Raw genomic sequence first — 87,690 nt, 5'->3', positions numbered from 1 at the left:
ACTCAAAAGATATCAGAAATATTAACAACGATAAAAGATCAAGCAATTAATGTAGCAAAATACACAGAAGAAGTAAATCAACAGATAGGAACATCAGTAGAATCAGCAGAAAAAGTAACAAATTCAATAAAAACATTACTTGAAAAAATAGAAAACATTTCAGTAATGACAAATGATTTGGCCGCAACAAGTGAAGAGCAAAGTGGAGCATCAGAAGAAGTAAGTGCAGCGATAGATAGAGTAACAAGAACAATACAAGACGTAGAAGATGAAATAAAGAAAATGGCTCTTGATGTAGAAGAACAAGCAAGACAAGCTGTAGAAGTAAAAACTTACTCTGATGACTTAAATGTCGCTGTATCTTCTTTGAATGAATATCTCTCTAAGTTTAAAATATAATTTAATTTCCCCCTCTTAGTTAAGAGGGGGAATTTTTTTATCAAATATTTCGTTAACTATATATTGACAAAAAATTAATTGTTAGTTATAATGTGATACAAGAGGTGAAAAAGATGAAAAATTGTAGATTAATCAAAAATAATTTCAAAAAAACAACTCTAAATAACAATAGTTTTGCATGGTGGTGGATAAGCGGCAATTGTCCGCCACCTCTGTCGTGGTAAAAATTTACCAAAAAGGACAATTGCCGGGCATTTTAATGTGCCCGGCTTTTTTTTTACAAAAAAACTAAAGGGGGTATTATTATGAGAGAATTTGTAAATTTAAAATTTGAGGAGATGCCTAAAGTTTGGTACAACGTTTTATCAGATTTACCTTTCAAATTAGATCCACCACTTGATCCAGAAACAAATAATCCTATGTCTCCTGAAAAGCTTTTAAAAGTATTTCCTGCACCACTTCTTGAACAAGAAGTAAACGATGTTGACAGATTTATCGAAATTCCACAAGAAATATTAAGAGAATACGCAGTATATAGACCTACTCCACTTATAAGGGCAAATTTTTTAGAAGAATACCTCCAAACACCAGCAAAGATATACTACAAATATGAAGGTCAAAGTCCAACTGGAAGTCATAAGACAAATACCGCACTTGCACAAGCATATTACAACAAAATCTCTGGTGTAAAAAAACTTTATACAGAAACAGGTGCAGGTCAATGGGGAAGTGCTTTATCATACGCTGGTTTAAAATTTGGAATAGATGTAAATATCTATATGGTTCGCGTTAGCTTCAACCAAAAACCAGCACGAAAAAGTATTATGAATCTTTTTAATGGAAAAGTAACTCCATCTCCTAGTAAAAACACAAAATCTGGAAGAAAATACGAAGAAAATCATCCTGGAAGCCTTGGAATTGCAATAAGTGAGGCAATGGAAGAAGTTCTACAAAGCAATGATTCAAAATATGCACTTGGAAGTGTCCTAAATCACGTACTTTTACATCAGACAATTATTGGATTAGAGATTAAAAAACAACTCGAGAAATTGAATATTCAACCAGATGTAATAATAGGATGCCATGGTGGAGGCTCAAACTTTGGTGGAACAATACTTCCATTTATTCCAGATAAATTGTCTGGAAAAAATATTAGATTCATTGCTTGTGAACCTGAAAGTTGCCCTACATTAACAAAAGGAGAATATAGATATGATTTTGGAGATACAGCAGGGTTTACGCCACTTTTGAAAATGTATACATTAGGTAAAGATTTTGTCCCACCTTCTATACATGCAGGTGGTTTAAGATATCATGGAGCAGCTCCAATAATTTCTGCACTTTTAAATCATAATCTAATAGAGGCAAAAGCATTTTCACAGGAAGAAACATTTAAAGCAGCAAGATTATTTTCAAAACTTGAAGGCATTATTCCTGCTCCAGAATCTTCACATGCAATAGCCGGTGCAATAAAAGAAGCATTAAATGCAAAAAAAGAAAATAAAGAAAAAATAATTGTATTCACACTTTCTGGTCATGGGTTATTTGATTTAAATGCCTATATATAACATTTTCAAAAAAATTTTTAGATTTCAATTATATTAAATTTATTTTAACTTATACAATATTTGTTGTTTTTAATTTTAAAAAATGTAAAATAATTACAGAAATAGAAAAAAGTTAATATTAATAAAATTAACCCCTCCAAAGGAGGGGTTAAAATAAGGAAAATATCTAAACTAGAAAATAATGGCACTATTTATAAAAATAAAATAAAAAACTAAATTTAAATTCAAATAAACCTTTCAAAATTTTGTTAAAAAAAGCACTAATATAATTCTTTCATATCAAGAAAACATCAAAAAATAGGGGGTATTCAAATGATCGGAAGTTCTACAAGAAAAGTGTTAAAAGATTTTGCTAAAAGATACAGAAAGTACCAGTTATTTCTGTTTTTAATAACTATTCCACTCGTCCTGTTGAGTGCATTCAGACCTTTCCTACTTCAAAGGTTAATCGATAACCTTGTTGAAACAAAAAACCCAACTATAGTTTTCAAATTTGGTATTTTACTTGTTTTAGTAATGATAATTGAAAGATTTACAACATACATTGCAAATTTAATCCATACCGTATCTTCAAGCAAGGCTATTTCTAGAGAATCATCAAGAATTATTTCACATACTTTAAACTTAGATTATGCAACACTAAAAAATTATAACTCAGGAGATATAGTTTCAAGGGCCACATCCGATATTTATGAACTTGCACCCTCTATGGTTAACTTTATTCCTACAGTTGTATTTAATATTATCCATTTCCTGGTAATTTCATCAATCTTGGTATGGCTAAATATTAAATTATCAATTATAGCATTTTGTTCCTTGCCAATATATTATTTGCTTTTAAAAACTTTTGAAACAGGATTAAATTCACGTTCAAGAAATGAGAGAGAAAAATATAGCGAAAAAATGAACTTCCTTCAAGAAATTTTAAATGGAATAATTACTTTAAAAAGCTTTTTTGCTCACAAAAAATTTGCAAAAATATATGAAGAAAAAGCTGAAATTTGGGCTGATAGTAGGATAAAAAGTTATTCAATGTACATACTCATACAAAACTTTATAGCTTTCATAACATATACAACACCTGTTATAGTCCTTGCTATTGGTGCTTTAGATGTAGCAAACGGAAGAATAAGCCTTGGAACGTTAATAGCATTTTATTCCTACATGCAACTAATATACGAACCAATACAAATAATAAACTCTGAAATCATTGAAATTCAAAAACTTGAACCTTATGCAGAAAGATATATTAAATTCTTATCTGAAAAGGTTGAAGAAGAAAGAGGAAGCAAAACAATCGAAAAACCAAGTATTGCAGTTGAAACGTTAAGCTTTGGATATGACAAAAACTTACTTGAAGATATAAGCTTTAAGATAGATGAAAATGAAACAATTGCAATTGTTGGAAGAAATGGAAGTGGTAAGAGTACTTTAATGAAAATACTCATTAAACTGCTTAAAAACAAATCAGGAAAAATATATATTGGTGATAAAAATCTTGAAGACATTAAATTAGAAGATTTAAGAAAAAAAGTAATTTATACATCAAATAAAGATGTTATTTTTTCTGGGACTTTAAAAGAAAATATAACTCTTTTTGAAGATATTCCAGAAGAAAATATCAAACAAGCTATAAAACTAGCGAAAATTGACTTTAAAAATCTAAATGATCCAGTAAGTGAAAACACACTTTCGGAAGGACAAAAAATGAGAATAATACTAGCTAGAGCACTTGCAAGAAAACCTAAAATCCTAATTTTAGATGAAACTCTTTCCGGAATAGATACTGAAATTGAAAAGGAAATAATAAAAAATATCAAAGAACAAAATATTACAACAATAATTATTTCACACAGACTTTCTAGTATCACACCTTGTAATAAAGTATTATTTATAGACAACGGAAAAGTCAAAATGGACACCCATGAAAACCTTTTAAAGCAAAATAAATCATACTCAGAAATTTTAAAATCTCAGTTCATTTCAGCTTAGCTCTGGAAAATCCAGAGCTTTTTTTATTTATTCCTTTAGTCTCCATCCATTTAATGTTTTAGGACAAATAACAAAAATAAAGTATTTTTACACTATTGTATAAATAGATAATTACATTCAGCCACATAAATCCATATATAGGACTATTTGTTTTTACGATATAGAAACAATAAACTTAACATATGTTATAATAATAACAACAATTAATAATAATAACAAATGACCAATTTGGAGGAAAAAAGATAATGAGAAATCCAAAGAGTCTTGAAAAATATATAATACATAGTTTTTTTTTAATTACAACTTCCTTTATTCTTGTATTATCATTGTTTTCTATAGATTACTTTCATAATAAGAATTTCATCAAAATAAATAAAAAAATTTTTAATTATTTGACTATTGTTGATAAAGTAATTTCCAAAGAGTCTAATTTTGAAAGTCTGATAGAACCAATGAAAAACTTAAACTATGACTTTAAAAGTTATCTCCAAGCAATTGAAGATTACAATAATAAAAAGCATGGAAAAGAAAAACTCATGGCTCACGTTAAAGATTTCAAATCATTTCTAGAAAAAACTAGAGAAGAATATGAAACAAAGCATATAAAAGAATTCTTTAAAATTACACTACTTTTGATATTTTTCGGAATAATAACTCTTATTCTCATATGGACAAGAATGATAACACTAAAAAAATATAACAGCAAACTTTTAAAAATTTTTCAAAAAGTTTCTGAAAATATCAATATTTCAACTATCAACATTCCAAAAATAGATTTTAAAGAAGAATATCAAATTTCAGACACTTTAAGAAAAATTAACCTTGTTCAAGAGATATATAATAATATTAACCAATTGCCACTAAGTTCAACAATAGAAGATTTCGTATTTAATATGGGAAAATATTTATGTGATCTATTTAACTCTGACAGATTTTCAGTTGCACTAATAGACTGGGAAAATCAAAAAATCGTAGCTGAAGTTGCTTATTTAAAAAATAAAAATATAGAGCTACATTTAAAGCCAGGGTTTAGCAAAAAATTTAATGAAACATCGCTTGGAAAAATGATAAATGAAAATATTAATTCTAAAATAATTAATGATCTTCCTAAGTATTTTGAAGAAACACATTCGCCAAGTATAGAATTAATATTGAAGGAAGGATTTATGTCAAACCTTACTGTTATGCTTTCCATGAATAACAAACCATTTGGTTTTATCTTCCTTGCTTCCAAAAATAAAAATAATTTCACTGAGCACGATGAAAAACTTCTTTTATCTATTTCAAACATTCTTTCCTACAGATTTTATTATTCTATAGTTACACAAAACTTACTCTCGAATTTTGGTTTAGGTTTGGTAAATCTTGTAGAATTCAAAGATAACGAAACTGGGAATCATGTAAAAAGAGTAGCACTCTATTCAAAAATAATAGCAGAAAAATTGAATTTGCATCCACAAATTGTTAGAGAAATCTACCAATTTGCACCACTTCACGATATTGGAAAAGTAGGAATTCCAGATTCGATCTTACTAAAACCGGGAAAATTAACTGACAGTGAAAGACAAATAATAGAAAAACATGTCGAAATTGGTGTGAAAGTAATTTCAAAATTTATTGAAAACTCTAAAAATTTGATAGAAACAAGCAGTGCACAAGTAATGTTAAATATAATTTCTGATCACCATGAAAAGTATGATGGAACTGGTTATCCAAAAGGCAAAAAAGGCGATGAAATTAGCATCGAAGGAAGAATAGTTGCTTTAGCAGATGTTTTTGATGCATTAACATCGAAAAGACCATATAAAGAACCGTTAGATTTTAATATAGTATTAGAAATAATTAAAAAGGAAAAAGAAAAACACTTTGATCCAGAAGTAGTTAATGCATTTTTAAGTGAAATTGACAAAGTACGTAAAGTATACGAAAAATTAAAGGATTAACTAACTACACTAAAAACCCTGGCCAAAGTAAAAAATAGGTTAAATTAGGATATAAAAAAGGGCTACACCTGCAAAATTATTTTTGTACCAAACATTACCAACAAGGAAAAGAATTTATGGAAAGAGAAATAAATAGGTTGATATATAGCAAAAGATGGGAAATAGAATAGTATATAGAAAGGCTGAAGCAGAGGATAAAGATGAGAGGAATGAATGAAAGGACACTAAAGGCACAGATTACATATATGTTACTAGGACAGCAGTTAACAATGTTAATAGACGCGCTCTCAGCACATCCTAAAATGATTAGATTGATTGACAAATAATTTTTACTTTGGCCAGGGTGAATCATTATAAAACAATGATTTCTTTTTGAAACATCAATACAAAAAATTAATTAATGTTAACCATATATTATTAAGAAGCAATATGTTTTTACAATCTTTATTTTTCCTTACAGGAACCCTCACAATAATTTGGCATTAAATGCACAATTTTATTACACACATTATCAAAGTAATCAGAGTGATCAATTATGATACATATTTTATTATCTAATTCTTCTTTAATAAACTTCCTTATCAATTCTTTTGTTTCTTTATCCAAATGTGCCGTTGCTTCATCAAATATAAATACATCAGAATAGGATTTTACCATAGCACGAGCTATCGCTAGTTTATGTATCTCACCTCCCGAGAGTTTAACTCCATTCTCTCCCACCAAGGTTTTATCTTTAAAAGGCAATTTTTCTACAAAAGCTTTCAATCCCGATTTTCTTAAAATTATTTCGTATTTTTCATCATCAACGTCGTCTTTTATTTTTATATTGTTTTCGATTGTATCGTTAAATAGGAAAATTTTCTGCGACACTATTGAAACTCTATTTCTCAGGGATTTTTTTGATATTCTTTTCAACTCCACTCCATTTATCAATATTTCTCCCTCATAATTTTCATAAAATCCTAAAAGTAATCTTATGATTGTAGACTTTCCACTTCCGTTTGGTCCCTTCAAAAGAACTTTATCTCCTCTTTCTGCTTTAAAATTGAAATTTCTTAAAACATATTCTTTACCATCAGGATAACAGAAATTTACTTTCTTCATTTCTATTTCATTTATTTTATTTATTTTTATCTTGTCAAACATCTCATCTTCTTCAGAATATTTCATAAAGAAATCTTTAATCCTTTTCAACGCTACAAACGCCGGTTTGAAAGTATACATACTTATACTCCAATTAACTACAGGTGCATACAGTTTTCCGAAATATCCAGTAAAAGCCAAATAAGTTCCTACAGATATACTTTCTTGAACAATTGACTTCCCACCTAAATAAAGCAAAAGGACACTTACAAGAGAAGATAGAAGCATAATAATTTCAGAACCAAAGGACAAGAGAATGCCGTATTTTATAGTCGATTTTACGTATTCTTTATTAATTCTATTTATATTCTGTGCTTCTTTTTCCTCTAAAGCCATCCTTTTTATTTCCTCTGCTCCATTTATGGATTGTTGAAATTTTCCGTGAAAAATAGCTCCTTTCTCCATTGTTTCATTGGTAACTTTGGCAAATACTGATTCAAAACTTTTCACAACTAAATAAAAAACGGGAATTACTAAAATTAAAAACAGAGTTAATTTCACATTCAGAGAAAACATAATCATCATAGCACCTATAAATTCAAATACACTAAGGATTAATTTGAAACTCTGTAAAGAAAACAACGAACTCAAAGAATCAGTCTCTTTGAACCTTGAAATAATATATCCACTTTCGCTATTTGTGAAAAACTCTAGTGGTAGTTTTAAAATGCGAGTTGTTAAATCTTTCTTTATGTCAAAAAGCGTATTCTGACTAAGAAGTGTAAAAAATGCTGAACTTAAGTAGTTTAAAAAACTCTTCAATATGTACACTCCAATAAGTACTAAAGCATATTTGGTTAATAAATTCATATCTCTATTTAATATACCTTCATCAAAAGCAAGTTTAGTAATATAAGGAGGTAAAAGAGAAATCAATGTTAACAGTATTAAAAAAATAAAAGAAAGAATAAAAAGTCTTATTTTAGGCTTTACATATTTAAAGATAAAATGTAGTAGCTCCAAATCTTTTGCCTTCATTTTTTTAACACTCCTTTCAAAAAAGAGGGGAGAATTTATTTAACTATTTCTCCCCTTTCCCAATACTTAATCATAATCAAATAAAAGAAGCAGAAGCTAAACTAGTCTTAAAGCCTGAAGTACTTCCTACCGCATCAGCAATAGGAACAGGACCATCAGAGACACATACTAGACAAGGAAATAAACAACCAGAACATGCAAGACAGAACATTCCTGCATTTTCAGAATGAAGTTCTACCACTTTAATCACCCCCTTTCCCAATTTTAATATCTAAAGCATTAAAAATTTTCCAAAAATTTTTTTAAAATGGTATTTGTCAAGGTATCTTGATATGTCTTGAGTCAATTTACTTTTAGAAAAACATTAAAAATGAAAAAATTCACAAATAAAGCTGATAACCAATAACTTAAAAGTTTACAAATTATCAATAAGATTAAATTTTGACAATACAAACCATGGAGAATTAAAATTACAACTGTGAACCAAAAATTTTTTCAAAAATTCAACATTTTGCAATATTACATAAATAATTTTGTTAAGTAAGAATCTTACACAAGTTACATGAAAATGCAATTGATGTGATTGCTACTTTAACTTATTTTTTTCGCTAATATTTAAAAGGAATACTTTTATATTTTCATTCCTAATTTTTACTGGATTTACAAAAAGCGACTGTTTTGATCAAAATAAAAATGTATTAAATGACATATTTATTTTATAACGTATTTTTTTTTGTCAATAGATTAATTTTTTCCTGACTAAAGCAAAAAAATAATCTATAAATAAGAAAGAACAACACATATTAAAATTGATTCTAAACCAAGAATACTCCAAATACTAAGTTGTAACACAATAATATTTGCTTTAATTTTATTTAATTAATAAAATATCTAATTTCGTTTTTAATAAATATAAAAGAATGTATCTAAGAAAATATTTTATATTTTGTTCTTATATTACTTCCATAAATAATTTGCAGAGAACACGGTACTTCCCAAGCAGAATAAATATTATAAGTAGAAAGATAAATAATGGTGCAAAAGATGCTCTTTAACCTTCATCCAACTGAAGTAAAACAGTAAGTTTATTGATTAAAAAAGGTTTCAATATATCTAAAGTTATCAGGTATCTTAAAATAAATAGAAGTACCTATTACTACAAATCAAAAAAATACACATGAAAGAAAAATGTTGAAAATAAAACTCATACAAAACTAAAGCAAGAATACCATACTTGGGACGCAGACATATTTGTACTGTGCTAAAAAACATGGAGAAAAGATTAATTATATTAATTATAAGGATTAACTACCTACAATAAATCCTTGCAAAATTTTTAAGTAAAATTATATCTCATTTACCTTAAATATATGGTAAAATAATATGGAATATGAGAAAAGAAGAAAGGAGGTAAAAAATGAAAAGCTTTGTAATGAACATTTGGATAACCACTTGGAAAAAACTATATGGTGAAAATATAGTAAATGAGTTATCTTCAAAATTTAACTTAGATGAACAAAATCTTTTAATTCCAACCAATAATGTTCCAGATGAACTGGTTGTCAATTTTTCCAAAGAATTAGCCCAAAAAGTTGGAAAAACATATGAAGAGCTCTGGCAAGAGACAGGATATCACAACATAAAATCTTTTCACTCTTTCTATCCAAGTTATTTTAAAAAGGAAGGAGTTTTATCTTTCCTAAGCGCAATGGATAGTGTTCATAGAGCACTTACTAGAAGAATTAAAGGTGCAAAACCTCCAAGAATCATATATAACTATATTGACGAAAAAACTGCAGTTATAAGATACGAATCTCACAGAGATTTTAGAAACTACTTTTTAGGTCTTTTAAAAGGAGCAGCAGACTTTTTTAATGACCCATTAAAAATTGAAATCCTAAAACAAGATAATAATTCAAATGGTTCATTTATCGAAGTAAAAGTTGCTGCTACAAAGCCATATGGAAAAAGTGTAAAATTAAAACTTTACAAAGCTATCTCATTCGGTCTTTTAAAAAGTTTTACTACAAACTTAACTGTTATAATACCAATACTAACTTTTGTACTTTCATTTTTATTTACAAAATACTTAGGTACTTTACCAGGATCCATATTAACTTCGATTTCAGTTCTAATGGGGCTTCTTCTAATTAATAAAGATTTAAAAAATACCACAAAGAGTGTTGAAAAAATGATCAATATTTACAAAGAAAAAGATTTTAATGATATTTTGATAATATCTGGAGAAAAAGATTTTGAAAAATTATCAAAAAATAACTTTGAAGCTTTATCAAATCTTAGAGAATTTTTCATAGGACTCCAGGGAGATACTGAAGAAATTTTAAATTTCTCTAAAAAGACTTTAGAATCATCAGATGCAATTCAAGAAGAAATAGGAACAATGAAGGAACTTTCAACACAGGTAGCCGATACTGCTGTCCAAATTAGTAATGATGCAGAAAGAATTTCAGAAGCGGTAACTTCAAATGTAGATACTATATCTCAAACAATAAATGAACAAAATCAAATAATAAATGACTTAAACACAGCAGTTGAAAAAATAATAACAGCAGCAAAGAGTGTAGAAAATTCGGCATCAGGAATAAAATCAATGAGCGAGGAATTTGAAAAAATAACAAAGGAAAGTGAAGAACTCAAAAATCAGGCAAGTACAATCCAAGAAATTGCAAATACCGTTATGAATATAGCCGAACAAACTAATTTGCTTGCACTTAATGCAGCAATAGAAGCTGCAAGAAGTGGAGAAGCAGGAAAAGGTTTTGCCGTAGTTGCCGATGAAATAAGAAAACTTGCAGAAGAAAGTAAAGAATCTGCTGTTAAAATCTCTCAATTTTTATCAACTGTCTCAAATGGTATCTCTCAATTAAGTTTAAGTGTTACAAAGGGATATGAAGAACTTAAAAATCAATCATCTGAACTTGAAAGTAGTGCGCAAAAAAGTAAAGAATCGAGTGAAATTATTTCCAATATTACTTCTCAATTAAATACTCTTGTTTCAACTTTAAACTCTGAAACAGAAAAACTCGAAAATATAACAACAAGTATACAAAATCTCCTTGCAATATCTGAAGAAAGTTCTGCAACTGCAGAAGAAATTAGTGCAACAATTCAAAAGTTCTTGGATGAACTAGGATCAGTATTTGAAAATGTAAGAAAGACCATAAACCTTATACAGACTATACAAGATAACTTCAATGAAATTAAAATATAAATGTAAAAAATGGCTCGGAAAACCGAGCCATTTTTTTTACGTTCTATCAAAATATTTATCAATCTCATTAAAGGTAAGCTTTAAAAACAAAGGCCTTCCATGTGGACAAGTTGTCAAATTTCTTTTAAAAACTTCTTCAATTAGCTTTTTTGCCTCATCCTCACTAATATCATACCCTGTTCTAACAGCAGACTTACATGCTTTATCAGCTATTATATGCTTCATATTTTTTGTTCCCATCGAAGGTATTCTATATTCATCTATAATTTCCTTAAACACATCTTCAACTTCGGAGGGTTTTAAAAACGATGGTATTGATGTAATTTTGATTGATTCTTCTTCAACTTTTATTTCAAAACCATTTTCTTTAAGTTCATCAAGTTTTTCTATAACAATTTGCTTTAAACTTTTTCCAACTCTTATTTCGATAGGAATAATTAAATCAACCTTTTCAATCCCTACTTTTAATTTTTCCAAGATTTGCTCGTAAATAACCCTTTCGTGGGCTGCATGAAAATCCATTATATATATTCCATCTTCCATTTCAAATAAAACATACCTCTTTTTTAAAATGACTACATCCTTTTTTACTTCTAAATTCTTTTCTGATATATCAAATAACATATTTTTAGAATAATCTACACTATTTATATTTTCTTTAAACACACTATTGAATTTATCTTGAAAACTGTCATTAGAAAAACTCACATTTTTTGTCTCAAAATTACTAACCTCTGATTTTGTTAGTTTCTCATTTATAGGCTTAACAAATATTTGTTTTGAAACAAATTTTTTTAATGCCTCTCTTACCGTTCTTGTTATATCTGAATATATAATATTTGGATTTGAAAATTTTACCTCCAATTTTTGTGGATGAACATTAACATCAACCAGTTTTGATGGTACGTTAATAAATAAAACACCGTATGGATGATCAACAAGTGCTTCACCATATCCATTTTCAAAAATGTAATAGAGCATTTTATCCATAACAAATCTTTTTTGTACAAAAAAGATCTGTCCTGTCCTATTTTTTCTATGATAATTAGGAGATGAAATTATTCCTTCAACATACTTTCCGTTTATTAACGTATACTCCTTAACCTCTGGAAATATAAGCCTGAATCTTTCTTCAAGATTTGAAGCACCTGCATTGTAAACAATCTCATTATCTACCTTAAAAATGAATTCAACATTTGGATTTGAAAGTAAAAATTTTTCTACGTATTCTACTACATACCTTTTTTCTGTGGTATCAGATTTCAAAAATTTACGTCTTGCAGGAACATTAAAAAATAAATCGTATACCTCTACTATTGTTCCTTTATCAACAAGTGGATATTCACTAATTGATTTAATCTTTCCACCTATTGCCTCAAGTCTATGAGACTCACTTCCATTATTTGAAGTAATAACTATTCTACTTACCTTTGCAATTGATGCGAGAGCTTCTCCTCTAAATCCAAAGGAAGATAAGTTATATATATCATCAAAATCATTTATCTTACTTGTTGTATGTTCATATACAGAAAGGAGAAGGTCTTCACGTTCCATACCTTCTCCGTTATCTTTCACTTTTATATAACTTTTTCCACCGCTTTTTATCTCTATCTCAACTTTTGTAGCACCTGCATCAAGTGAATTTTCAACAAGTTCTTTTACTACTGAATAAGGTCCTGCAACTACTTCTCCAGCTGCAATCTTTCCAATTACTTGCTCGGGAAGTTTCTTTATCTTTCCCATTCTATAACACCTTCGATTCAAACGGTTTTAACTTTATTCCCTCAAATTCCTCTTTATGTCCAGAAATATTATGATATATTCTAAGTGATTTTTCTCCATTTGTTACTGTATAACCAACTACAAATTCACTTGTTCTCAAATCAACAATCCACGAATTTGTCATCCACTCATTCTCTTTTCTAAACCTTATCCATCTTTTTACAGTATTTAACAGACTGTCTTCTCTTTGAGATTGTTCTTCAACAGAAATACCAGTAAATGCATGGTTATAACCTATAGATTTCCAAAGGGTTTGACCATCGCCAGATAATGAAGAATACCAAGGGAATGGCTCAATCACACTCTCAGTAAAGTAAGGATCATACACTCCCTTCATTCCAAGCTCATCACCATAGAAAATAAATGGAATACCTGGCGTTGTAAGGAGCATTGCAAAAAATACCTTTCTTTGTTCTTCAGATTGAAGACTTGAAGCAAGCCTTGTCATATCATGGTTACTGGAAAAATTTGAAGGAATGTAAAGTCCTCTATCATCGGTCAATGTTCTTGAAAAACAATCCCATATTTTATAGGTATTTCCATTGTTAATTGATTCTCTCAATGCTTCTGTAAAATAAAAATTAAAGGAGCATCCAATTGTTTTTGCATATTCAGCAACTATTTCAGGTGCATCCCACACCTCAGTTACTGCAAAAACATCACTCTTTATACTTCTTGCCTTATCCATAACCTTTTTCCAAAATTGGATATTTTTTTCATGATTGTAATTAAATTTCTTTTGTTGAAGATCGTAATCATAAATATGTTTTGCAGCATCGAATCTAAACCCATCTATACCCATATTTAGCCAAAATTCAACTATTTCAAGTGCTTTTTCAACAACTTTTTCGTTTTCATAATTTAAGTCTGGAGATGAACCCCCAAAAACACCATAATACCATCTACCGTTATATGGATGCCAGATAACTTCATTATCCCAAGGCCTTTTCTCATTTAAGTCTACTCCATCATCTGCCCATAAAAAGAAATCTTCATATTCTTTATCACCAGAAACGGCAGCTTTAAACCATGGATGCCTCGATGATACGTGATTTAAAGGAAGATCAATTGCAATTTTTATTCCAGCCTCGTGAAGTTTTTCAACCATTTCTTTAAAGTCTTCAATCGTTCCATATGAAGGTGTTGTATCAAAGAAATCTATGATATCATATCCATGGTAACTTGGAGCTTTAAAATGAGGCATTATCCAGACAAGATCAACACCCAAATCTTTGAGATAAGAAACAGCATTAGAAAGGCCTTTAAAGTCACCTGTTCCATCGTTGTTATAATCATAAAAAGAGCGGATATAAATTTCGTAACCTACCATCTCTACTCCTCCTTGAATACTTCAAATTTTAGTGTATCACCATTTATTTCCATTATACCGTATGTTTCCATAGCTGTCCCTGGATTTATGAAACGCTTTCCACGGTATACTCTATCATCAGGTACATGACTATGCCCATATAATATAACATTCACATCTTTATCGAACCAATTTACAATCCTTTCTGGAATTCTTATGTGAGAACCGCTTCCATGGGTCAAACCTATCGTAAATTTTCCAATTTTTACAACCTTTTGAGCAGGTAGATAATCTCTCACATCGTATTCATCCATATTTCCAAATACACCATGGAAATTTCTATTCAAACTTTGCAGAAGTAAAACAGTATTGAGATCCACAAAATCTCCCAACGCAAAAATACCATCACATTCTTTTGCAATTTCCACAATTTTTGGATGAATTTGAAAGTTTCTGGTTGGAATATGAAGGTCAGAAATCACTAGAAACCTCATAAATACACTCCTTAGGTTTATTGTAATAAACCATTTACAAATAGATCGATATTTTCTTGAATCTTGGAAATATAAGATATATTTCTATAATCTACTTCTTTCTTCAATGTCTCATTGAGAACTTCTACTGCTTGCATATCTAATATTCCTTTTTTAGCTGTATCATAGGTTATTTCAAATGCCTTTTCTTTTTCAAATCCTTCTCGATATGGCCTATCCTCTAAAAGTGCTGAAAAATAATCTGCAACTTGTAAAATCTTGTCTTCAAAGCTCATCTCGTTTCCTTTTAATTTAAACGGATAACCACTACCATCAATTCTTTCTTGATGCCTTACAGCAGGATAAAACCACGGTTCATCTTTATAATCATTCAAAACAATATAGGAATAATAAACATGCTTTTTCATTATTCTTATCTCATCATCAGTTAATTTTCCCTTTTTTTCTAAAATCTTAAAAGGAGTAGTTATTTTTCCTACATCATGATAAAGACCTGCTATAAACAATTTATCTTGGTCAAGTTTTGCCGTTTTTGCCATATCCCTTGCAACTGTTGCAACACGCCATGAATGATCCTTTGTAAATTTACTCTTTGCATCAACAATGAACGAAACAAGAATACCTTCATCAACCAAATTTTCATTTTTTAGCCTTAAATCATCTCCAAGCAAATAATCTAGCAACATTTTTCTATTTATTATTCCATGTTTAATATCATCTAAAACCCATATCAAAAACTCACGTCTTAATATATCAATCGTTGCTTTAAATATAAAATCAAAAAATCTATTTTTTATTGATAAAATTGGAAAGAATAAGTCATCATAATCTATATCCTCATTTATAAAATGATACTTTGATATCTCCTCAGAAATAGAAAGTATATTAGCATAAATATCATTTTCAGATTTTTCATCTAAAAATTTTGGAAGTGCATGATGCTTTAAAATAATTTCAGAGATATCTCTTAAAAATTCAAATTGATTAACAATAAAACTGCCTATAACCGTATGCATCCTGGTTAATTCATTTCCGCTTGGAATATCATGGTTTATTAGGTATGTTGCATTAATATCATCTAAAACAAAGTTTTCATGTGGAATAAGAACGCCAATATCATGTAGATATCCTGAAAGAAAGGCTTTTTTTGGATCTAGATTAAGACTTTTAGCAATTTCAGATGCCAAAAACGCAACCTGAAGGGAATGGATTCCAAAATTTGGAATCAAGTTTATTAAATTGAAAAGTATTTTCACATTATCTTTCTCCCTTTTCTGAATACATCCTTAGATCAGCAAGGTGCATTATCTCCCAAAAGTCCGTACTTTCATCCGGATAAATTGCATGCCCGCATGATATACCAAGCTTTATTTTCTTTCCTTCAATAATTATATCATATTTTTTAATAGCATTTTTAATACGTAATTTAATAGTTTCCACATTTTCGATGTTTTTTGTTAAAACTATGAATTCGTCTCCACCGTACCTTACAACTTCATCCGTTGATTTTAATATATTTCTAAGCCTTCGTGCTACTATCTTTATTACTTCGTCACCTATTCTATGTCCGTATGTATCGTTTACCGCTTTAAACTTATTTAAATCACAAAAAATTATAGCAATTCTATCTCTATTGTTCTTTTCAAAATATTCTTCAATAAAATGTCTATTTTTTAATCCTGTAAGATGATCAATGTATTTTTGCAAAAACAGTGATTTAAGTTCTTTAAAGTTAGAGGCGTATATAGCAAAATTTTTTTGAAAGCTGTTTAAGAATAATTTATCTTTGAAAGTTAACCTCTTTGGCTTAAAATAATCTATATTTAATACTCCAAAAACTTCGTTATCAAACATTAGAGGGACACCTATCCATGAACGTATTCTCGAACCTGGCATCCAAATGTTTAATTTTAATGGATCTGCTATATACTTCCAATTGCGAGTCTTTAAAACCGTATCAAAAAGCGTACTTTGTGAGTTTGCAATTTTTCTTTCTATACTTTCTAAATCATATTTTCCGTATTTTCTTGACAAAGAAATAAAAGAAGGTCCGTTAATTTCGTCATATTCAATAACTGACCATCCATCAAATTTTAGGTGAGGACGTGTCTTTATCATTAATTTTTCAAAAAAAGATTCAATTTTATTTTCTTTCAAAACTTCAACAGTAGTTTCAAGAACTATTTTTGAAGTAATAAGATCGAAATAGTTAGAAAGAAATTTTTTAATCTAAATCCACCTCCAAAATTTCATTTAAGGCAATAGATGGATACTTTTTCTTTAACTTCTCAGCTTTACTTTTAGAAATTCCAGGAATCTTTGCAAGTTCGCCAATACTATATTCAGCTACTTTTTTTCCAAGAACAATACCTGTTATAGAGCGCATGCCATGATCAACAATATATATGTCAGATTTTTTATCAAATTTTCCAATAACTCCAACTAAAATCGGATAGGTTCCAAGTGGCCTTCCAAAAGTTATATTTCCTTCCACAAACTCGGGTATAACTCCCTTAACTATCGAACCTTTAGGAAATACTTTTTTTATCATTTCCTTATCTATTTCATTTCTAATAAGATATTTATAGTGTTTAAATAATGCCTTATTAACTTTTAATCTTTTTCTCTGATTGTAATACCACAAAGGTGTATTGGGTACAATCATAAGCTGTCTTAAATTTATACGCCTCAAAAGGATATTATTTTCTAGGTAATACTTTAGTTTTTGGTATAGAATTTCATATGATTTTTTTGTCTCTCCGGCAAGACCAAATATAAAGTTTAATCCTGGAAGAAGCTTTGGAATACCATTTATTCTAATTCCACCTATTTCATTTACTAACTTTATCGCAAAATCTATATCTTCCACTGTTCCCTGAATGTTGTTCTTTTTTCTAACAACTTCATCAAAACTTTCAACTCCAAAAGAAAAAATGTCTCCTTCTGTATTATTTTCGACAATTATTTCTATCGCTTTTGCACTATCTGGAAAGTGTTGTGCAATAAAAGCAGGGTTTGCATTATCAGTATGCAAAACTTCTAATTTTGGTGCTACATTTCTTATACCATTGTACAACTCTTTTATTAATGAAACATTAAGTTTGTTTGAATTTTTATCAAATCCATATGCAAGTATATTTGCACTTCTTCCAAGCCTAAAAGCTTTTACACCATTTTTGTAAAGTTTCTCAATCTCGTCAATAATGTCTTTTACAGGTCTTGAAATAAATTTTGGATGCAAAATAGGTTCACTGCAAAATGTACAATAAGTTTTTCTTTCACAGCCAAGTGAAACTTCTATTTCACAAATAATATCTGGAAAACGTGGGTGCATTTTTACTATTTCCGCCCCAAGAAGAGATACATTTCTTATTATCTCATAGTCAACTTTTTCAAATGCATATTTTAAAAAATCAATAGCCAGATCATCTGCGTATACTTCGTCTGGATCATTTATAAAATTAACAGTTGCACCGGTAAGAATTCTAAATGGCTTTTTGTTAGATGAAAATATCTTTTTTATCTCATCAATGCTAATAGGAGTTCCACCTATGTATTTTCCTGGAACAGTTATCGAAGACAAAATCACCATTACATCAAAATTATTAAATGAAGAAAATAAATTTTTCTTTCTAACTTCATCAATGGTGGTATATTTAACTTCAAAACCTTTAAAAATTAACGTGCCCGCTATATAGCGGGCATATGTACTCAGATATGGTGGCACTCCTAAAACAGCGGGTTCATCAACATATCCATCAATTATTATCGCGGATTTCATTTTCGATTTCCTTTCTAGTTTTTTCGCTAGACTTTTTAACTGTCAAATAAAAATTATCAATTTTGTAGGTACCTTTTTCTTTTGATAAGGTGAGTTCTACTTCCAAACCTTCTTTATCTATTGCAAAAATTTCAAGATCATTTCCCGATATTTTTGCATCAAACCACAAAAATAGGTTCAAAATATTATAAATTTTCATTGGAAAATCACTTTTATCTATAAACTTAAATCTTGACAAAACATCTTCAAATGTTTTGTTATCTGGAAGATAAATATATTGCATTTCAGTCAAAACTGAATGAAATTTTCTCACTATTTTTGTTATAAATCCATTTCTTTTTTCTGCTTTTATATTAAAAGTTTTTTCTGAAATTGTAATCTCTCCATCAAAGTCATCAGATATTTTGTGGTATGAAAGGTACTGATAAAAAATATCTTCTAAATCCTTGATAGGAGGAGAAAGTTTTAAAGTTGTTCCTTCTCCAATGTAATAACGCTCACCAAGTTTTACCCAAACAACCTTTTTTGGGACCTTTACAAAAACTATTTTATCTCCGTCCCTGTAATAAACCTCTTCGTATCTAACCATCTGTAATTTGTCCTCGTTATATTCAAAGGTAATTCTTAGAGCATGATAACTGATAGCAAAAATAAAAGAAACAAATAGCAGAAAAGAAAAAGAATATAATTTTCTCACAATTTCACCTCTTATAAACCATCACTCACAAGGCTTATATTTAAAATTAGCTCAAAATCTTTTACTACATAATCTTGGCTTTGTTGCTGTTCATACGTATAAAGTTGATTCTGAGGTTTTTTAATATCAAATGTGAAAAATGAAATTGTTACTACACCAGCAACTATGATCAAAAATATAGATGACTTTTTCAACTTGCTAAAAAACCTTTGCCTTTTAATATTTTTTATTATCCTATCTTCAAGTAAATCACCTGGTTTATACATGGTCTCAATTTTAACAATAGATATTATTTCTTTGTACTTTTCCTCGTTCATGCTATACCTTCCTCCTCAAGTATCTTTTTAAACTTTTCTCTTGCGTTGTGTAATCTACTTTTCACCGTTCCTTCCGGTATTCCTAGAATCTCTGCAATTTCTGAGTAAGAAAGTCCATCAATATCTCTCATCCTAATTAATACCCTTTCTTTTTCAGATAATTTTCCAAGTGCATTTAGTATCTTTTCATATAAAATTTCCTGAGTAACTTCTTTTTGGACATCTGTTTCTTTATCTGGAATATCTATTTCCATATCATCTTCGCTGTTGTTATTTTCAACACTGAAAGTTTTTTCATTTTTCTTTTTGTATTTTTCATAGAGTGTATTACATACATTTACAGTGATTCTATATATCCAAGTTGAAAGAGACGAATCTCCTTTAAACTTTTTAATACCTTTGTATATTCTCAGCATCACTTCTTGAATAACATCATCTACATCATCCGTTCCAAAATAACTTCTTGCAAATGCACCAATTTTTGGAGCATACTCTCTATACAGTCTTCTATAAGCCCATTCTTCTCCTCTTTTTAAAGCTTTTATAAAATTTCTCTCATCATTCCACACTATTTGACCTTCCCTTTTATTTGAATGTTCATTTGAAAAATTCAAGTATTTCACCACCTGAAATCTCTCTAAATTCTAAAGCATCTAAAAGGGCTTTTCCCTCATAGCAGTTGTTAAAGTATACATATTTTGGACCTTTAAAGTCTTTTATATCTTTGTATATTTTAACAAGCTCTTGTCTTGAATATTTGTAATTATACCTTTTTTTTGCATCTTCTTCAAACCACTTTTTATTTCTTCCATGGAGTCTTACATACAACCTTTCTTTTGCTTTTATAACAAATGGCAAGAAATCTTTTAGTGGTGGTTGATCAATGGTAACTATTTCAAAATCATCTGTATCAAAATTAATCCAAGAAATATGACGTAATTCAACAAACAGATTATTGAACTTTTTTAAAATTTTATAGAGAAATCTTTCGTTTTCATCGGTTCTTTTAAAAGAAAAAGGAAACTGTGCAAGGTATCCAATAAGTCGTTTTTCTTCAACCATTGGACTAGTAGCATCTAAGAATTTATCAACATATGAAAGATCATGTTCATGCGTAATTTTTCCGTATAACTTTATTGAAAAGTAGAAATTACGCGGAGTATTTCTTAGCAGTGATACTATCGTCCTAAATCCAGGCATCTTGTAGTAAGTGTAATTTAACTCCACAGTGTTAAATTTATATTTTCCTATGTAATATTTTAGCATTTCATTTTTCTTTATGTTTGGATCATAGACTTTACCAACCCAATCGTCGAACTGAAACCCGCTAGTACCAACGTATATCATTTTCCAACTCCGTATTCTAAATGTTCAACAAGATGAAATGGAATATCATCAATAAAGCTTTTACCACGTTTAATAATGTAATCATTTCCGTAAAAAATCCTTGAGGAGCCCCCAGCGCTGTAGATTATATATAGAAAATCCTTTGCACGAGTAATTGCAACATAGAACAATCTTTCTTCTTCATCTAATGCTCCATCTCGTAAACTCATTATGTGTGGAAAATCTCCTGGGTTTACACTTAAAATGAATACTACCTTCCATTCAAGACCTTTAGCTTGGTGTACGGTTGTTAAAGTTACTTTTTCGGTTTCCTTGTCAGATTTACCTTCCTGTGCTATTTCATAATTTTCACTTACAAGTATATCAGATAGAAAGTTTTCAGGTGTTTCATAGAATGAAGCCATCTCTATTAGTCTTACAATGTCTTCTTTTCTATCCCTTGCATCGTCAAATATTTCTTCCATCTTTTCCTCGTAAAATTTTTCAAAGAAAATTTTAATTCTTTCCCCTGGATTCTTAATTTCCTGTGATTTTAATATAATTTCTTTTATTTTGTTAAAGTCAGAACTTTTTTCTTTGATCTCGTTGAATGCATCTAGTCCTTTAGATGTAAGTTTTTCAGAAATATTGTTTGATTTTATTTTCCCTATTCCTTTTGCAAGTTTTAGTAATCTTATCCAGGATATTTTTTCTTCATAATTTACGGAAACTTTTAAGAATGCAAGACAATCTTTTACATGTGCTGTTTCCGTAAATCTTAAACCGGAATACAATTTGAATGGTATACCATGTTTTGATAGTTCAAGTTGAAGTTCAAGTGAATGTGAATGAGCTCTATAAAGTACTGCTATATCGTTTAGAGAAACTCCTTGTTTGTTGTAGTTGAGTATTTCATTTGCCACAAAATCGGCTTCGTCGTAGTGATCAAACACCTGTACTAAAAATGGTTTTACTCCTGTACTTCTTGTTGCGCGCAACGTTTTGTGTATGGAGTTTTTTGGAAGCATTTCATTTATAAGGTTTACTATCTCTTGTGAACTTCTATAGTTGGTTTGAATCTTGAAGATTTTTGCCTCTTTTTGAAAATCAAGTACATTTTCAAAACGTGCGCCTCTAAATGAGTATATACTTTGTGCATCATCTCCAACAACCATGAGGTTTTTATGTACTTCTGAAAGTAAGTTTACAATTTGGAATTGAACTATGTTAGTGTCTTGAAATTCATCAACAAGTATCCATTTATATCTACTTGATTCTTTTAATCTAATTGCTTTGTTTGTGGAAAGTATTTGTAATGTGTTTATTAGAAGGTCATCATAATCAACTGAATTTTGCTGCATTTTCTCTTGTTGATATTTTATTAGGATCTGTTCTATTAATTTTTCTTGTTCTAGGTATCTTGGATTGTATTTTGCAATAGCTTCTCTTAGAGAACATAGAGTATTATTCATGTATGAGTTTATGATTAATAACTGCTTTGCGTTTGGAACGGTTTTGCTTTCAGATTTTGGAATTATTTGACTTCTTGCACTTTCCATTACATCTTTTGCATCTTCACTGTCTAGTATTGTAAAGTTTGGCTTTAATCCTATTATTGTTCCATATTTTCTTAGAAATGAGTTACATATATGGTGAAATGTTCCTGCAGTGATTCCCTCAAGTGTAGATCGTGAAACAAGTTTTGCTCTCTGTAGCATTTCTTTTGCCGCTGCTTTTGTAAATGTAACAAGTAGTATTTCAGAAGGTTTTACACCGGAAGATATTAAATGGGCTATTTTATATGTTATCACCCTTGTTTTTCCACTTCCTGGTCCTGCAATTACAAGTGTTTTTCCTTTTGAGTTTACGACCGCTTCATATTGTTCTTCGTCAAGTTCAGCTTTAAAATCTATCATTCTTTCATTCCTTTCTTTTATTATTTTTTTAGTAGTAATAATAGTATATACTGAAAAAGTGGAAAGTTATCTTGAAAAAATTGCATTAATTTGGCATGAATATTTGATTTGTAACTTTCCAAATTTTTGAAAGAAAATTAACCACCGCCTGGAAAGAAGTTTTAAAAGTATAGTTTTTTCAGTACTTTTAATGGTAAGAAGTTATACATTGGCTTAAATATTGTAATCGATTCAATTGCGTTTTAAATTATGCGGTAAGAAATTATCATTTCTGTAAGTAAAATTTCTTACCGCTGGTAAGAAAAACTATATATAGTGTAATTTATTTTCCAAACACCAATATGTAGTAATATAACTTTCCAAGTTTTTAACCAATGAGTATTAAACCTTTTTCAATATAAGCCCTTGCAAGAGTTAACATTTGACCCCAACCAAAAGCACATCCGTATCTAATTTCAAGCTCATCGGTATTTTTTACCAATGTATGATCTATTATCGTTATGTATGTTCCACCATCTACACTTTCTTGAAATTTCATAGTAACCTTGCTTCTAAATCCGTCTTCGTATTCATACCACCAAAATTCCCAAAGTTTTTCGGGGATTATTTCAACAATATATCCATTGTCCGTTACAACTTCACCATTGGTAAGTCTTTTCCATCTAAAGAAGATCTTTCCACCATCTTTAACTTCCATTTTCATACCATCAGTAAACCATGGATCCCAACCATTTTCATTTACAAAAACTTTCCAAACTTTATTTTTTGGTGCATTTATGTATTCTACAAACTTCATTGGTGGAAGTTTTAGCATTTTTTACCCCTTTCTAAGTGAAAGCAATACTCCAAGTACTATTGATAGCATTGCAGCTGTTAAAACGCGATATTCAGGTGGAAGAAGGAAAGTTATAGTATGTGCTGGAATCCAGAAAAATGGTATGGTTTTTAAGATAACAAATCCAAAAAATTTTTGCCAGTCTATTTTGTCTACTACACTTGAAAATTTAATTGAAAAAATATTAGCGATTTTTCCCTTTCCAAGGTCTATATACGTATCGGTGATTCTGTGAAATGCCATAAATGTCGGTGCAAAAATTAGATTCATTAGTGTACTTGTGAAAAATGCGTGGAGAATTTTATTATTTCCAGGCAAAAGCCCTTTTTTCATTACTGCATCTGTTCCACTTGCAAAAAGTTCAAATACAAGAACAAAACACATACCTAGAAAACCCCATACCAGGAATCTGTAAAATAGACCATATGGTTTTAAATATTTTCCCTGTTGAAGCCTTATTGAAAGGAGTTCACCCATAGTTGCAAGTATGGAAACCTTTAAAAATCCCATAAGGTATGGATGTGTTCTGTTTAATACAATATAAGCTTGATGTGTTGGTTTAAAGACGAGCAGAAAAACTATTAGTGAAAATACTCCTAACCATATAAAATCTCCCTTTTTCATATAATCCTCCTTTTCTATTTACTATGTTTCTCTTATTATTATCTCGGGCTTAAATGCAACGGTTTGTTTTTTTCTTGTAAAACCTTTAATTCTTCTTAAAAGTAATTCCCCTGCACTTTTTCCCATTTCAACTATTGGTTGTTTTATAGTAGTAATATTTAAGATATTAGAAAGTGTAAGGTTGTCAAAACCACACAAATGAAAATTTTTCTGTGGAACAAGACCTTTTATTCTTGTAAATTCTATTACTGGAAAGGCAAAATAATCAGTTGTAGTAAAAATAATAACCTTATTAGAGCGGGTAAATATTTCTTTTGCCACATTAAAAGCTTCTAGCCAATCTAGTTCAATTTCAAAGATCTTTTCTATAGTTCTCCCCTTTTTTTCTATAGATTCGATAAACCCATTAACCCTTTCTTCGAAAACGGTACTTTCTAGTTTTGACTTTCTTCTATGTGTAATTACATAAATATCTCCTTCAAAATTTGAAAGGTAATCACCTGCTATCATACCGCCGTAAAAGTTGTCGATAATAACAGAATCATACTTTTCAGAATCAAATTCAACAGAAACAACAGGAACATTTTTTGGTATATATTGTTGGAGAAGTCTATCAACATTTAATGCATCTATAATAACTCCATCGGTTCCAAGAACAAAATCCGAGCTTTCCCTTACAAATTTGTATCTATTTTCACTATATAATGGATAGACAAATGATGTGTATCCTTCTTTTTCAAAAATTTCATCTATACCTGAAAGTAGTAGTTGGTGAAATTCTCCAACCATTTGTGGAAATATTGTTGTAATTATTTTTGTATGTCCACTTGAAAGTCTTCTTGCATGTGGGTTTGGCATGTAACCAAGTTCTTGTATTACTTTTAGCACATGTTCTTTTGTTCTTTGATTAACGTGTGGACTATTATTTATAACTCTTGAGACTGTTCCCACACCAACTCCAGCTTTTCTTGCAACATCTTTTATGGTAACACTTCTTTTTTTCATTTTAATATCCTCCTTAACATATCAAATGCGTGTAAAGTTGAGCGATTTCTAATTGTTTGTCTGTTTCCTTTAAAGTAAAATCCTTCAGTCATGAATATGTCATTTTCCCTTGAATATGCACAGATCCATACTGTACCAACTGGCTTTTCTTTTGTACCGCCTGTAGGTCCAGCGATTCCTGATACTGCAACTGAGTAGTCTGTGTCTAATAATTTACTTACTCCTTTTGCCATTTCTTCTACGCATTCTTTACTTACCGCTCCAAATTTCTCAAGTGTCTTAGAATTAACATTTAAAACTCGTTGCTTTACTTCATTAGAATATGCAACAATTGAGCCTTTAAAAACTTTTGAAACTCCGGAAAGATTTACAAAATTGGCAGAAACAAGTCCACCAGTACATGATTCAGCAAATGAGACGGTTTTATTTTTTGAAAGCAGCTTTTCAAATACGATTTCTTCAATAGTTTTATCATCAAAGGCATAAATATAGTCTTTAAGTTTTTCACTTAACATATTAACTATTTCATCTACAAGTGCTTTTTCACCTGTAAATCTTAATTCTACACCGCTGGTGTGACTTGCCATTGTGGCAACATTTACCTCTTTATACTTGTAAATTATATCTTTGTATTTTTCTACAAGAACTGCTTCTGGAATATTTATGGTTTTAATTCTTCTTTGGTAAATTTTATTTTCTTTTTCGATGAGGTTTAATGCCTCTTCAAATATTGGTATCATTTCAACAGGAGGCCCAGGAAGTATTAAAATTGTGCTTTTGGAAGTTTTTAAGAACATTCCTGGCGCTGTACCAACTGGATTTTCTAAAACTGTAGCACCTTCAATTACCATCGCTTGTCTTTCTACTATTTTCGGTACATAACTATGAAATTTTTTGGCTTTTTCGATGATTTTTTTTGATAAATTTTCATCGAAAATAAGTTTTTTTTCAAGAGCTTTTGAAACAGCTTCACGTGTTAGATCATCTTCCGTTGGTCCAAGTCCTCCAGTGGTTACAACAAGGTTGGTTGTTTCAAGAGAATCTTTTATTTCTTTTACTAGCAAATCTAAATCATCTGGAAGAGTTTTAATAATTTTTGTTTTATAGCCGTATTCTAAGAGCTTTTTTGAAATATATTTTGAATTTGTGTCTACTAGGATCCCTTCGACAAGTTCATTACCAATCGCTATTATTGATGCAGTTTTCATAATTTCACCTCTTTTTGGAACGTTTCCAAATATATGATACCACAAAAAAATAGAAGCTGTAACTTTAAAGAAACACGAATTATAACAAAAAATAGTAAAATTTAAATAAAAGGAGGGATAATATGCCTCAAAGGTTTATTGTTGTCACAGGTGGGGTATTAAGCGGAATTGGCAAAGGTATATTTTCTGCATCTCTTGCAAGAATATTAAAAGACAGTGGTGTGAATGTTAATATACTAAAAATTGATCCATATTTAAATGTCGATGCTGGAACGATGAACCCAAACCAGCATGGGGAAGTTTTTGTAACCGACGATGGATATGAGGCAGATCTTGATCTTGGACATTACGAAAGATTTCTTGGAATTAATGTTTCAAGAAAAAATAATATAACGGCTGGACAGATATATTATTCTGTAATAAAGAGAGAAAGAGAAGGAAAATATCTAGGTTCAACCGTTCAAATAGTTCCACATGTTACCTCCGAGATAAAAGATAGAATTAAATCTATGGATGGGGATTTACTTGTAATTGAAATTGGCGGGACTGTTGGAGATATAGAAGGAGAAGTTTTTTTAGAAGCAGTTAGAGAACTTGCTTTTGAAATTGGAAGAGAAAAATTTCATTTTGTGCATGTAACTTACGTTCCATATTTAAGAACCACAAACGAGTTTAAGACAAAACCAACTCAACAATCTGTTCAGCTTCTAAGAAGGATAGGTATCCATCCAGATACTATTATAGTTAGAACGGAAATGCCTATAGATGCAAATAGTTTATTTAAGGTTTCTTTGTTTAGCGGAGTTCCAAGAAATAGAGTTATAAATCTTCCAGATGCATCTAATGTATATGAAGTTCCAGATGTGCTTCATTCTTTGAACCTTCACAAATTAATCGCTAAAGAGCTTGGTCTTGATATAAATGATAGTTTTAATTGGAGTTATCCAAAGTCTTTTGAACTCTTGAAAATAGGTATAGTTGGTAAATATCTTGGTACAGATGATGCTTACAAAAGTATAATTGAATCTATATATCTTTCAGGTGCTCAAAAACCTATAGTTATTGACGCACAAGAACTTGAAGATATGACAGATGAGCAAATCAAAAACTATTTAGATGATTTTGATGCATTGATTATTCCAGGAGGATTTGGTAGAAGAGGAATAGAAGGAAAGATAAAAGCAATAAAATATGCAAGGGAAAATAAAAAACCGATTCTTGGAATATGTCTTGGAATGCAGCTTATGGCAATAGAATTTGCTAGAAATGTTGGAAAATTAGAAGGTGCAAATTCTACAGAATTTGATGAGAATACTCCATACCCAGTAGTCAATATGATGGAATCACAAAAAGAGGTTTTAAATCTTGGTGGGACAATGAGGCTAGGAGCTCAAAAGACACAAATTATGAAAGGAACGCTTTTAAGTAGAATTTATGATGGTCAAGAGATTGTGTATGAAAGACACAGACACCGCTATGAAGTTGATGCAGAAGCATTTCCTCAACTATTTAAAAATCCAGGAGAAGAAGGTTATAAACTAACAATATCTGCAAGATCTGATTTTGTTGAAGCAGTTGAACTTGAAGATCATCCATTCTTTGTAGGTATTCAATATCATCCAGAATATAAATCAAAGGTTGGAAAGCCTCACCCTATTTTTAAGTGGTTAGTAAAGGCTGCAGGAGGAAAAATAAATGATTGATTATCATATACACAGTAATTTTTCTCCTGATTCAAATTCAAATGTGGAAGATATTGTAAAATATGCAAAGGAAAAGAATTTGAAGGTTATAATTACGGATCATTACGAGGCAGTTGAAAAGGATCATAACTTTAAATTTGATATAGAAAGCTATAAAGAAACAATGAAAAAATATGGACTTTTAGTTGGAGTAGAGTTTGGATGGGATGGTAAATCAAAAATTGACATAGATTTAAAAGAATTTGATTTTGTTATATTATCATACCATGCATATAAGGACTATAGCGATATCCAATTGATGTATGAAAATTATTTGAAGAATTTGTATAATATAATCGAAGTTATCAATGATTTTCATGTATTAGGTCATCTTGATTTTCCAAGAAGATTTGTAGAAAATAATGAGCCATTTTCAAAAAAGTTATATCCATTGATCTCGGAAATTTTTAAGAAAATTATTAAGGAAGGAAAGATATTGGAAGTTAATACTTCTGCAATATACAGATACGGTGAACCAAACCCTTCGTATGATATTTTAAAGCTTTATAGAGACCTTGGTGGAAAATATGTTACAATAGGTTCTGATGCTCACAGATTGGAAGATGTAGGAAGAGGTATTTATGATACTTTAGGTAATTTGAAAGATTTGGGTTTTGAATATATAATGGTATTAAATGATGGAAAATGGGATATGGAGAAAATTGTCTAAAAATAAAGAGGAGGAGGAGAAAGTATGATTGATGCAAAACTTGTTAAGGAATTAAGAGATAGAACAGGTGCTGGAATGATGGATTGTAAAAAGGCACTTGAAGAAGCAAATGGAGATATGGAACAAGCTATTGAAATTTTAAGAAAGAAAGGTATTGCAAAGGCAGCAAAAAAAGCTTCAAGAGAAACTGGTGATGGAATTATCGCAGCTTACGTTCACTTTAACAAAAGAATTGGTGTCTTAGTTGAATTAAATTGTGAAACAGATTTTGTTGCAAGAACAGAAGACTTCCAAGAATTAGGTAACAAAATTGCAATGCACATTGCAGCAATGTCACCAAGGTGGGTAAGAAGAGAAGATGTCCCACAAGAAGTTATTGAAAAAGAAAAAGAAATCTATAGGGACCAATTAAAAGATTCTGGAAAACCAGAACATGTTATAGAAAAAATTGTAGAAGGAAAATTAAACAAATTCTTTGAAGAAAATTGTTTGTATGAACAAAAATTTGCATTTGATGAAGATAAGACAGTTGAAGAATTAATTAAAGAATCTATTGCAAAGATAGGAGAAAACATCAGAGTTTCAAGATTTGTAAAATATACAGTTGGTGAGTAAATTCAATTAATTATGATTTTTCGAAAATTAACTAACATATTCATCTAAATATTGTAAAAACCCCATCCTTAGTTATCTAGGATGGGGTTTTTGTTTGCAATTTCCGTTTTTTTAAACTTTAAACATTTTTACCTGTTCAACTAGATTATTTGCTAAAGCAGTTAATTCTTGAGAAGATGCAGTTATATCTTGGCTTGCGTTTGCGAGTAATTTAACAGCTTCCATCATTTCTTCTATCTGTTGTGCTATCATTAAAATTGATTGAGACGACATATCCATTGCACTGCTTATTTCTTGTGCTGCTGCTCCCTGTTCTTGGGAACTTGCTGCTAAACTTTCTATTTCTGTTGACATGTTTGTTACTTCGTCTGTAATCTTATCAAATTGTTTTACTACTGTTTCTGATTGTGTACTAATATTTTCAACTAGCTTGACGACATCTTTAGTTGCTTCATTTGCATTAATTGCACCTTGTCCTATATCTCCTAATATTTGTTCTATTTGGTTTGTTGCTGCTTTACTTTCTTCAGCAAGTTTTCTTATTTCATCTGCAACTACTGCAAATCCTTTTCCTGCTTCACCTGCTCTTGCTGCTTCTATAGCAGCATTTAAAGCAAGCAAGTTTGTTTGCTCTGCTATTGAATTGATTGTTTCAAGTATTTGTCCTATATTCTTTGCTTGTTCATTCAAATTGTCAACTATATTAGCAGTTTGTTCTCCTCTTTCTTTTGCTTGTTTTATCATTTCAACAATTTTCTTTATTGCTGAATCACCTTCTTGCACTGCCAAACTTACATGATTTGATCTTTCGCTAATTTGCTGGGCAGCTTTAGATACTGTTTGAGCACCTGCAGCAACTTCTTCAACACCACTTGTTACTTCCTGTATCGATGCTGATATATTTTGTGCAGCTTTATTAACTTCTTCCATTTGCGAAGACATTTCCTCCGATGATGCGCTTAATTCTTGAGCAGTGCTCGATAAGTTCTCTGATGAATCGTTAACTTCTACTGATGCTTCATTAATTTTTCTTATTGCTTTTCTTAATGATTCAACAACATTATTAAGTGCACGCCCCATTTGCGCTATTTCGTCTTTTCCGTTAACACTAAATTCGATTGTCAAATCACCTTCTCCAAGTTTAAGTACTTTTTCTGAGAAAACTTTTAGTGGTTTGGAAATGATAGTTGCTAATCTAAAAATTAAAATTACTGCTAAAATAATAAAAATACCAAAAGATGTTAGGATTATTTTCAATAGTCTATTACTTTCTTCCATTAATTCTTTTTCAGGAATCATAATACCTAAAGCCCATCCTTTAACAGCTTCTATAGGGGTATAATAAGTGTAATGTTTTTCACCAGAAGAATCTTTAACGTTAAAGAAACCTTCTACCCCAGAAAGAATCTTTGAAGATTGTTTTTCAAGTTCTGAAAGTCCCCATTTTGAAGCTTCCTTTATGTTCATTTTCATTAAATATTGCCGGCTTGTATCACCTATTATTAATCCCGAAGAATCACTAGCCCAGGCAATTGTTGATTTAGTTAATAAAAGGCTTTCAAGTATTTTATTAAAATATTTTAACTTTACTGTAGCGCCAAACAAGCCTATTGTTTTATTATTTTCATCTTTTACTGCCGAAGCAATGACAAACACATTTTGATTAGTTAATTTAGATACAAAAGCGTCGCTAATAACAATATCTTCACCTTGAGCTATAATCTTTTTAAAGTAATCTCTGTCAGAAATATTGACAGAGACATCAAGTGTAGTTATAGAATTACCATCAGGGAAAGCAATAAAGAACATATCAAGATAGGGCCTATCAGCGATTTGAGATTTTAATTTTCTTTCAAAAAGGTCATGCCAATCACCGGTTTTCAATACATTTATTACATCATCTTGTTCGGCAAAGGTTTTTATTTGTGCAACAAGACCATTAATTTGTTCACTAAAAGTTTTAGCAGTGTTATATAGTAACTTAGTAGTTGCATTTTCTGTAGTTTTTACAGAACTTGACTTTACTTGAGAATAAATTATAATTCCCATTCCTATCAATGCTACAATCGATGGTATTAAAATGAAAACTAACATTTTTCCACGAAGCGTTTTCATTCTATCCACCTCCTTTAAATTCAGTATACAAAAGTGCTGTTAAAAGTATTATTTGGATAAATTCAGATAATTACCACGACTTATAGAAGTTCAGGTTCAACACCAGCGCACGGTTCCACAAAGTTCTTGCCCTACTAAAACTATTAAATCATATTTTGATAAATTCTTAAGTGTCTACAGTTTAATTTCCAATAATATCTAATATCGCAATATAATATTGTATAATAAAAGAGCTATTCATTCGATTAATAAAAAATTAGTATGTTCTACTTTTCTATTATTTCTTATCTCAAATATTTCTTATTACAAAGTCTAATAATTCTTTTGTCTTTGCTTCATTATAGTAGATGAAATCTCTTTTTCTTGTTTTTAAGCTCTGTAATTAACAGTGTTTCAAAAAGTCTTTTTATTTTCTTACTTTTAATAATCTTTTCAATCAATAGTGTGTTTTTTTTAGAAAGAAGATTATTTATTTAAGATGTAGAGTGTAATGATTGGATATTAGTTAAATACATAAGAGTTAAAATTATAGAAAAGATGTGAACAGTAAGGTATATTATTAGTTGTGGTAGTCTTAGATTTATTGAGTAACTTCAGATATATTAAGACAAATAATATAAGCTATGTTTTCTTGTTTTATGTTATTTTTTGCTTCAAAGATAATTTTAGCGGATGTAGCATTTTTTTATATTCTAATTTAATCTATTTTTTACTTTGGTCAGGGTCTAGATTTTAGTATTTTATATATATATTATATAATAGTGTTGTTTTTTTTAGTTACTATTTTATGAAAATTAATCAAAAGGGGATGATATAATGAAAAAATTACTTTTTTTAATACTTTTACTTACTTTTATATCAACATTTGGGAATGTTACTTTAAAAATTGGTGTGTATGATAATTACCCACTTTGTTATCAAGAAAATGGAAAAGTAAAAGGAGTTTATGTAAATATTTTGAATTACATAGCAAAGAAAGAAAATTGGAGTATTCAATACGTTTATAGTAGCTGGCCAAATCTTTATTCTAAGTTAATATCTGGCGAAATTGATGCTTTAGTGGCCATAGCATATACTCCTGAAAGATCTAGAATGTTTGAATTTAACAATGTTTCTGTATTTTCAAACTGGGGTGTTATTGTTTCATATTATCCTCTTAAAGATCTTTATCAACTTTCGAATTATAAAATTGCATTGGTAAAAGATGATATTTATGCTTTGAAATTTCTTGAAATATCAAATTCTTTTTCTTTGAAATTCAAAATTATTTGGACTAATTCTTACGAAGAAATACTAAAATTAATAAATGATAAAAAGGTTGATGCAGGGGTTGTTTCTAGACTATCTTCTATAATTTATTCAGAAAAATATTCATATATTGAAAGTCCTTTTGTTTTTGGTAATGTTGAATTAAAATTAGCATTTAATAAAAATATCCCAAACCTTACTCTAATCATTTCAACAATTGATAAATATCTTTTAAAATTAAAAGATAATCCTAAATCTTTATATTGGAAATTGTATGACAAATATTTTACAAAAAGATTTTTACCAACTTGGGTAAAAATTATCTTATTTTATGTTCTTCCCGCTTTACTAGCATTAATCTTTATTTCTTTGCTTGTTTTACGGAAATTAAGAAGGATTGTCCAGATTCGGACAAATGAACTTATGATCAAGAACCAAAAATTAAGAAAGCTTTATAAAGATTTAGTAAAGGCACATTCAAATCTAAACGAAGTTTTGTTACTTGTTTCTGATGTTATTAAAACCGAAAAAGATCAAGAAGGATATCTCAAAAATGTTTTTGAACTTTCTTTTAAGTTGATTCCTAAAGCAAGGTATGGTTCTTTGATGTTATTAAAAAACAATTATGTACATTTTCTAGCAGCAAGGGGGCACCTTTTAGATTTTCTAAATCAGTTAAAAATAAGTAAAGAATATTTACTTTTTACAAAAGATACACATATCATTGATTATGAGCAGATATATAACTTTATTAAGAATAAAATGCCTAAAGATTTACTTGAAAAGTTTTTAAAAGCATCTAAAAAATTTAAACAGGCCATTTTTTCTCCAATAATAGTTAATGACAAATTAATTGGAAATATTTCAATTGAGATTCCAGAAAATAGTTCCAAAAATTTTGATTCAAACGATGTTCAAATCCTCACTAGTTTTTCAAAAATTATCTCGGCCTTTCTAACAATTAAAGAACATGCTAAACTTCAAGGGTTATTCCTGAAAAATTTAATAATGTCACTAATTAAAATAGTAGAATTTTATGATCCATATACTAAAGGTCATTCTGAAAGAGTCGCATACTATGCTTCAAAAATAGCTGAGAAAATGGGACTAGAGAGAAATAGAATAAAAGAAATATATTGGGCGGGAATAATGCATGATATGGGTAAAATTTTTATACCACCTGAAATATTAAATAAACCTTCAAAGTTAACAGCAGAGCAATTTGAACTAATAAAGCAACATCCGGTTAAAGCTTATGAAATTTTAAAGGACTTAGAGTATATGGGAAATATTCCTTTGATTGTTAAACAACATCATGAAAGATGGGATGGAACTGGATATCCAGATGGATTAAAAGGCGAAGAAATTTTACTTGAAGCAAGAATTTTGGCTGTTGCAGATACATTTGATGCAATGACTACAGATAGACCATATAGAAAAAGGATGACTATAAGAGAAGCAATTAATGAGATTACCCGGAATGCGGGAAAACAATTTGATTCGGAGATAGTTAGAGTTTTTACCGAAATGGTTTCAAGTAGTAATATTATTTTAAAAGATAATTTAGATGTAAGTTAAAACTGGGAATGAGGAATAAAAAGCTGTGAAAAATAATGTAATTTATACGATACTTTTAATCATTTATCTGTTTCATCCATTGCCTATTTATAATTCACGCTCTCCTAATTGTTAGCACATATATGCAATCTGTCCTTCTAACTTCTTCTTATTCATCCTATTCGTCTTAATTGCTGTTTTGTTCTTTCTATTAACCTAACTGCTAACAATAACTAAAAATGTGTTAAAAAGTTTTTTAGTTTCTTACTTTCTTTATTGACAATCTTTTCAATCGTTTACCTAGAAGGTAGATTATTTATTTTTGTTCTTCTATCAATAAAATTAGAATATAACCTTTTTAAATGTATGCTCCGAATGTTTTTTTAGACTTGTGACAGTATTAAGTATTTTGTTAAGTAGTTCTTGCAGAGAAGAGATACTAAACAAATATTGTCGATCTACACTTTCTTTTTAACAGGTGTAGCCTTTTTTTAATTTTTTTTATTTTGGCCTGAGTCATTCTGTTTGTGTTAATAGGCCTGAAAAAATAAAGTTAACATATAGTAAATATTAATTTTCTAAAATTTGGAAAATAAATATTTTGAATTATTATTATTTTGTAGCATGCAAATTATTTTTGAAATAAAAATGTTTAAGATAATTATCATATATTTTTAAAAGATGAAATGAAATAAATTCATTGTTTTAAATAGATTTAAATTAATATTGACATTTTATATATTGTTATATATAATATACGTGTCATTTTAAGTGAAAGAAAAATAGGGGAGAGAATGTATGATTGATATGCAACTATTTATGACGAAAGATGGGGATATATGTAGTGTTGAGGGGTGGTGGCATCCTGAAAATAAAGTGATTTGCAATTACATTTACATACAACAACCTGATGGAGATGTAGAGATAGAAAAGAGAAAATATGTAAAAGTAATACGTAAGAAAGATGGAAGTTGGCGCAGCTTTGAAGAACAGTTAGAGTATATTAAAAAATTGGGAAGAAAACATACAAAAGCGTATTTTGTTGAACATAAAATGTTGGTTGATAAAAGTAATATAGAAAAATTTTATGATCCATTTTACACGTTTGAGAAATTTTCTAAAAATTATCCTCAAGAGTTTTTCTATTTAGAAGAATTTTTAAAATTATTAGGTGTCTCAAAAGAGGAATACAGTGGAATAGGAATGGTTGGATCATATCAGGTAGGACTTAGAAAATAAAAGAGTGATATAGATGTTTTATTTAGATTTAATTTGAAAAGAAATATGGAAATATTTGAAAAGATTATAGGCTTATCATCTAAAAAGGGTATGGAAGTTTTTGATAGAGGAAAGAAAACTCCTTTAAGAGCATACTTTAGGAATAAAATATTTTGTTGCCATTTTGCATATGAAAATACTGAGGACATTCCTAAGATATTTTCGATAGATTATAGGAATTTAGGAGCAGTAAATTATAAAGTTGAAATTATAGATAATACCCATTCAATATATACACCTACGATTGTTTTAGGAAGAATATTAAATACAGGTGAAAAAATGAAGATAGTAATATATCACGGAGGAAATAAGGGAGAATATAGTGTTGGTGACATTTTAATTGTAAAAGGTGAATTGATAGAAAATAATTTGGGAAAGTTTTTAAATGCAAAAAATGTTGAAAAGTTAAAAGATTAAGGGATGAGAGAATGGGGGGCATCAAGGTAATTTTAGTAAGATTTGGAATAAAGTTTGGATAGGTAATAATACATATTCTGATGAAAAGGTGAGAGACTATGTTTCAAGATTAAAAGTTAAACAGATAGTAGAATACATAAAGAGAGAATTTAAAATAAGTAATGTTGGAACTATTGCCGAAATTGGTTGTGGTGATGGAAGAATTTTAAAATTAGTAGGGAGAGATTTAAACAGTAAAGAACTTATTGGTATAGATATTTCAGAAAAGGCAATTTATAAGGCAAGGAAAATGTTTGGAAATCAAATGTTACTAAAGCTTGGTAGTGCAGTAAATGTACCAATAGAAGATAATTATTGTGATTTAGTATTGTCATTGGGAGTTATTGAGCATTATAGATTAAAAGAAGACTTAGAAAAATCTGTAAAAGAAATTTATAGAATTTTGAAACCAGGAGGTATAGCGGTGATAATGGTTCCAAATAGAATATCTTTTGGAGTTATTGATAGGATTATTCAACAAATTTTTGGAAAATGGGATTATGGTTATCAAAAAGAGCTAACTCCAAAACAGTTAGAGAAGATAATTAAAAAGAGTGGATTTTCGGTTATTAAGTATAAAATTACCAATCTTATTATAGTTCCTGGAGTTAAGAAAAATTTTAAGTTTCGTGTAATTAGAACATTTGATACTTTTTTAAAAAAGATTGTAAATGATTGTGGATTTTATCTGTATACATATTCTAAAAAATAACATGAAAAATAAAGTTGAGGTGGAAAAATGATTTATGCAATTCTTTCAGCAGTATTGATGGGTAGTACGGCTATTTTTAACAAATTTGCATTAAGAGACTTTGATCCAATGTTTGCCACAGTAATCAACTCGTTGTTAGCAGGTATTTTTTCATTATTTTTTCTAAAAAAGTTTCAGAAAATAAATGTGTATGTTATTTTCGTAGGGTTGTTTAATGCAGTAGGATTACTTTTTATGTTTATAGGCCTTTCAAAGCTTGATCCTGGTATAGCAATGGTTCTTGGAACGTCATATTATATCTTTACATCTCTATATTCTGTCCTTTTATTCAAAGAAAAAATTTCTATGAGTGTATTTTTTCAGATAGCGATTAATATTTTTGGAATAATTTTAATTATTATGCCTTCTTATAAAGTTGAGAATCTAAATCTTGTTGGTGGTATATTTTCTATATGTTCGGCTCTATTTTTTGCAACCAGTAATTCAGTTGCAAAGTTATCAAAGATTCAGGCAGATTTTTTAGTTTTTGCAAATAATATTATAACTTTCTTAGTTATTAGCATTCTTTATTTTTCTATATATGGAACTAGCTCTCTTTCATTCAACTTACGTGGTTTTATTTTTCTGACCATAGCTTCATTTATAGGTTCATTTTTGGGATTATATTTTTTCTACAAGAGTTTGAGTAAAATAGGTTTTTCAATTGCAAATATAGTAAGGACTTTAAACCCAATTACTTCATTGCTGCTTTCAAGGTTATTCTTTCCAAACGTAATAACAACAAGACAGTGGATAGGTATAATAATTGTTATTTTTTCAATATACAGATTAAATATTTTAATTAATAGATCAAAAGTTGAATTGAAGAAAGCATAATTAAATAACTCCCCTACCTAAAAAGGCAGGGGAGCTTAGAAAATAAATTTTTAATTACTGAATAGCCTTTAATGCAACAGTATTTAAGAAGTTCCAAGGTTTGTTAAAGTGGGGTTGGAAGAAAAAGTCTGAAAATGCAATATCAACTAAAGTCATATTATTTGAAATAGCAAGTGAAAGAGTATTTATACTTTCTGCTACATTAGCTTTAGACATTATCTGACCGCCAAGGATTCTTTTAGTTTTATCGTCATATACGATTTTTATGTATACTTTTTCATACTCAGGCATAAACTCTGGTCTGTTATTTTCTATTGTAAATATAGTTTTCACATCTAAATTTCTTTCTTCTGCAAACTGTTGACTTAACCCAGTAGTAAAGACGTTATATGAATACACTTTAACACCGGAAGTTCCTTGTGTTCCCTTGTATTCTACCGTAGCATCGAATAAATTGTATGCAGCTATTGTCCCCATCCTAACAGCATTTGTTGCAAGTGGAATATACTCATATGAATTAGTAGGTGTAAACCAAACAGCTGCACTATCTCCTACGGCAAATAAATCATTTTCAGAAGTATGAAGATACTTGTCGACTTTAATTGCTCCGTTTTCTAGCATTTCTACTTTTCCTTTAAAAAGTTCTGTATTAGGCTTGAATCCTATTGCAAGCACTACCATATCTGCATTATATTCACCTTTGTCGGTGATAATTTTACTTACATGGTTGTTTTCACCTTTAAATTCTACAACTTTTTCTCCAAGGATAAGTTCAACACCGTTATTTTTTAATTCTGTTTCTAAAATATCTGTAAATTCTCTATCAAGGTATCTTGATAGAATTCTATCTTTTATATCAAAGAGCATAACTTCTTTTCCGTTTTCTTTAAAAGCTTCAGCAAGTTCAACGCCAATATATCCTGCACCAATAACGGCAATTCTTTTAGCATTTTTTGAATGATTAATTATATCTTGTGCGTGGTAAAAGTTTTTTGAAAGTTTAATTCCTTCAAGATCAATTCCGGGAATATTCGGAATGATTGGCCATGAACCAGAAGATATCAATAACTTGTCGTAAGTATCTTTGAAAGTCTCACCGGTTTCAAGATTCTTAACAAGAACCCATTTTTCCTTTGTGTTAATATCAATTACTTCATGTTTCATCTTTGGATTTGCTCCCATTTCTGATAATTGTTTTGGAGAAGAATAGAAAAGTTTTTCAGGGTCTTTCACCACGCCACCAACGTGGAGTGCAATTCCACATGAGAGAAACGATATTGTGTCATTTTTCTCATATATTGTAATGTCTGCTTTGTCTCCATATAATTTTTTTGCAGTTACGGTAAACGCAGTTCCAGCATGTGTACAACCTATAACTATTACTTTCATATTTTTTCAGCCTCCTTAATTTGAGAATAATTTAACTTTTAGATTTCATCTATAATTATACTTAGTTTATACTAATTTGTCAAGTAAAAAATAAGAGGGAAATTTTTCCCCTCTTATTTTTTCTAATTATCCTTATTGTAAAAGCTTTTTTGCTTCTTCAAGTTTTGGAATTTTTCCGGAAATAACTATTTTTCCATCGATTGCAACCGCGGGTGTTGCAGCAACTCCGCGAGAGATAATCTCGTTGATATCTTGTACTTTTTCAATAGTTGCATCGATATTAAGTTCTTCTACTGCCATTTTCATTATTTTTTCGGTTTGTTTGCATCTTGGACATCCACTTCCTAAAATTTCAATCTTTTTTGCCATATTTTCCCCTCCCCTCATATTCTTCCGTATATTAAACCAAATATTGTTGAAAATATCACAACCAAGGTAAAGTATGTAAATGCCTTTTTCTTTCCAAAAAGTCTTGTTATAACGATCATGCTTGGAAGGCTCAAAGAATTTCCAGCCATAAGAAGTGCAAGTGTTGGTCCTTTTGCCATTCCAAGTTCTCTTAAAGCCTGAACAATTGGGACTTCAGTAAGTGTTGCAAAATACATAAACATTCCAATAACTGATGCGAAAAGATTTGAAAGTATTCCATTACTTCCTAGTATTTTTGTAACCACTTCTTGAGGAAGAAGTTTTGTTATTATTCCTGCTAAAAATACCCCAACAAAAAGATAAGGTAAAATCTTTTTTGCAAAATCCCAAGATTCTTCAAGCCAGCTTTTTGTAGTATCTCTTTTAAATGAAAATACTGCCATTAAAAATACAATAATTGATATGACAAACATTGTTGTATATTTAACTGCTGGATTAATTTTTAATCCACCAATTATTAAGAATGCAAGTTGTAGCAAGAAAAATACAAGTACTTTTAGACCATTTTCACTTTTTTCCTCTGTTGTAATAAAACCACCTTCACCTTTTTCTTGAAATAATAATTCCATTATCAAACCAATCAGTATAGCAGCAGTTACAGTTGCTATTAATCTTGCCAAACCTAGATCCCAACCAAGAACTCTAGCTGTCAAAAATATTGCGGCTATATTTATTGCAGGTCCAGCAAAAAGAAACGTGGTTGCTGGTCCAATTCCTGCACCTTTTTTATATATCCCTCCAAAAAGAGGAAGAATGGTACAAGAGCATACTGCAAGTATTCCACCACTTACTGCTGCAATGGGGTAAGAAATAATTCTCTTTGCAGTTGGTCCTAAAAGTTTTAGTACAGCATCTTTTTTGAGCATGACACTTATAGTTCCAGCAATAAAAAATGCCGGTACAAGACAAAGCAATACATGCTCTCTTGCATATTCTTGCAGCATTTGAAATCCATTTAATATACTATCTTGAACGATAGAAGCATTAAATGGAACAAAGTAAAATGTTAAAAAGATTGTTAAAATAATCACAAACTCCTTCACAAAAAATCATCCTTTCTATAATAGTCAGTAATTTCAATAATTAGTATATAATAAAGTGCTTATATTGTCAATAAAAAAATTATTTTAAAGCGCTAAGAATAGCTTTGACAAGCTCGTTATCTTGCAATTTGTAGATTACCATGTTTCCATTTCTTTCATCTTTGATTAATTTTAAATTTCTTAAGATAGAAAGATGTTGTGAAAGATTTGGTTGGCTCGTATTTATTTTAGATAATAATTCACAAACACAATGTTCTTTTTCACTTAGTAGGTATAATATCTTAAGTCTAATTGGATGTCCAAGTGCCTTTAAAATGCTTGCAGCTTCTTCGAATTTTTCCACTTTTCCACTCCTTTTTTTGTAAATTCTTTTTTATTATAACTAATTTTTACTAATATTGTCAATTATTTTTACATATGTTAAAATAATTAGTAATCCTAACTAAGGAGGAATTATATGGGAATATATAAAAAAATATTTGCAATAGCACTTCCCATTGCATTACAACAATTTTTATCTACTGGTGTCAATTTTGTTGATACCTTAATGATTGGAAAACTTGGTGAAGTTGCAATTGCAAGTGTGGGACTTTCAAATCAATTTTTCTTTCTATACAATCTTATATTATTCGGACTTATATCAGGCGGTTCCATCTTTTTTTCACAATTTTGGGGGAAGAAAGATATAGATGGAATAGCAAAATCATCCGCAGTAACAAGCACTACTGCCTTACTTTTTTCTGCGGTATTTTTTACTCTTTCTTTTTTCTTTCCACAAATTGTTATGAGGTTTTTTAGTCCTGACCCACTTGTAATTAAGGAAGGAATTATTTATTTAAAAATTATCTCTTTTTCTTTTCCAATATTTGCTTTGAGTATGGTCTTTTCTTTTGTTTTAAGAAGTGTAGAAAAGGCTCATATTCCTATGTATGTAACGATAGTAGAATTATCAACGAATGTATTTTTAAATTATAGTTTAATATTTGGAAAGTTTGGTTTTCCAAAACTTGGTATTTTAGGAGCAGCTATAGCAACCCTTATCGCAAGGATAGTTGGACTTGCTAGTTTAATTTTGATTATAAAGATAAAAAATCTTCCAGGTTTTTTTACACTCAAACATGTTGAGATGATTGATAAGAAATTCTTAAAGAACTTTTTCCATTACACATTACCAACAATTGCTAATGAATTTGCTTGGTCTTTTGGTATGACAATGTATTCTGTTATATACGCTCATATGAGCACTCAAACGATAGCGGCAAGAAATATAATGGGAACCATTGAAGGATTTGCATATTCCTTTACATTTTCTATTGCATCAGCTGCATCCGTTATTGTTGGAAATTATCTTGGTGCGTCTAGATTCAAAGAAGCTTTTGATGTTTCAAAAAAGGTAATAAAGCTTTCACAGATTGTAGCAATTATTTCTGGTACTTTAACTGTTATTCTTTCCTACTACATAGTAAACTTTTTTGATGTTTCTGATGAAGTAAAAATACTTGTTAGAGTAACTATAACAATTTCCATGGCCTTTATACCAATCAAGGTCTTTAATGGTTTAAACATTGTTGGTTTTTTAAGAGCAGGTGGTGATACAAGATACTCTTTTATGGTCGAAGCAGGAACATTATGGCTTCTTGGAGTTCCTCTTGCTGCATTTTCAGGCCTTATTTTAAAATTTTCATTTCCAATTGTTTATCTTTTTACAATGAGCGATGAAATAACAAAGGCAATTATTCTTTATTCGAGATATCACAGTAAAAAATGGGTAAAAAATGTTGTTGAAAAGTTATAGAGCTTTTTCAAGTTCTTCGATTTGTTTTTTAAACTCTTCGATCTCATGCATTGTATTAAATATCTTCTCTTCTAATTTATTTTTTTGATTTACAAGCTTTTCTGCTTTTACATAATCAGAATTAACATTTAAGAGCTCTTCTTCAACACTTTCAAGTTCTTTTATTAATTTTTCTTCTTCTTCTCTTTTCTTTTTCAATTGTTCTTTTAGGCTTTTTAATTTGTTCTTCAGTTTCTTTTTCTCTTCAAATTCTATATTTTCTTTCTTTTTTCTTTCTTTTTCTTCAGTTGGAACGTATTCACTAAGGTCATATATTTCTTTTAGTATTCCATTTTCTAATACAAAAAATTTGTTACACACGTTCTTTATGAGCTCTTCATCGTGCGAAACAAGTATAATGCTTCCTTTAAATTCTTTTAAAGCGTTTTCGAGAGCCTCTAGCGTGTCTAGATCCATATGATTTGTAGGTTCATCAAGCACTAAAAGATTTGGCTTTCTAAGGAGAACCTTTGCAAGTGCAAGGATTTGTCTTTCACCACCACTAAGGTTGTGTACTTCTTTAAATACCTCTTCTCCCTTGAAACCGAATCTTCCAGCGTACGCCCGTATTACATAATCTGGTTCAAATTCCATTTCATTTGATATTTCTTCAAACACAGTACTTTCATCATCTAGTTCTTCTACAAATTGATCAAGAAATTCTACTCTTACATTGTATCCAAATTCAACTGTTCCTGAGCCATTTTTATCTCCTTTAATTAATCTTAGGATAGTACTTTTTCCAGAACCGTTTTTACCAAGCAGAGCCATTTTATCTCCCGAATGGATTGTAAAGCTTACATCTTTTAGGATATCCAAGAATTTTAAATGTTTTACGGTTAAAACTACGTGACCTGGCATTTCAGGAGTTGGAAGGGATATTTTTTTATCAAATTCTTCTTTGTTGAAAGTTACTTCAGATTCAAGCTCTTCAAGCATCTTTTGTAGCATTTTTTCTTTACTTTTTGCTTGTTTTATGAATTTTTCTCTTCCCCATTTTCTGTATCTTTCAATTATCTTTTTTAACCTTTCAATTTCCTTTTGCTTGTTCTTCATTGTTCTTTGTTGGTGGAGTATAAGTCTTTCTCTTTCGACGAGGTAATTGTCAAATTTCATTTTAAAATCCCATATTTTTTCGTTGTTTATTTCTAAAAATCTTTCACATGTATCTCTTAAAAAACTTCTATCGTGTGAGATTATAATGTAACCTCCGTTAAAGTTTTTTAGGAGGTTTTTAAGAAATCTTATTCCTAAAATATCAAGATAATTTGTTGGTTCGTCTAGTAGAATAAAGTCTGCATCTTCAATGAAAAGCCTTCCAATTTGAAGCCTTGTTCTCTCTCCACCACTAAAAGTGGAGATATCTCTGTACCAATCTTCTTCTTCAAATCCCAAACCCTTGAGTATGCTTCTAACTAGTCTTTCTTTTTCTGGAGTGTTAGCTACTTTCATATAGTATTCGTATGGAGTTTTTTCGTCAAATGTTCTAAATTGGTCAAGATACAAAATTTTACCGGAAGTGATTATCTTTCCTGTGTAGTCGTTAAAAATACCAGCTATTGCCTTTAATAGTGTTGTTTTTCCTGAACCATTTTTACCAATTAGTGCAACCCTTTCCTTATCGGATATATTTAAATTAACATCCGACAACAGAGTTTTTCCTGGAAATGAAATTGTGAGATTATTTAGAATGATCAAAGCAAAATCACCTCGTGCTGATTTTTTTTGTTAGTTTGAAACATTCTATTGAAATTAATATAGCAAAAAGATGCCACAAAATTACAAAGATTGTTATGAAAAATAAATGTATACCGTTTAACTTTGCATCTTCGTGGGCAAGTCCGGTAAGATAAGCATATATATTGGCAGCTAAGAAGTTAGAAATAGATAGTGAAAGGTATATAGCTAGCTTTTTGTACTCAAAGAATGCTTTTTTATCTATAATTTGCAAAGTAATAATGCCTAAGGAAGCAAGGATTGTAAATAAAATTAATTCTGCGGGCATCATAAAATCGTATAAGAATTTACCTTTGTTTAATAAGACAATTATTGTTAGCAATACAGGGATGGCCACTGGAAAAGTTGAAACGATCGAAAATAAGTAACTTAAAAATTTAAAAATATTACTTTTTTTCATAGTTTTCCACCCCCTTTCATAGTTAGTTTATCACAAAATACTGATTAATTCTAATTCTTGACAGAAAATTCATTTTTTATACATATTAACATTAATATATATGTGTTATAATGATATGAAAAGAAATATGGAGGTGAGATAATGCAGCCACAGTTTAATTTGAATAATGAAAACACAAAAATTAAAGAAAAGATGAAAAATGTAAAACACAAAATAGCAGTTTTAAGTGGAAAAGGTGGAGTTGGAAAGACCACAGTTGCAGTAAACCTTGCAACAGCACTTGCAGAGAGCGGTTACAAGGTAGGGCTTCTTGACCTTGATATGCACGGTCCTAACATAGTAAGGATGCTTGGTGAAAAAAACCCATCTGTTGATGGTGAAGAGATAGTTCCTGCTGAAATTTTACCTAATTTAAAGGCCCTTTCTATAGGTATGCTTGTTGAAAGCGGAAAAGCAGTCATATGGAGAGGTCCACTCAAACATTCTGCTATAAAGCAGTTTTTGGGAGATACAAAATGGGGTGAACTTGACTTTTTAATTTTTGATTTACCACCTGGAACAGGCGATGAAGCGTTGAGTTTATTCCAAACACTCGATGATCTAGATGGAGTAGTTATGGTAACCACACCTCAAAAAGTAGCCCTTGATGATGTAAGAAGGGCAATTGATTTTGTACATTCGATGAACAAAAAATTAATTGGTATAGTCGAAAATATGTCATTTGTAAGGTGCCCAAAATGCGGAGAAAAAATTGAAATATTTGGAAGTGGCGGAGGAAGAATTCTTGCAGAAGAATACAATGTAGAGCTTTTAGGACAAATTCCTCTTGATCCAAAGGCTGCAAAACTTGCAGATGAAGGAAAGCCGGTTACACTTTATATGAGAGAGAGTGAAGTTGAAGAAGAATTTAGAAAGATTGCTGAAAAGGTTGCAAAATCTGTAGAGGTGGAATAAATGAGAATCGAACCAACCGGGGATCCTAAGATAAAAAATGAAAACATAAAGAAGAAAAAAGGTTTAAAAGGAAAACACAAAGTCAGTTTTTCCAGTGAAACCCCCGGTTTTTTCGATGTTTTACTTGATGTGGAAGAAGAACAAATAAACCAAGAACTTGAAAGAATAGTAAATGACATTCTGGAGGCGGGGAACGATTTTGTTCGTTCCCCAACTCCAGATTCTTTAAGAAAATACAAAGAAAAGATAAAAAAGTTTTTGAAGCTTATTGAGAAAAAGATGTACAAGCTTGGTGGAAAAATGGATTATGCAACTAATACTCCGCGTCTTCATGTTATTGTCGAAGAAATCGATTCAAAACTTCAAAATCTTGCAGAGAAATTGATTTCAAGTGAAGCCGGAACAATCAATTATGCTGCAAAGGTTGAGGAAATTAATGGACTTATTCTTGATTTGTATAAGTAAGGAGTAAGAGGTGAAAGTGTATGAATATTTTGGTAACAAACGATGATGGTGTAACAGCTGATGGAATACTATGTCTTGCTAGAACGCTAAGTAGAAAATACAAGGTAACAGTTGTTGCTCCAGAGACTGAGCAAAGTGCAGTTGGACATGCAATTACATTAAGACTTCCTCTGTGGCTTAGAAAGTTAGACATAAATGAAAACTTTGAGATATATTCTGTATCAGGAACACCAGCTGATTGTGTAAAAATGGGAATAGATGTTGTACTTGGGGAAAAACCTGATTTACTAATAAGTGGAATAAATAGGGGAAATAATTTAGGAACTGATGTTGTGTATTCAGGAACTGTTAGTGGAGCACTTGAGGGTGCTATAGCAGGTGTTCCTTCGATTGCAGTTTCAAGTTATAGCTTTGAAAATCCTATGTATGAAACAGCAGCAAAGTTTATACTAGATTTTCTTGAAGAATTTGATGTAAGATCTATTCCAAGGTTTACCGCTCTTAATATAAATGTACCTTCAATTCCATATGATCAGATTAAGGGATGGAAGTTGACACGACAGAGTAAGAGAATGTACGATGATTACTTTGAAAAGCGTGTTGATCCTTCTGGAGGAAATTACTATTGGATGATGGGAACTATAATTGAAGATGATCCTGATCCAAAGGCTGATTACAAGGCTATTGCTGAAAATTATGTTTCAGTGACTCCAATAAGTGTTTTCTTAACAAATGAAGAATATTTAAAAAGATTGGAGGAAAGGTATGAAGATAAGACTATACGGTGATCCAATCTTGAGAAAAAAGGCAAAAATAGTGGAAGATTTTAAATATATTCAACAAATAAAGGAAGACTTGTTAAAGACAATGTACCTTGAAGATGGTGTTGGACTTGCGGCACCACAGGTTGGTATCTCTTTAAGATTTTTTGCAATGGATGATGGCAGTGGTCCTCTAATTATTGTAAATCCTGAGATAATAGAACATTCTCAGGAAAAAGAAATTGGAGAAGAAGGTTGTTTAAGTCTTCCAGGTATTTTTGAAGATGTTGAAAGGTATAAATGGGTAAAATTAAGATATCAAGATGAATATGGGAAAGTTCAGGAAAAGTTGTTTGAGGGATATAGTGCAAGGATTGTTCAACACGAAAGGGACCATTTAGATGGAATACTCTTTATTGATCATCTGCCAACTAGCGTAAAAAGACGACTTTCTACTGAGCTTTCTAAAATAATGAGGATGAGAATGGAGGAAAAAAAGTGAATTTTGAAGATTTTAACTTGAGTGAAAAAACGTTAAGGGCAATCAATGAGAAAGGATTTGAAAGTCCAACGCCAGTACAGGAAAAGGTAATACCTATACTCTTGAAAAAGGAGAAGAATTTAATAGTACAGGCAAAAACTGGAACAGGAAAGACAGCAGCATTTGGAATACCATTAATTGAACTACTAGAAAACAAGGGGTATGTTCAAGCGATTATTTTAACACCAACAAGGGAACTTGCACTCCAGGTTTCTGAAGAGATTAATTCTTTAAAGAGAAAGAAATTAAAAATTCTTCCAATATATGGTGGTCAATCTATTCAAAGACAGATTGATCATTTGAGAAAAGGTGTAGATATTGTCGTTGGAACCCCAGGAAGAATATTGGATCATCTTGAAAGGGGAACAATAGACCTTTCAAAAGTGGAATATTTTATTTTAGATGAAGCAGATGAAATGCTTGATATGGGATTTATTGATGATGTTGAAAAGATATTAAAAAGTACATCTGATGATAAATTTTTCTTGATGTTTTCTGCAACAATTCCAAAGAGAATAATTGATCTTGCAAAAAAGTATATAAAAAATTATGAGGTTATAAAGATTCAGGATAAGCAGTTGACAACAAATTTAACAGAACAGATTTATATTGAACTAAGAGAAAGTGATAAATTTGAGGCGTTGTGTAGAATAATAGACATGGAAGAAGAGTTCTATGGTATGGTATTTTGCAGAACAAAAGTTGAGGTTGATACTGTATCATCAAAATTAATTGAAAGAGGATATGATGCAGAAGCACTTCATGGAGATTTTTCTCAATATCAAAGGGAAAGAGTATTAAAAAAATTCAGAGAAAAAAAGGTAAATATTCTTGTTGCAACCGATGTTGCTGCACGTGGAATTGATATAACAGGATTAACACACGTTATTAATTATTCAATTCCTTTAAATCCTGAACATTACGTTCACAGAATAGGAAGAACGGGAAGAGCCGGAAAAGAAGGTGTTGCGATAACTTTTGTAACTCCAAGGGAATACAGACAATTGTTTAGAATAAAGAAGTTTTCTAATGCTAAGATAAAGGAAGGAAAAGTCCCATCTGTAGATCAGATTATAAAGACAAAGGCGAAAAAGATAAAAAAACAAGTTGTTGAAAATAATTCTAAAAAACATAATATTTATTATGAACTTGCAAAAGAACTCCTCAATGAACTTCCTGCCGAAGAGGTTGTTGCAACATTGCTTAGTATGGGCTATAAATCTTTAAACCCAGAAAGTTACAGTAATATTTCTCAAATTTCCTCAAGGAAAGAAGAAGTTGTAAGATTATTTATTGCACTTGGAAAGCAATCTGGAATTAACAAAAAGCAGTTGATTGATTACATAGTTAAAAATACCGGGATATCAAGTAAGGTTATAAGTGATATTACGGTATTGGATAAATTTTCCTTTATTACCGTTCCATACAGAGAGGCTGAAATAATTCTTTCCGTCTTTAAAAAGAGAGGAAGAAGATCAATAGTGTCAAAAGCAAGGGCGAGAAACTAGGAGGTGGATTTTGTGAAGAAGCTTGGTATGGTAGTTTTAGCATCTTTTATTCTTTTATCATTTGTACTCTTGTTTGCAGGAGGGGATAGCGCTCAAGGTCCAAAACTTGCCTACATTGATTCTACAAAGGTTTTACAATCATACGATAAATGGATTGACCTTCAGGCAAAGTATCAGGAAGATGTTCAATTTTATCAAAAAAAGTTAAATGAACTTGCAGCTGAGATTAACAATATGAAAGAAAAAGGTACAGCAGCGGATTTAATAAATGCAAAAATTGCAGAGTACAATCAAAAGCAAAAACAATACTCTGATTTGTTAAACAGCGAATACCAGAAAAAGTTTGCAGAGCTTGAGCAGGAAATACTTCAAAAGATAGCAGAATATGCAGAGATAATGGGTTATGATTTTGTATTTAATAGCAAAACGATGGCATATGGAAATTCAAAGTACGATATTACCGCTCAATTTATTGAGTATTTAAAAAGTATGGCTCAATAAAAGGTAATATGGAGATAGTATGTAAGGATGTAAAAAAAAGATTCGGTAGAAAACAGGTTTTAAATGGTATAAATTTAAATGTTAAAACAGGTGAAGTGGTAGGCTTGCTGGGGCCAAATGGTTCCGGCAAGACTACTTTATTTAATATTATACTTGGTGTTGTTATCCCAAGCTCTGGAAAAATTTATTTAGGTAAAAGAGATATTACGAAAATTCCTATACATAAAAGGGCGAAACTTGGTATAACGTATCTTCAACAAGAAACATCAGTTTTTAGACAATTATCCGTTGAAGATAATTTAAAACTTGTTATTGAATATCATGATAAAGATGTGAAAAAAATACCAAAACTATTAAAAGAATTTGGAATAGATTCGTTAAAGGAACAATATGCGTTTTATCTTTCAGGCGGTGAAAAAAGACGACTTGAACTTGCAAGAATGATGACCCTTTCTCCAAAGTTTTTGTTGCTTGATGAACCTTTTGTTGGTATAGATCCAAAAACGGTTAAAGAAATTCAAAAGATGGTTATATCATTAAAAGAGCGAGGACTTGGTATAATTATAACGGATCACAGTGTGGATGCATTAAAAGATATTGTTGACAGATTATATGTAATACACAAAGGTGATATAATTGCAAGTGGACAGCCAGAAGAAGTTTTAAACGATGAAACTGTAAAAGAAGTTTATTTGGGGGGGTAGTTATGAAAATTATTTTGAGTTTAATTTTTTCTATTTGGGGACTTTTTGCACCTGAAAGTGTTGTTGTAGATAACAGTGGTGGATATTTTATTTCAAATATGGGGAAATTACATGTAAAAGATGGAAATGTTCTCTATCAATCAAAAGAAAAGAATGAGTATATCTTGTCTCTTGTTGATCCAAGAGGACTCTATTTAAATGGGAAAGATTTGTGGATTGTTGATTTTGATAGGCTGATAAAATATGATCTAAGTAGTAAAACATACAAAAGTTATTTTGCTACTTTTCCAAGGTACTTAAATGATGTTACTATGTATGAAGGAAAGATTTATGTTACTGACACTTACGGTAACTCTGTTTATATCTTAGAGAATGATAAATTAAATGTTGTCTTTAATATTTTAAGACCAAACGGTATTACAACTGACGGAAAATATTTGTATGTAATTTCTTTTGAAAATCCTGCAGTGGTTTATAAATGTTCTAAAGAAGGTGTTGTTGAAAGCTTTACACTTTCAGATGTTAAAGGTGGAGATGGAATCTTTTTTGCTGATGATTTATTTTTTGTTTCAGGTTACAACTCCAAGAATGTAGTTGTATATGACAAAGAATGGAATAAACTACTTGAAAAGAATGGTTTTTCATCGCCTTCAGATCTGTATTATAAGGATGGATATTTGTATGTTCCGGATATGAAAGATGGAAAAATTTATGTATTTCAGGTAAAAAAGGAGAAAAGTAAATGAGTTATAGCTATCTTGTAAGGTTTAAAAAACTAGGTCCATATAGATTTGTAGCAGGGCTTGATACAATTACTATGATTGAGAGAACTTTTAGAAGAACAAATTTAAAATTAACTTTTACGGAAGGGTTTCATCCAAAACCTAAGTTTTCATATATTGATCCGGTTTCAACAGGTGTTATCGATCTTGCATTTTACGTAAATATAAATCTTGAAGAAGACTATGATCCCCAAGTTGTTTATAACGAAATTGCAGCGGTTCAGCCACTTCATTTGAAAATAGATAATGTAACTAAGAATTTTGTAAATTTATCAAAGATAGAAAAATATGAATTTTTAGTTTTTGTAAAAAAACCTTTTGATTTTGATACAACTAAAGTTATTGAAAAGAAAACAAAACGAGGGATACGTCAAATTAGCCTAGGTGTTCTTGAAAATGTAAGAAAATTTGAAAAAAAGGATTATGTTGTGATAAACTATATTATTAGAAAGGAAAATACTTTTAATCCATATCTTCTATCAGATAAAGTTTTTCTTGCGTTAAGAAAAGAAGCTTATATTCAAGATAATGCTCTTTCTTTTCTTTTTGAAAGGGGTGCTTAAATGAAAAAAATATTAGTGGTAGATGATTCTGAAGTTCTGCGAAAGATTACATCTTTTAATTTGAAGAAAGCCGGTTTTGAAGTTCATGAAGCAGTTGATGGTGTTGATGGTCTTGAGAAAATGAAAGAAATAATGCCAGATTTGATAATTCTAGATATTATGATGCCAAGGCTTGACGGTTTTGGAGTTTTAAAGGAAAAAGGTCAAGATGAATCAATTAAGGATATCCCGGTTATAATCTTAACTGCAAAAGGTGGTAGCGAAGATGAAAGGCTTGCAAAATCTCTCGGGGCAAAGATGGTAATCACCAAACCGTTTAGTCCTTCACAACTAATTGAGGAAGTTAAGAGGTTGATTGGAAATGATTAAAAGATTACAAGATGTTTATGAAATGCTGTGCAGAATTTCTGGTAAAGAACCAAAAGTTTATGAATCAGAAGAAAAACTGTTGAATGCAATTGAAGAGGAAATAGAAAAAATAAATGCAGAAATTTTAGCTTACAAGCAAGAACTTGAGTCTTCAACCATTTTAATAGAAAGTCAACTTGAAGAGATAACGAGGTTGTATGAAGAAATTTCTACACTTTTTGAAATTAGTAAGATTATTGCTTCTAATATTGAGACAAAGCAGATTTTAAAACCTATACTTTATACATTGAAGAAGGCAATGGGATTTAAATGTGGAATTATTTCTTTGAATTATGAGAGAAAGGTTATGGAAACAGTTGGAACATGTCCAGAAAATATTAATCAGCTTGTTAGTGAGGAGGTAGATGAATTTTCCTCGGAGACAGTTATTAAAGAAAGATGTGAAAAATTAAATAATGAAAGTATAATTTTTAAATATATCTCAACTGCATCTGATGAAAAGGCCGGTTATCTATTATTTGTTGGAAAAGAAAGTGGTTCTATTTTTACCGCGGGAGATAAAAAGATCGTAGAATCTACGGCTCAGCAGATTTCAGGGAGTATTGAAAGAGAAATAGCATTGAAAGAAGAAATTGAAAGAGAAAGATTAAACCAACAGATAGAAATTGCAAGAAATATCCAACTTAATTTCTTTCCAAAGAAGTTTCCACATGATGATAATTTTGATTCTTTTGGTGAAAGCACACCAGCAATACATGTTGGAGGAGATTATTTTGATGTCTTTGTAAAAAATGATTTTTTATTTGGAATTGTTGCTGATGTATCTGGAAAAGGTCTTCCTGCGTCTTTAATTATGTCTTCTATGAGAAGTGCTTTTAAGTCTTTGATAGAAAGTACTGATGGAGATTTAAAAAGGACGTTTAATAGTCTAAATAATATGGTTTCTGTAGATGTAGGCGAGGATAGATTTGTAACATGTGTTTCTTTTAAGATATCAAGAGATGGTATTCTTGAAGTAATAAATGCTGGGCATGATCCACTTTATATAGTAAATTCTTCTTCCATATCTAAAGTTAAATCTACAAATACTCCTCTTGGAATGTTTGAAGATATGGATTTTGAGGTTCAAACATTTAAACTTTCTAGTGGTGATTTAATTTTTGCATATACGGATGGAATTCCTGAAGCAAGGAATTTAAGTGGAGAAGAATATGATTTTGAACGCCTTGAGAGGATTTTAAAAAAAGTTTATCTTTTATCTGCAAAGGAAATAATATATAACGTTGAGAATGATGTTTTTAGATTTTCTCAGGGTGCACCGCAGCACGATGATATGACTTTACTTGCTATTAAATATTTTAATTAGGAGGTGTATTGATGGTAGATGTAGGTTCTTTAAGTAAGGGAATGTACATAAAATATGAAGGTGAAATTTACAGGGTAATTGATGTAAACAAGCATTTTAGGGCAAGAGGATCAGGCTTAATTAGGACAAAACTTAAAAATATATCTACAGGACTTGTAAGGGAAGTGAATTTCAATAGTGGTGAAAAAGTAGAAGAAGCGGAAATTACATTTAGAAAAGCTTCCTATATATATAACGATGGTGAAAGCTATTACTTTATGGATAATGAGACATTTGAACAATATGGTATTCCTGAAAGTGATATAGAAGAAGAAAAAAATTATTTAGTTGAAAATACAGAAGTGGATTTGATAATGCATGAAGGTAAACCTATTGGAATACAACTTCCAACAAGCGTTGTTCTTGAAGTTGTAGAAACAGACCCAGGTTTTAAAGGAGATACCGTTTCTGGTGGAGGAAAACCTGCTGTTTTGGAAACAGGATTGAAGATAACTGTCCCATTCTTTGTTGAGAAAGGTCAAAAAGTAAGGGTAGATACAAGAACAGGTGAGTACATAGAAAGGGCATAAAAAGGAGGGGGAGCCCATGGATTTTGAACAAGGAAGTATAAATATTAGTGATGAAGTTTTAAAGGAAATAGCGTTTAGAAGTTTTTTAGAAGTTCTTGAGTTGTCTGCAGATGATAAAGATGCAAAAAAGTTAAAAAGAAATATTGAAATTGAAAGGACACCTGATGATAACGTAATAGTAAGTGTTAAAACCGTGGCTCCATATGGAAAGAGTTTAGTTGAATTTGGAAAGAAAATTATGCAGAATATTTCAGAAAATATTCAAAGAATGACGGAACTTCAAGTATCTGCAGTTAACGTTTCTATAGTTGATGTAGTTGAAAAAATAGAGCCAGCAGAGGAGGAAGAATAATTGATAAAAAGGCGTCATAAAATGCGCGAAAGTGTTTTTAAAACACTTTTTCAATGGGACTTTCAAAAAGATGAAGATTTGACTGAAATAGCAAAGCAGCATATAAGTTCGCTAGAAGATGAAAAGCTTAGAGAGCAAGCATATTGTTATATAGAGGGGATTAAGAGAACTATAGAATCTTTAGATGAAATTATTTCTAAGTATCTTCAAAATTGGACATTAGATAGGCTTTCTGTGACGGATAGAAACATTTTAAGACTTGGAACGTATGAACTTTTATACGTCGAAGATGTTCCTATAGAAGTTACTTTAGATGAAATGATAGAGCTTGGAAAGACATATGGAACTGAAAATAGTGGTAAATTCATTAATGGGGTATTAGATAGAATAGCCAAGGGGGAAGCACCTAAAGAAAAATTTGATATGTAAGAAAAATATAGGGGGGTAAATATTTCTTTTTCTGAGGTTTTAGTTGGAATAATAATAGCAGTTATAGTTTTAGCATCATGTTGTATGATGCTAAATTCTGTTTTTAATTGGTATTTTACCATTAAAAGGGACTATTTAAGAAGCCTTGAAGCCTTTTATATTGTAAATTATATAAGGCACGATTTTTATTCCCGTGGCGTTTCTGAAATTGTATATATTTCACCGCAGAGTATTTCTTTTAAGGAAAGAATAAAGACGGGTGCTATTAAGAGTGTAAGATACAAAATTTTGGATTATAACGGAAAATGTGTTGTTGAAAGACAAGCAAGTGATGGTAGGAATTATTTTGGTCCTTTTAAAGAAAAAATTGAATTTGAAGATGGCAAAGGTTATATTCTTATAAAAAGCTATATTGGAAAATTTATACTTCCTAAAAAGCCTGTTGACAAGGTAATACGAAAACTAATACCTCTCTTTTAAGCTGTATACGTATGCAAGAACCTCTGCAACAGCTCTGTATAGTTTTTGGGGTATTTCATCACCTATTTCTACGCTAAAATACAATTCCCTTGCAAGTGGTGGATTTCTTAATATTGGTACGTTGTTTTTCCTTGCAATTTCCTTTATTTTTTGCGCGAGTTTATCTGCACCTTTTGCAACAACTATTGGAACATCCATTTCATCTGAGTCATACTTAATTGCAACAGCAAAGTGTGTTGGGTTTGTTACTACAACGGTAGCTTCAGGTACTTCCTGCATCATTCTATGCATAGAATATTGCATCATGATTTGACGCTGCTTCCTTTTAATTTCAGGATTTCCTTCCACTTCTTTAAATTCTTCCTTTACTTCTTGCTTTGTCATTCTTATATTTTTTTCATATTCATATCTTGAAAAAAAGTAATCAGCAATTGAGACAATAAATAGTGCGATACCACATTTAATTAAAAGCTCAAATGTGATGTCCCAGATAAGAAGTGCACCTTCACTTACACTTGTATCTGTTGCAAGAAGGAGCTTGTTCCAATTTGATTTTACGACAAGGTATCCAACATAGCCAACAATCACTAGTTTTAGAATGGATTTAAGAAGTTCAAAAAGTGATCTAAGGGAAAACATTCTTTTAAGACCGCTAATTGGGTTTATCTTTGAAAAATCAAGTTTAATGCTTTTAAAAGTTATTAAAAATTTTGTTTGAAGACTTCCAGTAACAATTCCAGTCATCATTACAAGCGCAACAAAAATAATAAGGTCTATTATAACACCTTTGAAAGCTTCTATTGTATAGATGCCAAGATCTTGTATAGTTAAAGAATCATATGATGGCAGTTTTGCAAAAAATGCAACAGCAGATTGAAGTCCAATTATAATTCCACGACCTAAGAAAGCAAAGCCAAGTACCGCAGCAAGAAACGTAAATCCAGAGGTTAACTCTCTGGATATCGGAACTTGTCCTTCTTCTCTTGCCTTTTGTCTTCTTCTTGGCGTTGCCTTTTCTGTTTTATCAGGGTCAGCAAATAATTGTAGATCTATCCTGAGAGAAATTGTTGAATTACCTTCTCTAAAAGCACAGGAAGTTTTGCGGAAGTCTCTGCCCATATCGGCACCATCCCTAAAAAGATTACGAATACCAAAAGCGATTTTAGAGGAATTCCGACCATAAAGACGTTCATCTGTGGAACAAGCCTTGAGAGTATTCCAAGTAGAACGTTTATTATAAACATATATCCAATTACCGGGAGCCCAATTTTTAAAGCAATAAAGAACATTTCGATAAATTTTGTTTCAATAAACTTTACTAAGGAAAAATCTAGTTTATCCAGGTATAAAGGAAAAATTTTTATAGAATCTACAACCCCTTGATATACAACCATGTGGCCATTTAGGGATATAAAAACAAACAATGAAAGAAGAAATATTAATTGTCCAACAATTGGAGTTTCTTCCATTGTAGGATCCATAGCGGTAGCAAGACCAAAACCAGATTCGATTCCTAACAACTCTCCTGCAATAGAAAATGCACCAAATATAAAATAAGCAAGAAGTCCTATGGCAAAGCCAATAAGGAAATTGTTTAGAAGAGAAAGAACGATAGTGATAACTGGTGTATCAAGTGGTATAGTATCTACCTGTGGTAGTGACATATAAGAGAGTGCAAGAACAAGAAAAGCCCTCACTGTCGTTGGCACGAATGCCGCTGACAGTAAGGGAGTAATTAAGAACATTCCAGTTAATCTGCTAATGAGCATTGCCCAATTCAAAAATTGTGTTTCGACAAAGTCGATTATTTCCATTATTTATTAATCTCCTATCTTAAACCATTTAGCTATTTGTTTAAGCCTTTCAGAGACTGAATCTATGTCTTTGACCATCTTGTTTAGTTTTTTAGAAAATTCTTCTAGCTTTTTCATTTTTACTTCAATTGTAGTCATTTTGTCGACAGTTTGTCCAACATTTTGAGCAGACCTTGAAGAAATTTCTACCATATGGTTGAATACCTCTTTTGTTTGTTCCAAAATAGAAGATACATTCTTTGTTGTATCAACAAGATTTTCAATACGTTGAGTTATTATTTTAAAGCTTTCAGAGAAATCTTCTTTGGTTTTTGAAAGAGCGTTAAAGCTTTCCTTTGAATTTTCGTATACAGCATTTAAACTCCCAAGATTTTCAGTGTAATTTTCCATATCTTTCATTAATTTTTTCGAGATTTCATTAATCTCGACTGATAGTTTCATTATCTCGTCTGCAACAACTGCAAATCCTTTTCCAGCTTCTCCTGCCCGTGCTGCTTCAATTGCCGCATTAAGTGCAAGAAGGTTGGTTTGATTTGCAACGTTTTGAATTTTAGAGATTTCTTCGGTTACTTGGTTAAATTGTCCAATTGTTTGGTTTATATAGCTATTGAATTTTTCGATAGTTTCCAGAGAATTTTTGATACTTTCATCGAATTCTCTGACAAATTTTTGGTTTTCATCAATTTTTTCTTCTGCTTCGAGTATTTCATCAACAAGATTTTCAAGAGTAGTTACAACTTGATTAATAACATCTTTTGCATTGTCTGTGCTTGATTTCATTTCATCAAAGTCGTCTAAAATAATAGATGTGTTGTTAGAAAATAGCTTTACGGCCTCAGAGACATCTTGAGAGGTTTTTTGCAAGATATTATTTAGCTCTTCAAGATTGTCAACTTCTGATACGAGTTGGTTTGAGCTTGTAAGGAGCTTTTTAGCAAAGTCTTTAAATGTTTCAGAAAGTTTTTTCAAAGAATCCAAGATTATTTTGAATTCTCCAGATGCTTTGTCACTTTCAATGTTTACAAATTTGCCTTCAGATAGTTTTTCAATTACAGTTTTTGAATGTTCTAAAGATTTAAGAAGTTGTTTGGTGATTACAACTATTAGAATGATACTAATAATAAGAATGATTAGTGCAAGAATTACAGATTTTTGAACGATTGCTTTATTATTGATTTTTAAGTTAATGTTTACATTTGGTTTTTCAAGTTCAGGAATTACAAATGGTTTTGGTTTTGGAAAGTTAAATCTTGTATCTATTTTTTCAAATGGAATTGCAACTTCAAGGGTACCTATTTTTTTACCAAGGTAAGTAAAACTACCTTTTTTTGCAAAGTAAGATTTTCCAAGAATTTCGATTATGTCATTTTTACTTTGTGAAAGTGGTTGTCCCGTTAATCTTTTTCCATCTTTTCCTACTTTAGTAGTAATAAGTGCTTTGTTATTCACATACAAGGTGATTTCAGAATTTGAAATTGATTTAATATTATCTAAAAAGCTGTTGTCTAATTTATTTACAAATACCACAAAGCCGTTTATTGTATTTCCAAGTACTGGGTGCATAACGGGAACTACAGCAATCGAGTATAGTGAATCTATGTATGGGAAGATAAAGGTTCGATAGAATACGGATTTAGAATTTAAAAGTTCTTTGAATATCTTTGAAAGTTCTTCCTTATATGGAGGTTTTTTGTAGAATGAAATATTTGCAGAGGTTGAAGAAACCTTTGCATATTCTACAACATATTTGTTATCAAAATCAGTATAAAGCTTGCTTTTTATTCTTGGTTTTTTTTCATCAATAGTCCAAAGCCCTGCATATTCAAAATTATATTTTTCTATAAAGGGAAATAAAAGAGCTTTTCTTTCCGTGATGGATAAATTTTTTTCATTTGCTGCATCTACAACCTCTTTTAAAGAAGCAGCAATTCTTGCACCAGTAAGAAGTTGTTCATTTTCTTGTTTTATTAAATTAATTACAGTTTGAAATGTAAAATTGGCTTGTGTTGAAAGAGTTTTTAAGTATATTTCATCAAATTTTTTCTGAATTTGTTGTTCTTGCTCCTTGACTGTTTTTGTAAGTTCATTGGTGTATTCTTCTGATTGTGCAATTATCTCATTTTGAAATTTTTGGAGATAATCTTCGTAACTTTTCACAACATTCTCGTTTATATTATTTTTAACTTCATCTTGTAAAGTGTCTAATTGAGAACTTACAGTTGATATATTGACATAAGTAACCAAAAACATTGGAATCGTTACCAAAAATATCGCAAACAACAAAATCTTTGTCCTAAAAGACATTTTATTTTGATGCCTCCTTATAGTTCTTTTATAAGCTCGGAGATTATTTTTACGATCATTCCTCCTGTCTTGTTTGCAACTTCTAGTACTTCTTCTGCAGTAAGTGGTTTGAGATCATCGTGAACAGCTTTGTCGGTAATTGCAGAAACTCCTAGTACTTTTAAACCACCATGATTTGCGACTATTACTTCAGGAACTGTCGACATACCTACTGCATCTGCTCCCATCCATCTGAGCATTTTTAATTCTGCTGGCGTTTCAAAGTTTGGGCCGGAAACTGCAACGTAAACACCTTCATAGAATGGTATATTTAACTTTTTTGCAATTTCTGTTGCTTTTTGCCTTAATTCTTTATCGTATGCATTTGACATATCTGGAAATCTTGGTCCCCATTCTTCAACGTTAGGTCCAATCAAAGGATTGTCTCCCATCATATTGATATGATCGGTAATGAACATTGGATGTCCAATTTCAAATTCTGGATTCATTCCACCTGCTGCGTTAGTAACAATTAAGATCTCAACCCCAAGAAGTTGCATTACCCTAATTGGGAACGTAACAGTTTTCATATCGTAGCCTTCATAGTAATGGAATCTTCCATTCATCAACATTACATCTTTTCCGTTTAATTTTCCAAAAATTAATTCTCCTTTGTGGCCTGGTGCTGTGGAAACTGGAAAACCTGGGATTTCTTTGTAGGAAAATTTCTTTGGGCTTTCAATACTTTCTGCAATTCCATGGAGACCAGAACCTAGTATAATAGCAATTTTTGGGATATTGTCAATGTGTTCTTTTAAAAACTCTACAGCTTTGTTGACTCTTTCAATGTATTCTTTCATCTTTAACTCCTCCTTTATCTTTTTTTGGAAATATCCAAAAATATTATATCATGATAAATTAAAAACAAGAAAAATCCCCTCCTAAGAAAAAGAAGGGGATTTTTCTAGATTATTTTTTTAATTATTCTTCATCAATTATATAGACAAGATCACCAGTCTTTAAAAGTGCAGCATTAGCCTCGTCTGTGTCAACGTGGAATTCAAGTGCGTATTTTTCGCTAACTCTTATTAAAACGTCGTCGAATATGAGCCTTCTGCCTTCTTTTTCGACCAAAACTTTTACTATATCTTTATCTTTTACGCCATATTTTTCAGCATCAGAAGTGTGCATGTGAATATGTCTTTTTGCTATAATAACACCTTTATCTTTAATTACACTGCCTTTTGGTCCAACGATTACTATTCCTGGTGTTCCATCAAGGTCTCCTGAATCTCTTACTGGAGGTCTGACCCCAATTTTAAATGCATCTGTAAGGGATATTTCAATTTGTGTCTCTTTTCTTTCTGGACCTAAAACTCTTACTTTTTCAATAGCACCTTTTGGACCAACTATGATAACAGTTTCTTGACAGGCGAATTGACCAGGTTGACCTAAATCTTTTATTGGAGTAAGTTGGTAGTCTTTTCCAAAAAGAATTTCTACATCTTCTCTTGAAAGGTGAACGTGTCTGTTACTTACACCAGCGATGATTCCAGGTTCTTTGATTTTCATTTTTTTAACCTCCTCTTTTTGGTTTTAGTAATCTATTTCTCAAAGCAACGTTAATATTTTCTGGAACGGTAATTTTGGCTACAAATGGTCCTCTTTTTATGTTGATAAAGCACAAACCATTTATTGAAATTTCTTGTTCTTGATCGACTAATATTCTTTCTGTTTTAAAGTTATATTTTGACATATCAGTTTTTTTACATGGTGGCAGCAAAAAATCTCCTGCTCTTTCGTAGATCAATTGATCTGCTCTTTCACTCTTTGTTTCATGAAAAGTTACTTTTTCAGGAGCAAATATTTGAAAAATCGGCTTTTTATCTCCATCAAATTCAACCTCTATTTTGCAAAAAGCACTAACTAAGATGGCACGTGACTGGTCAATTTTAAAAGTTTTTCTAGTTAAATTATTTGTTTTAAGTATTTTGGCCTGACACTCAGGAGATAAAAGATCTATGACTCTGTCATTTGTCAAAATTCCTGGAGTGTCGTATATGTAGGTGTTAAAAACTTTCCTTTTTACTATTCCAAGGGTTGTTCCAGGAAATGGAGATATTGTTGGATGTTCCTTTGTAAAAGCTGAAAGAAGAGAAGATTTTCCAACGTTGGTTACTCCTACGATTAAAATGTCTTTTTTTGAATCTTTAAAGAATTTTTCAAGTTTTTTCAAACCAAACCCATTTTTACTACTTGTGAGGAAGATTTTTTCAGAAGTTGTATTTAATCTTTTTTTTAGCCACTCTTGAGCTTCAATAGCGGAGAGTGATCTTGGAAGAAGGTCGAACTTTGTTATGGCAAAATACACATCTTTTCCTTGTAATTTCTCCATTATTTCATTTCTATACGTGCCTTCAAAGTCGGTAATATCTATAACGTATAATACTTTTTCAAAATTTTTAATAACTTTATCGATTTGGTGTAAAAATATTTCTTCTTGTACAGGTACTGTTAATTTTCCATAGTGGATTATTCTATAGCACCTTTGACATAATGGATCAGGTTCATTTTCCAAAATCTCTTTTGGGATATATCCTGGTTTTGTTGGATCTGTGTATTGAAGCTCTGCACCACAACCTCTACATTTCATACTTAACCTCCAATGTAGATTCTAAGTAATATGTATAGAAATCCTACTAATGAAGTAACAAAATAAGGTTTAAAAGCCCATTTCATGTATTCTCCAAATGAAAAGTTTCTTCCAATTTGCTTTGATAAAAGATTTACTCCAACGATATTTTGAACAGCACCAAGTGGGGTTAAATTTGTAGCAAGATTTGCACTTATTGCATATACCCACCAAAATGCTGGTGAAAAACCTGAAGCTACAAGAAGTTTAATAACAGGTGCTATGATCAATGTTCCTGGAACAGCACTGAGCCATGGAATTGAGATTGAAACAAATAAGAATATTACAAAGATTGATAAAAATTGGTGGTTTAAAAGTGGAGTAAATAAACCTGCAAGTAAGTTTGTAATACCAACTTCTTCTAGTGTAAAGGAAAGTATGTATAACCCGGCATAAAAGAATAGAGTATCCCAATCAATTTCATTACTTATATCGTTAAATTGTTTTCTGTGGAACAACATAACTGCTATTGCACCTAGGAGTGCAACAAATGAAAGATCAATTTCAATTACTTGATGAAGTCCAAAGAGTGATAAGACTATTAAGAAAACAGTTAGAGTAAATTTTAAAGATTTTTTATCTGTAATTGCTCTACTTTCATCTATACCAGAGAGCTTTTCTAACTTTTCTTCAACGGACTTATCGACTTTTGTGTATTTTTTAAACATAAATACGGATATTAAAAAGCTTATTATTGTAATAAACCACATGTTATTGATAAAATCATTAAAGCCTAAACCACTTACCGAGCCAAGAACTAGGTTCAAAGGACTTCCAATTAATGTTGACATACCCCCTATATTATCTATTATTATGGTTAGCATTAAAAATGGGATAGGGTTAAGGCCAAGAGAATCGGTAATTAAAAATATCATTGGGGCTATAAGGATGATTGTTACAAGATTATCTAAAAATGCAGAAGAAAGTGCAACCAGCGCCATCAATCCTACAATTGTTAAAAAGAACCTCTTTCCGCCCTTTTTAACAATTCTAATTGCAAGAAATTGGAAAAAGCCTGTCTTTTTCAAAAATTCAACAATCACCGTCATACCAGCTAAAAGTCCTAAGGTGTTAAAGTCAACTACTCTGCTTATATTCTCTGGTTCAAGACCTTCTACTAGTTTAAAAGCAGCAACTATGAGTGCAAGACCAAATACAATTGGAGCTTTATATTTTTTTCCAAAGATGATATAACCGTATGCGATTACTACTATTAATATTGCAAATATTTTTTCCACGAGTCTACCCCCTCTAGCAACCAAAATATAATAATCTAGACCACACTCTTTATTATAACTCTTAAAATATACCATTCTTGTTAAAACTATTATAAATTTGTGTGTTAAATTCTTTTCAAAACTTGTTAAAAAAACTGGTATTCTTAAAAAATCGTATATATACCTAAAAAATTGATTGATTTATATTCTGAATATATTTGCGTTTTTGTCTTATTTATTGGAAAATTATAAATGTGGGTAATGAAAAAATTTACGTATGGGAGTGATAAGATGGCAAAAGTTACTGATATGGTATTACTTAACAAGCCTGGAGAGAAGATTTTGCTTCTTGGAAACCATGCTATTGCAAGAGGTGCACTTGAAGCAAACATAGCAATTTTTGCAGCATATCCAGGTACTCCAAGTTCTGAGCTTACAGACACTATGGCGGCAGTTGCAAAAGACGCAGGAGTTTACATGGAGTATTCTACAAATGAAAAGGTTGCTTTTGAAACAGCCCTTTCTGCTGCATGGAGTGGTCTTAGATCCATGACAGCTATGAAACACGTTGGTTTAAACGTTGCTGCAGATACATTTATGAGTGCCGTTGGAATGGGTGTTGAAGGCGGATTTGTTGTTATGGTCGCAGATGATCCAAGTATGTGGTCATCTCAAAATGAGCAGGATACAAGAGTCTTTGGAAAATTTGCTAATGTTCCAGTTCTTGAACCTTGCAGTGTTCAAGAAGCAAAGGACTTGACAAAATATGCGTTTGAGATTAGTGAAAAGTTCAAACATATGGTGATTCTTAGAACAACAACGAGATCTTCTCATATGAGAGGAGATGTTGTCTTAGGAGAACTTCCGGATGAGATAGTAAATAAAGTAAGAAGACATGGAAATTTTGAAAAAGATCCAACAAGGTTTGTTGATATTCCTGCACATTCTAGAAATTTCCATCCAAAAATTCTTGAAAATATCGAAAAAATACGCGAAGAATTTGCAAATTGTCCATTTAACAAGATTGAAGGAAACGGAAAGGTTGGAATTATTGCACCGGGACTTTCATATGCATATGTAAAAGAAGCACTTTCTTGGTTGAATATTGATGATGTAAAGATTTTAAAGCTTGCAACACCTTTCCCAGTTCCATATAAATTAGTTGAGGAGTTCTTAAAAGGACTTGAAAAAGTATTGATTGTTGAAGAACTTGAACCTGTAGTTGAGGAACAAATAAAGATGTGGGCGTATGATAAAGGATTAAATATACCAATATATGGGAAAAATATTGTCCCAAGAATATATGAAATGGATACAAAGCGTGCAGTTATTGCAATTTCGAAATTTTTGGGTATTGAAACTCCAATAAACTTTGAAGAATTGGATGAAAAATATAAAGAAATTAGTAGTGTTCTTCCTCCAAGACCACCTTCATTGTGTCCAGCATGTCCACATAGAAATTCTTTCTTTGCGATAAATAAAGCAACAAGAAAGAAAGCAATATTCCCAAGTGATATAGGTTGTTATACACTTGGAGTACTTCCACCATTAAACGCTGTTGATACAACAGTTGCAATGGGTGGTTCGATTGGAGTTGCACATGGATTAAGTGTGGCGTTAAATGGCGCAACAAATGAAGAGACATATGAAAAGAAACAAGTTGTAGTTGCGACAATAGGAGATTCTACATTCTATCATACAGGTCTTCCAGCAATTGCAAATGCTATATACAACAGATCAAATATTTTGGTTGTTGTAGTAGACAACGAGATAACTGCAATGACTGGAGACCAACCAAATCCTGGAACAGGTGATACTCCACATGGTGTTGGAAAGAGAATACCAATTGAAGATGTTGTAAAAGCTATGGGTGCTGATTTTGTGGAAGTTGTTAATCCATATGATATAAAGAAAACGACGGAAGTTATAAAGAAAGCACTTGAAGTTGAAGGAGTAAGTGTTGTTGTATCAAGACAAGTTTGTGCACTTTACAGGGTAGGTAAGGCAAAGAGGAATAAAGAAAAATTGCCACTGTATAAAGTAAACACAGATAAATGTACAGGATGTAAGGTTTGTATTTCTACATTTGGTTGCCCAGCTATTTTCTGGGATGCAGAAAATAACAAGGCAAAGATTGATCCAACGATGTGCTGGGGTTGTGGAAGCTGTGCACAAGTTTGTCCATTTGGTGCTTTTGAATTGGTAAAGGAGGCGGAATAATGGTTGCAGTTAAAGAATATAATATTGTTATTACTGGAGTCGGTGGCCAGGGAATTTTAACTGCTGCAAACCTTTTAGGATGGGCTGCTCTTAACGAAGGATACAAGGTAAGAGTTGGAGAAGTCCATGGTATGAGTCAAAGATTTGGTAGTGTTATTTCATATGTTAGATTTGGTGAGAATGTATACGGTTCAATGGTACCTGAAGGAAAAGCAGATGTTATCCTTTCTTTTGAACCTGTAGAAGCATTAAGATACATAAATTATTTAAAAGAAGGAGGACTTGTATTTACAAATTCTAGACCAATACAACCAGTCCAGGTTGCAATGGGACTTGCAAATTATCCATCTCATGAACAGATAAAAGATATAGTAGAGAATAAATTTAATGCAAAATATATAAGCTTTGATGCAGAAAGTATAGCTAAAGATGCAGGAAATATAATAGCAACAAATGTTGTTTTAATAGGTGCTTTGACTCAAACTCCTGATTTTCCACTTTCTCCTGAATCTATTAGAGAAGTTATTAAGGTTAGTGTTCCAAAAAAGGCAGTTGATTTAAATATGAAAGCCTTTGATATGGGAATTAAAACTGCGCAAGAGCTTTTAAAGTAAGTATATAGAAGATATGTGAAGATATCGGGGAGATTCCTCCCCGATATTTTTTTTGCTAATTTTAACTTTTTTGTCCAAATTTGACAAATTTAGAAAAATTTAATATTCTTAATAATATATCAATATTTTTTTGAAAGGGGTGGAGATTTTTGTATGTAATATTTTCAGTGTTTTTTGGTATACTCCTTGGTTCTAATGATTCTGCCAATATATTTGGTCCCTCAGTTGAAAATGGGGTTTTAAGATATAAAATAGCTACTAAAGTAGCGGCATTGAGTGTGTTTTTAGGAGCGTTAATTGGTGGAGAAAAAGGAATTAGAACAATAAGTAATTTTTCTAACATGTCACTTTATTTTGCCGCAATATCTGTTTTTTCAGCGGCTTTAACTATGCTAATTCTTTCAAAAATTGGTATTCCATCTTCATCTTCTCAAGCAATTGTTGGAGCGATATTAGCTGTAGGTATATTAAATAACAATGTTAATTGGAAAATTTTAATTAAATTAGTTATTGCATGGGTTACCACACCTGTTGGGGGAATTATTTTTGGCTTTTTACTTTATAGAATACTTTCTGTGCCGTTCAATAAGATAAGATCTTTTTGGGTTAGGGAGAAAGTAATAGTAATTTCTACGTTATTAGTTGGTGCGTATGGATCATACGCTTTAGGTGCAAATAATGTTGCAAATATTACCGGAGTATTTGCAAATCAAATAGGAATAAAGATGGCAGCTCTTGTTGGAGGATTAAGCATGGCTGTTGGTGCACTTTTTAGTAATAAGAAAGTAATGTATACAGTCAGTAAAAAAATTATAGAACTTGATTACTTTTCTTCTGCCATTTCTATCCTTGGCCAATCTATCACCGTATGGATCTATTCTGTTATCGGAATACCGGTTTCTGTGTCTCAAGCGATAGTGGGAGCAGTAATTGGGACTGGCCTTGCAAGAGGTTCAAAGCTAACAAACAAAAAGATTATTTTTCAAATTATTACAACATGGGTAGCTACACCTCTTTTTTCAGGATTATTTACAATTATTGTTTATTATTTTTCAAAAATCTTTTTTTGATTTAAATAATTGACGTGTGGTAGTATAAAAAGATGCACTTCTATTTGGGGGTGGTAGCTATTTTTTTGTACGTCCTTCCAGCGATATTTTTCGGATGGTCTCTTGGTGCAAATGATGCAGCTAATATATTTGGAACAGCTGTAAGTAACAGGATAGTTAAGTATAGAACTGCTACAATTATTTCTGCGATATTTATCATTCTAGGGGCAATGCTTGATGGTGCAAAAGGAATTGAGACGATAAGTAGTATTTCATCAAGTCAGATTGGGCTTGCCTCCATCTCTGTTTTGGCTTCAGCAATAACTATGACTACCATGACATACCTTGGAGTTCCAGTTTCTTCTTCTCAAGCAATTGTTGGATCACTAATTGTTACTTCTTTAATAGAAGGGAATGTAAAGTGGGGCGTTCTTGTAAAACTTTTTGCAGCCTGGATAGGTACACCTATTGGTGGGATAATATTTAGCTTTTTGGCATACAAAATTTTTGCGGTACCTTTTAACAAGATAAAGTCCATTTATGTGAAAGAGAAGGTAATTTTTTACGGAACTCTTGTTATAGGTGCATATGGTTCATATTCTCTAGGTGCAAATAATGTTGCAAATATTACTGGTGTTTTTGCTAAAACAATTGGTGTACAAAACGCAGCGCTATTGGGAGGCGTGAGTATAGCACTTGGAGTTTTAACCTACAGTTATAAGGTGATGTATACTGTTGGTACACAAATAATTGAGCTTGATTATTATTCTTCTGCTATTGCTGTACTGGGTGAGTCGATCACTGTTTGGATTTATGCGCTTTTGGGAATTCCAGTTTCTACATCTCAGGCAATTGTTGGGGCAGTTATCGGTGCAGGTTATGCAAGAGGTTCTAGACTTTCAAGTAAAAAAATTATCTTAAAAATAGTAAGTGCGTGGGTAAACACGCCTGTTATTTCTGGAGCTATTACATTTTTGATATACTATATAGTGAAGATGTTTTAAAAAATATTGAAATTTCATGGTAGGTGAGGTGTAAGTAAAAATGAAAGTTAAAAAGTTAACTTTTATATTTTTTTTAATGATTTTTGTTTCAATATTTGGATCAGGTTGTGCAGCTGACTTTCAATTAAATGGTAAAGTTCTTGTAAGGGTAAATGTAAACATGCCATCACATGGTAACTTTGTTGATAATTTAAATAGAGTTGTTCTTGTTGTAAAAGAAAATAATAGCCAAGAATCATTCTTATTCGAAAGCAGTGATACTTCTAACATTTTCTTTGAAATTGAACTTTTGCCTGGAACCTATACGTTCCAGGTTGAAGGATATGAGAATGATACAATGATCTTTTCAGGAGAAAAAAGAAATCAATTTATAGACAAAGAAAATACGAATATTTATATAGATACTTTCTATAAAAGTGGAATAATTGATACAATTATCGAAGTTGATCCGGATATTTTTGAAAGATATAATATTACTTCAGCAAAGATTATATACCAAGAAGAAACAGAAAAACGCATTGAAGAAAAGAATATAAACTTAGTTAAAATGTTAACGGAAGTAAGTAAAGAAGTTTGTCCTTCAACTTGGATAATAAGGTTTAAAATTTTACTTAAGCTAAAAGATGGTGATCTTTCAGTAGAAAGTCCAAGTCTTGAAAGTGAATTTAATTTAGAATTAGCTCCTGCAAAAACAAAAATGATAAAGTTTAGAGTATATTTTGATAAAGGTGACGATAAACCTAAAGTAAAAGTTGTAATTCCAGAAGCGGATCCTATAGTAAATTTAAAAGGAACTATAGAAAAAATTAATGGTAAACTTACTCTAAATTGGGATTATTCAATTAATAATGCGTGTTTTTATATATACAAAGAAATTCAAATTACTGAGGAAGAGTATATTTATGAATTTTTAGCAAAGACAAATGAAAAAAGTTATACGGTCAATCTTACCAAAGAAGATTACGATAATATTAGTGGAGTTGCAATAAAGGCTTACTTTAATGGAAAAGAAAGTAACCTATGTATACTTGAAAAGAAAGATATTCGATTAATAAATATTGAAGATATAAAAGAGATACATGCGGTTTACAATGTTGATACCAATAAATTGAGTTTAAGTTGGGATTATAAATATTCGAATGTAAAATTTGAAATTTTAAAGAAAGAAAGAAACAACGCTAATTATGAATTAGTCAGTCAAATATCAGAAAGATTCTTTACAACTGATTTAGCAGGTTTTCAATTTTGGAACGTTGAAAGAATAGGAGTAAGGGTAGTTGCTAATGGGTTTAAAAGTGAGATTAGTGAATTATCAAGAGATGATATAAAAAAGGTTTCTTTGAATGTCCCTTTTACTTCATCGACAATGTATTTATTATTTATTCGATCTTTTTATGACACAGATAATGATGGAATAGGAGACTTTAATGGAGTTGCTGAAAAGGTAGATTATTTAAAATCTCTTGGAGTTGATACAGTCTGGCTTTTGCCATTTAATAAAAGTAAATCGTATCATGGATATGACATTGAAGATTATTATGATGTAGAGCCAGACTATGGAACGCTGCAAGACCTTGATAATATGATAAAAGTTCTCAATGAAAATGGAATAAAAATTGTTATGGATTTAGTATTAAATCACACATCTGACACACATCCATGGTTTTTGGATGCTCTTGAAAATACTACAGACTCTCCATATTGGGACTACTATATAATGAGTTTAGATAAACCAAGAAATACTAATCATTGGCATTACAAGTTTAATTCTAAAGGACAAAAAGTTTGGTACTTTGGTTTATTTAGCTCTTCAATGCCGGATCTAAATTATGATAATCCTCGGGTAATTGAAGAAGTAAAAAAAATTATAGATTTTTGGATAGACATGGGAGTAGATGGATTTAGATTAGATGCAGCAAAACACTACTATGGTTTTGATTGGAATGATGGAATTGATAAATCTGCAGAACTTTCAAAGAAGTTAGAAAGTTATATTAGAAGCAAAATAGGTGACGATGCAGTTATTGTAAGTGAAGTATATGAAGGATCTCCAGAGATACTTTCAAGGTTTGCTCCTATGCCAGTTTTTAACTTTAGCTTTATGTACAATATAAGAGATTATTACGAAGGGCGAGACAATTTACTTAAAGATTCTATTAGCTGGGTTGATTCTTTATCTTCTTCATATTTTCTAAATGTTTATCATTTTCCATTTATAGATAATCACGATTTAGTAAGGTTTGTGTCTAAGCTTGTGGATGTAAAATATAAAAATGATGTGATATCTGCCACAAAACAATATTTGTTAGTTAATGCTTTACTACTTTCTTTAACGGGTATGCCAACTATTTACTATGGTGATGAAATAGGACTTAGGGGATGGAAGTGGCATTCATATCCGTGGGACATACCTGTGCGTGAGCCTATGCAATGGTATAAGGATCAAAAAGGAAGTGGTCAGACTTACTGGACAAAGAAATTCTACAGAGGAATTTCAAAGGGTAATGCAAGAGAAGATGGAGCAATATACGATGATCCAGATGATGGAGTATCTGTAGAAGAACAAGAAAATGGATATTCTATTTTGAACTTTTTTAAAGAATTTATCAATTTAAGAAAAGAGTACCCAGCACTTGCTTTTGGGAATACTAAGATTGAAAAGGATTGGAAAAACTTGTATGTTTTGAAAAAATCGTATAACTTCCAAGACGTGCTTGTATTGATTAACCTTGATCCAACATATTCAAATACATACGAAATTCCTGAAGGATATAAATGGGTTTGGTATGCATTTTTTGATGGCGATAACTATGAATTTGGAGAAAAAGATAAAATGATTTTACAAAATACAAATTGGACGATAAATCCACGGCAAATTTATATATTTGTAAAGTAAAGGAGGAGAAAATATATGAGCCTTTTTTTCGGAAAAAAAGAGCAGGTAGTTATAGAGCTTTTTAGACAGCATCTTGATGCGGTTGAAGATACAATACTAAAGCTCCAAGATCTTATTTGTTCGAAAGACAAAGAAAAACAAAAGGAATTAGCAGAAGAAGTAAGAAAAGCAGAGACAGCAGCCGATCAAATAAGAAGAAAAGCAGAACTTGAAATGTATTCAGGTGCATTTTTACCAAATTTTAGAGGGGATCTTCTTGGAACAATTGAAGCACTTGATAGGATAGCAAATAAAGCAGAAAGTGTTGCAGATGAGATAGATCTACAAGATTTAATCATTCCAAAAGAAATACATGAAAACTTGAAAGCTTTAATATCAAAATCACTTGAAACTTACAAAGCTTTAAAGGAAGCTGCAAAGGAAATGTTCGAAGATTTTGAAAAGGCAAGTCAGATGATTGTAAAAACAGAAAGGTTTGAACATGAAACAGATGAGATAGAAAGAAGTACTATTAGAAAGATCTTTTCACTTGATATCCCTCTTGCAGAAAAAATTCAGTTGAAAGATTTGGTTCATAGGATAGCGGATATATCAGATACATCTGAAGATGTTTCTGATAGAATTCAAATAATATTGTATAAGAGAAAAGTGTAAGGTTTGCTTGAGGTGATTTTGTGAAAATTTTACATACATCTGATTGGCACCTTGGCAGGAGACCTGCTGGAGGTATCGGTTTGTATTCTAATGAAAGGTATGAAGACTATTTTAAATCGGCAGAGTATATAGTTAATGAAGCAGTAAAAAACAAAGTTGATGTGGTAATTATCTCTGGTGATTTGTTTGATAAAAGTGATATTTCTCCTGAAACATTGTATAAAGCAGAAAGACTTTTAAATATTTTAAAGGAAAATAAAATTAAGGTTCTAGCTATCGAAGGAAACCATGATCAGGTTTCTACATACAAAGAGTCTTGGATATGGTATCTTGAAAAAAAAGAACTTGCAATATTTCCAAAATGTTTTGTAGAAAATGAAAGGTTTAAATTTATACCAGTAGAAATTGATGGAATAAAATTTTTTGGAATTTCATATCAATCTAATCTAAATGAGAAGGCATTGCAAGATTTGTCTCAATCTTTAGATAAAGGAAAAAATATAGTTATTGTACACACGGCGATTGTTAATGATTTATCTGATACTCTGCTTCCGGGGTGTGTGACAAAAGAAGTCATTGATGCTTTTTCCAATAAAGTTTTGTATATTGCCGCAGGTCATTTTCATTCCTTCTATAAATACCCATCAACAAATCCATACTTTTTTATACCTGGTGCTCCTGAATATTGGGATTTAAATGAAAAAGGTCAGAAAGGTTATATAATTTTTGATACTGATTCAAGAGAATACACCTTTTATCCATCAAAAAAGAGAAAGCTTTCTACACATAGAATCAGTATAGATAATTACAAAGATTTTGTGGCAAATTTGGATGTTGAAAAAGGAGAGATAATAAACCTTGAAATAAATTCTTCATCAGGCAGATATCCTAATGTTGGTTGGATTGAAGGAGAATTACTATCAAGGGGAGCATTAAAGGTAAATGTAAAGGTGATTTTTGAAGGTCAAGTATTTAATAGCAAGCAACTTAAAAATCTTAGCAAAGAAGAAATTGAAAAACAGATTATTAAATCATGGGAAAATATTTTTTCAAAAAATGCAGATAATACATCAAAACTTATCTCGACTTTAAAGAAAACTGAGAAAGAAGAGGATTTGATAGATATATTTGATGAATTTTTAAACAAATTACTTGAGGGTGGAAAAGATGATAATTAAGAAGGTTTGTTTAAAAAATTTTAGGGTGCATAAAGATAGAGAATTTGAATTTAAACCAGGCATTAACCTGTTGCTTGGAAAAAATGGAACGGGGAAAAGCTCAATATTTGAAGCGTTGAGCGTTGCATTTTTTTCAAAGTCACCACGTGGAACGTTAAATTCTATTATTTCAAAGGATGGAAGTAAAAAAGCTCAAATAAAAGTAGAATTTATTGGAAGCGATGGAAAAGAATACGTTTTGGAAAAAAGTATAGGACAAAGCAAATCAAGTCTTTATTCAAAAGATGGAAGCTTGAAATATGAAGGGAAAGAAGATATTTCAGAATACATTAAAACCATTGTTGGAATAAACGAAGAGGTGTTTAATAAAGTAATATATGCTTACCAAAATCAACTTACGGATATTTTTTCAAAAACACCTGCTGAGAGAAAGCAGCTATTTGATAGATTATTTGAAACAGATGTGTATAGAGAGATATCTGACAAACTTTCGAAAGTTCAGCAAAGTTATGAAAAAGATTTAGAAGTTAATAAGGTTGAGTTAGAAAAGATAAAGTTAGAACTTGAAAGTGAAGATTTTGCTAATTTAGAGGAAAGAATAAAATCACATGAAAAAAATTTAGAAGAAGTTAAAAATGAGATAGAGAGCCTAAGAGCAGAAATACAAAATCTAAGGAAAAGACAAAAAAGCTTAGAGGATATAATAGAAAGTTATAACAGAATAAAAAAAGACTTACAAGTGCTGGAAAAAGAAAAAGAACATTTAAATAGCAAATTGGATGATTTAAATAAAAGATTAGAGGATGCAACTAAAGCTAAAGATATTGTAGAAAAAACAAAAAAAGGATATGAAAAGTATTTAGAGCTTGAAAAAGAAGTAAGAAGATTAAATGCCAAGCAAAAAGAACTTCAAGAGAAAAAGCGTGAGAAAGAAACGCTTCAAGATAAAAGGAATGAATTAGAAAAAAATAAAAGTTTATTAGAGTCTAAAATTAGTAGTTTAAAAGAAAAAAAGGTAGAAATTGAAAAAAGAATAGCTGAAAAGGATGAAAAAATTAGTGATTTAAAAAAAGAGATTTTTAAGTTAGATGAATATTTGAAAAGTCTTTTGGATGATCAATCTAAACTTTCTGCAGAAATAGAGGAGTTTAATAAAAAATATGAAGAGCTAGGGAAACTCAAAGTAGAATTACAGCATAAACACATAAAAATTTCAGAGGAAGAGCAACTTTCTTTTAATAGAAAGTTGCTTGAAGATGAGATTTCAAGGTTAATGCGACGAAAAGAAGAATTAGAGAAAAATATAAGCTATGAAGATCAATTAGTACAAGATCTTGCAAATTTGCGTGCAAGACTTGAAAATATAAAAAATGTAAGTCGTGAATTATCTAGTGGAATGTGTCCGATATTGAAGGAAGAATGTAAAAATGTAAAAGAAAAAGGAGGATTTGAGGTATATATTGTTGAAAAGAGAAAAATAGAGGAGAAAATATCTGAGCTTGAAAAAAGTCTAAAAAAGTTAAGAATTTTCAAAAAAGAAAAGGAAGAATTAGAAAAAAATATAAAAGAAAAAGAAATTCAGCTTTCTAATATAAATTTAAAGCTTGAGGAAATTGAAAGAGAAAAGGAAAGTATAAAGAGTATAGAAAATATTCTTAAAACTCAAAACTATGAAGATATGGAAAAAATAAAGAAAGAGTATGAAGAAAAAAATTTATCCTTAGTAAAGCAAATTTCAATCACAAAAGAGAGAAAAAACAGCCTTGAAAAAGAACATGAAAAATATTTAAAAGAAATTGGAGATGAAGATGAAAAGTTAAAGGGCATAAATGAAAAAATATCGTTATTTAACGAAAGTTTTGAGAAAACTTCAAAGGAATTAGCGCAAGTTGGAAAAGTTCTGGTAAAGTATAATGATATTGAGAAAGATATGGAAAGTACAATGAACTCTATAGAAGAAAAACAAAAAGAGATGGATAAGTTAAGAAAAGATTTTGACTTGTATAAAAAATTTGAAAAGGAAGCTCAGATGCTAGAAGATATATTAAAAGAAGTTAAAGATACAAAGAAAAAGATAAAAGAAAATCAAAAATTATCTAGTATTCTTGAAAAAGAATTAGAAAAAATTCACAATATAGAAGAAATAGAAAGCGAAAAAAATAATTTAGTTGTAGAGATTGATAAAAGAAATGAAAAATTATCAGAGCTTTCACAGCAAGTAGGAAAATTAGAGGAAAATGTAAAGTTTCTTGTTAAGGAAAGAGAAAGAAAGGAAAGGCTTGAAAATGAAAAAAGAGAGCTTGAATCTAAGAGAAATTTTTTAGAAAAAAAGCAAAAACTGACAAGAGAATTTAGAGAAAAATTAAGAGATTTGGGAATGAAGGTAGCTCACAGAATTTCAGATGAGATTTCTAATCTCTCAACTGAAAATTACATTAGAATGACTGGAAAAGTTGAAATGATAGAATTCTCCGCGGAAAATGATTATGAAGTTATTCTAAGAAATGTTGAAAAATCAATAGAGAGAACATTTTCTATGCTCTCAGGTGGGGAGCAGGTAAGTGTTGCAATTGCCATTAGGGCCGCTCTTTCAAAGATCCTTTCAAAATCAGATTTTTATATACTTGATGAGCCTACCGTTAACCTTGATGTAGAAAGAAAAAAACTCCTTGCAGAAAATATTGAAAAGTTATTTGAAGATGTAAAGCAGGTGTTTATAATAACACACGATGAAGAATTTACGCACATGGCAGAAAATATCATAAGACTTTAATTTAGTTAACAATATGTTACAAACATTTTTTTGATAACTTGAAGAAACGTATGGTTTAAAGGTTTTTTGTTTTTTTATATTTGCTTGTATTGTTAACCAAACTGTAATTTTATAGAAACTGATTGGTTAAAATGATAAGTTATAATTTAAGTGAAATGTGAAAAAAATCTCAATATTAAGCAGGGAAATTTGTGAAAAATATCTTTAAAATGGAGGTGGGTAGTATGGCAAAGTATGAAGTTACAAAAACTATTGATGTAAGAGGAGAGGTATGTCCAGTTCCTGACGTTGAAACAAAGAGAGCATTAAAAAAGATGAAACCAGGTGAAATTTTGGAAGTTTTAATTGATTATCCTATGTCAAAAGAAAGAATTCCAGAAACAGTAAAGAAATTAGGGCATGAGGTATTAGAGATAGAAGAAGTTGGAGGAAGTGAATGGAAGATTTATATTAAAGTAAACGGCTAAGCTGGGGGTGCATAAAATGGCATATTTAGGAATAGTATTTGGGCTTATATTTGGTATTATTCTTCAAAGAGGTCGTATATGTTTTAATTCAGCGTTTAGAGATGTAAGACTTTTTAAAGATAATTACCTTATGAAATTTGCAGCTTTAGTAATAGCACTTCAAGTTCTCACATTCCTATTTTTTGCACAAATGGGTTGGATTACATTAAATCCTAAACCTTTAAACTGGGTTGGGAATATAATTGGTGGATATTTGTTTGGAATGGGAATGGTGCTTGCCGGAGGTTGTGCGTCTGGTGTTACATATAGATCAGGTGAAGGTATGACAACTGCGTGGTTTGCTGCGATTTTCTATGGCTTAACAGCATATGCAACAAAGGCAGGAGTATTTTCTGGATGGTTAAAATGGGTTTCAAAATTCACTGTGAAGGTTGAACACACAGAAGGATTGTATGCAGCTAAATCTGGTCCAACTCTATCTTCTGTTTTTCATGTGAACCCATGGATTGTAGGAATTATATTTGTGGCAATTCTTTTGTGGTACGTTTTTGGAACAAAAACAACGGAAAGAAGTACAAAACTTGGTTACAAAACGGCTGCAATAATCCTTGCAATATTAGCACCCCTTGCTTGGATGTCTAGTGCAGCTTCTGGAAGAAACTACGGATTTGGTATTACAGGTGGTTGGATTAGCTTGTTTAAAGGATTTTTAAACAAACAACCATTGAGTTGGGAAGGTTGGGAAATCGTAGGAATTATAATTGGTGCAATGATTTCTGCAAAGCTTGCAGGAGAGTTCAAACTAAGAATGCCTAAGAATCCAATTACTTATCTTCAAGTAATGGTCGGTGGAGTTTTAATGGGATTAGGTGCTGTTACAGCAGGTGGTTGTAATATCGGACATTTCTTCACCGGTGTTCCACAAATGGCAATTGGTTCTTTACTAGCTTCACTATTCTTTATCCTTGGAAATTGGACAATGGCATGGATTTTGTTTGGAAGGGACTGAGGAGGAGATAATATGAAAATAACAATTCAGGTTATGGTTCAACCATATACATATCAAGATTTAGATACTGCTGTAAAAATTGCAGAAGCAGCTTTGAAAAAAGGCCATGAAGTTACAATCTTCTTATTCTGTGATTCTGCAATAGCATCTAATAAACATATGAAACCCGTAAGAGGAGATAGAAATATTTCACAACTTTTAAAAGGACTTATAGATAAAGGTGCAAAAGTAGAAATTTGTGGAATTTGTATGGACTATAGGGGAATTACGACGGATATGATAATAGAAGGTTCTAATCCAAGCGGACTTCCAGAACTTGCAGAACTCATTTACACAAGCGATAGATTTATAAGTCTTATGGCGTGAGGTGAAAAATAATGGAAAAAAAGGTTTTATTTGTTGTATATCAATCTCCAGTTGGTTCAATATGGGTAAATGAAGGATTTAGAACAGCATTTGGAATGTACGGTGAAGATATTGAACCTGCTGTAATGCTAATTGATGCTGCTACAGTTGCATTATCAAAGGATACGAAACCAGAATCTTTGGGACTTCTTCCGATAAAGATAGTTCAAAGATTTATAAAGAGGTACGAAACCCCAGTATATGCCGTTAAAGAGGATTTAGAAAAGTACAATGTTAAAAATGTAGACGAAGAGTATGGTGCGCAATTTATTAATAAAGATGAATTATCTGATTTCTTCCATCAATATGATTTGGTTATTTTTATGTGAGAGGTGATTTTAATGGCTTTAGTTTTAGTTAAATATGGTATAAACCATCCTGTTGAAAAACTAAAGATTGAAAGCGCAAAAGAAGGTGATTCAATAGTATTAATTCAGGATGGAGTATATTGGAATTTACAAGATTTATCATCATTGACAAAGGCAAACGTTTATATATTAAAAGAAGATTTTTTTGCAAGAGGATACAAAGAAGATGAAGCAAAATATAGTTTGATAGACTATGATAGCTTTGTAGAACTAATAGAAAAAGAAGAAAAATTTATAGGCTAGCGGGGAACTTTCCCCGTTAGTCTTTTTAGGTAGGAGGTAAAAGAAATGTATGAAGCGATAGTAATAGGTGGAGGGCCTGGAGGATATGTTGCAGCGATAAGGCTTTCACAGCTTGGTAAGAAAGTTGCAATTGTTGAAAAAGAAGAATTTGGTGGCACTTGTACCAATAAAGGTTGTATTCCTACTAAAGCTATGCTTACAGCCTCACACCTTTTTACTGAGATAAATGAAAAGGCTAAAAAATTTGGTATCTTAGTTGATAATGTTTCATATGATCTATCACTAATCATGAAACACATGCAAAAGTCTGTTACTATGTCTAGAAAAGGTATAGAGTTTTTGATGAAAAAGAATAAGATTGAAGTATTTAAAGACAAAGCAATATTGAAAGACAAAAATACTATTTTACTTGAAAAGAGTGGACAAGAAATAGAAGGAGAAAACATAATTTTAGCACATGGTTCTGTACCAGTTGTATTTCCACCATTTGATCAGATAGAAGGTATATGGACGAGTGATGATGTATTTAAGATGGAAAAGATGCCAGAGTCGATATTGATAATAGGCGGAGGGGTAATAGGAGTAGAGTTTGCGACATTCTTTTCAAGCTTTGGAGTAGATGTAACGATAGTAGAACTTGCAGAGCATATCTTACCAAACGAAGATAGTGATGTAGCAGAAGAAGTAAAAAAGGCATTAAAGAAGAACAAAGTAAAAATAATAGAAGGAGAAAAGGTAGAAGGAGTGGAAAAGAAAGGCGAAAAATACATTGCAAAGGTTGCAGGAAAAGAAATAGAAGTTGAAAAAGTATTACTTGCAGTAGGAAGAAGACCGAATATAAGTGAAGATATAAAAGGACTTGGCATAGAAATAGAAAGAGGAGTAAAAACAGACAAACGTATGAGAACAAATATAGATAACATATATGCAATAGGAGATATAAGAGGGCAGATAATGCTAGCACATGTTGCAATGTATGAAGGGATAGTAGCAGCGCACAATATAGCAGGAGAAGAAATGGAAATGGACTATAGAGCAGTACCATCGATAATCTTTTCAAATCCAGAAGTAGCAAGTGTAGGAAAAAGAGAAAAAGAAGTGGATAGAGAAAAAGTAAACATATATAAATTTCCGGTATCAGCAAATGGAAGGGCAAGAACAATGGAAGAAAGATTAGGATTTGCAAAAGTAATAGAAGAAAAAGAAACAGGGAAGGTCTTGGGAGTAACGATAGTCTCAGCAAACGCAACAGATATGATAATGGAGGGAGTATTGGGAGTAAAATATGAAATGGTTACAGAAAAAATAGCAGAGGCAATACATCCACATCCAACACTAACCGAAACACTCCTTGGCGCTTTTGAAGGTAATTGGGCTATTCATATATGAGGTTGTCGAAATTAAGAGTTGAGGGAGGATAGAATATGAAAAAATATTCAAAAACTCATGAGTGGATAAAGGTAAATGATGGGATTGGAATAATTGGTATTTCAAAGAGAGCAGCAGAAGATTTAGGTGATGTAACTTACGTTGAACTTCCTGAAGTAGGTAAAGTTGTAAAAAAAGGCGAACAATTATGTACAATCGAGTCTGTAAAAGCTGCAAGTAGCGTATATGCACCTGTTAGTGGAAAGATTATTGAAGTTAATGAAAAGCTTGATACAAATCCGGAATTAATAAGCGATTCTGCGGAAGAAGAAGGCTGGATTGCAAAAATAGAGATTAGTGATGAAAGTGAGTTAGAAGATTTAATGACAGAAGAAGAGTATAAAAAATTGTAGAATTAATTAAAATAAAGGCGCTCTTTTTTTACAGAAGGGCGCCTTTATTTTTGTATGAAGATTTTTACTTCACCTGCTTTTTCTGAAATTTTTGCAAGCACTTTTGCCCCCATCTTTGAGACGGAAATAGGGATCCTTTCAGCAGATAATGGGTAATCCACAATTACTAGTAATATTTTTCCTTCTTCTAATGTTTCAAGCATTTTTCTGGTTTTAACATCTGGAACCGGACATATTTCTCCTCTTACATCTAGAACATAATCTGGATTTAGATTATTAGGGCTTTCTGCAAAAAAGCATTCTTTTAAGTTGGAACAATCAATAACATGCTCACCATTAATTTCGTTTAAAAACTCGATAGCATTTTCAATTAATTGAAATACTTTGGTTGAAGAAAAATCAAAGTACTCAATGCCCTTAACTCTCTTTGATTTTAAAATTCCTATATTTTTTAATTGAACAAGGTGTCTATAAATGGTTGAGAGATCTTTGTTCAATCTATTTGCTATTTCAGAAGCAGTTAGATTGTTGTCAAAAATGGTCATTAGTATTTCAAGTTTAGTCTGACTTGAAAATATTTTAAAGAGATTTTGAAGAGTTAATTTATTTTTCAAACCAATCCCTCCTACTTATTTATTTTATCATATATATATAAAATATATAGACATATGAAAAAATAGTGTGGTATACTTAAATAAAATATACTGAAAAAAGTTAAAGGAGGTATTTTCTTGTTTTTTGAAAGACCTGATGATGATAAGAACTTTGATGTGATTGTTGTTGGTGCTGGCCATGCTGGAATTGAAGCGGCACTTTCAACTGCAAGGCTTGGTCTTAAAACGCTTTTATTAACTACCAATCTTGATAACGTAGGTTGGGCCCCATGTAATCCTGCAATAGGAGGCCCTGCAAAGGGTATTGTTGTACGTGAGATAGACACACTTGGTGGAGAAATGGCAAAGACAACAGATGAAACTATGATAAATGTTAGGATGTTAAATACTGGTAAAGGACCAGCAGTAAGGGCCTTAAGGGCTCAAATTGATAAGTTTGAGTACTCAAAACTTATGAAAAACAAGCTTCAAACTCAAGAAAATTTAATACTCAGATATGGAGTTGTAGAAAAGGTATTGGTGGAAAGTGGAAAAGTAAAGGGCGTTGTGGATTCTTTTGGTATAGATTATTACGCTAAGGCAGTAATACTTACTACAGGAACATTTTTACGCGGAAAAATATTTATTGGTAGAGATACTATGGAAGCAGGAAGAATGGGAGATCTTCCTGCAAAAGGTTTGAGTAAATCTTTGTTAGAACTTGGTTTTAAGCTTTCAAGATTTAAAACTGGCACTCCAGCAAGAGTTTTAAAAAGCAGCATTGATTTTTCAAAAATGGTTCGCCAGGATACAGATGATGAGCCTAGGGCTTTTTCATATTTTAGTGAACCTAAGGTTTTACCAAAGGATCATCCATGTTGGCTTACCCATACAAATCAGCAAACACATAAGATAATAAGGGACTATCTTGTTTATTCGCCGTTGTATGGAGATGTTAAATTAATTCAAAGTGTTGGGCCAAGGTATTGTCCTTCGATTGAGGATAAGGTCGTAAAGTTTAACAGGGATTCGCATCAAGTTTTTGTTGAGCCAGAAGGAAGAGACTCTCAAGAATTTTATTTAAATGGCTTATCTACCAGTCTTCCATATGCAGCGCAGGTAAAAATGCTTAGAACTGTACCTGGTCTTGAAAATGTAGTTATTGTAAGGCCTGCATACGCAATCGAATATGATTACATTGACCCGACACAATTGTATCAGACACTTGAATCAAAAATAGTGGAAGGCCTATATTTTGCAGGTCAGATTAATGGAACGAGCGGTTATGAAGAAGCGGCAGGTCAAGGTTTAATCGCTGGAATTAATGCGGCAATGAAAATTTTAGGAGAAGAGCCATTGATTTTAAAAAGATCCGAAAGCTATATTGGAATACTTATAGATGATCTAACTACAAAGGGTGTTGATGAGCCATATAGACTTTTAACCTCCCGTGCAGAATATAGGCTTTTACTGCGCCATGATAACGCACATTTAAGACTTGCAAAGTATGGCTATAGAGTAGGTTTGATTCCAAAGTGGTTCTATGAAAAGGTAATTAATCTTGAAAAACAGATCCAATATCAAATAGAAAGGCTTAAGAATGTCAAAGTTCCAGCATCAGATATTGTAAATGATAGACTTGTAGAATTGGGATCAACTCCTCTAAAAGAAGGAACAAAGTTGTATAATCTATTAAAAAGGCCTGAAATTGGGTATGAAGAGGTGAAAGGGTTTGATAATGAGCCTATCGAAGATAGAGAACTTTTAGAACAGATAGAGATATTAATAAAGTATGAAGGATATATTGAAAAGATGCTTGAAGATGTTAAAGTTTTTGAGGAATATGAGTCGGTTGATATTTCTAAAATAAATTTTGATAAAGTGCCAAATCTTTCAACTGAAGCAAGGGAAAAATTGAAAAAAATCTCTCCTAGGTCTATTGGTCAGGCAATGAGAATTCCAGGTGTTACGCCTTCAGATATTGCGAATATAATAAGTTATATTGAAAAATGAACCTCCATTTTGGAGGTTCTTATTTTAATATTCTACTCTATTTCTTCCATTTTCTTTGGCTTTGTATAATTTTTCGTCAACTACGATTAGTAAATCTTTTATGTGTTCATAGTTTTCTATAGAATCTACACCGATGCTAACTGTGATTTTTATATCTTTTGGGAAGATCTCGGTTTCGATAATTTTCCTAATTTTTTCAGCTACTTCTATTGCTTGTTCTAAATTTGTTTCAGAAAGTAAAATTAAAAATTCTTCACCGCCCCATCTTGATACTACATCTGATTTTCTAACATTTTTAACTAGTATTTTTGCCAATTTTTTGAGTACCTCATCACCAACCATATGTCCGTATGTATCATTTATGTTTTTGAATTTGTCAATGTCAATCATTAAAAGTGAAAAAGGTCTACCATATCTTTTGAAGTTATAATAATGTTTTCTTATTTCCTTGTTCATTTTGTGTCTGTTGTAGAGGTCAGTTAATTGGTCTCTTTCAGACAAATATTTCAATTTTTTGTTTAATTCTAATAATTCAATGTTTTTTCTATAGAGTTCTTTTTCTGTAAACTTTTCAACTTCATGTGCGATAATTCCAATTTCGTTGTCTGGATATTTAAAATCATTGTTTATTAAATGTCCGCTTGCAATCTTTTGGATCCTTTCTTTAAGTTTTGTAATTGGTGTAATTATTTTTCCATATAAAGAAAAAGTGAGCCATATCCCTATTGAAATTGATATAAATACTACTATCGATATTGGAAAAAATAATCCATGAATGATTTTTGATATTATTTCTTCTTTGTTTACTACAGTAACAACAGTCCAACCTAAAAAATCTAGATTAGTATAATATGCTATCTTATCATATTTATTTAACTTATATTCAAAGTACCCCTCATTACTTGAAAAATCGAAGTTTTTATTTACTAGTTCTTTAACACTTTTTGAGATATATTGTTTTTTTGGATGAAAAATTACTTCTTGATTTTCGTTGAGAATATAGCTATATAGTGAATCAAAATTATTGTCTTTTTTATTTATAAGTTCATTTATTTTGTTAACAGAAGTATCTATAGCTACAACCCCTGTTAAATTACCATCTTTATTGTATAAAGCCTTCCCCATTGAAACTAACCATTCTTTTGTTTTTATTTCTTTATATGGGATTCCGTTTGATATTTTTGGATAAGACTTAATAGCGGCTTTGTACCAAGGTCTAACCTTTGGATTAAATCCTTCTGGTGGAGTATAGTTGTATATCAAAAGGGTGCCATTTTCATAGGCTGAATACAAATAATTTATATCAGGATCGATTTCTTGAATTTTTTTGTAGAAATTTATTGTATTTTCTTTTTCTTTTTCATTTAATTTCTGGGCATTTATAACATTGTCTAATGTACTGAGGAAATCTAATGTAATATAAAATTTTTTAAAATAACTTTCCACAAAAAATGAGACAGCTTTGTTTTTTTGGTAGATTAATTCTTTTGCTTGTTTTATTTCACTTTTGTATAGTGTGTATGTCAAAATTAAACCAAAGGATAATGCGGAAAATAAAATGAGAAATAGTAATATATAAAAAAATTGACCTTTTAGACTCTTCATAATCTTTCACTCTTTCATTTCTCAATTTAAATTTACTTAATTATATCATGAATGCAATTTTTTGTGCAATTTTCTGCGAAAATTAACTTGATTTAAAAAAGTTAGAATGATATAATTTTTTTGAGGTCTTTCATTGAAAGAGTCATAATTGATAACTGTGGGGGGTAAAAAAATGGATTTACCAGTTTTAAAAATTGGAAATTTAATATCAAAGCTTCCGATAATTCAAGGTGGTATGAGTGTTGGGATTTCACTTTCAGGACTCGCGAGTGCTGTTGCAAACGAAGGTGGGATAGGAGTTATTGGAGCTGCTGGTATAGGGATGTTTGAGGATGATTTTAATACGAACTACAGAGAGGCGAACATTAGGGCACTTAGAAAGGAAATAAGGAAAGCAAAAAAGCTTTCAGACGGAATAATAGGTGTTAATATAATGGTTGCATTATCGGATTTTTCTGAATTGATAAAGGCTTCAATTGAAGAACACATAGATATTATTTTTGTGGGTGCAGGTCTTGCATTGGACATACCTGCAAAGGAAATAAAAGAATCTGGTGTAAAAATAGTACCTATTGTGTCTTCAAAAAGAGCTGCAAGTTTAATTATAAAATACTGGAAAAAACATTATGATATGATGCCAGATGCAATTGTTGTTGAAGGTCCAAAGGCTGGTGGGCATCTTGGTTTTAAAAGAGGACAGATATTTGATCCTGAATACTCACTAGAAAAGATATTAAAAGATGTTATAAAACAAGTTAATGTATATGAAAAAGAATACGGCAAAAAAATACCAGTAATTGCTGCAGGAGGAATTTACAGTGGAGGAGATATATACAAATTTTTGAAATTGGGAGCAGATGGTGTTCAAATGGCAACAAGATTTGTTGCAACAAAAGAATGTGATGCATCAGATGAATTTAAAAAGATGTATGTAAATTGTAGAAAAGAAGATATTGTAATAATAGATAGTCCAGTGGGGCTTCCTGGGAGAGCTATAAAGAATGAATTTATAGAAAGTGTAGAAAAAGGTGAAAAAAGGCCAATAAAATGTTCTTGGAAATGTTTAAAAACATGCGACTTTAGAAAAGTTCCTTATTGCATTGCAAAAGCACTTACCAATGCAAAACTTGGTTTTTTAAAAGAAGGTTTTGCCTTTGCTGGTGAAAATGCGTACAAAGTAAAAGAGATCATCTCTGTAAAGGAATTAATAAGCAGGATAAAAAAGGAGTTTTTAGAAGCACAACTTTCCTTTTAACCCTTTACAGAGCCAGAAAGAAGTCCTCTTATAAAGAATTTTCCAAGTAAAATGTAAACAACAAGTGTTGGAAGGGCAGTAATAAGTGCACCAGCCATTTGCACATTCCATTCTACAACCTGGCTCCCTGCCAGGTTTACTAATGCTACGGTTATAGGCTGCTTTGCAGGATTGCTTGTAACAGTTACTGCAAATAAAAATTCATTCCATATGTTTGTAAACTGCCATATTATAACTACAACAAAGGCAGGTATTGAGATAGGAAATAATACTTTTGAGTAGGTTTTAAAAAAACCTGCACCATCCATATATGCTGCTTCTATAAGTTCGTTTGGAACTTCACTGTAGTAATTTCTAAAAATTAAAGATGTTATAGGTATACCGTAGACAACATGGACAATAATTAATCCAGTTATTGTTCCATAAAGGTTAACTCTTTGAAGAAAACGAATCAATGGAAACAATACACTTTGGTATGGAATAAACATTCCAAAAAGGATAATTGCAAAGATTATATTCACACCTTTAAATTTTACCTTTGATAATACATAGCCGTTTAATGAACCAAGAAGGGCAGAAATAATTGTAGCAGGGATTGTTAAATAAAAACTATTTTTAAGGTTTGGAGAAAGTTTATTAAATGCCTTTATAAGCCCGCTTAAAGACCAGCTTTTTGGCAATTTCCACATATCAGAAATTCCAATTTCGCTTAAAGGTTTAAAACTTGTTGCAAGCAGTACATAAAGAGGGGTAATAATATATATTGCTATTATTATTAGAAAAAAATACGAAAAGAACTTTTTCATCTTCTTTCACCTCTCAAGTTTGTTGCAAGATATGGAATAATAACTACTGCAACAAAACATAACATAATTATAGCAATTGCTGAGCCCATTGCGTATCTATTGCTTCTAAAGGTTAATTCAAACATGTAGATAGCTGGAACATCAGTAACAAAGTTTGGTCCACTACCTGTCATTGAAAATACCAAATCGAAAATCTTCAAAGATATATGTCCAAGAATAATCATTGCACTCAAGGTAATTGGTGTTAAAAGTGGCATTTTAATCTTCCAAAAAATTTTCCATTCTGATGCTCCGTCAACTCTTGCAGCTTCTATGATATCTTCAGAAATACCTCTTAGTCCTGCAAGATACATTGCCATTGTATAACCTGAAAGTTGCCAGATAGCAGCTATAATGACTGGTATTAGTGCAACATTGAATTTTCCAATTGAATGTGTACTTGTGTACCAACCCCACATGAGTTTTTCAAGTCCAAGTTTTGAAAGCAAAAGATTTAACCCTTGTGGATTTTGAGGTATATTACCTGGTGCAAAAATCCAGCTCCATACAGTTCCAGTTACCACAAAAGAAATTGCCATTGGAAATAGAAAGAGGTTTTGGAAAAATCTGGAACCTTTTAAGCCTTTATCTACAAGAATTGCCATGATTATACCAAGTGCAATTGTTCCAAGTAGAAAGAGCAGTGTAAAAAAGAAAGTATTCCAAAGATCCGTTTGAAATCTGCTGTCTTGAAAAAGCCTAATGTAATTTCTTAGACCAACGAATTTGTATTGTCCCCTTAAAAGTGCAGAAAAACTATTCCAATTTGAAAAAGACGTTCTAACGGTCCAGCCTATAAATCCATAAACAAATATGGCAATCGCAATTATGGAAGGTGTAATAACTAAGAGTCCAATAAAAAGGTTCTTTTTTCTCACACTCTCACCTCAAAATAACGGGGCAAGATGCCCCGTTTGTTTTAATCTGTTAGGTATCCATTATCTTCTGCGATCCAGAGTATTTCTTTGAATGTTTGATTTACATTTTGCTCTGTGACAAATATATTTATTGCATCCATGAGAGCTGTGGCAAATGATTCTGGAGCAGCTGAACCATGTATTATGGAAGGACAGATTGCTTTTGTAGAAAAGTCATTCATTGACCATTTTAGATATACATCGTATTTTGACTTATCTGCATCAATTCTTGCAGGTATTGATCCTTTAATTGGATTAAATGTGTCTTGAGCCTCAACTGTTGCAAGGAATTTTAACCACTTTATAGCATTTTCTCTATGAGGAGCATTTTTTGGCAATCCGAAGGTGTCTGAAACGAGCATGAATGCATCTTGAGTACCTGGAAGTGCAAACCATCCAAAGTCAATTCCAGGTTTCCATCCAAGTGTCTTTAAATATCCTTCTGCCCAGTCGCCCATCATGTTACAGAATGCTTTTCCTTCAAAAACCATTCTTGTTGCATCTTGCCAAGTTAGAGCGGAATGGTCTGAATTTACATATGCAAGAATGTCTTTTAAAATTGAAAGAGCTTGTTTTATAGCTGGATCATTAAATGATGCTTCACCTTTCCACAATTTGTTGTATTTTTCTGGTCCAAGTTCTGCAAGCATTATGCTTTCAAAAAGATGAAGTGATGTCCATTTGTTTTTATCACCAAGTGCTATACCAACGTATCCCATTTTTTTAGCCTTATCAAGATATGTCAAAAATTCGGGCCATGTTGTTGGTTCTTTTGTCATTCCAATTTCTTTTGCAATTTTT

Annotated in this window: 82 protein-coding genes and 1 pseudogene (1 of these 83 running past the window's edge); 47 read left to right on the top strand and 36 right to left on the bottom strand. The window is 31.0% G+C overall.

From position 1 onward, the window contains the following. The 5 genes and pseudogenes from HNP65_RS07025 to HNP65_RS09925 form a co-directional block, all read left to right on the top strand. Positions 1 to 399, top strand: a pseudogene (locus tag HNP65_RS07025) (methyl-accepting chemotaxis protein); the annotation flags it as partial. A gap of 305 nt (positions 400 to 704) precedes the next feature. Beyond that, positions 705 to 1,967: a TrpB-like pyridoxal phosphate-dependent enzyme gene (locus tag HNP65_RS07020; protein WP_184619567.1), complete on the top strand. Its 1,263-nt coding sequence runs from the start codon at positions 705 to 707 to the stop codon at positions 1,965 to 1,967. Positions 1,968 to 2,279: 312 nt separating this feature from the next. After that, positions 2,280 to 3,959, top strand: coding sequence for an ABC transporter ATP-binding protein (locus HNP65_RS07015; RefSeq protein ID WP_184619566.1), 1,680 nt, complete (start codon positions 2,280 to 2,282; stop codon positions 3,957 to 3,959). Positions 3,960 to 4,204: 245 nt separating this feature from the next. After that, positions 4,205 to 5,902, top strand: coding sequence for an HD domain-containing phosphohydrolase (locus tag HNP65_RS07010; RefSeq protein WP_184619565.1), 1,698 nt, complete (start codon positions 4,205 to 4,207; stop codon positions 5,900 to 5,902). A 200-nt stretch (positions 5,903 to 6,102) separates the two neighbouring features. Then, on the top strand, positions 6,103 to 6,228 hold the full coding sequence (locus tag HNP65_RS09925; protein ID WP_281364570.1) for a hypothetical protein: 126 nt from the start codon (positions 6,103 to 6,105) through the stop codon (positions 6,226 to 6,228). A 118-nt stretch (positions 6,229 to 6,346) separates the two neighbouring features. Here HNP65_RS09925 and HNP65_RS07000 read toward each other — a convergent pair whose 3' ends face one another. Further along, positions 6,347 to 8,023: an ABC transporter ATP-binding protein gene (locus tag HNP65_RS07000; RefSeq protein ID WP_184619564.1), complete on the bottom strand. Its 1,677-nt coding sequence runs from the start codon at positions 8,021 to 8,023 to the stop codon at positions 6,347 to 6,349. Between the two features lie 76 nt (positions 8,024 to 8,099). Then, a complete protein-coding gene (locus HNP65_RS06995; protein WP_221236873.1) occupies positions 8,100 to 8,264 on the bottom strand; it encodes a huazacin family RiPP peptide in 165 nt (54 codons plus the stop codon). A gap of 1,176 nt (positions 8,265 to 9,440) precedes the next feature. Here HNP65_RS06995 and HNP65_RS06990 point away from each other — a divergent pair. Further along, complete coding sequence (locus tag HNP65_RS06990; protein ID WP_184619563.1) at positions 9,441 to 11,255, top strand: heme NO-binding domain-containing protein; 1,815 nt, start codon at positions 9,441 to 9,443, stop codon at positions 11,253 to 11,255. A gap of 36 nt (positions 11,256 to 11,291) precedes the next feature. Here HNP65_RS06990 and mutL read toward each other — a convergent pair whose 3' ends face one another. The 15 genes from mutL to HNP65_RS06915 form a co-directional block, all read right to left on the bottom strand. Beyond that, positions 11,292 to 12,998, bottom strand: a complete 1,707-nt coding sequence (gene mutL / locus HNP65_RS06985) for a DNA mismatch repair endonuclease MutL (RefSeq protein ID WP_184619562.1) — start codon at positions 12,996 to 12,998, stop codon at positions 11,292 to 11,294. Between the two features lies 1 nt (position 12,999). After that, on the bottom strand, positions 13,000 to 14,367 hold the full coding sequence (locus HNP65_RS06980; RefSeq protein WP_184619561.1) for an alpha-amylase family glycosyl hydrolase: 1,368 nt from the start codon (positions 14,365 to 14,367) through the stop codon (positions 13,000 to 13,002). Positions 14,368 to 14,369: 2 nt separating this feature from the next. Next, positions 14,370 to 14,840 carry a metallophosphoesterase family protein gene (locus HNP65_RS06975; RefSeq protein ID WP_184619560.1) on the bottom strand — a complete coding sequence of 157 codons (471 nt, stop codon included), beginning with the start codon at positions 14,838 to 14,840 and terminating at the stop codon, positions 14,370 to 14,372. A gap of 17 nt (positions 14,841 to 14,857) precedes the next feature. Next, the gene (locus HNP65_RS06970; RefSeq protein ID WP_184619559.1) at positions 14,858 to 16,096 is read right to left on the bottom strand and encodes an HD domain-containing protein; all 1,239 of its coding nucleotides are present in this window, start codon (positions 16,094 to 16,096) and stop codon (positions 14,858 to 14,860) included. A 1-nt stretch (position 16,097) separates the two neighbouring features. Then, positions 16,098 to 16,997, bottom strand: a complete 900-nt coding sequence (locus tag HNP65_RS06965) for a sensor domain-containing diguanylate cyclase (RefSeq protein ID WP_184619558.1) — start codon at positions 16,995 to 16,997, stop codon at positions 16,098 to 16,100. A gap of 67 nt (positions 16,998 to 17,064) precedes the next feature. Then, on the bottom strand, positions 17,065 to 18,621 hold the full coding sequence (locus HNP65_RS06960) for a radical SAM protein (RefSeq protein ID WP_184619557.1): 1,557 nt from the start codon (positions 18,619 to 18,621) through the stop codon (positions 17,065 to 17,067). Next, positions 18,599 to 19,318, bottom strand: a complete 720-nt coding sequence (locus tag HNP65_RS06955; protein ID WP_184619556.1) for a hypothetical protein — start codon at positions 19,316 to 19,318, stop codon at positions 18,599 to 18,601. Before HNP65_RS06955 ends, HNP65_RS06960 begins: the two co-directional genes overlap by 23 nt. An 11-nt stretch (positions 19,319 to 19,329) precedes the next feature. Then, positions 19,330 to 19,635: a hypothetical protein gene (locus HNP65_RS06950; RefSeq protein WP_184619555.1), complete on the bottom strand. Its 306-nt coding sequence runs from the start codon at positions 19,633 to 19,635 to the stop codon at positions 19,330 to 19,332. Continuing rightward, the gene (locus HNP65_RS06945) at positions 19,632 to 20,249 is read right to left on the bottom strand and encodes an RNA polymerase sigma factor (protein WP_184619554.1); all 618 of its coding nucleotides are present in this window, start codon (positions 20,247 to 20,249) and stop codon (positions 19,632 to 19,634) included. The genes HNP65_RS06950 and HNP65_RS06945 overlap by 4 nt, the downstream gene beginning before the upstream one ends. Beyond that, positions 20,233 to 20,982, bottom strand: coding sequence for a DUF72 domain-containing protein (locus HNP65_RS06940; protein ID WP_184619553.1), 750 nt, complete (start codon positions 20,980 to 20,982; stop codon positions 20,233 to 20,235). The genes HNP65_RS06945 and HNP65_RS06940 overlap by 17 nt, the downstream gene beginning before the upstream one ends. Next, positions 20,979 to 22,877, bottom strand: a complete 1,899-nt coding sequence (locus tag HNP65_RS06935) for an ATP-dependent helicase (RefSeq protein ID WP_184619552.1) — start codon at positions 22,875 to 22,877, stop codon at positions 20,979 to 20,981. The genes HNP65_RS06940 and HNP65_RS06935 overlap by 4 nt, the downstream gene beginning before the upstream one ends. Positions 22,878 to 23,244: 367 nt before the next feature. Beyond that, positions 23,245 to 23,691 (bottom strand): SRPBCC family protein, encoded by a 447-nt coding sequence (locus HNP65_RS06930; protein ID WP_184619551.1) that lies wholly within the window; start codon positions 23,689 to 23,691, stop codon positions 23,245 to 23,247. A 3-nt stretch (positions 23,692 to 23,694) separates the two neighbouring features. Beyond that, a complete protein-coding gene (locus HNP65_RS06925; protein ID WP_184619550.1) occupies positions 23,695 to 24,336 on the bottom strand; it encodes an Mpv17/PMP22 family protein in 642 nt (213 codons plus the stop codon). A 21-nt stretch (positions 24,337 to 24,357) separates the two neighbouring features. After that, positions 24,358 to 25,341 (bottom strand): LacI family DNA-binding transcriptional regulator, encoded by a 984-nt coding sequence (locus tag HNP65_RS06920; RefSeq protein WP_184619549.1) that lies wholly within the window; start codon positions 25,339 to 25,341, stop codon positions 24,358 to 24,360. Continuing rightward, complete coding sequence (locus HNP65_RS06915; protein ID WP_184619548.1) at positions 25,338 to 26,549, bottom strand: competence/damage-inducible protein A; 1,212 nt, start codon at positions 26,547 to 26,549, stop codon at positions 25,338 to 25,340. The genes HNP65_RS06920 and HNP65_RS06915 overlap by 4 nt, the downstream gene beginning before the upstream one ends. A gap of 122 nt (positions 26,550 to 26,671) precedes the next feature. On the opposite strand from HNP65_RS06915, the gene pyrG reads away from it, so the two are divergent. Genes pyrG through tsf form a run of 3 tightly spaced genes read left to right on the top strand, consistent with a single transcriptional unit; the run spans position 26,672 to position 29,576 of the window. Further along, complete coding sequence (gene pyrG / locus HNP65_RS06910; RefSeq protein ID WP_184619547.1) at positions 26,672 to 28,252, top strand: CTP synthase; 1,581 nt, start codon at positions 26,672 to 26,674, stop codon at positions 28,250 to 28,252. Beyond that, the gene (locus HNP65_RS06905) at positions 28,245 to 28,961 is read left to right on the top strand and encodes a PHP domain-containing protein (protein WP_184619546.1); all 717 of its coding nucleotides are present in this window, start codon (positions 28,245 to 28,247) and stop codon (positions 28,959 to 28,961) included. The genes pyrG and HNP65_RS06905 overlap by 8 nt, the downstream gene beginning before the upstream one ends. Before the next feature lie 24 nt (positions 28,962 to 28,985). Beyond that, on the top strand, positions 28,986 to 29,576 hold the full coding sequence (gene tsf, locus HNP65_RS06900) for a translation elongation factor Ts (protein ID WP_012579917.1): 591 nt from the start codon (positions 28,986 to 28,988) through the stop codon (positions 29,574 to 29,576). Between the two features lie 111 nt (positions 29,577 to 29,687). Here tsf and HNP65_RS06895 read toward each other — a convergent pair whose 3' ends face one another. Next, positions 29,688 to 31,691 carry a methyl-accepting chemotaxis protein gene (locus tag HNP65_RS06895; RefSeq protein WP_184619545.1) on the bottom strand — a complete coding sequence of 668 codons (2,004 nt, stop codon included), beginning with the start codon at positions 31,689 to 31,691 and terminating at the stop codon, positions 29,688 to 29,690. Positions 31,692 to 32,507: 816 nt separating this feature from the next. Between HNP65_RS06895 and HNP65_RS06890 the strand changes: the two genes are divergently transcribed. The 5 genes from HNP65_RS06890 (at position 32,508) to HNP65_RS06875 (ending at position 37,818) form a co-directional block, all read left to right on the top strand. Continuing rightward, complete coding sequence (locus HNP65_RS06890; protein ID WP_184619544.1) at positions 32,508 to 34,517, top strand: HD domain-containing phosphohydrolase; 2,010 nt, start codon at positions 32,508 to 32,510, stop codon at positions 34,515 to 34,517. Positions 34,518 to 35,294: 777 nt separating this feature from the next. After that, positions 35,295 to 35,735, top strand: a complete 441-nt coding sequence (locus tag HNP65_RS09820) for a hypothetical protein (protein ID WP_246348216.1) — start codon at positions 35,295 to 35,297, stop codon at positions 35,733 to 35,735. Positions 35,736 to 35,768: 33 nt separating this feature from the next. Continuing rightward, entirely contained in the window at positions 35,769 to 36,191 is a 423-nt protein-coding gene (locus HNP65_RS09815; protein ID WP_246348215.1) for a hypothetical protein, read from the top strand. 88 nt (positions 36,192 to 36,279) lie between these two features. Beyond that, positions 36,280 to 36,942, top strand: a complete 663-nt coding sequence (locus HNP65_RS06880) for a class I SAM-dependent methyltransferase (RefSeq protein WP_343043470.1) — start codon at positions 36,280 to 36,282, stop codon at positions 36,940 to 36,942. A 27-nt stretch (positions 36,943 to 36,969) separates the two neighbouring features. Then, complete coding sequence (locus HNP65_RS06875) at positions 36,970 to 37,818, top strand: DMT family transporter (RefSeq protein WP_184619543.1); 849 nt, start codon at positions 36,970 to 36,972, stop codon at positions 37,816 to 37,818. A gap of 54 nt (positions 37,819 to 37,872) precedes the next feature. Here HNP65_RS06875 and HNP65_RS06870 read toward each other — a convergent pair whose 3' ends face one another. The 4 genes from HNP65_RS06870 to HNP65_RS06855 form a co-directional block, all read right to left on the bottom strand. Next, positions 37,873 to 39,207: an FAD-dependent oxidoreductase gene (locus HNP65_RS06870; protein WP_184619542.1), complete on the bottom strand. Its 1,335-nt coding sequence runs from the start codon at positions 39,205 to 39,207 to the stop codon at positions 37,873 to 37,875. 132 nt (positions 39,208 to 39,339) lie between these two features. Next, complete coding sequence (locus tag HNP65_RS06865) at positions 39,340 to 39,576, bottom strand: thioredoxin family protein (RefSeq protein WP_184619541.1); 237 nt, start codon at positions 39,574 to 39,576, stop codon at positions 39,340 to 39,342. Between the two features lie 14 nt (positions 39,577 to 39,590). After that, the gene (locus HNP65_RS06860) at positions 39,591 to 40,679 is read right to left on the bottom strand and encodes a permease (protein WP_184619540.1); all 1,089 of its coding nucleotides are present in this window, start codon (positions 40,677 to 40,679) and stop codon (positions 39,591 to 39,593) included. Between the two features lie 79 nt (positions 40,680 to 40,758). Further along, positions 40,759 to 41,022, bottom strand: coding sequence for an ArsR/SmtB family transcription factor (locus HNP65_RS06855; RefSeq protein ID WP_126993157.1), 264 nt, complete (start codon positions 41,020 to 41,022; stop codon positions 40,759 to 40,761). A gap of 114 nt (positions 41,023 to 41,136) precedes the next feature. Between HNP65_RS06855 and HNP65_RS06850 the strand changes: the two genes are divergently transcribed. Further along, on the top strand, positions 41,137 to 42,474 hold the full coding sequence (locus tag HNP65_RS06850; protein WP_184619539.1) for an MATE family efflux transporter: 1,338 nt from the start codon (positions 41,137 to 41,139) through the stop codon (positions 42,472 to 42,474). On the opposite strand, the gene abc-f is transcribed toward HNP65_RS06850, so the two are convergent. Next, on the bottom strand, positions 42,469 to 44,211 hold the full coding sequence (gene abc-f / locus HNP65_RS06845; protein WP_184619538.1) for a ribosomal protection-like ABC-F family protein: 1,743 nt from the start codon (positions 44,209 to 44,211) through the stop codon (positions 42,469 to 42,471). The two genes, HNP65_RS06850 and abc-f, sit on opposite strands and share 6 nt — an antisense overlap. A gap of 7 nt (positions 44,212 to 44,218) precedes the next feature. Next, positions 44,219 to 44,650 carry a hypothetical protein gene (locus tag HNP65_RS06840; protein ID WP_184619537.1) on the bottom strand — a complete coding sequence of 144 codons (432 nt, stop codon included), beginning with the start codon at positions 44,648 to 44,650 and terminating at the stop codon, positions 44,219 to 44,221. Positions 44,651 to 44,791: 141 nt separating this feature from the next. Between HNP65_RS06840 and HNP65_RS06835 the strand changes: the two genes are divergently transcribed. The 15 genes from HNP65_RS06835 to HNP65_RS06765 all read left to right on the top strand — a co-directional run bounded on the left by HNP65_RS06835 (position 44,792) and on the right by HNP65_RS06765 (position 54,994). Further along, complete coding sequence (locus tag HNP65_RS06835; RefSeq protein ID WP_246348214.1) at positions 44,792 to 45,604, top strand: Mrp/NBP35 family ATP-binding protein; 813 nt, start codon at positions 44,792 to 44,794, stop codon at positions 45,602 to 45,604. Continuing rightward, positions 45,605 to 46,069, top strand: a complete 465-nt coding sequence (locus HNP65_RS06830; RefSeq protein WP_004100942.1) for a YaaR family protein — start codon at positions 45,605 to 45,607, stop codon at positions 46,067 to 46,069. A 20-nt stretch (positions 46,070 to 46,089) separates the two neighbouring features. Further along, complete coding sequence (gene surE / locus HNP65_RS06825; RefSeq protein WP_184619536.1) at positions 46,090 to 46,857, top strand: 5'/3'-nucleotidase SurE; 768 nt, start codon at positions 46,090 to 46,092, stop codon at positions 46,855 to 46,857. After that, on the top strand, positions 46,835 to 47,332 hold the full coding sequence (gene def, locus HNP65_RS06820) for a peptide deformylase (RefSeq protein WP_184619535.1): 498 nt from the start codon (positions 46,835 to 46,837) through the stop codon (positions 47,330 to 47,332). Before surE ends, def begins: the two co-directional genes overlap by 23 nt. Then, positions 47,329 to 48,879, top strand: a complete 1,551-nt coding sequence (locus HNP65_RS06815) for a DEAD/DEAH box helicase (RefSeq protein WP_184619534.1) — start codon at positions 47,329 to 47,331, stop codon at positions 48,877 to 48,879. Before def ends, HNP65_RS06815 begins: the two co-directional genes overlap by 4 nt. A gap of 12 nt (positions 48,880 to 48,891) precedes the next feature. Further along, on the top strand, positions 48,892 to 49,380 hold the full coding sequence (locus HNP65_RS06810) for an OmpH family outer membrane protein (protein WP_184619533.1): 489 nt from the start codon (positions 48,892 to 48,894) through the stop codon (positions 49,378 to 49,380). Positions 49,381 to 49,388: 8 nt separating this feature from the next. Next, positions 49,389 to 50,084, top strand: coding sequence for an LPS export ABC transporter ATP-binding protein (gene lptB, locus HNP65_RS06805; RefSeq protein ID WP_184619532.1), 696 nt, complete (start codon positions 49,389 to 49,391; stop codon positions 50,082 to 50,084). Between the two features lie 2 nt (positions 50,085 to 50,086). Continuing rightward, positions 50,087 to 50,830 (top strand): NHL repeat-containing protein, encoded by a 744-nt coding sequence (locus HNP65_RS06800; protein WP_184619531.1) that lies wholly within the window; start codon positions 50,087 to 50,089, stop codon positions 50,828 to 50,830. After that, positions 50,827 to 51,429, top strand: coding sequence for a TIGR03936 family radical SAM-associated protein (locus HNP65_RS06795; protein WP_184619530.1), 603 nt, complete (start codon positions 50,827 to 50,829; stop codon positions 51,427 to 51,429). The genes HNP65_RS06800 and HNP65_RS06795 overlap by 4 nt, the downstream gene beginning before the upstream one ends. Next, positions 51,430 to 51,798 (top strand): response regulator, encoded by a 369-nt coding sequence (locus HNP65_RS06790; protein ID WP_184619529.1) that lies wholly within the window; start codon positions 51,430 to 51,432, stop codon positions 51,796 to 51,798. After that, a complete protein-coding gene (locus tag HNP65_RS06785) occupies positions 51,791 to 53,164 on the top strand; it encodes a PP2C family protein-serine/threonine phosphatase (RefSeq protein WP_184619528.1) in 1,374 nt (457 codons plus the stop codon). The genes HNP65_RS06790 and HNP65_RS06785 overlap by 8 nt, the downstream gene beginning before the upstream one ends. 11 nt (positions 53,165 to 53,175) lie before the next feature. Then, positions 53,176 to 53,733 (top strand): elongation factor P, encoded by a 558-nt coding sequence (gene efp, locus HNP65_RS06780; RefSeq protein ID WP_184619527.1) that lies wholly within the window; start codon positions 53,176 to 53,178, stop codon positions 53,731 to 53,733. A gap of 16 nt (positions 53,734 to 53,749) precedes the next feature. After that, positions 53,750 to 54,085, top strand: a complete 336-nt coding sequence (locus HNP65_RS06775; RefSeq protein WP_184619526.1) for an Asp23/Gls24 family envelope stress response protein — start codon at positions 53,750 to 53,752, stop codon at positions 54,083 to 54,085. A 21-nt stretch (positions 54,086 to 54,106) separates the two neighbouring features. Further along, positions 54,107 to 54,514 (top strand): transcription antitermination factor NusB, encoded by a 408-nt coding sequence (gene nusB / locus HNP65_RS06770; protein WP_425506716.1) that lies wholly within the window; start codon positions 54,107 to 54,109, stop codon positions 54,512 to 54,514. Positions 54,515 to 54,601: 87 nt separating this feature from the next. After that, entirely contained in the window at positions 54,602 to 54,994 is a 393-nt protein-coding gene (locus HNP65_RS06765) for a hypothetical protein (RefSeq protein ID WP_246348213.1), read from the top strand. Here HNP65_RS06765 and flhB read toward each other — a convergent pair. From flhB to HNP65_RS06730, 7 genes are all read right to left on the bottom strand, one after another. Beyond that, positions 54,977 to 56,113 carry a flagellar biosynthesis protein FlhB gene (gene flhB / locus HNP65_RS06760; RefSeq protein ID WP_184619524.1) on the bottom strand — a complete coding sequence of 379 codons (1,137 nt, stop codon included), beginning with the start codon at positions 56,111 to 56,113 and terminating at the stop codon, positions 54,977 to 54,979. The genes HNP65_RS06765 and flhB overlap by 18 nt on opposite strands. Beyond that, complete coding sequence (fliR, locus tag HNP65_RS06755) at positions 56,044 to 56,808, bottom strand: flagellar biosynthetic protein FliR (protein WP_184619523.1); 765 nt, start codon at positions 56,806 to 56,808, stop codon at positions 56,044 to 56,046. The genes flhB and fliR overlap by 70 nt, the downstream gene beginning before the upstream one ends. Before the next feature lie 6 nt (positions 56,809 to 56,814). Continuing rightward, entirely contained in the window at positions 56,815 to 59,112 is a 2,298-nt protein-coding gene (locus tag HNP65_RS06750) for a methyl-accepting chemotaxis protein (protein ID WP_184619522.1), read from the bottom strand. Positions 59,113 to 59,129: 17 nt separating this feature from the next. Further along, positions 59,130 to 59,951 (bottom strand): purine-nucleoside phosphorylase, encoded by an 822-nt coding sequence (locus HNP65_RS06745; RefSeq protein WP_184619521.1) that lies wholly within the window; start codon positions 59,949 to 59,951, stop codon positions 59,130 to 59,132. A 121-nt stretch (positions 59,952 to 60,072) separates the two neighbouring features. After that, a complete protein-coding gene (gene pduL / locus HNP65_RS06740; RefSeq protein ID WP_004100903.1) occupies positions 60,073 to 60,663 on the bottom strand; it encodes a phosphate propanoyltransferase in 591 nt (196 codons plus the stop codon). A 4-nt stretch (positions 60,664 to 60,667) separates the two neighbouring features. Then, the gene (gene yqeH / locus HNP65_RS06735; RefSeq protein ID WP_184619520.1) at positions 60,668 to 61,744 is read right to left on the bottom strand and encodes a ribosome biogenesis GTPase YqeH; all 1,077 of its coding nucleotides are present in this window, start codon (positions 61,742 to 61,744) and stop codon (positions 60,668 to 60,670) included. A gap of 2 nt (positions 61,745 to 61,746) precedes the next feature. After that, on the bottom strand, positions 61,747 to 63,021 hold the full coding sequence (locus HNP65_RS06730; RefSeq protein ID WP_184619519.1) for an SLC13 family permease: 1,275 nt from the start codon (positions 63,019 to 63,021) through the stop codon (positions 61,747 to 61,749). A gap of 270 nt (positions 63,022 to 63,291) precedes the next feature. Here HNP65_RS06730 and iorA point away from each other — a divergent pair, with 270 nt between their 5' ends. The 15 genes from iorA (at position 63,292) to gcvH (ending at position 79,661) form a co-directional block, all read left to right on the top strand. Further along, positions 63,292 to 65,220 carry an indolepyruvate ferredoxin oxidoreductase subunit alpha gene (iorA, locus tag HNP65_RS06725; RefSeq protein WP_184619518.1) on the top strand — a complete coding sequence of 643 codons (1,929 nt, stop codon included), beginning with the start codon at positions 63,292 to 63,294 and terminating at the stop codon, positions 65,218 to 65,220. After that, positions 65,220 to 65,834, top strand: a complete 615-nt coding sequence (locus tag HNP65_RS06720; protein ID WP_126993181.1) for an indolepyruvate oxidoreductase subunit beta — start codon at positions 65,220 to 65,222, stop codon at positions 65,832 to 65,834. Before iorA ends, HNP65_RS06720 begins: the two co-directional genes overlap by 1 nt. Positions 65,835 to 65,983: 149 nt before the next feature. Continuing rightward, positions 65,984 to 66,904, top strand: coding sequence for an inorganic phosphate transporter (locus HNP65_RS06715; protein WP_184619517.1), 921 nt, complete (start codon positions 65,984 to 65,986; stop codon positions 66,902 to 66,904). A 65-nt stretch (positions 66,905 to 66,969) separates the two neighbouring features. Next, positions 66,970 to 67,887, top strand: coding sequence for an inorganic phosphate transporter (locus HNP65_RS06710; RefSeq protein ID WP_184619516.1), 918 nt, complete (start codon positions 66,970 to 66,972; stop codon positions 67,885 to 67,887). A 40-nt stretch (positions 67,888 to 67,927) separates the two neighbouring features. After that, a complete protein-coding gene (locus tag HNP65_RS06705) occupies positions 67,928 to 70,783 on the top strand; it encodes an alpha-amylase family glycosyl hydrolase (RefSeq protein WP_184619515.1) in 2,856 nt (951 codons plus the stop codon). 15 nt (positions 70,784 to 70,798) lie between these two features. Beyond that, positions 70,799 to 71,437 carry a TIGR00153 family protein gene (locus tag HNP65_RS06700; RefSeq protein ID WP_184619514.1) on the top strand — a complete coding sequence of 213 codons (639 nt, stop codon included), beginning with the start codon at positions 70,799 to 70,801 and terminating at the stop codon, positions 71,435 to 71,437. Between the two features lie 20 nt (positions 71,438 to 71,457). Continuing rightward, the gene (locus HNP65_RS06695) at positions 71,458 to 72,615 is read left to right on the top strand and encodes a metallophosphoesterase (protein WP_184619513.1); all 1,158 of its coding nucleotides are present in this window, start codon (positions 71,458 to 71,460) and stop codon (positions 72,613 to 72,615) included. Continuing rightward, positions 72,605 to 75,388 carry an AAA family ATPase gene (locus tag HNP65_RS06690; RefSeq protein ID WP_184619512.1) on the top strand — a complete coding sequence of 928 codons (2,784 nt, stop codon included), beginning with the start codon at positions 72,605 to 72,607 and terminating at the stop codon, positions 75,386 to 75,388. Before HNP65_RS06695 ends, HNP65_RS06690 begins: the two co-directional genes overlap by 11 nt. Before the next feature lie 224 nt (positions 75,389 to 75,612). After that, complete coding sequence (locus HNP65_RS06685; protein WP_126993188.1) at positions 75,613 to 75,855, top strand: sulfurtransferase TusA family protein; 243 nt, start codon at positions 75,613 to 75,615, stop codon at positions 75,853 to 75,855. Positions 75,856 to 75,871: 16 nt separating this feature from the next. Beyond that, positions 75,872 to 76,864: a thiosulfate transporter TsuA gene (gene tsuA / locus HNP65_RS06680; RefSeq protein WP_184619511.1), complete on the top strand. Its 993-nt coding sequence runs from the start codon at positions 75,872 to 75,874 to the stop codon at positions 76,862 to 76,864. Positions 76,865 to 76,876: 12 nt separating this feature from the next. Next, positions 76,877 to 77,230: a DsrE/DsrF/TusD sulfur relay family protein gene (locus HNP65_RS06675; RefSeq protein ID WP_184619510.1), complete on the top strand. Its 354-nt coding sequence runs from the start codon at positions 76,877 to 76,879 to the stop codon at positions 77,228 to 77,230. Positions 77,231 to 77,241: 11 nt separating this feature from the next. Then, a complete protein-coding gene (locus tag HNP65_RS06670; RefSeq protein ID WP_184619509.1) occupies positions 77,242 to 77,598 on the top strand; it encodes a DsrE family protein in 357 nt (118 codons plus the stop codon). Between the two features lie 12 nt (positions 77,599 to 77,610). After that, positions 77,611 to 77,880, top strand: a complete 270-nt coding sequence (gene tusB / locus HNP65_RS06665) for a sulfurtransferase complex subunit TusB (protein ID WP_184619508.1) — start codon at positions 77,611 to 77,613, stop codon at positions 77,878 to 77,880. Between the two features lie 45 nt (positions 77,881 to 77,925). Further along, the gene (gene lpdA, locus HNP65_RS06660) at positions 77,926 to 79,269 is read left to right on the top strand and encodes a dihydrolipoyl dehydrogenase (protein ID WP_184619507.1); all 1,344 of its coding nucleotides are present in this window, start codon (positions 77,926 to 77,928) and stop codon (positions 79,267 to 79,269) included. 35 nt (positions 79,270 to 79,304) lie between these two features. Further along, entirely contained in the window at positions 79,305 to 79,661 is a 357-nt protein-coding gene (gcvH, locus tag HNP65_RS06655) for a glycine cleavage system protein GcvH (protein ID WP_184619506.1), read from the top strand. A gap of 44 nt (positions 79,662 to 79,705) precedes the next feature. Here the strand turns inward: gcvH and HNP65_RS06650 are convergent, their stop codons facing one another. Then, positions 79,706 to 80,275 carry a sulfurtransferase TusA family protein gene (locus HNP65_RS06650; RefSeq protein WP_184619505.1) on the bottom strand — a complete coding sequence of 190 codons (570 nt, stop codon included), beginning with the start codon at positions 80,273 to 80,275 and terminating at the stop codon, positions 79,706 to 79,708. A 117-nt stretch (positions 80,276 to 80,392) separates the two neighbouring features. Between HNP65_RS06650 and mnmG the strand changes: the two genes are divergently transcribed. Further along, the gene (gene mnmG, locus HNP65_RS06645) at positions 80,393 to 82,267 is read left to right on the top strand and encodes a tRNA uridine-5-carboxymethylaminomethyl(34) synthesis enzyme MnmG (RefSeq protein WP_184619504.1); all 1,875 of its coding nucleotides are present in this window, start codon (positions 80,393 to 80,395) and stop codon (positions 82,265 to 82,267) included. A gap of 24 nt (positions 82,268 to 82,291) precedes the next feature. On the opposite strand, the gene HNP65_RS06640 is transcribed toward mnmG, so the two are convergent. Next, positions 82,292 to 83,872, bottom strand: a complete 1,581-nt coding sequence (locus HNP65_RS06640; RefSeq protein ID WP_184619503.1) for a sensor domain-containing diguanylate cyclase — start codon at positions 83,870 to 83,872, stop codon at positions 82,292 to 82,294. A 172-nt stretch (positions 83,873 to 84,044) separates the two neighbouring features. Between HNP65_RS06640 and HNP65_RS06635 the strand changes: the two genes are divergently transcribed. Beyond that, positions 84,045 to 85,127 (top strand): NAD(P)H-dependent flavin oxidoreductase, encoded by a 1,083-nt coding sequence (locus HNP65_RS06635; RefSeq protein WP_184619502.1) that lies wholly within the window; start codon positions 84,045 to 84,047, stop codon positions 85,125 to 85,127. Here the strand turns inward: HNP65_RS06635 and HNP65_RS06630 are convergent. The 3 genes in view from HNP65_RS06630 to HNP65_RS06620 are tightly spaced (at most 41 nt apart) and all read right to left on the bottom strand, a layout consistent with a single transcriptional unit that may run on beyond the window. Next, positions 85,124 to 85,933, bottom strand: coding sequence for a carbohydrate ABC transporter permease (locus HNP65_RS06630; protein WP_184619501.1), 810 nt, complete (start codon positions 85,931 to 85,933; stop codon positions 85,124 to 85,126). The two genes, HNP65_RS06635 and HNP65_RS06630, sit on opposite strands and share 4 nt — an antisense overlap. Then, positions 85,930 to 86,850 (bottom strand): ABC transporter permease subunit, encoded by a 921-nt coding sequence (locus HNP65_RS06625; protein WP_184619500.1) that lies wholly within the window; start codon positions 86,848 to 86,850, stop codon positions 85,930 to 85,932. The genes HNP65_RS06630 and HNP65_RS06625 overlap by 4 nt, the downstream gene beginning before the upstream one ends. Positions 86,851 to 86,891: 41 nt before the next feature. Then, positions 86,892 to 87,690 carry the 3' portion of an ABC transporter substrate-binding protein gene (locus tag HNP65_RS06620; RefSeq protein ID WP_184619499.1) on the bottom strand. It continues 449 nt past the right edge of the window, so the window shows 799 of its 1,248 coding nt (coding positions 450-1,248); the start codon falls outside the window, past its right edge; its stop codon occupies positions 86,892 to 86,894.

The sequence above is a fragment of the Thermosipho japonicus genome (assembly GCF_014201655.1).
GTDB lineage: Bacteria > Thermotogota > Thermotogae > Thermotogales > Fervidobacteriaceae > Thermosipho > Thermosipho japonicus.
This window is presented reverse-complemented; position numbering and strand designations above follow the sequence as displayed.

Coding starts and splice junctions, on each gene's coding strand:
- HNP65_RS07020 (WP_184619567.1), top strand. CDS start 705: ATGAGAGAATTTGTAAATTTAAAATTTGAGGAGATGCCTAAAGTTTGG.
- HNP65_RS07015 (WP_184619566.1), top strand. CDS start 2,280: ATGATCGGAAGTTCTACAAGAAAAGTGTTAAAAGATTTTGCTAAAAGA.
- HNP65_RS07010 (WP_184619565.1), top strand. CDS start 4,205: ATGAGAAATCCAAAGAGTCTTGAAAAATATATAATACATAGTTTTTTT.
- HNP65_RS09925 (WP_281364570.1), top strand. CDS start 6,103: ATGAGAGGAATGAATGAAAGGACACTAAAGGCACAGATTACATATATG.
- HNP65_RS07000 (WP_184619564.1), bottom strand. CDS start 8,023: ATGAAGGCAAAAGATTTGGAGCTACTACATTTTATCTTTAAATATGTA.
- HNP65_RS06990 (WP_184619563.1), top strand. CDS start 9,441: ATGAAAAGCTTTGTAATGAACATTTGGATAACCACTTGGAAAAAACTA.
- mutL (WP_184619562.1), bottom strand. CDS start 12,998: ATGGGAAAGATAAAGAAACTTCCCGAGCAAGTAATTGGAAAGATTGCA.
- HNP65_RS06980 (WP_184619561.1), bottom strand. CDS start 14,367: ATGGTAGGTTACGAAATTTATATCCGCTCTTTTTATGATTATAACAAC.
- HNP65_RS06975 (WP_184619560.1), bottom strand. CDS start 14,840: ATGAGGTTTCTAGTGATTTCTGACCTTCATATTCCAACCAGAAACTTT.
- HNP65_RS06960 (WP_184619557.1), bottom strand. CDS start 18,621: ATGAAATCCGCGATAATAATTGATGGATATGTTGATGAACCCGCTGTT.
- HNP65_RS06950 (WP_184619555.1), bottom strand. CDS start 19,635: ATGAACGAGGAAAAGTACAAAGAAATAATATCTATTGTTAAAATTGAG.
- HNP65_RS06940 (WP_184619553.1), bottom strand. CDS start 20,982: ATGATATACGTTGGTACTAGCGGGTTTCAGTTCGACGATTGGGTTGGT.
- HNP65_RS06935 (WP_184619552.1), bottom strand. CDS start 22,877: ATGATAGATTTTAAAGCTGAACTTGACGAAGAACAATATGAAGCGGTC.
- HNP65_RS06930 (WP_184619551.1), bottom strand. CDS start 23,691: ATGCTAAAACTTCCACCAATGAAGTTTGTAGAATACATAAATGCACCA.
- HNP65_RS06925 (WP_184619550.1), bottom strand. CDS start 24,336: ATGAAAAAGGGAGATTTTATATGGTTAGGAGTATTTTCACTAATAGTT.
- HNP65_RS06920 (WP_184619549.1), bottom strand. CDS start 25,341: ATGAAAAAAAGAAGTGTTACCATAAAAGATGTTGCAAGAAAAGCTGGA.
- HNP65_RS06915 (WP_184619548.1), bottom strand. CDS start 26,549: ATGAAAACTGCATCAATAATAGCGATTGGTAATGAACTTGTCGAAGGG.
- pyrG (WP_184619547.1), top strand. CDS start 26,672: ATGCCTCAAAGGTTTATTGTTGTCACAGGTGGGGTATTAAGCGGAATT.
- HNP65_RS06905 (WP_184619546.1), top strand. CDS start 28,245: ATGATTGATTATCATATACACAGTAATTTTTCTCCTGATTCAAATTCA.
- tsf (WP_012579917.1), top strand. CDS start 28,986: ATGATTGATGCAAAACTTGTTAAGGAATTAAGAGATAGAACAGGTGCT.
- HNP65_RS06895 (WP_184619545.1), bottom strand. CDS start 31,691: ATGAAAACGCTTCGTGGAAAAATGTTAGTTTTCATTTTAATACCATCG.
- HNP65_RS06890 (WP_184619544.1), top strand. CDS start 32,508: ATGAAAAAATTACTTTTTTTAATACTTTTACTTACTTTTATATCAACA.
- HNP65_RS09820 (WP_246348216.1), top strand. CDS start 35,295: ATGATTGATATGCAACTATTTATGACGAAAGATGGGGATATATGTAGT.
- HNP65_RS06875 (WP_184619543.1), top strand. CDS start 36,970: ATGATTTATGCAATTCTTTCAGCAGTATTGATGGGTAGTACGGCTATT.
- HNP65_RS06870 (WP_184619542.1), bottom strand. CDS start 39,207: ATGAAAGTAATAGTTATAGGTTGTACACATGCTGGAACTGCGTTTACC.
- HNP65_RS06865 (WP_184619541.1), bottom strand. CDS start 39,576: ATGGCAAAAAAGATTGAAATTTTAGGAAGTGGATGTCCAAGATGCAAA.
- HNP65_RS06850 (WP_184619539.1), top strand. CDS start 41,137: ATGGGAATATATAAAAAAATATTTGCAATAGCACTTCCCATTGCATTA.
- HNP65_RS06840 (WP_184619537.1), bottom strand. CDS start 44,650: ATGAAAAAAAGTAATATTTTTAAATTTTTAAGTTACTTATTTTCGATC.
- HNP65_RS06835 (WP_246348214.1), top strand. CDS start 44,792: ATGCAGCCACAGTTTAATTTGAATAATGAAAACACAAAAATTAAAGAA.
- HNP65_RS06830 (WP_004100942.1), top strand. CDS start 45,605: ATGAGAATCGAACCAACCGGGGATCCTAAGATAAAAAATGAAAACATA.
- surE (WP_184619536.1), top strand. CDS start 46,090: ATGAATATTTTGGTAACAAACGATGATGGTGTAACAGCTGATGGAATA.
- def (WP_184619535.1), top strand. CDS start 46,835: ATGAAGATAAGACTATACGGTGATCCAATCTTGAGAAAAAAGGCAAAA.
- lptB (WP_184619532.1), top strand. CDS start 49,389: ATGGAGATAGTATGTAAGGATGTAAAAAAAAGATTCGGTAGAAAACAG.
- HNP65_RS06800 (WP_184619531.1), top strand. CDS start 50,087: ATGAAAATTATTTTGAGTTTAATTTTTTCTATTTGGGGACTTTTTGCA.
- HNP65_RS06795 (WP_184619530.1), top strand. CDS start 50,827: ATGAGTTATAGCTATCTTGTAAGGTTTAAAAAACTAGGTCCATATAGA.
- HNP65_RS06790 (WP_184619529.1), top strand. CDS start 51,430: ATGAAAAAAATATTAGTGGTAGATGATTCTGAAGTTCTGCGAAAGATT.
- HNP65_RS06785 (WP_184619528.1), top strand. CDS start 51,791: ATGATTAAAAGATTACAAGATGTTTATGAAATGCTGTGCAGAATTTCT.
- efp (WP_184619527.1), top strand. CDS start 53,176: ATGGTAGATGTAGGTTCTTTAAGTAAGGGAATGTACATAAAATATGAA.
- HNP65_RS06775 (WP_184619526.1), top strand. CDS start 53,750: ATGGATTTTGAACAAGGAAGTATAAATATTAGTGATGAAGTTTTAAAG.
- nusB (WP_425506716.1), top strand. CDS start 54,107: ATGCGCGAAAGTGTTTTTAAAACACTTTTTCAATGGGACTTTCAAAAA.
- HNP65_RS06765 (WP_246348213.1), top strand. CDS start 54,602: ATGCTAAATTCTGTTTTTAATTGGTATTTTACCATTAAAAGGGACTAT.
- flhB (WP_184619524.1), bottom strand. CDS start 56,113: ATGGGCAGAGACTTCCGCAAAACTTCCTGTGCTTTTAGAGAAGGTAAT.
- fliR (WP_184619523.1), bottom strand. CDS start 56,808: ATGGAAATAATCGACTTTGTCGAAACACAATTTTTGAATTGGGCAATG.
- HNP65_RS06750 (WP_184619522.1), bottom strand. CDS start 59,112: ATGTCTTTTAGGACAAAGATTTTGTTGTTTGCGATATTTTTGGTAACG.
- HNP65_RS06745 (WP_184619521.1), bottom strand. CDS start 59,951: ATGAAAGAATACATTGAAAGAGTCAACAAAGCTGTAGAGTTTTTAAAA.
- pduL (WP_004100903.1), bottom strand. CDS start 60,663: ATGAAAATCAAAGAACCTGGAATCATCGCTGGTGTAAGTAACAGACAC.
- yqeH (WP_184619520.1), bottom strand. CDS start 61,744: ATGAAATGTAGAGGTTGTGGTGCAGAGCTTCAATACACAGATCCAACA.
- iorA (WP_184619518.1), top strand. CDS start 63,292: ATGGCAAAAGTTACTGATATGGTATTACTTAACAAGCCTGGAGAGAAG.
- HNP65_RS06720 (WP_126993181.1), top strand. CDS start 65,220: ATGGTTGCAGTTAAAGAATATAATATTGTTATTACTGGAGTCGGTGGC.
- HNP65_RS06705 (WP_184619515.1), top strand. CDS start 67,928: ATGAAAGTTAAAAAGTTAACTTTTATATTTTTTTTAATGATTTTTGTT.
- HNP65_RS06700 (WP_184619514.1), top strand. CDS start 70,799: ATGAGCCTTTTTTTCGGAAAAAAAGAGCAGGTAGTTATAGAGCTTTTT.
- HNP65_RS06690 (WP_184619512.1), top strand. CDS start 72,605: ATGATAATTAAGAAGGTTTGTTTAAAAAATTTTAGGGTGCATAAAGAT.
- HNP65_RS06685 (WP_126993188.1), top strand. CDS start 75,613: ATGGCAAAGTATGAAGTTACAAAAACTATTGATGTAAGAGGAGAGGTA.
- tsuA (WP_184619511.1), top strand. CDS start 75,872: ATGGCATATTTAGGAATAGTATTTGGGCTTATATTTGGTATTATTCTT.
- HNP65_RS06675 (WP_184619510.1), top strand. CDS start 76,877: ATGAAAATAACAATTCAGGTTATGGTTCAACCATATACATATCAAGAT.
- HNP65_RS06670 (WP_184619509.1), top strand. CDS start 77,242: ATGGAAAAAAAGGTTTTATTTGTTGTATATCAATCTCCAGTTGGTTCA.
- tusB (WP_184619508.1), top strand. CDS start 77,611: ATGGCTTTAGTTTTAGTTAAATATGGTATAAACCATCCTGTTGAAAAA.
- lpdA (WP_184619507.1), top strand. CDS start 77,926: ATGTATGAAGCGATAGTAATAGGTGGAGGGCCTGGAGGATATGTTGCA.
- gcvH (WP_184619506.1), top strand. CDS start 79,305: ATGAAAAAATATTCAAAAACTCATGAGTGGATAAAGGTAAATGATGGG.
- HNP65_RS06640 (WP_184619503.1), bottom strand. CDS start 83,872: ATGAAGAGTCTAAAAGGTCAATTTTTTTATATATTACTATTTCTCATT.
- HNP65_RS06635 (WP_184619502.1), top strand. CDS start 84,045: ATGGATTTACCAGTTTTAAAAATTGGAAATTTAATATCAAAGCTTCCG.
- HNP65_RS06630 (WP_184619501.1), bottom strand. CDS start 85,933: ATGAAAAAGTTCTTTTCGTATTTTTTTCTAATAATAATAGCAATATAT.